This window comes from Laspinema sp. D2d (genome assembly GCF_025370755.1).
Taxonomy (GTDB): domain Bacteria; phylum Cyanobacteriota; class Cyanobacteriia; order Cyanobacteriales; family Laspinemataceae; genus Laspinema.
This window is the reverse complement of record NZ_JAMXFC010000002.1, coordinates 115,344-230,686: the sequence shown is the minus strand read 5'-3', so window position 1 is coordinate 230,686 and position 115,343 is coordinate 115,344. Positions and strand designations below refer to the sequence as shown.

General features: G+C 47.5%; 85 protein-coding genes and 1 pseudogene. 41 read left to right on the top strand and 45 right to left on the bottom strand.

What is annotated here, in order from left to right; genetic code table 11:
• The first annotated feature begins 581 nt into the window (after positions 1 to 581).
• On the top strand, positions 582 to 2,459 hold the full coding sequence (locus NG796_RS02420) for an AAA family ATPase (protein WP_261204319.1): 1,878 nt from the start codon (positions 582 to 584) through the stop codon (positions 2,457 to 2,459).
• A 332-nt stretch (positions 2,460 to 2,791) separates the two neighbouring features.
• Entirely contained in the window at positions 2,792 to 3,469 is a 678-nt protein-coding gene (locus tag NG796_RS02415) for a class I SAM-dependent methyltransferase (RefSeq protein ID WP_261204318.1), read from the top strand.
• 143 nt (positions 3,470 to 3,612) lie between these two features.
• Here the strand turns inward: NG796_RS02415 and NG796_RS02410 are convergent, their stop codons facing one another.
• Positions 3,613 to 4,617: a phosphoribulokinase gene (locus NG796_RS02410; protein WP_261204317.1), complete on the bottom strand. Its 1,005-nt coding sequence runs from the start codon at positions 4,615 to 4,617 to the stop codon at positions 3,613 to 3,615.
• Positions 4,618 to 5,226: 609 nt separating this feature from the next.
• Between NG796_RS02410 and petH the strand changes: the two genes are divergently transcribed.
• The 8 genes from petH (at position 5,227) to NG796_RS02370 (ending at position 14,757) form a co-directional block, all read left to right on the top strand.
• Positions 5,227 to 6,447: a ferredoxin--NADP reductase gene (gene petH, locus NG796_RS02405; RefSeq protein WP_261204316.1), complete on the top strand. Its 1,221-nt coding sequence runs from the start codon at positions 5,227 to 5,229 to the stop codon at positions 6,445 to 6,447.
• A 204-nt stretch (positions 6,448 to 6,651) separates the two neighbouring features.
• Complete coding sequence (locus tag NG796_RS02400; protein ID WP_261204315.1) at positions 6,652 to 7,374, top strand: Uma2 family endonuclease; 723 nt, start codon at positions 6,652 to 6,654, stop codon at positions 7,372 to 7,374.
• A gap of 64 nt (positions 7,375 to 7,438) precedes the next feature.
• Positions 7,439 to 7,675, top strand: a complete 237-nt coding sequence (locus tag NG796_RS02395) for a type II toxin-antitoxin system Phd/YefM family antitoxin (RefSeq protein ID WP_261204314.1) — start codon at positions 7,439 to 7,441, stop codon at positions 7,673 to 7,675.
• A gap of 315 nt (positions 7,676 to 7,990) precedes the next feature.
• Positions 7,991 to 9,307 (top strand): homoserine dehydrogenase, encoded by a 1,317-nt coding sequence (locus NG796_RS02390; protein ID WP_261204313.1) that lies wholly within the window; start codon positions 7,991 to 7,993, stop codon positions 9,305 to 9,307.
• A 285-nt stretch (positions 9,308 to 9,592) separates the two neighbouring features.
• Positions 9,593 to 10,363 (top strand): class I SAM-dependent methyltransferase, encoded by a 771-nt coding sequence (locus NG796_RS02385; protein ID WP_261204312.1) that lies wholly within the window; start codon positions 9,593 to 9,595, stop codon positions 10,361 to 10,363.
• Positions 10,364 to 10,729: 366 nt separating this feature from the next.
• The gene (locus tag NG796_RS02380) at positions 10,730 to 12,517 is read left to right on the top strand and encodes an S-layer homology domain-containing protein (RefSeq protein WP_261204311.1); all 1,788 of its coding nucleotides are present in this window, start codon (positions 10,730 to 10,732) and stop codon (positions 12,515 to 12,517) included.
• An 11-nt stretch (positions 12,518 to 12,528) separates the two neighbouring features.
• Positions 12,529 to 14,157, top strand: a complete 1,629-nt coding sequence (locus tag NG796_RS02375; RefSeq protein ID WP_261204310.1) for a trypsin-like peptidase domain-containing protein — start codon at positions 12,529 to 12,531, stop codon at positions 14,155 to 14,157.
• 63 nt (positions 14,158 to 14,220) lie between these two features.
• Positions 14,221 to 14,757, top strand: coding sequence for a Uma2 family endonuclease (locus NG796_RS02370; RefSeq protein WP_261204309.1), 537 nt, complete (start codon positions 14,221 to 14,223; stop codon positions 14,755 to 14,757).
• A 93-nt stretch (positions 14,758 to 14,850) separates the two neighbouring features.
• Here the strand turns inward: NG796_RS02370 and NG796_RS02365 are convergent, their stop codons facing one another.
• On the bottom strand, positions 14,851 to 15,420 hold the full coding sequence (locus NG796_RS02365; RefSeq protein WP_261204308.1) for a DUF2062 domain-containing protein: 570 nt from the start codon (positions 15,418 to 15,420) through the stop codon (positions 14,851 to 14,853).
• A 173-nt stretch (positions 15,421 to 15,593) separates the two neighbouring features.
• Between NG796_RS02365 and mnmE the strand changes: the two genes are divergently transcribed.
• The 3 genes from mnmE (at position 15,594) to NG796_RS02350 (ending at position 19,725) form a co-directional block, all read left to right on the top strand.
• The gene (mnmE, locus tag NG796_RS02360; protein WP_261204307.1) at positions 15,594 to 16,976 is read left to right on the top strand and encodes a tRNA uridine-5-carboxymethylaminomethyl(34) synthesis GTPase MnmE; all 1,383 of its coding nucleotides are present in this window, start codon (positions 15,594 to 15,596) and stop codon (positions 16,974 to 16,976) included.
• 499 nt (positions 16,977 to 17,475) lie between these two features.
• Positions 17,476 to 18,480, top strand: coding sequence for a multicopper oxidase domain-containing protein (locus tag NG796_RS02355; protein ID WP_261204306.1), 1,005 nt, complete (start codon positions 17,476 to 17,478; stop codon positions 18,478 to 18,480).
• A 240-nt stretch (positions 18,481 to 18,720) separates the two neighbouring features.
• Positions 18,721 to 19,725, top strand: coding sequence for a helix-hairpin-helix domain-containing protein (locus tag NG796_RS02350; protein ID WP_261204305.1), 1,005 nt, complete (start codon positions 18,721 to 18,723; stop codon positions 19,723 to 19,725).
• A 71-nt stretch (positions 19,726 to 19,796) separates the two neighbouring features.
• Here the strand turns inward: NG796_RS02350 and NG796_RS02345 are convergent, their stop codons facing one another.
• Together NG796_RS02345 and NG796_RS02340 are read right to left on the bottom strand one after the other, a co-directional pair.
• Positions 19,797 to 22,709 carry an MASE1 domain-containing protein gene (locus NG796_RS02345; protein WP_261204304.1) on the bottom strand — a complete coding sequence of 971 codons (2,913 nt, stop codon included), beginning with the start codon at positions 22,707 to 22,709 and terminating at the stop codon, positions 19,797 to 19,799.
• Between the two features lie 297 nt (positions 22,710 to 23,006).
• Complete coding sequence (locus NG796_RS02340; RefSeq protein WP_261204303.1) at positions 23,007 to 23,294, bottom strand: DUF2470 domain-containing protein; 288 nt, start codon at positions 23,292 to 23,294, stop codon at positions 23,007 to 23,009.
• Between the two features lie 519 nt (positions 23,295 to 23,813).
• Here NG796_RS02340 and NG796_RS02335 point away from each other — a divergent pair.
• Positions 23,814 to 23,984 (top strand): annotated as a pseudogene (locus tag NG796_RS02335) (tRNA uridine-5-carboxymethylaminomethyl(34) synthesis GTPase MnmE); the annotation flags it as partial.
• A gap of 36 nt (positions 23,985 to 24,020) precedes the next feature.
• Here the strand turns inward: NG796_RS02335 and NG796_RS02330 are convergent.
• Both NG796_RS02330 and NG796_RS02325 read right to left on the bottom strand, forming a co-directional pair.
• Entirely contained in the window at positions 24,021 to 26,933 is a 2,913-nt protein-coding gene (locus NG796_RS02330) for an MASE1 domain-containing protein (RefSeq protein ID WP_261204302.1), read from the bottom strand.
• A 338-nt stretch (positions 26,934 to 27,271) separates the two neighbouring features.
• Positions 27,272 to 28,519: a DegT/DnrJ/EryC1/StrS family aminotransferase gene (locus tag NG796_RS02325; RefSeq protein ID WP_261204301.1), complete on the bottom strand. Its 1,248-nt coding sequence runs from the start codon at positions 28,517 to 28,519 to the stop codon at positions 27,272 to 27,274.
• Between the two features lie 630 nt (positions 28,520 to 29,149).
• On the opposite strand from NG796_RS02325, the gene NG796_RS02320 reads away from it, so the two are divergent.
• Together NG796_RS02320 and NG796_RS02315 are read left to right on the top strand one after the other, a co-directional pair.
• Complete coding sequence (locus NG796_RS02320) at positions 29,150 to 29,401, top strand: UPF0175 family protein (RefSeq protein ID WP_261204300.1); 252 nt, start codon at positions 29,150 to 29,152, stop codon at positions 29,399 to 29,401.
• On the top strand, positions 29,398 to 29,886 hold the full coding sequence (locus tag NG796_RS02315; RefSeq protein ID WP_261204299.1) for a DUF3368 domain-containing protein: 489 nt from the start codon (positions 29,398 to 29,400) through the stop codon (positions 29,884 to 29,886). The genes NG796_RS02320 and NG796_RS02315 overlap by 4 nt, the downstream gene beginning before the upstream one ends.
• A gap of 121 nt (positions 29,887 to 30,007) precedes the next feature.
• Here the strand turns inward: NG796_RS02315 and NG796_RS02310 are convergent, their stop codons facing one another.
• On the bottom strand, positions 30,008 to 31,540 hold the full coding sequence (locus NG796_RS02310; RefSeq protein ID WP_261204298.1) for a SagB/ThcOx family dehydrogenase: 1,533 nt from the start codon (positions 31,538 to 31,540) through the stop codon (positions 30,008 to 30,010).
• Between the two features lie 361 nt (positions 31,541 to 31,901).
• Between NG796_RS02310 and NG796_RS02305 the strand changes: the two genes are divergently transcribed.
• Positions 31,902 to 33,344 (top strand): hypothetical protein, encoded by a 1,443-nt coding sequence (locus NG796_RS02305; protein ID WP_261204297.1) that lies wholly within the window; start codon positions 31,902 to 31,904, stop codon positions 33,342 to 33,344.
• A gap of 58 nt (positions 33,345 to 33,402) precedes the next feature.
• Here the strand turns inward: NG796_RS02305 and NG796_RS02300 are convergent, their stop codons facing one another.
• The 4 genes from NG796_RS02300 to NG796_RS02285 all read right to left on the bottom strand — a co-directional run bounded on the left by NG796_RS02300 (position 33,403) and on the right by NG796_RS02285 (position 39,323).
• On the bottom strand, positions 33,403 to 35,514 hold the full coding sequence (locus NG796_RS02300; RefSeq protein WP_261204296.1) for a serine/threonine-protein kinase: 2,112 nt from the start codon (positions 35,512 to 35,514) through the stop codon (positions 33,403 to 33,405).
• Between the two features lie 314 nt (positions 35,515 to 35,828).
• Positions 35,829 to 37,388, bottom strand: coding sequence for a M48 family metallopeptidase (locus NG796_RS02295; protein WP_261204295.1), 1,560 nt, complete (start codon positions 37,386 to 37,388; stop codon positions 35,829 to 35,831).
• Positions 37,389 to 37,692: 304 nt separating this feature from the next.
• Positions 37,693 to 38,400 carry a glycoside hydrolase family protein gene (locus tag NG796_RS02290; RefSeq protein ID WP_261204294.1) on the bottom strand — a complete coding sequence of 236 codons (708 nt, stop codon included), beginning with the start codon at positions 38,398 to 38,400 and terminating at the stop codon, positions 37,693 to 37,695.
• A gap of 263 nt (positions 38,401 to 38,663) precedes the next feature.
• A complete protein-coding gene (locus NG796_RS02285) occupies positions 38,664 to 39,323 on the bottom strand; it encodes an SDR family oxidoreductase (RefSeq protein WP_261204293.1) in 660 nt (219 codons plus the stop codon).
• A 349-nt stretch (positions 39,324 to 39,672) separates the two neighbouring features.
• On the opposite strand from NG796_RS02285, the gene NG796_RS02280 reads away from it, so the two are divergent.
• Positions 39,673 to 40,428, top strand: a complete 756-nt coding sequence (locus NG796_RS02280) for a DUF1997 domain-containing protein (RefSeq protein WP_261204292.1) — start codon at positions 39,673 to 39,675, stop codon at positions 40,426 to 40,428.
• 130 nt (positions 40,429 to 40,558) lie between these two features.
• On the opposite strand, the gene NG796_RS02275 is transcribed toward NG796_RS02280, so the two are convergent.
• Positions 40,559 to 41,032, bottom strand: a complete 474-nt coding sequence (locus tag NG796_RS02275; RefSeq protein WP_261204291.1) for a DUF4079 domain-containing protein — start codon at positions 41,030 to 41,032, stop codon at positions 40,559 to 40,561.
• A gap of 215 nt (positions 41,033 to 41,247) precedes the next feature.
• Between NG796_RS02275 and NG796_RS02270 the strand changes: the two genes are divergently transcribed.
• Positions 41,248 to 42,738, top strand: coding sequence for an ankyrin repeat domain-containing protein (locus NG796_RS02270; RefSeq protein ID WP_317619259.1), 1,491 nt, complete (start codon positions 41,248 to 41,250; stop codon positions 42,736 to 42,738).
• 54 nt (positions 42,739 to 42,792) lie between these two features.
• Here NG796_RS02270 and NG796_RS02265 read toward each other — a convergent pair whose 3' ends face one another.
• Positions 42,793 to 43,212 carry a DUF2358 domain-containing protein gene (locus NG796_RS02265; protein ID WP_261204290.1) on the bottom strand — a complete coding sequence of 140 codons (420 nt, stop codon included), beginning with the start codon at positions 43,210 to 43,212 and terminating at the stop codon, positions 42,793 to 42,795.
• A 199-nt stretch (positions 43,213 to 43,411) separates the two neighbouring features.
• On the opposite strand from NG796_RS02265, the gene uvrA reads away from it, so the two are divergent.
• The gene (gene uvrA, locus NG796_RS02260) at positions 43,412 to 46,339 is read left to right on the top strand and encodes an excinuclease ABC subunit UvrA (RefSeq protein ID WP_261204289.1); all 2,928 of its coding nucleotides are present in this window, start codon (positions 43,412 to 43,414) and stop codon (positions 46,337 to 46,339) included.
• Positions 46,340 to 46,567: 228 nt separating this feature from the next.
• Positions 46,568 to 47,002, top strand: coding sequence for an acyl-CoA thioesterase (locus NG796_RS02255; RefSeq protein WP_261204288.1), 435 nt, complete (start codon positions 46,568 to 46,570; stop codon positions 47,000 to 47,002).
• Positions 47,003 to 47,055: 53 nt separating this feature from the next.
• Here NG796_RS02255 and NG796_RS02250 read toward each other — a convergent pair whose 3' ends face one another.
• A complete protein-coding gene (locus tag NG796_RS02250; RefSeq protein WP_261204287.1) occupies positions 47,056 to 47,910 on the bottom strand; it encodes a DUF1206 domain-containing protein in 855 nt (284 codons plus the stop codon).
• Positions 47,911 to 48,307: 397 nt separating this feature from the next.
• Between NG796_RS02250 and NG796_RS02245 the strand changes: the two genes are divergently transcribed.
• The gene (locus NG796_RS02245; RefSeq protein WP_261204286.1) at positions 48,308 to 49,558 is read left to right on the top strand and encodes an OFA family MFS transporter; all 1,251 of its coding nucleotides are present in this window, start codon (positions 48,308 to 48,310) and stop codon (positions 49,556 to 49,558) included.
• A gap of 164 nt (positions 49,559 to 49,722) precedes the next feature.
• Here the strand turns inward: NG796_RS02245 and NG796_RS02240 are convergent, their stop codons facing one another.
• The 9 genes from NG796_RS02240 to NG796_RS02200 form a co-directional block, all read right to left on the bottom strand.
• Complete coding sequence (locus NG796_RS02240) at positions 49,723 to 52,923, bottom strand: tetratricopeptide repeat protein (protein WP_261204285.1); 3,201 nt, start codon at positions 52,921 to 52,923, stop codon at positions 49,723 to 49,725.
• Between the two features lie 149 nt (positions 52,924 to 53,072).
• The gene (locus NG796_RS02235; protein WP_261204284.1) at positions 53,073 to 53,615 is read right to left on the bottom strand and encodes a tetratricopeptide repeat protein; all 543 of its coding nucleotides are present in this window, start codon (positions 53,613 to 53,615) and stop codon (positions 53,073 to 53,075) included.
• Between the two features lie 285 nt (positions 53,616 to 53,900).
• Positions 53,901 to 54,809, bottom strand: a complete 909-nt coding sequence (locus tag NG796_RS02230) for a 2OG-Fe(II) oxygenase (protein ID WP_261204283.1) — start codon at positions 54,807 to 54,809, stop codon at positions 53,901 to 53,903.
• Positions 54,810 to 54,866: 57 nt separating this feature from the next.
• Positions 54,867 to 55,739 carry a 2OG-Fe(II) oxygenase gene (locus tag NG796_RS02225; RefSeq protein WP_261204282.1) on the bottom strand — a complete coding sequence of 291 codons (873 nt, stop codon included), beginning with the start codon at positions 55,737 to 55,739 and terminating at the stop codon, positions 54,867 to 54,869.
• 107 nt (positions 55,740 to 55,846) lie between these two features.
• Positions 55,847 to 56,983, bottom strand: a complete 1,137-nt coding sequence (locus tag NG796_RS02220) for a cupin-like domain-containing protein (protein WP_261204281.1) — start codon at positions 56,981 to 56,983, stop codon at positions 55,847 to 55,849.
• 42 nt (positions 56,984 to 57,025) lie between these two features.
• A complete protein-coding gene (locus tag NG796_RS02215) occupies positions 57,026 to 58,096 on the bottom strand; it encodes a cupin-like domain-containing protein (RefSeq protein ID WP_261204280.1) in 1,071 nt (356 codons plus the stop codon).
• Positions 58,097 to 58,234: 138 nt separating this feature from the next.
• Positions 58,235 to 59,794 (bottom strand): bifunctional phosphoribosylaminoimidazolecarboxamide formyltransferase/IMP cyclohydrolase, encoded by a 1,560-nt coding sequence (purH, locus tag NG796_RS02210; RefSeq protein ID WP_261204279.1) that lies wholly within the window; start codon positions 59,792 to 59,794, stop codon positions 58,235 to 58,237.
• 232 nt (positions 59,795 to 60,026) lie between these two features.
• Positions 60,027 to 60,149, bottom strand: coding sequence for a hypothetical protein (locus NG796_RS02205; RefSeq protein WP_261204278.1), 123 nt, complete (start codon positions 60,147 to 60,149; stop codon positions 60,027 to 60,029).
• A gap of 290 nt (positions 60,150 to 60,439) precedes the next feature.
• Complete coding sequence (locus tag NG796_RS02200; protein ID WP_261204277.1) at positions 60,440 to 60,943, bottom strand: hypothetical protein; 504 nt, start codon at positions 60,941 to 60,943, stop codon at positions 60,440 to 60,442.
• Positions 60,944 to 61,833: 890 nt separating this feature from the next.
• Here NG796_RS02200 and grpE point away from each other — a divergent pair.
• From grpE to rsgA, 5 genes are all read left to right on the top strand, one after another.
• Positions 61,834 to 62,601, top strand: a complete 768-nt coding sequence (gene grpE / locus NG796_RS02195) for a nucleotide exchange factor GrpE (RefSeq protein WP_411268782.1) — start codon at positions 61,834 to 61,836, stop codon at positions 62,599 to 62,601.
• A gap of 160 nt (positions 62,602 to 62,761) precedes the next feature.
• The gene (dnaK, locus tag NG796_RS02190; protein ID WP_261204275.1) at positions 62,762 to 64,621 is read left to right on the top strand and encodes a molecular chaperone DnaK; all 1,860 of its coding nucleotides are present in this window, start codon (positions 62,762 to 62,764) and stop codon (positions 64,619 to 64,621) included.
• 142 nt (positions 64,622 to 64,763) lie between these two features.
• Positions 64,764 to 65,894 (top strand): molecular chaperone DnaJ, encoded by a 1,131-nt coding sequence (gene dnaJ / locus NG796_RS02185; RefSeq protein WP_261204274.1) that lies wholly within the window; start codon positions 64,764 to 64,766, stop codon positions 65,892 to 65,894.
• A gap of 62 nt (positions 65,895 to 65,956) precedes the next feature.
• The gene (locus tag NG796_RS02180) at positions 65,957 to 66,151 is read left to right on the top strand and encodes a sulfurtransferase TusA family protein (RefSeq protein ID WP_411268784.1); all 195 of its coding nucleotides are present in this window, start codon (positions 65,957 to 65,959) and stop codon (positions 66,149 to 66,151) included.
• Positions 66,148 to 67,332 carry a small ribosomal subunit biogenesis GTPase RsgA gene (gene rsgA / locus NG796_RS02175; protein WP_261204272.1) on the top strand — a complete coding sequence of 395 codons (1,185 nt, stop codon included), beginning with the start codon at positions 66,148 to 66,150 and terminating at the stop codon, positions 67,330 to 67,332. The genes NG796_RS02180 and rsgA overlap by 4 nt, the downstream gene beginning before the upstream one ends.
• Positions 67,333 to 67,445: 113 nt before the next feature.
• Here rsgA and NG796_RS02170 read toward each other — a convergent pair whose 3' ends face one another.
• Positions 67,446 to 67,790 (bottom strand): DUF5615 family PIN-like protein, encoded by a 345-nt coding sequence (locus NG796_RS02170; protein WP_261204271.1) that lies wholly within the window; start codon positions 67,788 to 67,790, stop codon positions 67,446 to 67,448.
• Complete coding sequence (locus tag NG796_RS02165) at positions 67,787 to 68,080, bottom strand: DUF433 domain-containing protein (RefSeq protein WP_261198644.1); 294 nt, start codon at positions 68,078 to 68,080, stop codon at positions 67,787 to 67,789. The genes NG796_RS02170 and NG796_RS02165 overlap by 4 nt, the downstream gene beginning before the upstream one ends.
• A gap of 123 nt (positions 68,081 to 68,203) precedes the next feature.
• On the opposite strand from NG796_RS02165, the gene NG796_RS02160 reads away from it, so the two are divergent.
• From NG796_RS02160 to NG796_RS02150, 3 genes are all read left to right on the top strand, one after another.
• Positions 68,204 to 68,332 (top strand): hypothetical protein, encoded by a 129-nt coding sequence (locus NG796_RS02160; RefSeq protein WP_261204270.1) that lies wholly within the window; start codon positions 68,204 to 68,206, stop codon positions 68,330 to 68,332.
• Positions 68,333 to 68,482: 150 nt separating this feature from the next.
• On the top strand, positions 68,483 to 68,746 hold the full coding sequence (locus tag NG796_RS02155) for an AbrB/MazE/SpoVT family DNA-binding domain-containing protein (protein ID WP_261204269.1): 264 nt from the start codon (positions 68,483 to 68,485) through the stop codon (positions 68,744 to 68,746).
• The gene (locus NG796_RS02150) at positions 68,733 to 69,125 is read left to right on the top strand and encodes a type II toxin-antitoxin system VapC family toxin (RefSeq protein ID WP_261204268.1); all 393 of its coding nucleotides are present in this window, start codon (positions 68,733 to 68,735) and stop codon (positions 69,123 to 69,125) included. Before NG796_RS02155 ends, NG796_RS02150 begins: the two co-directional genes overlap by 14 nt.
• 189 nt (positions 69,126 to 69,314) lie before the next feature.
• On the opposite strand, the gene NG796_RS02145 is transcribed toward NG796_RS02150, so the two are convergent.
• The 9 genes from NG796_RS02145 to hemW all read right to left on the bottom strand — a co-directional run bounded on the left by NG796_RS02145 (position 69,315) and on the right by hemW (position 85,796).
• Entirely contained in the window at positions 69,315 to 73,913 is a 4,599-nt protein-coding gene (locus NG796_RS02145) for a two-component regulator propeller domain-containing protein (protein ID WP_261204267.1), read from the bottom strand.
• Between the two features lie 59 nt (positions 73,914 to 73,972).
• Positions 73,973 to 75,103: an NADH:flavin oxidoreductase gene (locus tag NG796_RS02140; RefSeq protein ID WP_261204266.1), complete on the bottom strand. Its 1,131-nt coding sequence runs from the start codon at positions 75,101 to 75,103 to the stop codon at positions 73,973 to 73,975.
• Positions 75,104 to 75,274: 171 nt separating this feature from the next.
• Positions 75,275 to 75,493, bottom strand: a complete 219-nt coding sequence (locus tag NG796_RS02135; protein WP_261204265.1) for a hypothetical protein — start codon at positions 75,491 to 75,493, stop codon at positions 75,275 to 75,277.
• A 230-nt stretch (positions 75,494 to 75,723) separates the two neighbouring features.
• The gene (locus tag NG796_RS02130; RefSeq protein WP_261204264.1) at positions 75,724 to 77,766 is read right to left on the bottom strand and encodes a protein kinase domain-containing protein; all 2,043 of its coding nucleotides are present in this window, start codon (positions 77,764 to 77,766) and stop codon (positions 75,724 to 75,726) included.
• 349 nt (positions 77,767 to 78,115) lie between these two features.
• Complete coding sequence (locus NG796_RS02125) at positions 78,116 to 78,835, bottom strand: acyltransferase (protein WP_317619258.1); 720 nt, start codon at positions 78,833 to 78,835, stop codon at positions 78,116 to 78,118.
• 228 nt (positions 78,836 to 79,063) lie between these two features.
• Positions 79,064 to 80,707, bottom strand: a complete 1,644-nt coding sequence (locus tag NG796_RS02120) for an alkaline phosphatase family protein (protein WP_261204263.1) — start codon at positions 80,705 to 80,707, stop codon at positions 79,064 to 79,066.
• Positions 80,708 to 80,855: 148 nt separating this feature from the next.
• On the bottom strand, positions 80,856 to 81,812 hold the full coding sequence (gene hpsE, locus NG796_RS02115) for a hormogonium polysaccharide biosynthesis glycosyltransferase HpsE (RefSeq protein ID WP_261204262.1): 957 nt from the start codon (positions 81,810 to 81,812) through the stop codon (positions 80,856 to 80,858).
• A 27-nt stretch (positions 81,813 to 81,839) separates the two neighbouring features.
• Entirely contained in the window at positions 81,840 to 83,726 is a 1,887-nt protein-coding gene (hpsE, locus tag NG796_RS26405) for a hormogonium polysaccharide biosynthesis glycosyltransferase HpsE (RefSeq protein WP_317619257.1), read from the bottom strand.
• A gap of 789 nt (positions 83,727 to 84,515) precedes the next feature.
• On the bottom strand, positions 84,516 to 85,796 hold the full coding sequence (gene hemW / locus NG796_RS02100; protein WP_261204261.1) for a radical SAM family heme chaperone HemW: 1,281 nt from the start codon (positions 85,794 to 85,796) through the stop codon (positions 84,516 to 84,518).
• Positions 85,797 to 85,993: 197 nt separating this feature from the next.
• Between hemW and NG796_RS02095 the strand changes: the two genes are divergently transcribed.
• Positions 85,994 to 87,073, top strand: a complete 1,080-nt coding sequence (locus NG796_RS02095; RefSeq protein ID WP_261204260.1) for a PIN/TRAM domain-containing protein — start codon at positions 85,994 to 85,996, stop codon at positions 87,071 to 87,073.
• Between the two features lie 146 nt (positions 87,074 to 87,219).
• Here the strand turns inward: NG796_RS02095 and NG796_RS02090 are convergent, their stop codons facing one another.
• The gene (locus NG796_RS02090) at positions 87,220 to 87,690 is read right to left on the bottom strand and encodes a nucleoside deaminase (protein WP_261204259.1); all 471 of its coding nucleotides are present in this window, start codon (positions 87,688 to 87,690) and stop codon (positions 87,220 to 87,222) included.
• A 203-nt stretch (positions 87,691 to 87,893) separates the two neighbouring features.
• Here NG796_RS02090 and NG796_RS02085 point away from each other — a divergent pair, with 203 nt between their 5' ends.
• From NG796_RS02085 to NG796_RS02065, 5 genes are all read left to right on the top strand, one after another.
• Entirely contained in the window at positions 87,894 to 89,036 is a 1,143-nt protein-coding gene (locus tag NG796_RS02085) for an acyltransferase family protein (protein ID WP_261204258.1), read from the top strand.
• 811 nt (positions 89,037 to 89,847) lie between these two features.
• The gene (bchL, locus tag NG796_RS02080) at positions 89,848 to 90,714 is read left to right on the top strand and encodes a ferredoxin:protochlorophyllide reductase (ATP-dependent) iron-sulfur ATP-binding protein (RefSeq protein ID WP_261204257.1); all 867 of its coding nucleotides are present in this window, start codon (positions 89,848 to 89,850) and stop codon (positions 90,712 to 90,714) included.
• Positions 90,715 to 90,839: 125 nt separating this feature from the next.
• Positions 90,840 to 92,384 carry a DUF5331 domain-containing protein gene (locus NG796_RS02075; protein WP_261204256.1) on the top strand — a complete coding sequence of 515 codons (1,545 nt, stop codon included), beginning with the start codon at positions 90,840 to 90,842 and terminating at the stop codon, positions 92,382 to 92,384.
• A gap of 43 nt (positions 92,385 to 92,427) precedes the next feature.
• Positions 92,428 to 93,825 carry a ferredoxin:protochlorophyllide reductase (ATP-dependent) subunit N gene (locus NG796_RS02070; RefSeq protein WP_261204255.1) on the top strand — a complete coding sequence of 466 codons (1,398 nt, stop codon included), beginning with the start codon at positions 92,428 to 92,430 and terminating at the stop codon, positions 93,823 to 93,825.
• A gap of 156 nt (positions 93,826 to 93,981) precedes the next feature.
• Complete coding sequence (locus NG796_RS02065; RefSeq protein ID WP_261204254.1) at positions 93,982 to 96,342, top strand: ATP-binding cassette domain-containing protein; 2,361 nt, start codon at positions 93,982 to 93,984, stop codon at positions 96,340 to 96,342.
• A 112-nt stretch (positions 96,343 to 96,454) separates the two neighbouring features.
• Here NG796_RS02065 and NG796_RS02060 read toward each other — a convergent pair whose 3' ends face one another.
• The 3 genes from NG796_RS02060 to NG796_RS02050 all read right to left on the bottom strand — a co-directional run bounded on the left by NG796_RS02060 (position 96,455) and on the right by NG796_RS02050 (position 99,272).
• Complete coding sequence (locus NG796_RS02060; RefSeq protein ID WP_261204253.1) at positions 96,455 to 98,236, bottom strand: serine/threonine-protein kinase; 1,782 nt, start codon at positions 98,234 to 98,236, stop codon at positions 96,455 to 96,457.
• Positions 98,237 to 98,306: 70 nt separating this feature from the next.
• Positions 98,307 to 98,840 (bottom strand): GIY-YIG nuclease family protein, encoded by a 534-nt coding sequence (locus NG796_RS02055; RefSeq protein ID WP_261204252.1) that lies wholly within the window; start codon positions 98,838 to 98,840, stop codon positions 98,307 to 98,309.
• A gap of 108 nt (positions 98,841 to 98,948) precedes the next feature.
• Positions 98,949 to 99,272, bottom strand: a complete 324-nt coding sequence (locus NG796_RS02050; protein ID WP_261204251.1) for a hypothetical protein — start codon at positions 99,270 to 99,272, stop codon at positions 98,949 to 98,951.
• Between the two features lie 232 nt (positions 99,273 to 99,504).
• Here NG796_RS02050 and NG796_RS02045 point away from each other — a divergent pair, with 232 nt between their 5' ends.
• Together NG796_RS02045 and NG796_RS02040 are read left to right on the top strand one after the other, a co-directional pair.
• Positions 99,505 to 101,133: an ABC transporter substrate-binding protein gene (locus NG796_RS02045; protein ID WP_261204250.1), complete on the top strand. Its 1,629-nt coding sequence runs from the start codon at positions 99,505 to 99,507 to the stop codon at positions 101,131 to 101,133.
• 60 nt (positions 101,134 to 101,193) lie between these two features.
• Positions 101,194 to 102,066, top strand: coding sequence for a vWA domain-containing protein (locus tag NG796_RS02040; RefSeq protein WP_261204249.1), 873 nt, complete (start codon positions 101,194 to 101,196; stop codon positions 102,064 to 102,066).
• 508 nt (positions 102,067 to 102,574) lie between these two features.
• On the opposite strand, the gene NG796_RS02035 is transcribed toward NG796_RS02040, so the two are convergent.
• Positions 102,575 to 103,480, bottom strand: a complete 906-nt coding sequence (locus tag NG796_RS02035; protein WP_261204248.1) for a hypothetical protein — start codon at positions 103,478 to 103,480, stop codon at positions 102,575 to 102,577.
• Positions 103,481 to 103,809: 329 nt separating this feature from the next.
• Here NG796_RS02035 and NG796_RS02030 point away from each other — a divergent pair, with 329 nt between their 5' ends.
• Positions 103,810 to 107,316: a pentapeptide repeat-containing protein gene (locus tag NG796_RS02030; protein ID WP_261204247.1), complete on the top strand. Its 3,507-nt coding sequence runs from the start codon at positions 103,810 to 103,812 to the stop codon at positions 107,314 to 107,316.
• A gap of 102 nt (positions 107,317 to 107,418) precedes the next feature.
• On the opposite strand, the gene NG796_RS02025 is transcribed toward NG796_RS02030, so the two are convergent.
• From NG796_RS02025 to ilvN, 4 genes are all read right to left on the bottom strand, one after another.
• On the bottom strand, positions 107,419 to 108,603 hold the full coding sequence (locus tag NG796_RS02025; protein WP_261204246.1) for an ARPP-2 domain-containing protein: 1,185 nt from the start codon (positions 108,601 to 108,603) through the stop codon (positions 107,419 to 107,421).
• Positions 108,593 to 109,123 carry a hypothetical protein gene (locus tag NG796_RS02020; RefSeq protein WP_261204245.1) on the bottom strand — a complete coding sequence of 177 codons (531 nt, stop codon included), beginning with the start codon at positions 109,121 to 109,123 and terminating at the stop codon, positions 108,593 to 108,595. Before NG796_RS02020 ends, NG796_RS02025 begins: the two co-directional genes overlap by 11 nt.
• Entirely contained in the window at positions 109,045 to 110,037 is a 993-nt protein-coding gene (locus NG796_RS02015) for a hypothetical protein (RefSeq protein WP_261204244.1), read from the bottom strand. The genes NG796_RS02020 and NG796_RS02015 overlap by 79 nt, the downstream gene beginning before the upstream one ends.
• Before the next feature lie 633 nt (positions 110,038 to 110,670).
• Entirely contained in the window at positions 110,671 to 111,201 is a 531-nt protein-coding gene (ilvN, locus tag NG796_RS02010) for an acetolactate synthase small subunit (protein ID WP_015146637.1), read from the bottom strand.
• Positions 111,202 to 111,760: 559 nt separating this feature from the next.
• On the opposite strand from ilvN, the gene NG796_RS02005 reads away from it, so the two are divergent.
• The gene (locus NG796_RS02005) at positions 111,761 to 112,147 is read left to right on the top strand and encodes a BON domain-containing protein (protein ID WP_261204243.1); all 387 of its coding nucleotides are present in this window, start codon (positions 111,761 to 111,763) and stop codon (positions 112,145 to 112,147) included.
• Positions 112,148 to 112,441: 294 nt separating this feature from the next.
• Here the strand turns inward: NG796_RS02005 and NG796_RS02000 are convergent, their stop codons facing one another.
• Positions 112,442 to 113,881: a cation:proton antiporter gene (locus NG796_RS02000; RefSeq protein ID WP_261204242.1), complete on the bottom strand. Its 1,440-nt coding sequence runs from the start codon at positions 113,879 to 113,881 to the stop codon at positions 112,442 to 112,444.
• Positions 113,882 to 114,179: 298 nt separating this feature from the next.
• Positions 114,180 to 114,992, bottom strand: coding sequence for a carbon-nitrogen hydrolase family protein (locus tag NG796_RS01995; RefSeq protein WP_261204241.1), 813 nt, complete (start codon positions 114,990 to 114,992; stop codon positions 114,180 to 114,182).
• Between the two features lie 2 nt (positions 114,993 to 114,994).
• On the opposite strand from NG796_RS01995, the gene NG796_RS01990 reads away from it, so the two are divergent.
• Entirely contained in the window at positions 114,995 to 115,135 is a 141-nt protein-coding gene (locus NG796_RS01990) for a hypothetical protein (protein WP_261204240.1), read from the top strand.
• Positions 115,136 to 115,343: the final 208 nt, after the last annotated feature.

The window sequence follows — 115,343 nt, the reverse complement described above, 5'->3', positions numbered from 1 at the left end:
CAAGGGGAGGGTTAGGGTGGGGTTCTTCTTGGGCGATTCCCTACGGGATAGCTCCGCTTACCGCCACCTCACGCATCCTTAACGGTTTAAGCGTCTGTATAGAGGTCGGTCCCACCTAATTTCTTCGGATCAGTGGCGATCATTATCTCACAGAAGACCCTCTATCTACTCATTCCTCTTGACTTGGCTTTGAAAGTCAAGAGAACCTCACCCTAACCCTCCCCTTGCCAAGGGGAGGGGACCGGAAGGGCAGTTTGTATAACACTTAAACAGGCGCTTAAGCGGCAGAGAGGGCGGATCACGGCGGAGTCATGATACGAGGGGGTGGGGTTTCAAAAAATGTTAAGATTTAGTCTAAACGACTCTACACCTTGGGATATAGGGACCCATACCCTATAAAATCAGCCTTTGGAGGAAGACTATTTAAGGGATAAATCGTTAGATTGTTAGGTAACCTCCCTTAAACAATTCCGGGGCTTTCTCCATATCTTAGGGTAGAGCAAAGTGCGGTTAATTCCTGCATTTTACATCTCAATAATCGGGTCAAGAACTGGATTGTTAATCATTAGGGAGAGGGATTCATGAACGATTTATTTAAAGGGTTTGAGCAGTTATTAGAACTGGCAAAAGCCTTGGAAGAGAAAATAGAAGCTGGAGAACTCAAAGCCGATATGCAGTTCCGTACTCGTCCGATTAGTAGCATACCCCGTACTGGGGCGATTCCCCGGACTGGGAACGTAGGAGTTTCGACGGGTGGGGTTTCCGTGGATACCAGTCCTTTTCGTCAAGCCTCTCCTCCTCGTTCCACGGGTCCTCGTTCCACGGGTGGCGGGTCCAATTTTACCTCCCCGACTCCTGGGGTATCGAAGCCCCAAAAATCGGGTTCTTCGATGAAAGATATTGGCGGACTTCGAGACGTTTTAAACGAACTGAAAGAACTGATTGGGATGCCTTTAAAACGTCCCGACTTATTAGAAAAAATTGGATTAGAACCGACCCGAGGGGTGTTGTTAGTTGGACCTCCGGGAACGGGAAAAACTTTAACGGCTCGTGCTTTAGCTTCAGAACTGGGTGTTAATTATATTGATTTAGTTGGGCCGGAAGTAATTAGCAAATATTACGGCGAAGCGGAGCAAAAACTGCGGGCTATTTTTGACCAAGCGGTGAAAAGTGCGCCTTGTATTATTTTTATTGATGAAATTGATAGTTTAGCCCCCGATCGCTCTCAAGTTGAAGGGGAAGTAGAAAAGCGCCTAGTCGCCCAATTGTTGGGGTTAATGGATGGATTTGCGCAAACTCAAGGGGTGATTGTCCTAGCGGCCACCAATCGACCGGATGCCCTTGATCCGGCCTTACGTCGTCCGGGACGGTTCGATCGCGAAGTGCACTTTCGAGTTCCCGACTGTGCTGGACGGTTGGAAATATTAGAAATTCTCACCGGCGCAATGCCCTTAGATGATACGGTGCAGTTAGCTGAAATCGCCGAATTAGCTACCGGATTTGTGGGAGCAGATTTGAAAGCCGTTTGTCAAAAAGCCGCCTATACTGCCCTCCGTCGTCAAGTGCCTTCTATTGAGGGAGATATTCCCGAGACTATGACAGTTCAGCAGGGGGATTTTTTAGAAGCCCTCAAAGCCGTCAAACCTGCCGTTTTGCGGTCTGTGGAAGTGCAATCTCCTGATGTTTCATGGGATGAAATTGGCGGATTGGAGATGATTAAACAGACCCTGCGAGAAGCGGTAGAAGGGGCGCTAATTAATCGGGAATTATATTTACAAACCAAAGCGCGATCGCCCAAGGGAATTCTGCTTTGGGGTCCTCCAGGAACAGGTAAAACCCTGTTAGCAAAAGCGGTTGCTTCCCAAGCCAAAGCGAATTTTATCTGTATCAATGGACCCGAACTACTCAGCAAATGGGTAGGGGCCAGTGAACAAGCGGTTCGGGAATTATTTACCAAAGCCCGCCAAGCCTCGCCCTGTGTAGTGTTTATTGATGAAATCGATACCTTAGCCCCTGCCCGAGGTCAACATACCGGCGATTCTGGCGTCAGCGATCGCGTGGTTGGACAATTACTCGTAGAACTAGACGGCTTGGCAACTGGGGCGAATATTCTGGTGATTGGAGCGACAAATCGTCCCGAGGCAATGGATTCAGCCCTCCTGCGGGCAGGACGTTTCGACTTGCAACTGATGGTAGATTTACCCAATGTAGATAGCCGCCTAGGAATTTTGCAAGTCCACAATCAGGAACGTCCCTTATCCGAGGTGGATTTGTCCCACTGGGCAACGGTTACGGAAGGTTGGAATGGAGCAGATTTAGCCTTACTCGGCGATCGCGCCGCAGTCGAAGCCATCCGTCGCTATCGCGCCCTAGACATGAGCGATCCTGCCCAAATTCGGATTACCACCGAAGATTTTGCCTACGCTTACGAGGTTTTGACCCAACAGCGATCGGCTTAGTTGGGATATCGGGAGATGGGGAGATGGGGGAGATGGGGGAGATGGGGAGGATTGGGGAGATGGGGGAGAAACGGCTGAAGTCGTTACTAGCGGCATTCTTGCACTAATTGTAACAACCGGCGTGGGTTAAAATCCTCGCCGTTGTTGAGAATTTTAATCCCCATCCTCCCTATCTCCCCCATCCTCCCCATCTCCCCCATCCTCCCCATCCTCCCCATCTCCCCCATCCTCCCCATCCTCCCCATCTCCCCTTGAGGGATAATAAACTTAAAATTCCTTCTGAGAAGTCGCCCCAGAGTGCCTCCTCAATTCACATTTAAAAAACCAGCTTCATGTTTGAAAAACAACCTCAAACCCTACGGGAAAAAGTCCAAAAATTAGCGAATCAATCCCGGGACCCATCGAACCCATCCGCATGGTTTGATATTTTATATGCCGAAGCCCAAGGGGATGCGGCACAAGTGCCTTGGGCCAAATTGACCCCCCATCCGGTCCTAGAAAGTTGGTTGACCGATCGCCCTATTTCTCCAGAGGGTAGTTCTGCACTCGTGACGGGATGCGGATTAGGGGATGATGCAGAAACCTTAGCTGCCCGAGGATTTGAGGTGACAGCCTTTGATATTTCCCCCACGGCGATCGCCTGGTGTCACCAACGATTTCCCGATTCCTCGGTAAATTACTGCGTTGGGGACTTTTTTAACTTAGATCCAGCATGGCGGGGACAGTTTGAGTTAGTGGAAGACTGTCGGAATATTCAAGCCTTACCCCTCAACGTGCGATCGCAAGTCATCGAGGCGATCGCCGCTTTAGTGGCCCCAGGAGGAACCCTGCTGATTATTACCCGCCATCGCGACAACGACAGCGAAACCCAGGGTCCGCCCTGGCCCCTATCCGATGCAGAACTCGCGGAATTTTCGCACTGGGGATTAGTAGAAATCCAGCGTCACGAATTTTTTGACGTGGATAATACGATTAAACAACTGCGGGTAGAATATCGGCGATCGCAATGAGTCCCTTTTTACTCAGGACTTACGCATCAACCCGATGGATTGCGGCGCTTACTGCCACCCTACTAACTTCCCAAAAAAAACGCGAGAAGCTAGGATTAGCCTCTCGCGTGGATCAATGAGCTGAAATTTCAAATGAGCAACTCTTACACCTTTGCTGCTATTTTTGCTTCCTTCGACGTTAAGCGCTCGTAAGCGGCCCGCATCTTCAGACCCGTGAGCACTTGGAACAAACCGGTGCCATTGTTAGAACCCGGATAGGTGGGGTGCTGCAATAACAGTTCGGTCAACTCACCGTAAAACTTAGTAGAGGTATTACTGAGGTGACTTTCGATATAGATCATCTCCTCTAAATTCTCAAACTGACCGTCTACTTCTAAAATCGAGACTTCATGACCCTCAAAAGCATCCGGTCCATAGGCCATTTTGATCCCTGGGTAGGAACAGGTGAGTTTACGTCCACAAGGCGTCCAATTAATCGTGGAACCCTCATCAAACAGATAAACAGGATCCATGCCATGCACCCCGTACCGTTGGATCATCTGCACCCGCAGAACCTTCCGTTCTTTGTCATCAGGGATTAAGTTCGTCGGTAACACCCGGATGACCACATCAGCATGAGCTTTTTGCGGTTCAATATAGGCGCTAAAGTCAGGACGACGGGAGTTAATGGATGCAAGAACATCTTCATAACGGTGACCGCGTTCGGCCATATCCCGTTGAATTTTCCAGGCAATCTTGACCTCATCACTGATATCGAGGTAGACGCTGAAATCAAGCAGGGAGCGAACCCGCTCATCATAAATGGGATGCAGGCCCTCAATCACGATAATGTGATTCGGTTCCACCCGTTCAGGTGGATCGATCATGCCAGTTTCGTGGTTATAGATGGGCTTGTTAACCGCCTGACCGTTCTTTAGCGCTTTTACTTGTTCATACATCAAGTCAAAGTTATTCGCTCTCGGGTCAAGCGCTGTGACCCCATGCTCTTTCCGCTGTTTGCGGTCTAAACTGTGATAGTCATCCAAGCAGATGACCGTCATCAGTTCTTCTCCAAATAGGTCTTTTAGTCGGTGCAGGAATGTCGATTTGCCGCATCCGGAGTCTCCGGCAACACCAATTAGAACCACGCTATCCGGCTTACTGGTCATAGATTCCCTCTATCGATCTTGCTCTTTGTACCTATGCTACGGTTTATTGCGTATTAAAAGACAATAAAATTGATTCTATCTTGACATACAGCGTGTAACTTTACTCAATTGAGTCAATCCTCCTTGCCCGGAACCGGGTGCGATCGGGGATCAGAATTTGCCATAAGCCTTATATCTCATGCTTTTGGAGAATTGTCAAAAGTTTTTTTCTCCGAGTTTTAGCCCTGGGACGCCCCTGAGTTTGGGTCCTGGGATCAAGCCCCTTGAGGTTCTTCTCTTCAGACTAGGGGCATTCAGGGGCTTGGGTCATCACCGTGATCCCCTCTTCGAGGGGATCACACCTGATCCGGGTTCCGTTCCGTCAATAACAGCATGAAACCTGGCTTTCTCGGGCAGGAGGTCAGTACGGGGACATCGGGCTGTAATCTAGTAATAGTCTTTTTAAAGATCCCTTCATCGCCAGGATAAAGGGATAATCATGACCGGACAACGGGAGGAGAGAGGGCGATCGCAAAACTCTGCGATCGGCAACTGGCTTTCAGAGTCAGCGGTAGAAACCTCTCAACCCCTTGCCGAAAAACAGTAGTTTGATTTGGAGCCATTAACATTATGTACAATCCCAGCGCCGCAGGCGTTACAGTGAATACAGAATCTGGGAACCGCTTTTTCGTATATGAAGTAGTGGGTCTGCGCCAAACTGACGAGAGTGATGCGACCACTAACCCCATTCGTCGGAGTGGCAGTACCTTTATTACGGTACCGTACAACCGGATGAACCAAGAAATGCGCCGGATCACGCGGATGGGGGGACAAATTGTCAGCATTCGTCCTCTGGGCGAAGAAGGGACGAGCAATGGTCACACGACTCCCACTGTCAGTCAAGAGCAGACCCATAAGGAAGCTCAACCCAGCAAGCCAATGACTGAAACCAAGGCGAAAAAGGCAAAAACCGACGATATTCCTGTTAATATCTACAAGCCCAAAGATCCCTATATTGGTAAGTGTCTCAGCAATGAACCCCTGGTCCAAGAAGGCGGTAGCGGGATCGTTCAACACTTGACTTTCGACCTTTCCGCTGGCGATTTACGGTATTTAGAGGGTCAAAGTATCGGGATTATTCCTCCAGGAGAAGACCAAAAAGGCAAACCTCATAAACTGCGTTTGTATTCCATCGCTTCGACTCGTCATGGCGACCATGAAGATGATAAAACCGTCTCTCTGTGCGTCCGGGAATTAGTTTACAAGCATCCAGAAACTAACGAAACCGTTAAGGGTGTTTGCTCATCTTTCCTGTGCCATTTGAAGCCCGGAGATGATGTCGCCATCACGGGTCCAGTTGGGAAAGAAATGTTGCTCCCTGACGATGAAGAAGCCACTGTCATCATGATGGCAACCGGGACCGGGATTGCTCCCTTCCGGGCTTTCTTATGGCGGATGTTCAAGGAACAACATGAAGACTACAAGTTCAAAGGTTTGGCTTGGTTGTTCTTCGGTATTCCCTACAGTGCCAACATTCTGTACAAAGAAGAGTTAGAAAAGTTACAAGCTGAGTTCCCGGATAACTTCCGCTTGACCTACGCCATCAGCCGGGAACAAGAGAATGCGCAAGGCGGTAAGATGTACATCCAAGACCGGATTGCGGAAAACGCCGAAGAAATCTGGAACCTGCTGCAAAAACCGAATGCTCATACCTACATTTGCGGTTTGAAAGGTATGGAAGGCGGTATTGATGAAGGGATGTCTGCGGTGACCTCTAAACAAGGGGTGGACTGGTTTGACTATCAGAAACAACTCAAAAAAGAACATCGCTGGCACGTTGAAACCTACTAGGAAACCTAATAAGGTTTACGAGGCGATCGCGGCTTAGTTCCAACTTCATCTCTGCATGAGGGGGAGGTCTTTTATGGGCCTCCCCTTCTTGTTTGGGGAGGATGGGGAGGATGGGGGAGATGGGGGAGATGGGGAGGATGATGACAAACGGCTGATGAAATTGGCGTTATAATTAGGAATAATAAATTGAGGGGGAACCGGGATATGACACAACTCAAAACTGATATTTCTACCCCGACTTTGACTTTTGAAGAATATTTGTACTATCAGGGGAAACCCGATGTTATTTATGAGCTCTACCGGGGTCAACTAATTGAAATGCCGACACCTACAGGATTGCACACCCGAATTTGCAATTTTTTAACCGCCCAATTTCAGCGTTATTTTGTGACTCATGATTTACCCTTAGTGGCAATGGAGGTTACTGGAGTCCGCACGGAAGATAATACCTCTAGAGTTCCTGATGTGTTAGTTTGTTCTGTCGAACTTGCGGAACGAATTTGTAAACGAAAAGGTGCGGGGGCCTTTAATTTTGATGAAAAACCCGTGATTGTTGTAGAAGTCACGAGTGATAATTGGCGTGAAGATTATATCCGTAAACGGGCAGAATATGCGCTTGTCAATATTCCAGAGTATTGGATTGTAGACCCGAATAAGTCAAAAATTCAAGTTTGTTTTAACCCCAACAATGACAAAGGTTACGAAGATTTAGAATTTTTGCCGGGGCAGGATCTTCATTCGGTGCAGTTTCCTGACTTTATTTTACCTGTAAATCGCGTATTTTCTCCTCCGATGGTGATTGATTTAATCCGCGAAGAACAAGCGGAACGAAAACAGCTAGAACAACGCGCTGAAGAGGAACGTCAACGGGCCGATCGCCTTGCCCAACGCTTGCGAGACATGGGGATAGATCCGGATGCAGTTTAGGCGGAGTTAGGTTTGGGACGCTGTTTTACAAGAAAATAAATACCAAAAATTGTTGAGGAGAAAAATGAAAAGTATTACCCCCCAAGAATTAAGCGGGAATCTTGACAATTTGCTCGACGAAATTTTAAGAACCGGGATACCTCTGGAGATTGAACGCGGAGGGAAACGGCTTCGCATCATTCCCGTAGAACCGTTAGATAAATTAGATAAATTGCTACATCGTCCCCATGTTATTTTAGGCGATCCTGATACTCTGATTGATATCAATTGGGTGCAGGAGATTAATTTTAATCTACCTTGATACTCCTGTGGTAGTTTGGCTCTATGCAGGTTTTTTCTAAGTTCTGCTACGGTATGGGTGAACTGGGGAGAGGGGGAATTGCATGGGGAAGAAACGACTGAAGTCGTTACTACGAACTTGATGGACTGGGGAGAGGGGCGTTGGATGGGGAAGAAACGACTGAAGTCGTTACTACGAACTGAAGGGTTGAGGTTTGGGGTTTTATCCCGGATGGGTGTTTAACGGGACCGATCGCCAATTTTTCGGAGGGATTCGGGCAACTTGAGCGCCAAATCCCTGTAAAAATGGTAAGTTAGTCGGTTATGGATTAGAATTGTGACTTTCAAAATTGGTTTACTGGGATTGGGAACGGTGGGCGCGGGAACAGCGCAGATCTTGCTTGACTCCGCAGGACGTCATCCGTTGTTGCAGGAGTTGGAAATTGCACGGGTGGGGGTGCGATCGCTGGATAAACCCCGGGATATAGAGCTTCCTGCGGATATTTTAACCACGGATTTAGAGTCAATCGTCACGGATCCTGAGATTGATATTGTGGTGGAGTTAATTGGTGGGTTGGAACCGGCGCGATCGCTGATGTTGAAGGCGATCGCGGGTGGCAAGCACGTTGTCACGGCAAACAAGGCGGCGATCGCCCTACATGGCGCGGAAATCTTCACCGCAGCGAATGAAAAGGGCGTCTATGTGATGTTAGAGGCGGCAGTAGGAGGCGGGATCCCGGTCATTCAACCCTTGAAGCAGTCTTTAGGAAGCAACCGCATCCAAGGGGTGATGGGGATTGTTAATGGCACTACCAACTACATTCTCACCCGGATGCAACTGGAAGGGGCGGATTTTGAGGCGGTACTCGCGGATGCTCAAAAATTGGGTTATGCGGAAGCGGACCCCACAGCGGATGTGGATGGATTGGATGCTGCTGATAAAATCGCGATTCTGGCATCTTTGGCATTTGGGGGACGAATCAAGCGTGAACAAGTTTACGCGGAAGGGATTCGTCAGGTGAGTGCAGAAGATATCGCTTATGCTGAAAAACTGGGGTTTGTGATTAAGTTACTGGCGATCGCCAAGCGAGAAGAAGGTGCTATCCCTCAACCTAACCGCGAGATTGAAGATCGCTTACAGTTGAGAGTGCATCCGACATTGGTCCCAAAACAACATCCCTTGGCGAATGTGAATGGGGTTTATAACGCAATTTTTGTGGAAGGGGACCCGATCGGACAGGTGATGTTTTATGGACGAGGGGCGGGTGCAGGTCCCACAGCAAGCGCGGTGGTGGCGGATATTTTAAATGTGGCGGCAGTATTGAAAACGGAAACGGAACCGATACCTCATCCGTTATTAAGCTGTTCTCATCAACATTACTGTGCGATCGCCCCAATGGACGATGTGGTAACGCGCTTTTATGCCCGGTTTTTGACTCAGGATAGTCCCGGGGTGATCGGGGAATTGGGGACAATTTTTGGTAGAAATGGTGTCAGTCTCGAATCCGTGGTACAAATTGGGATGCGTGAAAATCAGGCAGAAATTGTGGTGGTTACCCATGATGTGAAAGAAGGCAATTTTAATCATGCCTTAGCGGAAATTCGCAATCTGGAGGCGATCGTTTCTATTCCGAGTCTGTTGCGCGTTCTTTAGGGAACTTCCAAAAATAAAATCTCCCTAATGTTCGTAGTGACTCCTTGATTGACTCATCTTAAAAAAAACCTGAGAGGGTTACTACGAACGGGGAGATGATTGATATTTTGCAACTTTTTGAATGAGCAATAATCGGATGTCGTTAAACCCCCAGATAGGTGTTCCGACGGGGGCAATATCTCAGGGTTAACCCATGCCTGAAGCTGTGGTTTAATCAATCTGGATTGGTTTGGTAAAACAATCCAACCGAAACCTATTACCCTGATTTTTTCACCCTTAAATAGTATGTTAAATTCTCCATCCTCTGTTCCAGAAATTATCATTCCCGATGAGTTACTTCCGCCCAAGGAATTGCGGTTATCTGTGGGGGGAAGTTTTAAAGCGATCGGGACGGAATTTTTTCGCTATTTTGTAGAATTAGCGGGTTTACAGCCGGATGAAGCGGTGCTCGATGTGGGGTGCGGGGTGGGTCGGATGGCGGTTCCTCTGACCCAGTATTTGAGCGATCGCGGCAGTTATGAAGGATTTGATATTGTTGAATCCGGAGTCACCTGGTGTCAATCTGTGATTTCTCCCCTCTATCCAAATTTTCAGTTTCAACGGGCGGATTTGTACAATCAATATTATAATCCCACCGGAACAGCACAAGCAAATACTTATCGTTTCCCTTATTCGGAAAACTGCTTTGATTTTGTCTTTCTAACTTCGGTTTTTACTCATATTTTGCCCGATGGAATTGACAACTATTTACAAGAAATTTATCGAGTTCTCAAACCAGGAGGACGGGCGTTAGTTACCGCTTTTTTATTAAATGAAGACTCATTATCTGGCTTGGAAGCGGGTCGGAGTACCCTGGAGTTGAAAGAAGTTTTTGAAACCTATCGACTCGCCGATAAAACATTTCCCGAGTCAGCCGTTGCTTACGAAGAACGGTTTTTTCTGGAATTAGCCGATCGCCTTGGATTCAGCGTGAATTCACCCATTTATTATGGGTCTTGGTGTGGACGAGAAGAGTTTTTAAGTGTTCAAGATATCCTGTTGATGAGTAAATCTTAGTTTGGGGTAGGGGGAAGAAGTGGGACCGGGGAAATCCTCCCCTTGGGCACAATCCGGGATAGTAGGGGTCGCGGTTGATCGGGAATCAATCCTAAATCCGTGATTCCTAGTTATGACTATGGATTTTGGAGGGAGGAGTGGGGGCCGGACGGTTTTTCCTCTACAATTCACTAAAATCGTTGCGATCGCACAGACGAGACTCGGCTAGTACACTCTATTCTATTTGTTACGGTGATAGGAGTTTAGGTGATGAAGGGTTGGCAGAAATTCCAGGGACCAAGACTTTTTCGGGGACTGGGTGTGGCCCTTGGGGAGACGTCTGTCACTCCACGGTTACGCCCTCGGGCTCCAATGTGGGTGTTCAGGGTGGTATTCGGGTTGATCCTGCCGGTGGGCATGATGGAATCGGCAGATGCTCAATCTACTTATACGGATATTACGAACCATTGGGCGCGGACTTGTATTGAAACCCTGGCGCAACGGGAGATCCTTTCCGTGTTTTCCTCAGAGACATTTCTCCCGGAGGACCCAATTCAGCGCGTGGAGTTTGCCTCGGTGGTTCGCAAAGCGTTCCCGACGGTTGAACCTGTTCGGGATCCCGTTGAATTTATTGATATTCCGACGGATTATTGGGGGCGGGAAATTATCCAGGATGCTTACCGCAGTGGGTTTATTTCTCCTTATTCTGGACGCACGTTTAACCCGACTCAGGTGATTCCCCGTTGGCAGGCGATCGCCTTGTTAACGACAGGTTTGCGTTACAAATCGCCGGAGAATGGGTTAGAGACGATTGAGGCATCTCTGGCGGATTGGGAACAGATTCCAGAATATGCCCGAGAGGCGATCGCCGCAGGGATTCAAAACCGTTTGGTTGTCAATTATCCCGATCCTCGGACTTTAAACCCCACAGAACCCATCTCCCGGGGTGAGTTGGCATCGATGATTTGTCAAGTCCAGGAGGATATTGATGCTATTGCTTTGGTCCCTCAACAGTATGTAGCGTCACCGGATGCGATCTCCACCGCAGAAACACCACCTGTAGAAACACCAACCGCAGAAACACCAACCGCAGAAACACCAACTGTAGAAACACCAACTGTAGAAACACCACCCGTAGAAACACCAACCGCAATGCCTCCAACCTCTCCCACGGCGATCGCTGCTGGAAATCAACGGTGGCAAACTGCTGTTTTGACCAATGTTTTGAACTTCCAACCTACGGGAATCACCCCAGATTCCCAGGTAGAACAATGCGTCACCGATACGAACGGAACCCGTCAATGTGAGTCAATTTCCGCCTCAATGGATGCCATCGAACTTGCGATTGATGGTCAAGGATTTATCATGGCAAGTGGACATCGCGGGGCGGATTTGGCCCCGATTAATCTCTGGGACCTGAGAACTGGGGACCGGATTCGGACCTTAGAGGGACATCGCGGCAGAGTTGGGGCCTTGGCGATCGCCCCCAATGGACAACGGGCGATTAGTGGCGGTGGCGATGGAGAAATTAAGATTTGGGATATCCGAACTGGGACCCTAACTCAAACCCTCACGGGACATACCAGCGAAGTGACGGGATTGGCGATCGCCCCCGATGGGAATACCGCCATCAGCAGCAGTCGCGATCGCACAGTAAAACTTTGGGATTTGAATACCGGCGTGGTTCTGCGAACTCTGGACGATCGGCAAACGGCTATGTTAGATGTAGCTGTGAGTTCCGATGGTCGCATGGCCGCCAGCAGTAGTGAGGATGGACTGGTTCGAGTCTGGAATTTACAAACTGGCGAGTTAATTCGGACTATTTCTGCGGATATTAAGGCCGTCCGAACCCTCGCTTTTAGTCCCAATGGTCAGACTTTGGCAACAGGTGGAGAGGGAACGATTCGTCTGTGGAATATCGCCAATGGAGATTTACTGCGCACGATCGCCCGCAATCCCGAGGCCAGCTTTTTTGAAGTTGCCTTTAGTAATAATGGGGAAACTTTGGTGGGAACCGTTCAAGAAGGGGATATCAATGCGATTCGGGTTTGGGATGTGAGGACCGGGGCGTTATTGCACTTTTTCCCAACGGCAGCAGCGGCGATCGCCTTAACTCCCGATGGTCAAACGTTGGTCGGTGGAGGTTGGGATATCAAAATTTGGCGGATGCCTTAAGGGAAGAAAGAATGAACCACGGATTGCACAAATTTTCACGGATTTGGGGTGTGTTAGGACGATGGACAGCAGGAATGATGGCGGGAACGGCGATCGTTGCTGGGGGATTTGCTTCGGTTCCTTTTTGGGAGATAGGTTCGCCGCAGTCTTTGCAGGCGTTGGCGTCGGATTCTCCCCTGTTCAATCCGCCTCTGGCGATCGCGGAAGTGACGGCGATCGCCAAGGATATGACAGTGTTTATCGCCGGTCCGACCTCGGGTTCGGGGGCGATCGTCAATCGTCAGGGGACTGTTTATACAGTTCTGACGACGAAGACGGTGGTTTCTGGGTCGGGTCCCTATGAAGTAGTGACCAGCAATGGCCGACGCTATCAGATTAATCCCCAGGGGGTCATCCTGCTGCCTCTGGTAGATTTGGCTGTCTTACAGTTTACCAGTTCGGAAACTTATCCCGTAGCGCAGTTGGCCGAACCCTCTGACTCGCAAATTTATCTCACGGTTGCCACTCAACCCCAAACGACCCTGTTCGCGGCGGGAAATTTAGTATCTACGGCAGGAACGAATCTCTCGAATGGATACGACTTGCTGTATAATAGTGCCTTGCAATCCTCTGTGAGTGGCGGTCCGGTGGTGGACCGATGGGGACGGTTGATTGGGATTCAGGGTCGGTTTAATACCCAGTCTCCTGCGGTAAGTTCGGCCATTGCGGTGAGTAATTTTGTGCGATTAGCGCCGACGGTGGGGTTAAATTTAGGATGGCGGGGTTTTATTGTATCTAATATCATCCAACCGGGAAGCAAACCCCGGGCGATCGCCTTAAGTCCCGATGGCAGTCTCTTGGCAACTGATGGCGGATACAATCAGATTCAGTTATGGGATTGGCAGTCGAGTCAGTTGAACGCGACCTTGACGGGACATAATAGTGAGGTGAATTCCCTAGCGATTAGTCCCAATAAACAGATTTTAGTCAGTGGGGATCAAAAGGGTCAGGTGATCCTTTGGAATTTGCGAACCGGACAAATTGCCAATACCATCACGCGATCGCGTCCCAATCTCTCCAATCCTATCAACTCCCTGGGGATTAGTTCCAATGGACAAACGTTAATCACCGCGAGTAATCAAGGGATTGAACTCTGGGATCTCAACACGGGACGCTTGGTTTTGACTTTGGAAGGGTCTGGAGAGGCGAATGCGATCGCCATCAGTCCGGATAGTCGCACATTAGTCAGTGGTCATTTGGATAATACCGTCAAAGTGTGGAACTTGCAGAATGGGAACTTAGTGCATACCCTACAAGCGGGAGAATCCGGATTTATCGTCGAATCCGTTGCCATCAGTCCCGATGGTCAAACCGTTGCCGGGGGAACCTATCGCGAGATTCGACTCTGGAACCGGGAACGGGGTATTCGCCAGCGCACAATTGTGGCCCATTGTGATTTATGCTATGTGTATGATTTAGCCTTTACTCCCGATGGAAGGGCGATCGTCTCTACGAGTGAAGATGGGACTAAAATTTGGAATCTTGCGGATGGAACCTTGCTGCGGACCTTGGATGGATCGGCAAAATCCTTGGCATTCAGTGGCGATCGCACCTTGATTTTAGGCGGAGATACCTTGCGAATTTGGCAAGTTCCACAATGACAAAATCCAGTAATTCTCGCTTAAGCACTTCCCTCCGTTTCTTTTAACCCCAGGGAGATTGAGATGACTCCGGAAGAGTATTTCACAGGAGAAGAAATCAGCCCCATTCGTCGTGAATATATTCGGGGAAAAGTCTATGGGATGTCACCATCTACCCCCGCTCATAACATGATTACCTTGAACTTGGCAACCGTCCTCAGAAAGCAGATTCGAGGAACAAAATGTCATGCCTTTGTGCAAGATATCAAACTTAGAATTGATGCCGTAGATGTTTTTTATTATCCCGACTTGACCGTAACTTGCGACCCTCGTGACTCTCCGTTAACTGACTCTTTTATTCGCTATCCCTGTTTAATTGTAGAAGTGCTATCCGATGTGACCGAAGCATTTGACCGAGGGGATAAATTTGCAGATTATCGTCAAATTGAGACGTTAAAGGAGTATTTAATTATCAGTCAAACTCGCCCCAGTGTAGAGTGTTTCCGACGTAATGAACGGGGACGATGGGAGTTATATAGTTATCAGGCCGAAGACAAAATTCAGGTAACTAGCCTTAATCTGTTAATTGATATGAAAACCCTTTATGATGATGTTTGGTAAGCTGCTGAACACTCTAAATCGTGAAAAAATATCAACCTAATTTCTGTAATTGACGCACCCAATTTAAGATAGAATAGCATAATAGCATCAAGGTTAGCGGATAGAATGGTGTCGGCGACGCCAACTCCGGTGAAGAGTCCGCCAACGGCGAATCAACTTAATCCCGATAAAGTAGCTTAAAAATGCACTCAAAGTCGCCATCACCACACAGCCAACAAAGAGAGTCAGTAGAAAGTCTGCCCCGACTTCGAGTAAGGCTTTCGTAGACTTTAGGCGTTCCATATCAAACACTTCATGAGATTTGAGCAGCCATTGTCCCACTTGAAAATTCAGCCAAAATATGGGTCCGTAAGTTAACGGATTGCTGACCCAAGTTCCAGCAGCCGCCATCCATTTATTCCCACGAAATAGAATCGCTAGGGCAACTCCAATAATCGTTTGTAGTCCAAATAAAGGAAACAACCCCGCAAATACCCCGGCGGCCAATCCTCTAGCCAAGAATTCGGGACTCCCCTTTTGCCGGACTAAACGCCAAGAGTAGTAACGCCAGAAGCGATGCCATCGACTCCGGGTACGTTTGTGTTTAGAGAACAGAGAAACAGAAGGAAAGCGCTTGATTTGGGTCCTCCGGGAGTGAATCGGCAACGGGTGTTTATGTAACATTGTTTTCCTTAGAATAACAGACTGAGTTGTGCAATGTGATTGCCCCCTGAAAGTTTTATAAGTGAGTCTTTAACTGGAGATTATGACGGATATTTTAGCCTAATTTCCCCATCCTAGGGAGGAGATTGGCGATCGCAAGGGATAATAAAGCAGTAGTCATAAGGTGGGAAATCATGGATCGGGTGACGCAACGGGAGACAATAGCGGCGATCGCCACGGCGATTGTCCCACAGCAAGGGAGTATCGGGATTGTCCGCCTGTCGGGATCCCAGGCACTGGCGATCGCCCAAACCCTCTTTCATACACCCGGATCCCAACCCTGGGAAACCCACCGGATCCTCTACGGGACAATTTGTCACCCCAAAACTCAGCAAATCGTCGATGAAGCCCTCTTGTTGCTGATGAAATCCCCCCGGTCCTTCACCCGAGAGGATGTGGTCGAATTCCATTGTCATGGGGGCATCATTCCCGTTCAACAAGTCTTACAACTCTGTTTAGAACTCGGGGCTAGATTAGCACAACCGGGAGAATTTACCCTCCGGGCATTTTTAAATGGACGATTAGACTTAACTCAAGCTGAAAGTGTGGCAGATTTAGTCGGTGCCCAATCTCCTGCTGCTTCTCAAGCCGCTTTAGCAGGATTGCAAGGGAAATTAGCCCATCCCATCCGACAATTACGCACTCAATGTTTAGATATTCTGGCAGAAATTGAAGCCCGCATTGATTTTGAAGAAGATTTACCTCCTTTGAATGAACCGGAAATCATTCAATCGATTCAAGAAATTATTAAAGAAGTCGAAAGAATTTTAGGGACTGCCAATCAAGGACAACTGTTAAGAATGGGATTAAAAGTTGCCATTGTCGGGCGTCCGAATGTGGGGAAATCCAGTTTATTGAATGCTTGGAGTCGTAGCGATCGGGCCATTGTGACAAACCTCCCGGGGACTACCCGAGATGTTGTCGAATCCCAGTTAGTTGTTCAAGGAATTCCCGTCCAGGTCCTCGATACCGCAGGCATTCGCGCCACCGAAGATACGGTAGAAAAAATCGGCGTTGAGCGATCGCGACAGGCTGCCCAATCTGCCGATTTAGTCTTATTAACCCTCGATGCCCAAGCCGGTTGGACTGCGGAAGAACAGGAGATTTATCAACAAGTCAAACATAAACCGATTGTCGTCATCTTCAATAAAATTGATTTAGTTGAACAGATTCCCCCCTTACCTTCCCTAGAAAATATCCGTGAAACTGTTACAACTTCTGCCGCCCATCACCAAGGCATTGAAGCCTTAGAAACCGCCATCTTAAACGCCGTTAATGCGGGAAATTTACAAGCGGAAAATCTGGATTTTGCTATTAATCAACGCCAAGCCGCTGCCTTAACCCGCGCTCAAACTGCTTTAGAACAAGTCAAAATCACCATTGACCAACAGTTACCCCTAGATTTTTGGACCATCGACCTTCGTGGGGCAATTCAAGCATTAGGAGAAATCACCGGAGAAGAAGTGACCGAATCCGTTTTAGACCGAATTTTTAGTCGGTTTTGCATTGGTAAATAAATTAGAGCGGCCCACACTCGATCGGGTGGGGAGGAAAGCGGACAAAACCAGGGGGCACGGGCTAACATCTTTAAATTTAAACCGTAAATAATAGACCTTTTGCAAAAATCCGGATTGTTCCCCCCAACCCCCCTTAGATCCCCCTCCCGTCCCCCTTAAGAAGGGGGAAGTCAGAGGAATAAATGTTTATTTGCTGGGGGCTTTAAAGAATTTTGCAAGAAGTCTAATGTAGAGGAGATTCGCGAATCTCCTCTATATTTATAAGTTATAATAATTCTCCTTCTTTTTTACTAAAAGTTTTACTTTAGAACTATCACTGGAGTAATTAAAAAAAATTTTAGCACAAATTTAGTTTAAAAATTCCAGTGCTGCCAAATTTAAGGTATCAGCCAGACGTTTTGAAAGTCTGTTGTTTGCGGAAAGGGTGATAAGGTACACTTTTCCCTGGACACTGTGGGTTTTCTGTCTTCACAGGTCACTGTATCCCAACATTTTGTTTATGTTTGATCGCAAATCTATCCAGTCTATCCAGTTGACTCGTCGCCGTCTGCTGCAACTCACCGCTATAGGAATGGGAGTCACGGGTGCAGCGATCGCCGCGCAGCAGTGGAATCGCGTCCGTTCGCAACAGGTGGTGCAGATACCCCCCTTTCCTACCGATATCTCTGCTAATGGCAACGGTATCAATCCGATGGCGATGTTGCGAGAGTTTGACTATGGCACGGTCAAGCGTGAGAACGGTCGCACGATCCGGGAATTTAGAATCACCGCCCAGACTAACGAGTTACAACTCAACAGTGCGGTTTCGTTCGTGACTTGGAATTATAATGGCCGCGTCCCTGGCCCTACTCTGCGGGCCACTGAAGGCGATCGCGTGCGGGTGGTGTTTCTCAACCAGGGGGGACACGCCCATTCCATGCACTTTCACGGTATTCACAGCGCCGAAGCCGATGGCATCAAACCTGTGCATCACAGCACGACTACAATTTACGAATTCGATGCCCAACCCTTTGGCGTCCATCTCTATCACTGCCATATCGCACCCGTAACACGCCATATTAGCAAGGGACTGTTTGGACTGTTTATCGTCGATCCCCCCCAAGGACGACCTCCAGCAGATGAGATGGTGTTGGTGATGGGCGGGTATGACATTAATGATGACAATCGTAACGAACTTTATGCCTTTAACGGATTGCCGAATTGCTATATGCAGCATCCGATCCCCATTTACCAGAATCAGCTCGTACGGCTGTATTTGCTCAATGCGATCGAGTTCGATCCTGTAGCTACATTTCACATTCATGCCAATTTCTTTCGCGTCTACCGTACCGGCATGACCTTGACACCGAGTGAGGAGACTGATGTCATTACAATGGGGACCGCAGAGCGCCATATTTTAGAGTTTTCCTACCCGTTTCCGGGTGAGTATATGTTCCATCCCCATCAAGATGCGATCGCCGAAGCAGGCTGTATGGGTCAATTTCAAGTGATACCCCCAACCTAATTAGGCGGGATATCTTCCTGTAATGACGCTTATTCATGGCGTTTTTCAACTTCCACCCGGAGTCGGGGTTGACCCTGAATGCGGGACTCAATGGGAATTTTTTGTTAAAGCTATTGACAAAAATTTTCAACTATTTGAAAATATACAAACCCCTATTTTTCCCGGTTTTGTTGGCAAGGGAGCATGGGGCCCCCTCCCCATTACCGCAAAACCATTCAACATTGTGGAGTCCCGATCGTTATGCACGCTTTTCGTTCTCTGTCTGTTGCCGCTGTGATCTGTAGCATCATTGCCCTCACGGGCTGTACCGAGGGGCCACCGACTACAACTCTTTCCTCCGCGCCAGTGGAACAAGGGGGCAGTCATGCTCACGGGGGTGAAGGGAAAATTAACATTAATACGGCGATTTTATCGGACCTAGATAAACTGGAAGCTAAGTTAGGGATTCCGGAATTATCGGATAAAATCCAAAGCAATCGACCCTATGCCAGCCCGGAAGAATTAGTTGCCAAAAAGGTGATTAATCAAGAGGAATATGATCGCATTCAAGAAATGGTGACGACTGAAGATATCGTCCTAACCGGAGAAGCGAAAGATATTGATTATCTGGTGAAGTTGGGGCTGATGAAAGGTCACATGAAAGTGGCAAAAGAACTCCTAGAAATGGGCAATGCTGAAGCCGCAGAACCCCATATCGGCCATCCGGTGGAAGAGATTTATGGGGATGTGGAAGACCAATTCCAAGAACGGGGAGTACCGGCTTTCAAAGAGACGTTAATTCGCCTGCAAGATTTGGTGAAATCGAAGCCCACCGATCCGCAAATTCAGGTAGAATTCGATAAAACAATGGTTGCCATTGATGGGGCGATCGCCACTTTGCCGGAAGCCCAGCGACAATCTCCGGCGTTTGTGTTGCAAGCGATCAACGGCTTATTAAATACGGCAAGTGCGGAATACACCGCAGCAATTGCCAATGGGAAAATTACGGAGGCGATCGAATATCAAGATTCCCGGGGATTTGTAGACTATGCCGCTAATGGGTTGTATCCCACCATTGAATCGAAACTAACAGAAAACAATCCCCAAGTGAATCAGCAAATGAAAGCAACTTTGGCGGAATTGCAAAAGGCATGGCCCTCGGTGATACCACCAGAAACGCCGGTGATGAGTGCCGATGAAGTAGCAGCGAAAGTGCAGGAGAACCGCCAAACTATGCAAGCGATCGTCGCTGCTAACACTCGATAGCCTGATCGTAGGGTTGAAAAATTTTTTCAACCCTGCGGATTTTAATAGACAGATCAGGACCGGATTTCGGATTATTTCTGCTTCAAAACCAACAAAGTAATATCATCATAAACCTTTTGTTCGCCGATAAATTCCCTCACATCTGCTAAAATATTCTCAACAATTTCTGTAGCCGATCGCCCTTGTTGTTGACCCGCCAATTGCGTCAGGCGGTGTAACCCATATTGCACTCCCTCAACATTTTCCGCTTCGGTAATTCCATCGGTATAGACGATCGCCACATCATTGGGGTTTAATTCAATTACCAGTTCAGCGACAAACTCCCCAATATCTTCCACTAACCCCACGGGAAAGCCTAAATCTACCGTATCAATTAACTCCACTTCACCCCCAGCGCGCACCAGGATAATATCTTCATGTTGTCCACTGACTACCAACTTGTTTTGGTGATAATCCAGTAACATCAGGGACATATTTTTTTCTGATTTCATCCGTTGCAAATTGCCATAAACGGCTAAATTGAGGAGGGTCAAAAAATGCACCGGATTCCGGATATCACTTTGGAGGAGGGTGCGGACGGCCATTTGAACCATAATCATTAAAACCCCGCTTTCTAACCCATGTCCCGTCACATCACCAATGCCAATTTTTACCCCATCTTGATGTTGAATGACATCATAATAATCTCCCCCCACTTCTGTTGCGGGTTCCATAAAAGCAGCAATTTCTAAATCCTCAATTAATTGCAACTCTTCTGCACTGGGTAAGAGCATTTGTTGCTGTTGACGAGTGACCTCTAATTCCGCCACCAGCCGGAGATTTTCACTTTTCAGGCGAAGTAAATTCAAATGGGTTTTAATCCGGGCTAATAATTCATCTTTTTCTACAGGTTTAGTCAGATAATCATTCGCCCCAGACTCAAATCCAGCCACTAAGTCTGATAATTGATTTTTAGCCGTTAATAATAATACGGGAAGTTCCGATGCCTGCCAGGTTTCCCGAATTTTTTGGGTCACTTCATATCCGGTCATTTTCGGCATCATTACATCCAGTAACACCAAGTCTGGTTTAAACCCTTTATGGAGAATTTCTAGGGCATCAATTCCATTTTTCGCCTGAATGACGGTATAATTTTGCAACGAAAGCATATTCACCAAAACCTGGAGGTTAATGGGTTCATCATCTACAATTAAAAGTTTGGCCGACCCCTGATGAGAGGCAATCACCCGATGTTCCACAGGTTGGGGGTTTAAATCCGTGGTGGCAAACTGTTGGAGTAAGGGCAAAGTTGCGGAAAAATTTTCTACTTTTTCTCCAGAAAGCGGCAAGGTAAAGCTAAATTTTGACCCTTCTCCCAGGCGAGACTTCACCCAAATTTGGCCGCCATGTAACTCAACTAATTGTTTGGCGATCGCCAATCCCACTCCGGTTCCCCCATACAATCTTCCCGTAGACCCTTCCGCTTGTTCAAAAGATTCAAAAATGCGCTCTAATTTATCCTCGGCAATCCCAATTCCGGTATCAAAAATGGTAATTTCAAGTTGAGAAGTTGAGGAAAATTTTTCTAACGCATCATTCCCAGATATTCGCTGGGCAGAAATTTCTATCGTTCCGGTTTCGGTGAATTTAATAGCATTTCCTATTAAGTTATGGAGAATTTGTTGCAAGCGATTTTCATCCGCGATAACCGCTGGTAAATCTAATGAAATATTATTCACCAATTTCAAGTTTTTATTTCCCACTAAGGGTAAACTGAGGGTAAACACAATTTCCACCAGCGATCGCAAGTCTATGGGTTTGAGTTGTAAGTCTAGGGTTTTGTGTTTCAGTTTCGAGAAATCCAGCAAATCATTGACTAAATTCGATAACCGACGACCACTGGAGGAAATCATCGCTAAATTGGCCCGAGTGGTAATGGGTAATTCTCCGGTTGCACCATCAATCAGGGATTCAGCAATGCCAATAATTCCATTCAGCGGCGTTCGCAATTCATGGGACGTATTAGCTAAGAATTCATCTTTGAGGCGATCGAGATGTTGTAATTGAATATTAGCCGTTTCCAGTCGTTGCTTGGCTTGTTCATTTTCACAAACGACCGCCGATAGGGTTAACGTTGTTAGGGAAAAAACTCCCACAAAAGATTGTAATAGGATTAAAGATTCATTGAGATCATTGCGGATAAAAGGTCCCGAACCATTTGTGGTGGCAAAAATGGCAATCCCTGATCCAATTAATAATAATAACGTCGCCGCCCATTGTCCAAACCGAAAGACAACCCAGACTAATAAAGGCAGCAACATATATTCCACCGGATAGCCTTTAACGAAAGCCATCTGACAGATGACCAGGGTAATAAATCCAAAAACTAGCCCTTCCATCCATCGCTGTTCGACTTTTTGCAAAAATTCATTAAATCCCTGACCAAAAACTAACAGAAACGGGGCAAAAACCAGGATTCCCACTACGTCTCCAATCCACCAACTCAACCAGACACGGGGATAAATGTCCCAAGAAATTCGACCCAGGAGCAAAATAGTGGTTGCTCCAAAAGTTGAACTGAACATCGGGCTAATTAATCCAGCACAAATCACAAAAAGGATGACATCTTTGACCCGGGAAAATAGCCTAAAATTCACTAAAAATTTCCGAATTAAATAAGCAGCCGAAAGAGTTTCTAAGGTATTCCCAAGGGGAAAACTAAAATTCATAACTAGATCGGCAGCGCTCCAAGGGGTATTATAGAAATTGACCAGGAGATTTCCGAGGAACACCCCAATTAACATGGGGTATCCTTGTAATAACACTGCCGCTAAAGCAATCCCAGACCCGGGCCAAACCGGGCTTCCACCTTCGGGGAAGGTGATGAAAGTGGTTGATAACTTAGAAATGAAGAAATAGACGCCTGCCACGAAGAGGATTTGGATGAGGGTCGTCTCGCTCTTCGTGAAGGGCCAAGACACTTTTATTTCTGAAGTTGATGTCATAATTCCTACCGGGTTAAAAGGCAATAGAACGATAGAATAGCTAGGGGATTGAAACAGATTGAAGTGAACTTGAAATTGATGGGTAAAATCCTTAACCTATTAACTGCTCAGATGATTAGGAATTAGAAAGTGAAAAATTCTCTAACTCTGAGCAGCAAAAACCCGGTTTCTCACCCTGATTGTACGGAGGCCCGAGGAAACCATCTCGGGGGACTTGCTTTCCCTCTCTGGCTGATTTTTGTCGGATTGATTGGTGAATTCCCCCGACAAAAATCAGCAAAAATCCCTGTTTTTTTGTTATTCAGCTTTGGCTTGCCTTGCCTGTTTCACCATCGCAATTAAAGTGTGATGAGCGTCTTCAGAATCGGCAAGTGCATGATCAAAAGTCACCCGAACGGGCAGTGATTTCTCCCCAATTTGAGCCGTAAGATTCATCCCTAGGGGGTCGATCGCCAGTAGGGTGGCTGAAGTTGCATCAGGAACCTCCCCAAAGATTTGAGCATACAGTAGCACAGAATCTGCATGGTCTTCATTCATGTGCTTGCAGATGCGATCACTCACTTGAGCAGAAATGAGATCCGCCATCGTTTAAACTCCTAATCTAGTAATTTCAAGTCAACCCGAGATAAATTATCCCTTACTTCAGAAACAATTATCCCAGTTTTTCTATTAAAGCAAAAATAAAATTAGCCGCTAACACTCCCACTGCGATCGCTAGAAACACAAACAAGGACAAACTGAAAACAGAACGGAGAACCGATGGTTTTTTGGGGTTCATATCAAAAACAGGGATAAAATTGAGCAGTCTAGGATCCGGTACCGATTACGGCGAACTCATCCTCAAAAATTGGGACACCGCCGGAGAAGAAATGGGGCGCAATGCCTGTGCCATAGAGACTAGAGTTGTATCATCCATTGCTGGATAGCACGGGAGATAGAGCAAATGCTGGAACATCTCACGGGTATTGCGGGGTTCACATTCCGGGTGAGTTTCCGGGGGATCCACCACCGTCATGCTATTTCCCTGAGTCGAGTCAAACCCGGCATAGGCAAGGGTGGCGATCGCAAGTTCTGGGTCCTGAGCCAAAATCGGGACAACCCAATGCAAATACCGCCCTAGAACAAGTCCAAACCACCATTGACCAACAGTTAGCCCTAGATTTTTAGACCATCGACCTGCGAGGCGCAATTCAAGCATTAGGAGAAATCACCGGAGAAGAGGTCACCGAATCCGTTTTAGACCGCATTTTTAGCCGATTTTGTAGTGGAAAATAAACCAGCCGCCCCCGCACCCTGTTCGCATTTTAGCTCTTATTTTTGCTTCAAAACCAACAAAGTAATATCATCATAAACCTTTTGTTTTCCAATAAATTTATGGACATCGGCTAAAATAACATCAACAATTTCTGTTGCCGATCGCCCTTGTTGTTGACCCGCGAGTTCCGTCAGGCGATGTAACCCATATTGTACTCCCTCTAAATTTTCCGCTTCTGTAATCCCATCAGTATAGATGATCGCCACATCGTTGGGGTGTAATTCAATTACCAGTTCAGCGACAAACTCCCTAATATCTTCAACTAACCCCACGGGAAAGCCTAAATCTACCGTATCAATTAACTCCACTTGACCCTCGGCTCGCACTACAATAATATCTTCATGTTGTCCACTGACCACCAGTTTTCCTTGATGATAATCCAGTAACATCAGGGTCATATTTTTTTCTGATTTCATCCGTTGCAAATTGCCATAAACGGTTAAATTGAGGAGAGTCAAAAAATGCACCGGATTGCGAATATCACTTTGAAGGAGAGTGCGGACAGCCATTTGCACCATAATCATTAAAACCCCGCTTTCTAATCCATGTCCCGTCACATCTCCAATGCCAATTTTAACCCCATTTTTATGGGGAATGACATCATAGTAATCTCCCCCTACTTCCGTTGCGGGTTCCATAAACGCGGCAATCTCTAACTCCTCAATCAATTGCAACTCTTCCGCACTGGGTAAGAGCATTTGTTGTTGTTGACGAGTGACCTCTAATTCCGCTACCAGCCGGAGATTTTCAGTTTTCAGGCGCAGTAGATTCAAATGGGTTTTGATGCGGGCTAATAATTCATCTTTTTCTACAGGTTTAGTCAGATAATCATTGGCCCCCGACTCAAATCCCGCTACTAAATCAGACAATTGATTTTTAGCGGTTAATAATAACACCGGGAGTTCCGATGCCTCCCAAGTTTCTCGAATTTTTTGCGTGACTTCATATCCGGTCATTTTTGGCATCATTACATCGAGCAAAACCAGGTCAGGTTTAAAGCCTTTGTTGAGAAGTTCTAAGGCATCAATGCCATTTTTAGCTTGAATTACGGTATAATTTTGCAAGGAAAGCATATTGACCAAAACCTGGAGGTTAATCGGTTCATCATCTACGATTAAAAGTTTGGCTGACCCTTGATGAGAGGAAATCATGTGAGGTTCTAAAGGTTCCGGGTTTAAATCCGCTGTGGTAAACTGTTTGAGTAAGGGCAAAGTTTCCGAAGAGTTTTCGACTTTTTCCTGAGAAAGGGGCAAGGTAAAGCTAAATTTTGACCCTTTTCCCAATTGAGACTTCACCCCAATTTGGCCGCCATGTAATTCGACTAATTGTTTGGCGATCGCCAAACCCACCCCGGTTCCCCCATACAGTCTTCCCGTAGACCCTTCCGCTTGTTCAAAAGATTCAAAAATTCGCTCTAATTTATCCTCTGCAATCCCAATTCCGGTGTCTGTAACCGTAATTTCAAGTTCAGAAGCCGAGGAAATTTTTTCCAACCCGGTAACCCCAGATATTCGCTGGGCAGAAATTTCTATCGTTCCGGTTTCGGTGAATTTAATAGCATTTCCTATTAAGTTATGGAGAATTTGTTGCAAGCGATTTTCATCGGCTATAACCGCTGGTAAATCTAAAGAAAGGTTATTGATCAATTTTAGTTTTTTATTTCCCACTAAGGGTAAACTGAGAGTGAACACAATTTCTACTAGCGATCGCAAGTCTACGGGTTTAAGTTGTAAATTTAGGGATTTGTGTTTGAGTTTAGAGAAATCCAGCAAATCATTGACTAAATTCGATAAGCGACGACCACTGGAAGAAATCATTGCTAAATTGGCCCGAGTGGTAATGGGTAATTCTCCCGTTGCACCATCAATCAGGGACTCGGCAATGCCAATAATCCCATTCAGCGGCGTTCGCAATTCATGGGACGTATTGGCTAGAAATTCATCTTTGAGGCGATCGAGATGTTGTAATTTAATATTAGCCGTTTCCAGTCGTTCTTTTGCTTGTTCATTTTCACAAATTACCGCCGATAGGATTAACGTTGTCAGGGAAAATACCCCCACAAAAGATTGCAACAGCAGTAAAGATTCATTGATATTACTGCGGATAAAAGGTCCCGAATCATTGGCAGTGGCAAAGATTGCAACCACAGACCCAATTAATAATAACAAGGTGGCTGCCCATTGTCCAAACCGAAAGACAATCCAGACTAATAAAGGCAGCAACATATATTCGATTGGATAGCCTTTAATAAAAGTCATTTGAAAGATTACTAGGGTGATAAATACAAAAACCATCCCTTCCATCCATCGTTGTTGCACTTTTTCCCGAAAGTCGTTAAATCCCTGCTCAAAAACTAACAAAAACGGGGCGAAAACCAGGATTCCTACTACATCTCCAATCCACCATCTCAAGCAAAGACGGGGATAAACGTCCTCAGAAACTCGACCCAGTAAAAAAATAGTGGTTGATCCCAAAGTAGAACTGAATATCGGGCTGATTAATCCAGCAAATACTACAAAAAATATAATATCTCTAACTCGGTAAAACAACCTAAAATTCACAGAAAATTTACGAACAAAATAGGCGGCTGATAGAGTTTCTAAAGTATTACCGAGGGTAAAGCTAAAATTCATAATTAGAGCGTCCGGTGTCAAGCCAATATCATAGAAATTGACCATCATATTTCCGAGAACTACCCCAATTCCCATCAGGTATCCCTTTAATAAAACGGACGCTAAAGCAATCCCTGCCCCGGGCCAGACCGGGCTTCCACCTTTTGGGAGAGCGAGCCAGACTGATCCTACCTCAGAAATGAGGAAATAGACGATCGCCACTAGGAGGATTTGTATCAGGGTGGTCTCCCTCTTCGTTAAGAACCCAAACACTTTCGTTCCTGAATCTGATGTCATAATTTGTACCGGCTTAAAAGGTCAAAAAACAGTGCAAAAGCATAAAATTGAAAGCAATTGAGTTGATGAAATAAAAGTTTAGGGTTACAAGATTTAACCTAATTAACCGATGAAATAATTAGGGATGAGGAATTGAAAAATTCTCTAACCCTGAACAGAAGCAACCCAGTTGCTCAACTTGAGTGTACCGATGCCGGAGGAAACCATCTCGGGGGACTTGCTTTCCCTTTAATGCTGATTTCGGAAAGATTAACTAAAAAAAGAGCGCAGAATAGAGGTTTTTTGGGAGTCATCTCAACAAGAGGGATAGGGTTGACCACTTCTGGATAGAGTACCCATTACGGCGAACCCATTCTCGAAAACTGGGACAGGCAGGGAGAAGAAATGGAACGTAACGCCTGCGCCATAGAGACCAGTGCAGTCTCATTCATTGCCGGATAGCAGGGGAGATAGAGCAAATGCTGGAACATCTCACGGGTATTGCGGGGTTCGCTTTCTGGGTGAGTTTCCGGGGAATCCACCACCGTCATGCTATTTCCCTGAGTCGAGTCAAACCCGGCATAGGCAAGGGTGGCGATCGCAAGTTCTGGGTCCTGGGCCAAAATGGGAACAACCCAGTGAACATGAGGCAAAGCAGCGACACCCGGAACCTGAATTTGGGGACAATACTCCTGCAACAACTGAATCAGACGCTGACCCTGGTGAGTTTGTGCCCCTAACCGTTCCTCACTATAACCCTGCAAGCGACGACGGAGTAATGCTAACAGAGGCGCACAAGGTTGATGACGCAGACGAGAAATCAGTTCATCCTTGGGAAATCCCTTCACGGACTGATTGAGGAGGCGATCGTAGTCAATTCCCAACCGACGACATCCCCCGATCAACGCCGTAAATCCAGGGCGACTGGAGAGGATTTTGAGACCCAAATATTTCAGCAATCGACTGGTATAATTCCGGGAATCCTGGACGGGGTAACTCGATTGGATCTGCCGGAGGCAGTCGCCGAGTTGGGGGTCACGCACACGCAATAACGCCCCACCCAGGGCCGTAGCAAACTTGATATTGCCAAAACTAAAACAACTCACATCGGCATCGGGATGACCCCGAAATCCGGGGGTGAATGCCTGAGCACAGTCTTCCACCAAAATCGCCCCAACGCGATCGCGCGCAGCTAAAATCGGCGCTAAATCCACCCGACCCCCAAACAAATGGGCGATAATAATCACCCGAGTTTGGGGACCAGTCGCCCGGTCCAAACTAGCGGGATCCGGTGCCATCGTCCTGGGGTCCAAATCAATCGGGACCGGGACCAACCCATGATGACGGACAATCGATACCATATCGGGAATGGTCAAGGCACTCATTGCCACTTCACTCCCCGGAGGCAATTGTAACGCCTGTAGCAGCAAATCCCATCCGGAACGCACGGATAAACAGGCGACTGCCTCCCCCGTCGAGTCCGAAATCCACCAGTCTTCTAACTCATTTTGCAACCCCTGACGCTGTGCATTTCCCACGGTCAAGGTTGCAAACAATCCATAAATCAAATCACCATAATCAATATCAAACCGTTTGCGCGACCACATGGCCTGACCCACTTAACTTTAACTGCCTACTTTAGCGCGACCAATCCCAAAGCGACACCCTGAAGGGGTTTAAACTTCCGGTCCCCTCCCCTGGGCAAGGGGAGCGTTAGGGACTTCCAAGAGTAGGTTTTTTATTTCTTGCCTCTAAAGGGAATTTTGGGAACGAAGAAATAGGCTTTTGAGGACAAGGGGGTTCAGTAAGACCAGGCGAAAAAGCTTGATTTTCCTTACTCTGGAGAGTACCCAATCACCCTTTTAATAAAAACCTACTCTTGTAAGGGTCTGAGGTGGGGTTTTGGATGGCAAAGAGGCGGTTAAAGTCTAGGCATCCGCTTCATTGATTTCCTGTATTTGTGTTGCTAATACCAATAGATTAAGGAGACTATTTTTTTCTCCAGATTCCGCATTTTTCCAGTCATAGCCCCTGGGTAGGGGATAGCATTTTGATTATTTTACCCCATCCCCGCGACTGATGAAACGGGGTTTCTTTCTTCAATCTTTGTGAAGGAATAAAGATGCTGCCAGATACCCGTTTTTTTTACCCGAACCCCTGACAACTCAAACTGAGAAACCCGGTGAGTTGCACCTTGCTACAATGAGAAGATTAATCCCTGCCTAACCCATCACTTTATGCAACTCACCCTTGAGATTCCTGATGACATCGCTCAAACTAGCCAGTTTAACGAATCGGACTGGCTGCGAGAAATTGCGATCGCTTTGTTTCAACAAGAACGCATTTCCCTCGGTCGCGCCAGCAAAATCGCGGGACTTCATGTAATAGAATTTCAAAAATTGATTGCGAGTCGTGGCATTTGTATTCACTACGATGTTGAAGACTTTCAGGAAGACATCCAATATCTGCGTGAGCAAGGCTGGTTATGATTGTCGTTAGCGATACATCATCTCTGTGTAACCTTGCCTTAATTAACCATTTGAGCCTGTTAAAGCAACTCTACCAGAGTGTAATCATTCCCCCAGTTGTTGCAGATGAGTTGGCGATCGCACCTGACTCCAGAATCACCCATATTTTGTCCCAGCAATGGATTCAAATTCAATCCCTCAATGATTCCTCTCTAGCCGAACAATTACAGCGCACCCAAGGACTGGATCCGGGTGAATCTTATGCGATCGGCCTAGCGGTTGAACTGAAAGCCGATAGCTTGCTGATGGATGAGCGTTTAGGACGACGAGAAGCCAAAAAATTGGGAATTCCCATCATTGGCATCCTGGGAATCTTAATTCGGGCTAAACAAAAACAACTAATTGGAGAGGTTAAACCCGTGATGAATAGCCTCATCAGGGACGCGAATTTTCGAGTGAGTTCGCAACTCTATCAGGAGATTTTAGCCTTGGCCAAAGAAGAATAAAAAGCCAGTCTCTTTATGACCCTAATACTGCTTTGAAAACCTCCCCAAAACCGGGTTTCTGTCAACAATTTCTGCAAATTGTCGAAAATCTGAACAAGAAACCCGGTTTCTAAACTCTTGCTTATCGCGGTTTGCCGAGGGTGGTGATATAGAGGACGGCTTCATCAGCAGGAATGCCGAGGACTTCATTCACGCGATCGTCAAAAAATCCGCCGATTCCACTGACGCCTAATCCCATATAAATTGCCCCCAGATTTAGCCGTTGTCCCAGATGTCCGGCGTCGAGGTGCAAGTACCGATAAACTCGATCGCCATATTTTGCGATCGCCTTTTTTAAATCGGCGGTATGAAACACCAACGCCGAGGCATCTCGTCCCAAATCCTGGCCTAAACAGAGGTAATGCAATTCCCGGCGGAAATTTTTAAACCGAACTTGCCGCAATTCCTGGGCTTTTGGGGCGTAATAATAACAGCCTTCATCTAAACCCGTCACCGATGAAACGGCAATAAAGGTTTGAATATCCTCTAAATCAAAAAAGTCGGGATATGCATCTAAATTCTGATAGGTGTAATGTTCTGAATGATAGGTAAAATCCAACAAGGCTTTGAGTTCATCAAAAGATAACGGTGCCCCGGAATAGGCACGAGTTGAACGTCGTTTCAGAATGGTGTTTTCCAGACCTTCTAAATTGGTTCGCCAGTCAATTGGGCGGGTTTTGGTCGAAACTTTACTACAGAAGGGGAAGTTATATTTATCCTCCTCGGGTTCTTCTTCCTCGCTGAGAGACCATCCCCCGATGCCAGTCTTGTCTGAGTTAATTTTGGTCGCTTCATGGCAATATCCCAGCAATTCGCCATCGGGAATGGTGGGATAGGTCGTCTGGGTTGCAGAAGGCAAGGCGGTACGATATTTCGGTAGATTTTGGTCAATATCGAGTAAATCCGCTAGGGGGATAAAGGTGATGACGGATTCCTGAGAGGGGTCAAGGTACAGCAACTCATTGAGTGCATCATCGTGAAATCCGGCGATCGGGTGAGGTCGGTAGTCGGTTAAGGAAGCAGCGAGTTCGAGATTGCCTAACAGATGGCCTGTATCCAGAAAAATCCGGCGATAGGCGCGGTCCTGATACCGCCAAGCGGACCGAAAGAAGACTGCACTGGTGGCGATCGCTAATTTAGTATGTTCTAAGGCAGGATGCCAAAAGGTGGCCGCTTGTAAGGAGGGCCAGATATCGCTATCCCAAAATCGAATTAAAGAATGATTTCGGGCTTGATAGTTATACAATCCCGGGGGTAATTGGGGGGTTCCTTTAGAGAGTAAATACAGTTCTGCGGGGTACAATCCTCCGGCAGAAGGTGCGGATCTTAGATAGATTTGACTTCCGGTCATGGTTGCCAGCTTCGCGGTTAACCCATAGGTGCAAAATAGCAACCGTGACAGTCGAGTTAACCCTTTTCGGGCCAAATCTTTCCCCCCATCGGGTTCTTTTTTCAGATAAGGTTTAAGGTCAATTGTGGCCCCGATTTTATATTCTTTGAAGGGCACGGGTTGATTTTCCCAATCCAACTGATGATTTTTGGCCCCTAGGGTATCCGGATCGTATTTGGTGCGATCGTGATAATGCTGGGAGATCGAAGGTGACAGTTCTGACATAAGTTTGAGTCAAGTATGGAGGAACATTCTTCATTTCATCCTCGATCTTGACATCCCTGAGTCCCAAAATTGCTGAACTCTGGGTAAACTTCTAGGGTTGGAGAAGCCGGTTCCCTTAGACTATAAGCCGTTACAGCGTTTTTCTTCTTTACAGTAGATTTTCTGCCAAAGATTAAGATAATGTTAGTTAATTTACTGTTTTGCTCAATTCTCTCTACAATTAAGTAGAAATACTCCATCACCCAACGGATTCAGTTTTTCTCAGTCCCACCCCCAGAGGAAGTGAAGCAAAACTCCTCCATCTCCCCTATCTCCCCCATCCCCCCTATCTCCCCCATCCCCCCTATCTTTTCTTAAAAACATGGGCAAGCGCTGGCTATTAGAATGGTGCTGTCTGGCAATCGTCGTTATGGTCCCTGGGTCTTGGTGGATTTATAGATCCCAAGAAACGAAACCCTTTGCTTTACCGAAATCCGCCAAAAATGAACCTTGGGCTGTTCAAAGTGGACTAAAAATTGCTAAATTGCGCGATCGCGTTCCGACGGTGGACCGCGTGGTACTCGTTCCCGATGAGGCAACCTTTCTGTTTGCTATTCGCCAATGGAGTCTCCAGGGTCGCTGGCCGATTTTAATTGAAGATACTCAATATACAAAGCTATTTCTCGATCGCTTCCAACCCCAGGAAGTGATTCGCTTACCGGCGGTTAATACGCCCTTACCCACAGGGTTTGCATTGCGACAAGAGATGCAAAATGCCGTGGCGGCTGCCTGGGATGCCCCTAATCGATTTTCTCTTAATAGCCAATGGGACAATTTGGGATGGGAACCCCCGGGGGCAGTCGTCGCCTCGCCAACGGACCCCGCATGGCCAGCGGCAGTGGCCTTAGCCAGCGATCGGGGTCAGCCTTTGGTGTTTTTAGAAGGGGATTTCGGACAAGTTAATGAACGGTTAGATCTAGCCACTTGGATGGGTTTAAAAAATGAAATAGAAACTCAGGTCAAAGGGACTGGATATGCCTATGATACCCTCGGAGATGCGATCGATACCGTGACCTTGGTCAAAGAATTAGCGGTTAAATATGAATCTCCTGAAAATACCAAGGTAGATTTATCCGTAACTGACGGATTAGGACGCCATGAAACGGGCGATCGCTGGGCAGTGGTCGGGTGGATTTATGGAACTCCCACCCGGGCCGTTTATCAAGCCATGTCTGCTATTTTTATTGATGCTGAAACCGCCCTATTTTATGACAGCTATCCCAAAGAAGAACCGTGGATTCAATATGAAATGAATCAAGCGGCGGTTTTGGTCTCTGAACTTGGCCTAAATGTTCAAGTCATTCAACGACCCCAAGCAACAGTCCAAACCTGGAAAAACTTGAGAGAAACCGACCTGAATTTCGATACAATTTGGGTGAATTCTAAAGGAATGTCTACCGAATTTGCCGCAGGAGGAGGAGATGCTTCAGTGGAGGATATTCCGCCACTCAAATACCCGGCGATCGTACATTTTATTCACAGTTGGTCCGCCACCACTCCCGGCGATCGCAATACCGTCGCGGGTCGTTGGCTAGAAAATGGCGCATATTTATATGTAGGCAGCGTCCATGAACCCTTTTTAAACGCCTTTATCCCCCCCACTCTCCTCGCCCGACGCCTCAACCGAACTACCCCGTTTCTAATCGCCGCCCGTCAACTCGACTCCCCACCTTGGAAAATCACCACCATCGGCGACCCCCTCGCCATCATCTCTAAACCCCGGGTCCGTCTCAATCCCACTCAATTTCCCCTCCCCACTCCCTAATCAGGAGTTACCGAGTAACGACTGAAGTCGCTATCTTTCTGACTTTGTAGTAACAACTTCAGTCGTTATCTTTATATTGTTGATCGCCATCCCCAGCAGATTTTCCTTTCTCCCGCTGTTCTATCTGCCTCTGCGCCCGTTCTTTGCCCTCTGTAGCGGCCTGATAATTCGGTTGATAACGCAACGCCCGATCATAAGCTAAAATTGCCTCTTCATACTGCCCCAACGTGGATAAACCATTCCCTTTTCCATACCAAGATTCGGCATGATCCGGCTTCAGATAAGCTGCCTCATTATAGGAAGAAACCGCCTCTCGATATCGATTCAAATTATAAAGGGCATTCCCCCGATTGTACCAAGCGCGATAGTCATTTTTCTTCAAATCGATCGCCTGATTATAGGCATCGACTGCCTGTTCATAGCGGCGTAACTGGTGCAGTGCCCATCCCAAACTATACCAGGCTTCTTGATAACTGGAGTGAATTTTGACTGCCTGTTCATAAGATTTTACTGCTTCAGAAGAGTCATTTAACTTCATCAAAGCATTCCCGCGACTGTACCAAGCTTCCGCATAATTTGGCTGGAATCGCACGGCTTTATCATAAGACTCTACCGCCTCTTTTTCTTGATTCAATTGCATCAAAATATTTCCGCGATTATACCATCCTCCGGCATAATCAAATTGATATTCTACAGATTTATCATAAGATTTCAAAGCCGCTTCGTAATCTTTTAATTGATGAAAAGCCCATCCCCGGGCGTACCAGGCTTCTGAAGATGCGGGTTGAAATTCCAGGGCTTGATCATACGAGGCGATCGCCTCTTCATAGCGCTGCAAACTCAGTAAAGTATTGCCTTTACCATTCCAGGCTTCAGCAGATTCCGGAACCAGTTCTATGGCTTTCTCAAAACTGGCGATCGCCCCGTCATACTGCTGCAATTTATTTAAGACATCCCCACGCCGAATCCAAGCATCCAAATATTGGGGATTAAGTTGAATGGCGCGATCGTAAGCCTCCATCGCTGCTTCATTTTGATTTAATCGAGAGAGGGTATCCCCTTTTTCTTTCCAAGCTTCTACATAATCTGCCTTAATTTCAATGGCATTTTCATAGCGTTTTAATGCCTCTTCATACCGGCTTAGATGATATAATGTATGCCCTTGATGATACAATTCACTGGCATTTACCGATTTGATTTTATTCCAAACAAAAACGGAACCGGCAATCATGCCCGCCCCAATGATACCGCAGGAAATCACCCCTAAAACCCATTGATGGTTAGAAAAATTAAAGCGCGGTTGAGGCAGCGGCGCAACCCCAGATACAGAAACTGTCATCACCGTGGGTTTTTCCAGATCTGCGATCGCCTGTAACGCCTCCGTTGCTGAACCATAACGTTCTCGGAAATCGTAACGGACCATCCTTTCTAATACCTTCATCAATTCTGGACTCACCGTCACCAATTCCGATACTTTGATTTCTTCCGTCTCTGAATCTTTGGGAAATTCATAAGGTACTAAACCGGAAAGGGCTTGCAAAGCCACAATTCCCACCGCATAAATATCGCTACTCGGTTTAGGAAATCCATTTGCTTGTTCACTAGGTAAATAACCGGGAGTACCAATACAGACACTTAATCCCGGTTTTCCATTCGGATTCAGCAGTTCGGTGGTAATTTGTTTAACCGCCCCGAAATCAATTAAAACTAATTTTTTATCAGAATTGCGGCGAAGAATATTCCGGGGATTGATATCCCGATGAATGACATTTTTATTCTGAACAAATTGTAAAATTTCTAACAGTTCTCGGAGTAAATTCAGGGTAGCTTTCTCATCCAACTTTTCCCCAGGCGTCAATTCATGAGTGAGATCATGACCCTCGATATACTCCTGAACCAGATAAAACTCTTGGTTTTCTTCAAAATAGGCAAACAATTTGGGAATGCGATCGTGATTTCCCAACTCATGCAAGCATTGGGCCTCTGTATCGAATAACCGTCTGGCAATTTGCAGGGTGTTCGGAGCGGTTGACTGGGGCTTCAACTGCTTGACTACACAAGGGGCCGTCCCCGGAAGGTGGCAATCCTGCGCAACAAAAGTCGCCCCAAAACCCCCGCTTCCCAAGGAGTTGATAATCTTGTAACGTCCACCGAGAGTTGTTCCGAGCATGATTCCGAGCATGATTCGTTACGGCGAGGGTAGAAACGGGCTATTCAAGCATTTGACTCATTTTGCCATAGGTTAAACAAATGAGCAACCTGGGACCTAGGGGGGGATGGATTGGGAATTGCTGCCCAAAATTACTGAACAGAATCAGACCCGAAAATAACTGAAGTTGTTATTAAAAATAAGGGGATTTGTTTAAGAATTTATAATTCCCAGGAGGTCATTACGAGGAAAGAAGAAAGGCGCAAGGTTATCCTTACGCCTTTTGGACCAATTCCCCTTTTTTTTAGAGGAATTGGGGCTAATTTATTCCGGATTTATGCCCCTGCGAGGAAAAGTTCTACGGCATTGCCTGCCTCTTCTTCAGGGAAGAGTTCTTCGACTCGGCTTTGGATTTGAGCGTGGCGTTCGACGCCTTCAAAGGCGTAACGGTTGTAACCATTGCGCTGGATTAATTCTTCCAAATAGCGGAGGCGATCGCTAGAGGCAGGGTGAGAAGATAACCAGCTTAAAACCCTGGGTCCACCGCCATCTAATTCGGTGAAAGTTTGCATCAAGTTGCGTAACCCATCAGCGGCATAATTGGAATTTGCTAACACTCTTGAGCCTAAAACGTCGGCTTGTCGTTCGTTTTGGCGGCTGTAAGCACGACCGACGAGGGCCGCAATTAAATCCCCCATTGGCACGACGCGATTTAAGTTAGAAAGTAGGGCGCTTTGAACAACCCTTTGATAGCCATGAGACAACACCGCATGAGCCACTTCATGACCTAGTAAACCGGCCAATTCGGCTTCGCTGTTAATTTTTTGGAGTGCGCCGGTATTCACGAAGACTTTACCGCCGGGAAGGGCAAAAGCATTGAGATTTTTGTCTTTGACCACAAAGAATTCATACTCAAATTCATCCCGTCCCATCAATTTAGCCATTTTCTGACCCACTTCGTTGACGTAAGTGACGATCGCGGGGTCATCAACCATTGGTAATTGCTTTTGGAACGACTCTGCAAGTTGGTTACCAAATGAGGCTTCTCCTTGCATCAATAGGATAGTGAGTTGAAGGGCCGGAATTGTTCCGGCGACGTTTCCAGTTAGGAGTAAATCGCCGATGGAAAGTGCGCCAGTGACGAGGGTTTGACCGATTAAGCGGCGGCGAATTCCTGAACGATACCGACCTAAATCATCATCGGCGATCGCCTTAAAGTCGGCAGCTTGAGGATGTTCTGGATACAAAACAGCAAATTGTCGGGCTGCAATCGAAGATTCCAACCATTTCTCTTCAGTTTGTAAGGCGGTAATTTCCGCTTTAATTAATTCCGGTTCGTTGGGATAAAGGGTGGTGGCGCGTTCTAGGACAGCTAAGGCTTCCTCCCCTCTTCCGTAGTCTTGTAACGCTTGGACGAGCAACACATGACCGGGAATAAATTCCGGATGCCTTTCTACTAATTGCTGTAACGGGACAAAAATTCGGCTTTCTAACTTTTGTTCAAATCCAGCTTGTGCTTCGCGCCAATAAACTCGACCCGCGCCTGAGAGTTGTTCAGGGTCGGTGATGGGTTGGGCGATCGCCTGGTCACCTTGGGGTTGAGAGAACTGACCTTTTACCTGGCGGTAGAGTTGTTCTGCGGCTTGGGTGTTGCCTTCTAGGAAGAGGCGATCGGCTTCTACGAGGGTATTAAATTCTGCGCTTCCGGGCTCAAAAGCCAGTTCCAGACTTTGTTTGAAACTGGAAAAAGTGGGGATTTTGCTATGAGGTGCAGGGGTCGTTTCCCCGGTGGGTGGTAAGGTAGAGTGAGCAGGGGCAAAGGTCAGCAACAAATTCATGCTGAGGAATAAAGCCACTCCAACTGTTGCCCATAGCGCGTGCCGAAATCGTTTCATTGGGGGGGTTCCTCTCGATTGGGTCAAGGATGATGATAGGGTTTCACGCTTTAACCCGCACCCTCAAGGGTGGGGTGATACGGACAAAGCCCGCCTACACGGGCTAAGAGAGAAAACAAGTCTTTGACAATCAGATTTGGGATTAGCTTCTTAGAACCCGAATTTGAATCATGAGTTTCCTTTGAGAGTGCAACATCGGACATAAAGGCGCTTCAAACCCAGTTCCCGAAACTGAAATCCGGTTTCTGAACCCGTTGTCATACTTAAATTAAAATCGGGGCTAGAAACTGAGTTACTCATGGCTTTACATGGATTTTTGCAGTTCCTCTTCTAGGAGTTGCTGATAAATAGTGGGTAAATAGGCACTCATAGAATTGGTTTCAATCCCGTAGCCCAGACTGGTCCAAGTTCCGGAGAGTAGATATAAGACTTCATCTAATTTTCCTTGTTTCAATAATTCGGAAATGTTCACTCCCCAGGCTTCTTCATCTTTTAGCCATGCGTAAACGACTTTATCTTGAAATTGTGGCTCGAAACTATAGGATTTCCAAAACCATCGCCCGTCGGGTTTGGGATGGTAGCGTTCGGCCATTTCTTCCCAGGTTGTGGTGATAAATTGATAGCGACCGGCAGCGGTGGAACAGTTGTTGAGATTGGGTCCGGCGACGATCCGTACGCAGCGATCGGGATGGCGGTTGAAATCGTCAATATATTCGCCGCCATAGATGACGGCGTAGGGTTGGTCAACGTTGGATTCACTGGCGGAAATGGTGCGCATCAGGGCGCGAATGTAGGGGTCCCCATCTTCCATGACTAAGGGGGGCAAGGGGTCCATCAGGGCCGGGGGCAGGGAGTCGGTGCGATGAAAGATGACGTTATAAAACAGGATAGGTAAGGCGATCGCCCCGGTCAGCAACAAGACAAGTTGTCTAAATTTCGGGGGTTTTCTTCTCCGTTTAACCAGGCGTTTTTGACTTAATTTCAACGGTTGTACAGAAGGTTCAGAAACCATAAGGCAGGATGAATTTTGAGAAACTAGGGTAATTTATTCAAAACTTTTAGGTTTGATTTCTCTGACTTTATTCACTCCGATGTCGTTAGTTGTCCCAAGTTTAAGGGTAAGACTCTCCCACATTGTATGGGTGGGCTGTTGTTGTAAAATGCCCCTGTTTTAGGGGCATCAGATGCTCTGGATTGTATCTGATGCCCCTTCCTATTAAACGCTTGAACCCAGTTTCTTGGCCCAGATTACGCCTAATTCTAACCGAGGTGGAGTTAAACCACGCTGGCAAATAGTTCATTAAATGCTTTAGCGGGCGCTTCAGCATTGGTGACTATTTCCACGATTTTATTCCGGGCGGTAGGTTGAAAGAGGGCTTCAACGCTGACTAAGGCGACTTTAGTGCGCGGAATGCTTCCTTCAAATAATTGATCCTGAGATTTCATGACGATCGCCGCTTCATCCTCGGTATTTTTTAATCCGCCTGGACGAACGATGGTGTAAGTTAACCCGCTATTTTCGATATATTTTTCCGCTTGTTTTTTCCAGACTAAAATCAGCCAAAATAAATTGAGCGGATGGAATAAATTAGAGACGCACATGGAGGAAACCAAGACAAAATGTTGGATTCCCTTGACTTTGGCGACATCAACGAGATGCTTGGTTCCTTCATAGTCTATGCGATAAGGCCCTGTGGGGTCGAAACTGGGAGTCGCACCCGTGGCGCATAACACCACAGTACAATCGGCGATCGCCTCGTTGAGACTCTGGGGGTTCAAGATATCCCCCACCACTAACTCCACCTGGGGAGGTAAGAGTTGCTGACCTTTCTCCAAGTTCCGCACCAATGCGCGTACAGGAATCTCCCGCTTGACCAATTCTTCGACAATTCGTCGCCCCGTTTGTCCCGTGGCACCCGCTACAAATGCTTTCATCAGTTTTTTAGGTAAAATTATGGATTGAATGGGAATTTTTGGCTGGTTTGCAAGAGGGGGCAGCCGTTAGCGCCCCAAACCTCCTCTAGTTTAAAAAATTTGGGGACCGATCGCGATCGCTGCGGTTCGGATATCTACATCACAGAACCTCCCTGGAAGGATTGCTTATGATAGAAACGGATGCCAGCTCAACCCTGATTCCGGTCAAGGCGAAGCTTAACCCCCGGAAGGAAATTCGGGCAGAATTACGGATTTCCTCCCTTCCATAGACAAGATAACGTAGAGAAAATAGCATCCAACCACCTCGGTGGTCGTACAAAAACACAGACCCTCAATCAGGGAAGCGGTTATGCAGTCAGATATTTTAAACTCTATGCAAACATCCATCGATGGCGATCGCGAGGCATCTACCTCCGTTGCTTGTGAACCGATGTGGTTTCAGACTCATTTTGTCGGATGCATGGAAATGTATGCCGATGTGGAAACCGTTGCTGCCTATTTTGACGTTCATCAAGGATGGTTTAAACGCTGTGCTCGTCCGATGCAGGCAGATGCTTTAGGAGAAAATGGTTATGCGCTGACGATTGGGCGCTTTGGTGCCCTCGGTTATGAAGTGGAACCGAAAATTGGTCTGAACCTCTTGCCGCAACAGAATCGCGTTTATCTCATCGAAACGATCGCGATTCCCGATTATGTCCCCCCGGGCTATGATGTAGAGTTTAAAGCAGCCCAGGAATTGATAGAAATTCCCGCCGATTATTCTAATATCAAACTCCGCAACACCGAGGACCTCCCTTCCACCATGACTCGGGTGGAGTGGAATTTAGATTTAAAAGTGGGGGTTTGTTTTCCGAAGTTCATCCATGCCTTACCCCTCCCCCTCGTCCAAAAAACAGGCGATCGCCTGTTGGCACAAATCGTTAAACAAGTTTCCCGTCGCTTAACCTACAAAGTCCAGGAAGATTTTCACTCCACCATCGGGCGCGATCGCCTGGAACTCTTCAAGAAAAAACGCGCCAAAACCTCCAACTTCGATCTGTGCCGTCAATGTAGCGGTTCCAATGGCACCGGTGAAGAGATCCCCGAGGAAATTGAAACTCCCTAACAAATATCCGGTCCCCTCCCCGCTATCTGGGGTAGGGACCGGAGGGGGCTGCATCCGGGGCAAAATTCCTCGTGACGTGGCGATCGTGCGTCACGAGGATAAAGGTTTATTCCTCTGGCTTCCGCGTTTTTTAGGAAGGATTGCTCAGAATCTTTTGCACAATTTGCAATCCGGTGAAGGCTTGCCAGCCAAACAGGGTCAGCAAGGTCATATTCATCGCCACATGAGTCACTCTCGCCCAAGTGACCCCTTGCTGCATGAAGGGCGCTAGGGAGGCTGAAATTGCCACCATTGTGGTCATGCCTAAGCCAACCAGCAGGTGGGGACCAAAAAATAGCTTGCCATTATTGACATAGGTGGCAGCCATACCTACCACGGTGCCGAATACCATCAGGGCCAGCATGATGGACCCGATTTGGTAATGTCTAACATTATATTTGCCCTTAATTAGAACTTTTTTCTCTTCTCCTGTAGCTTTGCGAGTGCGCTTCAGTTTCACTCCCAGGACAAGGGCGTAAATCGAGAGTCCAAACAACACCCACATCAACAAGGGGTGGAAAAAGGTCAATCCCGTTTGTAACGGTGCGGGCAGTTCGATGGTCATGGTGTTCTCCAGATGGCATGAGGATCTTCATAAAAATTATCATAATTTGGGTCTGGAGAACTCTGGAAAATCCCACCGTCTCAAGGGTGGCGCTACATTAACAGCCTGGGTCATTGTAACTGTCTATGATCCAGCGCGATCGCCCCGGTGAAGATCTCCGGACGATCGCGGTTGATTGTCGGCTGCTTTCGCGATACCGTTAAAGTACCCCGAGATTGAGTCGATCGCAGCAAATGCTCTCTAACCAGGATCTTTTATTAATTCAAGCGGCTCGCATTGGCAACATTCATCAAGTCATTACCCTGCTGGCTGAAGGTGCGCGTGTCAATGCCAAAGATGGAGAAGGCACGACTCCATTAATGTTTGCCTCCCAGAAAGGTTACACGGAAATTGCCCGTCACTTGCTTGAAGCGGGTGCCGATGCTAATCTGGCCCGAGAAAAGTATGGCATCACCCCGTTGATGTTCGCGGCGGCTAATCATCAAATCGATGTGGTCCGCTTGTTACTCTCCTTTGGAGCACAGGTTAACGCTCAAAATGATGATGGCAGTACGGCCCTGATGGCGGCGGCCCTCAAAGGCAATCCGGCGATCGCCGATCTGCTGTTGACCCACGGTGCCGAACCCAATATCAAAGATAAAGATGATGATACCGCCCTCAAACTCGCCATTGTGGAGGGTCATGTTGCGATTGTTCGGGCTCTCCTGGCAGCAGGGGCCAATTTAGAGGCAATCGCGGATCTGGATTCCCTCTTATTCCGCATCGCCCAAACGGGGAATGCGGAACTGTTAGAACTGCTGATCCAAAAGGGGCTCTCCTGTCAAACCTACGATTGTGGTAGTGCCTTGCTGGAAGCAGCAGAACGGGGGGACCTGCCCATTGTCCAAATCTTGTTAGCGGGTGGGACTAACCCCAATGTTACGGATAAAGATGCGGAAACTCCCCTGCTACTGGCAAGCGATCGCGGTCATACCGAGGTCGTAATCGCTCTCCTGGCCGCTGGTGCGGATGTCAATGCCAAAAATCTCGATGGCTTTACCCCCCTGATGGCTGGGGCATCTGGCGGCCATTGGGAGATGGTGCGATCGCTACTCGATGCCGGTGCCAACATTAATGCGATCGATAGTGACGGAGAAACCGCCTTAAATTGGGCCGTAGTCGAAGGGTATGCCGATGTGGTCAACCTGTTACTCGACCGAGGTGCCGATTTCCAGCGATGTAATCGTCTCGGAGATACCCCGTTATTTGTCGCCGCCTTGCACGATCGCGCCGACATCGTGGCGGCCCTCCTCCACAAAGGTGCAGAGGTTAACCCCACCAATTTTGACGAAACTCCCCTCACCGCCACCGCTGAACTCGGCCATCTGGACACCATCCGAGTCCTACTCAAAGCCGGTGCGAACCCCAATGCCGTCTCCACTGGCGGCAAAACCGCCCTCATGAAAGCTGCCGATCGCAATTTGACCGAAGTCATCGAGGTTTTGATTGCTGCCGGTGCCGATGTCAACCGCCAAGATGATGCTGGGGCCAGTGCCTTGATGTGGGCCGCCCATCGGGGTTTCGAGGAAGCGGTACACCTCTTGATTACTGCCGGTGCCGATGTCAATCTTAAAAATCGTGGAGGTTACACTGCCTTGGCGATCGCTGAGTTTAACAGCTACAAAAAAGTAGCGCGATCGCTCCGTCAGGCTGGAACTGAAGAATAATGCGATCGTTTCTCCTTCCCTTTTTTCTGGGGAAGGGGAAATCTTTTTTATCTTTTATTGCGGCAGAAACTGTTTTAAAATCGCCTTCGGTTCCCGGTCCCAAGTATCAATATGTTCATAAATTAAGCCGGTTTCATCTAATTTATAATTAGAATATCCATTAAAAAATAAATCGGCTTTCCAAGGTAACCGTAATCGCCCACGTACGGTCCAGTTTGCTAAAATCATATCCGGCGCAACCTGCTCTACATCATGCAAATCAAAATAGAGTTCGGTAAAAAACAGTTGGCCGTGAAACCGTAAGGTCCAGAAAATAATTCGATAATTAAACTTCCACTTAAACTGATTTACTGGGTCTTTGAAAAAGATATCTTTTCGATAAATTTCGTAAGAAATATCTTTTTCAAATAAAGTCGGTAAGTCTTCCTTCAAAGTGGCGATCGCCCTGCTTACTTGGGATTGATACTCGTCCATTGGTTGGGTTCTCCTGGCACTCCTCAATTTTATTGTAGGGGGGAAATCACCCGGAAATGCCTGAAGGGGTTCTCTTGACTCACCCCACCCCAAAAAACTAGGACCCCTCGGATATCCGAACCCCGGTGATCCCATCCTCCGCCCCCGCATCCACCTCCAAACCCGCTAAAATTATTAAGAAATGTATAGTTAAATTTTTATGCCTAAACGTGCCAGTGCGTCTACGAAGCAACCCGCGCAGAGTTTGAATGGATCCTCTCTGACCGAGGCGGTGGTCAATCCCCGGGATCACGGGATCCGAATTCGGGGGGCAAGACAGCACAACCTTAAAAATATTGACCTCGAACTCCCGCGCGATCGCCTAATTGTCTTTACCGGGGTTTCGGGGTCCGGGAAATCCTCCCTCGCCTTCGATACCATTTTTGCCGAGGGTCAACGGCGGTATGTGGAGTCCCTCAGCGCCTACGCCCGCCAGTTTCTCGGACAACTGGATAAACCGGATGTGGAATCCATTGAGGGACTCTCTCCAGCGATTTCCATTGACCAAAAATCCACCTCCCACAACCCGCGATCGACGGTGGGAACGGTGACGGAAATTTATGATTATTTGCGCTTGTTATTTGGACGGGCGGGAAAACCTCACTGCCCAATCTGCGATCGCTCAATCGCGCCGCAAACCATTGATGAAATGTGCGATCGGGTGATGGAACTCCCGGACCGCACTAAGTTTCAAATTCTCGCCCCGGTGGTTCGCGGTAAAAAAGGCACTCATAAAAAAGTGCTGTCCAGTCTCTCTTCTGATGGGTTTGTGCGAGTGCGGGTAAATGGGGAAATTCGCGAACTCTCGGAAAATATTGAATTGGATAAAAATCATACCCATACCCTTGAAATTGTGGTCGATCGCCTGATTAAAAAAGCAGGTATTCAAGAACGTCTCGTCGATTCTTTAACCACAGGATTGCGCCATTCGGAAGGAATTGCAATTATTCAATTATTAGACAGCACCACCGATGAGGGAGAGACAGAATTAGTCTTTTCTGAAAAGTTTGCCTGTCCTGAACATGGGGCGGTGATGGAAGAACTTTCCCCCCGTTTGTTTTCCTTTAATTCCCCTTATGGTGCTTGTGAAAGTTGTCATGGATTGGGCAGTTTTCGGACCTTTTCTCCCGAGTTAATCATCCCGGACCCCGATGCGCCGATTTATGAGGCGATCGCCCCTTGGGCAGACAAAGAAAGTGCGTATTATCTGTCGGTGTTGCAAGGGTTAGCAAAGGCGTATGGATTTGAGTTAACCACACCCTGGAAGCAGTTGACCGCAAAACAGCAAAAAACTATTTTATATGGTGCGGATGAACCGATTAATATCGAAGGATGGGGAAATAATCGGCGGTATGCGGGTGCATTGGCGTTGTTGCAACGGTACTATGAAGAAAGTGCCTCAGAACTGCAAAAGCAAAAATTAGAACAGTATTTAGTCGATCGCCCTTGCGAAAGTTGTCACGGCAAGCGCCTGAAACCGGAAGCATTGGCGGTGCGAATTGGGGGGGAACATATTGATGATTTAACCTCGGTTTCGATTCGGGACTGTCGCGATCGCATTGATCGGTTGCAATTGAGCGATCGGCAAGCACAAATTGCCGAACTCGTCCTCCGTGAAATTTGCGCCCGACTACAATTTTTATTAGATGTGGGATTAGATTATCTCACCCTTGATCGCCCTGCCATGACCCTTTCCGGAGGAGAAGCGCAGCGCATTCGTCTAGCAACCCAAATCGGCGCAGGATTAACCGGCGTGTTATACGTCCTTGATGAACCGAGTATCGGACTCCATCAACGGGATAACGGACGATTACTGCACACTTTAACCAAATTACGCGATTTGGGAAATACTTTAATTGTCGTGGAACATGATGAGGACACCATTCGCGCTGCGGATTGGATTGTAGATATCGGTCCTCGCGCGGGGGTACATGGGGGCGAAATTGTCGCCCAAGGACAGTTAGACGCCCTTTTAACGGCGGAAAATTCTCTCACAGGGTCTTATTTATCCGGGCGGTTACAAATTGAAACCCCCGGGGAACGGCGTGAGGGAAATGGACGTTCTTTGGTGATGAAAAACTGTTCTCGCAACAATCTCAAGCAGATTGATGTAGAAATTCCCCTAGGAAAATTAGTTGGTGTCACTGGGGTTTCTGGGTCGGGTAAATCCAGTTTAATTAATGATTTACTCTATCCCGCCCTGCAACATCATATCACCCGAAAAGTTCCGTTCCCCGGGGACATGGATGCCCTCAAAACCTTGGGAGAAAAAAGTTTAAAAGATGCCGTGGATAAGGTGATTATTATCGATCAATCTCCCATCGGTAGAACCCCTCGGTCTAATCCCGCCACTTACACCGGCGTTTTTGATATGATTCGGGGATTATTTGCAGAAACCATCGAAGCAAAAGCGCGCGGATATAAACCGGGTCAGTTTTCTTTTAATGTCAAAGGCGGACGCTGCGAAGCTTGTGGCGGACAAGGGGTGAATGTCATTTCTATGAACTTTTTACCCGATGTTTATGTGCAGTGTGATATTTGCAAAGGTGCGCGATATAATCGCGAAACGTTGCAAGTGAAATATAAAGGATATTCCATTGCAGATGTCTTGAATCTCACTGTAGAAGAATCCTTAGAACTGTTTAAACATATCCCTCGGGCGGCGACAAGGTTGCAAACTTTAGTGGATGTAGGATTAGGATATATTCACTTAGGACAACCGGCACCCACCCTCTCCGGAGGTGAAGCGCAACGGGTTAAACTGGCAACGGAACTCTCCCGACGCGCGACGGGAAAAACCTTGTATTTAATCGATGAACCGACGACCGGATTATCATTTTATGATGTGCATCAATTGTTGAATGTGTTGCAGCGTTTAGTAGATAAAGGCAACTCAATTTTGACCATTGAACACAACTTAGATGTGATTCGCTGTGCCGATTGGGTGATTGATTTAGGACCGGAAGGGGGGGACAAAGGTGGAGAGGCGATCGCCACCGGAACCCCCGAGGAAGTTGCAGAAAATTCTCGGTCCTACACCGGACAATTTTTAAAGCGCGTCTTGCAGCAATATCCAGCCAAATCTTAACGATTAGAAACTGGGTTTCTTTACCAAAGTTATGGCAAATAGCAGCAACTCTGGAAAGAAACCCAGTTTCCGGTCTACTTAACCGCATCTTTCCCTTATAGAGTCCCCAGTACGTTCTTTTGTTAAAAAATGATTACAATAAGTTAGAGTCCTGTAAAATCGCCTCCTGGCCGTTTTAAAGCAGAGGACTAACCCAATCGTTATTTTAAGAGACCATTTTGAGGGACTATGACCTTAGAACAAGATGCATTATTAGAGACGAATTTAGCTTTCACTGTGAAACCCTATGATCTGGATATAACCGGGTTAGTCAGCCAAATGATTTTGATGCGCTGGATTGAAGATTTACGTTTAGATTTATTTCAACAGTATTTTTCTTTAGAACAGCAATTAGAATTAGGAATCTCTCCCCTTATTGGTAAAACTCGCCTAGAATATCATAAACCCATCAAATTATTTGATTTGATTGAAGGAAGGATGTGGTTTAGTGATATGGGGTCGGTTAAATGGATTGTCAAAACTGAGTTGATTGTAGACAATAAAATTGCCGTGAATGCCAAACAAACGGGATGTTTTATTCATGTTTCCAGTCATCGTCTCGTTGCCATACCGGAGAACTTGGTGAAAAAATTTGCTACCCATTCATCCGAGGCAATGAGTTAAAAAAGAGGTTTGGGGGTGCATTCCCCCAAGGGAATTTGTCCCGAGGCGATCGCTTATTTTCCCACATTTAAAAGTTGTCGGGGGTCAGCAGATTGGGGAGGGCGAATCCGCCGATAACGGGCGTGTACTCCCATATACAGTCCATAAATCAGTAATCCCACCGCTACAATACCCAAAAGCAGACTCCCGTAACGCTGGTTTAATAAAGCCTCTAATGCCCCAGGAATGGCCTTGGCTTGATTCGCATCGGACAGATAAGCCGCCTGCATCAGAAACCATCCAATCAGGGTAAAAATAACACCCCTTGCAGATAACCCCACTCGACCGGCTATCATCACCCATTTTTCTTCATTGGGAGTCATTTCTCTAATTTTTAATTCTTGGCGAAACTTCCCCGTAAAGGCTTTATAAAAATAAGAAAATCCTAAACCAATCACCACTGCACCCGCTAGTCCCACCAACCATTCTCCAAAGGGTTGTGAGAGAAACCGTGCAGTCCAATGTTGAGCGTTTTGGTCACTTTGTCCCCTCCCACTTTCTCCATTACCCATCAAAAGTTTAATGGCAGTCAAAGCAAACCCCGAATAAATGACCGCACTCATTCCCACTCCAAATCGCTCGATTAACCCTTTAAAATTAGTCCCTTTATGGTCTGTATCCATAAAAGCTTCTATCAAACGCCACATTGCATAACTAATCAGTCCAATGGTTACAAAAAACAGTAACGCTTTGCCAAAAGGTTGCTGAGTTATTGCATAAAGCACGCCCTTTTGGTCCGTGGTTTGTCCCCCGTGAGTGATTGCAGCTTGCAAGGCTAAAATGCCCAACAAACCGTAAACAAATCCTTTGGCAGCGTATCCAAAGCGAGCAAAACGCTCGATCCATTCTGCTTGTGGAGATTGAGTCATAATGTATATCAGTTTTAAACGGTTATTTTAAACAGTCAATTCCTGAATGAAGCAACCCCAAAAATTTTCCGAAGAAAGGTTAGATCTGCTAAATTTCAAGTTGATTATCCCTAGGATACAGAAATAAATCCAATCCCACCTCTATCAAAAGGCTCAAATTGTAGCAGCTATAACCCGGATAACAGCCCCCGGCCCCACCTCGTTCAAATACTCCTGCTTTGAGAAAAATCAAGTTTTCATGATGATGAGTAGGGCAAATCGTGGTAAAGTAAAAGTGAAGCAATCAGAGGCTTCCACCCTGATAAAAGAAAATCTATAAAAACGAGCTAGACCATAAGAAGCAGCAACAAATCTCTACAAATTAACTCAAATTATCTCTAACAGGGAGTTAGAAGTAATGAATATCACCCACGATCGCTCAGAATTAACCATTTTTGGACTGCCTGCACAACAGGGAAGATGGTTAATGATTCCTCTGGGGATGAGCGTTTTACTCTGTCTGGGGAGTGTTTACGCTTGGAGTGTATTTAGAAAACCCCTAGAAGGGGAACTGAATATTGGTGCAACTGAAAGTTTGTTACCTTATACAGTCGCCCTAGTTTTTTATGCAGCCCTGATGCCTATTGCTGGGTTTTATATTCCTCGAATTGGCTCAAGAATTGTTACCGCAATCGGGGGTACAATTGTCGGAATCGGTTACATTCTTTCGAGTTTTGCTGACAATATTGTAGCCATGACTCTCACTTACGGATTGATTGCCGGGACTGGGGTGGGGATTGCTTATGGCGTACCAATGGCAGTCGTGGCGCGATGGTTTCCCGATAAAAAAGGATTAGCAGTGGGGTTAACCATTATTGGATTTGGACTCTCTCCATTGATTACCGCACCCCTGGCGAAAAGTTTAATTGATGCCTATAGCGTGCGAGAAACATTGCGGATTTTAGGGATTGCTTTTACCCTGATTATTCTAGCGATCGCCACCACCCTAAAAATGCCCCCTAAAGACTGGCAACCGGCACAACCTATCTCGCCAGCCTCCTGTGCCGTCCCCAGCGCCTATCCCGGGAATATCCTGAAAAGTCGCTCTTTTTATGGATTGTGGATTTGCTACAGCATCGGCACCTTTGTCGGATTGAGTGCGATCGGCATTTCCAGTCCCGTAGGGGAGGAAATGATTAACATTGACCCGGCATTAGCTGCCAGTAGTGTCTCATTATTTGCCCTATTTAATGGCATCAGTCGCCCCCTATTTGGCTGGTTAAGCGATCGCTTCAAACCCCGCCATGTGGCGATCGTCTCTTATACCCTCGTATTGATTGCCTGCCTATTGATGCTGAGTGCGCAAGAGGGACAAGTTGCCACCTATTTGATAGCCTTTTGTCTATTTTGGGCATCTCTAGGCGGATGGTTAGCGATCGCACCAACGACAACCCTGCGCCTATTTAATCCAGATAATTATGCTCAAAATTACGGCATTGTGTTTACGGCATACGGCGTGGGTGCGTTGTTAGGAACCCTAATTGCTGGACAAATTCGCGATTGGTTTGGCAGCTATACTTATGCCTTTTATCCCATGATATTTTTAGCAATTGTGGGAATGGTTGTTGCGAGTTTGCTGTTGAAGCGCGATCGGGTAATTGGCATTTGAAGCGACAACCTGCTGGGGTTTAAACGTTCGCAGGCTTATAGCTAAAGTCGGTTGAAACCGACTTTAGCTTAGGGTTGGGGAAATAGAGTTTTTAGGAACCCATGAAATTGAATAGACCTCTTGCACAATATCTGCTCTAGCTCTAGCTTATCCTAAGCTCCCCCTCAGTTGTAATAAGCCCCGGGGAAATCCGGTTTGAGACGGATTGCTTCATTGAATGAAGCAATGGCTTCCTCGTGTTGCCCTAGATTATGCTGCGCATTCCCTCGGTTGTAATAAGCCCCTGGGAAATCCGGTTTGAGGCGAATTGCTTCATTGAATGAGGCAATGGCTTCCTCATGTTGCCCTAGATTATGCTGCGCATTCCCTCGGTTGTAATAAGCTTCGGCAAAATCCGATTTGAGGCGGATTACTTCATTGAATGAGGCAATGGCATCCTCATGTTTTCCTAGGTAACCCTGGGCTATCCCTCGGTTGTAATAAGACCAGATGTCATTGGGTGTAAGGCGGAGTGCTTCATTGAATGAGGCAATGGCATCCTCATGTTTTCCTAAATAAACCTGTACATTCCCTCGGTTAGAATAGGCTTCAGAGTAATCGGGTTTGAGGCGAATTGCTTCATTGAATGAAGCAAAGGCATCCTCATATAGCCCTAAGTAACCCTGCGCATTCCCTCGCCGATAATAAGCGTCAGGGTAATCGGGCTTGAGGCGGATAGCTTCACTGAATGAGCCAATAGCATCCTCATGTTGCCGTAGGTTATACTGCACTAACCCTCGGTTGTAATAAGCCTCGGGCAAGTTAGGCTTGAGGCGGATTGCTTCATTGAATGAGGCAATGGCATCCTCATATTGTCCTAGGTTATACTGCCCTACCCCTCGGATGGAATAAGCGTCAAAGTAATCGGGTTTGAGGCGGATTGCTTCATTCAATGACGCAACGGCATTTTCATATTGCCCTAGGAAACCCTGCGCATTCCCTCGCCCGTAATAAGCTTCGGGCAAATCGGATTTGAGGCGGATTGTTTCATTGAATGAGGCAATGGCTTCCTCATATTGTCTTAAGTCAACCTGCACATTTCCTCGGTTGTAATAAGCTTCAAGCAAGTCGGGTTTGAGGTGGATTGCTTCATTGAATGAGGCAATCGCATCCTCATATTGCCCTAAGCTATACTGAGCATTCCCTCGCCTATAATAAGCCTCGGGATCATCCGGTTTGAGGCGGATTGCTTCATTGAATGAGGCAAGGGCGTCTTCAGGTTGCCCTACGTTATACTGCACTAACCCTAGTTTGTAATAAGCTGCGGGGAAATCCGGTTGGAGGCGGATTGCTTCATTGAATGAGGTAATAGCATCTTGATATTGCCCTAGGTAAACCTGTGCTACCCCTCTATTGTAATAAGCCCAGGGGAAATCGGGTTTGAGGCGGATTGCTTCATTAAATGAAGCAATGGCTTCCTCATATTGCCCTAAGTTATCACACAACACTCCCCCTCGGTTGATATAAGCTGTGGCGTAATCGGGTTTGAGGTGAATTGCTTGATTGAATGAGGCAATGGCTTCCTCATATTCTCTTAAGTAAACCTGCGCGTTTCCTCGGTTGTAATAAGCGTCAGGGTAATCAGGTTTGAGGCGAATTGCTTCATTGAATGAGGCAAGGGCATCCTTATATTGTCCTAAGTTATTACACAGGACTGCCCCTCTGTTGAGATAAGCTTCGGGGAAATCGGGTTTGAGCCGGATTGCTTCATTATATGAGGCAATGGCTTCCTCATATTGCCCTAGGTTATCCTGTACCTTGCCTCGGTTGAGATAAGCTTCGGGGAAATCGGGTTTGAGCCGGATTGCTTCATTGTATGAGGTAATAGCTTCCTCATATTGTCCTAAGTCAACCTGCATTACCCCTCGGCTGTAATAAGCCCAGGGGTAATGGGGTTGGAGGTGGATTACTTCATTGAATGAGGCAATGGCTTCCTCATATTGCCCTAGATAACCTTGCGCATTTCCTCGTTTGTAATAAGCCTCAGAGTAATCGGGTTTGAGGCGAATTGCTTCATGGTAGGAGGCAATGGCTTCCTCATATTGCCCTAGGTAACCTTGCGCATTTCCTCGGTTGTAATAAGCCTCGGGGTAATCGGGTTGGAGGCAGATTGCTTCATTGAATGAGGCAATAGCTTCCTCATATTGCCCTAGGTAACCTTGCGCTACCCCTCGATTGCAATAAGCCTCTAGGTAATAGGGTTGGAGGCGAATTGCTTCATTGAATGAGGCAATGGCTTCTTCATATTGCCCAAGGTAACCTTGCGCTAACCCTCGGTTGTAATAAGGGTCAGGGAAATCGGGTTTGAAGCGGATTGCTTCATTGTAGGAGGCAATGGCTTCCTCATATTTCCCTAAGTCAGCCTGCACTACCCCTCGGTTGCCATAAGCCTCCGGGTAATCAGGTTGGACGCGGATTGCTTCATTGAATGAGGCAATGGCTTCCTCATATTGCCCAAGGTAACCCTGCGCTAACCCTCGCTTGCCATAAGCATCGGGGTAATCAGGTTGGAGACGGATAAATTCATTGAATGACGCAATAGCATCCTCATATTGCCCAAGGTAACCTTGGGCTACCCCTCGGTTGTAATAAGGGTCAGGGAAATCGGGTTTGAGGCGGATTGCTTCATTGTAGGAGGCAATGGCTTCCTCATATTTCCCTAAGTCAGCCTGCACTACCCCTCGGCTGCAATAAGACTCCGGGTAATCAGGTTGGAGGCGAATCATTTCATTGAATGAGGCAATGGCTTCCTCGTATTGTTCTAGGTAACTCTGCGCTATTCCTCGGTTGTAATAAGCTTCAGAGTAATTGGGTTGGAGGAGGCTCACTTCATTGAATGAGGCAATGGCAGCAGTAAAATCCCCCCTCTCAATTTGCTCTACCCCGCGCTGAAACCATTCCTCTGCCTCATCCTTTTCCGGTCCCTGACTTGTTACCTCCTCTTGCACAACCGAAGGCGTTATCAGTGCTAATATCTCCCTGCCGATTCTCTCGGCAACTGTTCCCAATTCTCCGCGATGAAGTTGCCCAAACTGTATCAGGCGTTGGGCTATTTCTGCATGAGTTTCGGGGTTCTGTTGTAACCGTTCCCCGAAGCGCTGCAACCAGGGTATCCATTCGGATTCTTTGATGTTGGTTGCCATTCTGTGCGTCTGAATATCTCCTCCACTAGCACCGTTTGCTGCTGCTTCGAGTAGCGGCATGAATTTTATCTCGAATTCGAGATCAGGGATTTGATGCGGTGACGGTGGCGGTTCCCGTTTTTGGAATCGTTGTTGTAGGGAGTGATAGATTTGTTTTAGCCACCGCCACAGTTTCCGCCACATCTGCTGTTCTCCGGTTTGAGGTTGATGGATTTATTAAAACACAGATTACACTGATTTTCACTGAAGGAAGGATTGGGAGGGGAGGGGGTTGATAAGATAAAATTGGGTTTTTAAAAATGATTTTTTTCAGATTAGCCCAGTGGAGGAGGTTAGGATGATAACCGAAATTTATCTAATTCTTGCTGTGCTTGTTCTCTTTTGACATAGGGTTCTTGCTCATGAGGGGTGAGGCGAATTGCTTGGGTGTAGGAGGCGATCGCTTCTTCATATTGTCCGATATTAAACTGGGATACTCCGCGCCAGTAATAGGCTGTGTCGTAGTCGGGTTTGAGGGATATTGCTTGATTAAATGAGGCGATCGCCTCTGCATATTGCCCTAAACAATTACATTGCACGAAACCTCGAAAAAAATAACCGCTGAGGTAGTCTGATTTGAGTCGAAGGGTTTCGTTACAAGAGGCGATCGCTTCTTCATATTGATTTAATTCAAACTGAATTAACCCTCGGATAAAATACGCATCCGTGGAGTTCGGGTTTAGCTGTATGGCTTCGTTCAATGAGGCAAGAGCACCCGTATAATCTCCCTGGTCAGATTGTTCAATCGCTTTCTGCCTCAATTCCTTTGCTGGATCATTGCTTTCCATCTCTAGCAACCCTAAATCATTTTCATAATTGATCCGATACCGGATCATTTTGGAATGCCAGCATTTTGCTCGCACTCCTGTAAATATCTGTACTTGGTGACTCCGGTAATCGCTAGATTTTTTGGGTTTTTTTCTTTAGAACTCTTGCCAAAAAATACCGGATTTCTCCCTGCAACTTCCCCGGAGATTTCCTTCACATCGATAGCGTTGTCATACGCAATTCGGTTGTTAAAGGTTTATAAAATCCCGCACCCTGAAGGGTGAGGCTATACGAACGAAGCCCGCCTACGCGGGCTAATCAATGAAACTGACTTTTGAACTCCGGATTTGGTATTATACGGTTCTTCTAATCCACCCATTTAGGGTGAAGCGGCTATTTTTGAAGTCTTTAGAAGGGCAAATAATAGGCCGAACTTCATGGCAACAGTTACTGACAAAGAAGACGATGCTGTTATTGGTGGGGGGGATGTCGGTATAGGATTCAGCTAGGGAATAGGTACTTTCTCCCAGTTTCCAGGTATCGTACATCCGTAGTTCTCCTCCGGTAAAGGGTTTGGGTTCTCGGTGGAAGTAGTAAATGTAACTCAGGACTCGGGTGGCGGTGGATTCATCCCCGTTATCGTTATGGGCTTTATAATAATGTCCGTCGTTGTGGGCGGTTATTTGCGATTCGATTTCGGCAATTTCAAAGGGGGGAACTCCCAAATATTCTCTGACTTGAGGAAGGTTTTGTCTGATTCTTTCTCGAATTAAGTCCCCAAACTCCTCGAAGTAATAGAAGATTTTCGATCGCCGATAGTTGGGGTCATTGGTTCCAACTTTACTATCTTCAAATTCTCGCTGATTTTCTATCACATAATTGAGAATTCGTTGGTTTTCAGCTTCGCTTAAAAAGTTCTGGATTTTGAGGAACCGGGATTTGATTAAAATCGGTGCGGTTGCTGCTGCCGATCGCTGAATGGGTTCGGGTTCGGGGGCAATTTCGGGTAGCGGAACCGGCGGATCGGTGGCGATCGCCACGATGGAACGACTCGGAAAGTATAAAGTAGGTCCGCCGTCTTCCATCGGGATCTGGAAGAGTTTATTGGGTTGCGATCGCTCAGGGTGAGAACGGAGTGCGATCGTTTCTAGGATATCTTGCAACAATGGCGCATCCGCTGCCAGGGACAATTCACACTGATGTCCCCCGGCAATCAGTAGCATTACATGAACGGTTTGTGTCTCGGTGAGATTGGATGTCATACGTTAAAGTTTATAGCCAGTAGACTGTAAGACGTGGATAAATTGAGTTAAACCCGCTTAACCCGATCGCCGCATCCACCCTCTGAACCGGAAGCAGCGATCGCTAAATGCTGGGGAGTTCGGATGTATCGGCAGCACTTCATAAGCATTGCTGGTTAAGAAAAATACAATACTATTTTGACGCGGTTCTATGGTTTTATAGGATTGTGCGATACTCACTTGATTATTCACCATTTGACTATCATAAATCCGCATTTCTCCCCCGCTAAAAGGTTTCGGCGTTTGATAGAAAAAGTAACAGAAATTCAACACCCTTAAGGCAGTTTCGGGACGATTTCCATCGGTAGAAATTGCCTGTCCCTCGGGGGCATGGTTCGGAGTCTCCTCTGCTTCCATTGCTGTCAAGGGAAACCCCTCTAATCCCAACTGAATCAGCACATCGGGAAGCATCATTTGTACTCGGTGTAACAGCAGTTCCCGCGACAGTGCGAAGGATTGAGGTGTGGGCAACTGAATCCCACTAGAGGCAGTTCCTTCCTGGGGAAAGATAGTCTGAATGAGTTCCTGATACTCTGCCCGGTTGAGAAAATTATCCAGTTGCACCACCGTGGATTCTATCAGTTGCTGGGGTAGTTGGGGAGTGGGTTCCGGTTGTGGAGAGGGCGGTTGTAAGCTGAGGGATTGCACGGGGATGGGAGGAACAGTGGCGATCGCGGCGATCGCATCCCGAGGAATGTACAAACAGGACCCGTCCTCTTCGTTGGGAATTCTAATCACATCTGTTCGCCCATTTTTCCCCCGATTGCTTAAGGCTTGAAACAATTCCCTCAACAAGGATTCATCCTTAGTTAAAGACAGTTCATATTGATGACCTCCCGTCATCATCACAATCACTTTTACCTGGTTAGACTCTAGTTTCATTGTTTCCATTTTTAGTGCTTCTCTCTCGTTTAAATTTAGGAAGAAATAATAGAAATCACCCCTATTGCTTGATGATTATTCCCTCATTTGTTCCTTTGAATTTAAATGATTCTATTTTAGAAATTAAACGTATTTTCAAATGCTAAGTTCAAGTAAGATATAGAAATCGAAACTTCCAAAGACCGCACTTGATGCCACCAACCCACAGGTAAAAATAGCACATCTCCCGGGCCAATAGTTATCTCCATAATATCCAAATCTTTAAGTTGAGGATAGCGTTCTAAATTGGGATTTTCTAAATCAATATTACTGTAGCATTTCCCATAAACACTTAGTAAATGTTTCTGATTTGGCGAGATTAAGCGCACCCGTTTCCGTCCATACACTTGACATAGGAATGTATTTAAAATGTCAAAGTGCAAGGGAGTAATCGCCCCGCTTGGACCAAACCAGAATGCCGTCTTATGGGGATCTTTAGTATCAGTTAAATACTCAGGAAAGAGTTCGATATCGTCCAGCAGTCTTTTGAAACCTTCCCGGCTAAAGTTGCCATTGTAGGCCCCGATATAGTAATCATTGGTTTCTCCCCCTTGTAGAACCTGATCAACAAATTCACCAAAGAGTACCATTTTTTGATGCTTCTCTCGATACCATTCATACTGCTCATTGGATTCCCGATTAAACTGTGCACCAACGGTTACATGACCATATTTTTCCTTAAAATATTGGGGATTCCACAATGAAAGGGCTTTCCAGTTGTCCATCAAATCAGTGAAAATTACCGGCTTGTTTCTAATATAAAACCGCTCTAAAAATTCCTGGCCTGAAACATGGGGAATTCTCTCAATTTTTCCATAGTTGGGTGATAGTTTTTCTAGTTTGTGGTAAATATTGAGTTGGCATTCCAGTTGTTGCACGGGATCGTCTGGTTCGATGTCTTCCCGGGTTTCAAGGGGTTTGGGTTTCTCTGGAATTGGCAGGGAGACAGCTGGATCGGTGGCGATCGCCACTAAAGATGCACTAGGAAAATACAACGCACCGTTTCCCTCTTCAATCGGAATCTGAAACAGTTTATTCTCACTCTTTTCCGGTTCTGTTGTTAAGGCTTGAAATAGTTCCCCCAGTAACGGGGAATCGGGCATTAAAGCGATTTCACACTGGTGACCCCCATCTAGCATTAACATCACTTGCACCAGTTGTGAGTCATCTGCGGTGGCGATCGCCGAGTCAACGTTGATTTGTTCAGCTATCATAGTTTCTGTTCCTCTATCAACCTTCATTCTCTTCTCTGCCTCCTAGATATTGTAATAATTATTAATCAAAAAGTTCGTGAAAGAAATGGAAATCGCAATATCTAACGACTCCACATGATACCACCATCCCACGGGCAAAAATATCACCTCTCCCGGTTCTAAGATAACTTCGATGATTTCCACCTCCTTAAACCGAGGATATTTCTCGTAATCCGGATTGAGTAAATCCACCTCACTGTAAACCCCCACATAATTATAAAGTAAAGCTTTTTGATTGGGAGAAATCAGGCGAATTCGCTTTCTGCCATACACTTGCGATAACAGTACATTGCAGGGGTCATGATGCAATGGGGTAATCGTTCCTTCCGGATCAAACCAGAAGAAAATACAAGCGGTTTGGTTCGAGGGGTCAATATACTCGGAAAAGATTTCCACATCCTGAAGCAGGGGTTTAAACTCAGGACTATCAAAGTTGCCATTAAAAGGAACCATATAATAATCATTAGTTTTCCCCCCAGTGACGACTAAATCTACATAATCGCCCATTTTCATTTGCTGGCGGTGTTTTTCTTTTTGTTGCTCAAATAAAGGGCTTGATTCCCAATTAAATTGAACCTCTACGGCAACCTCTCCATACTCTTGCTTTAAATATTCGGGATTCCACCGAGACAATGCCTGCCAATTTTTCATGATGCCGGTTAAAATTACCGGGGTATTTTGGGCAAAATAATTGTCAAAAAATTCGGACTTCGACAGAGACTCCACTCGTTGAATCTGGTTATAATTCGGGTTTAATTTCTCTAGGTGTCGGTAAATATCGAGCTGAGTTTCCAGTTTTTGAACCTGGATGGCTTGCCTCGTGATTGTAGCTTCGGCTTGTTGGTTTTGTTCTGCCAGTATCGCTGAAGCCGCTTGAAAATAGGGATGAGTAGAGATGGCTTTGACTTCGGCGATCGCCATCCGAATATCTACCCCCCGTTGCACGAGAATATCTACCAGACAACCATCAGGAAGCTGGCGCAATTTATTGGTAGCAATCCATTGTTTCCACTCATTTGGTAGTCCGGAGGAAGAGGGACTCATCAGGTTAGCCTGCCCCAGTTGAGTTTGCATAATCCTATCCAAATCAATCCTATTGTAAACTAAACCACATCCGGTTTATTACGGCATAAACCCGTAATTTTGGACCTTTTGTCATCAAACTTAACCCAGTTTAGCAATCAGGCGGAGGTGTTAACCCCCGCCAAAATTTTAATGATAGAAGTGACGGATGCCGGTACAAACCATCACTAAACCGAGTTCATTGGCTGCCGCAATGGAATCACTATCCCGCAGACTTCCTCCCGGTTGCACCACGGCGATGATGCCTGCTGCTGCTGCTGTTCGCACTGAATCATCAAAGGGGAAAAATCCATCAGAGGCGAGGACCGCACCCTGGGCTTTTTCTCCTGCTTGTTCGAGGGCTATTTTAACAGACCCAACCCGATTCATTTGACCGGCCCCTACACCTAAAGTGGTGCGATCGCCAGTCACGACAATGGCATTAGATTTAACGTGCTTGACGACCTTCCAAGCAAATAGAAGTTCCGCCAGTTGGTCTGCCGTGGGTTGTTTTTCCGTAACGACTTGCCACTCCGTTGGTTCCGCGATCGCATCGTCCGACTCTTGGACCAAAAATCCTCCGGCGATCGCCTTAATCGTCTTTTTCGGACCACTGCTTAAATCCGCTAAGGTTAAAATTCGCACCTTAGATTTTTTACTCAAAATTTCTGCCGCTTCCGGTTCGCAATCCGGGGCCACCACACATTCCAAAAAGGTTTTAGTCAGTTCCGTAGCTGTTGCTGCATCTAAAGGACGATTGCAAGCAACAATTCCCCCAAATGCTGACACTGAATCCGCTGCCAAAGCCTTTTGATAGGCTTCCACTAGGGTACTTCCCATTGCTACGCCACAGGGATTAGTATGTTTGAGAATAGCCACTGCCGCATCTTCGCTACTGCCGGAAAATTCTGCAATAATTTGACGGGCTGCTTCTAAATCAATTAAGTTGTTATAACTTAACTCTTTCCCTTGCAATTTGTTCGCTGCCGTCCATCCCGTTGGCGTTGTTCCCATTTGATACCATGCTGCACCTTGATGAGGATTTTCCCCGTAACGCAGGGATTGGATTTGATGTCCGCTAATGCTAAAGGTATCCGGCAGGGTGGGATGTTGGGACTCGGCATTGCCTGCGGTATCCAAATAAGTGGCGATCGCGCGATCGTATGACGCCGTATGCCAAAAGGCCGTTCTCGCACAAGACAAACGAAATTCGCCGGACGCTTTCCCGTTACTCCGCAATTCTTTCAAGTAACTGTCATACTGCCCCGGATTACATAATACCGTCAGATGGGCGTGATTTTTCGCCGCTGCCCGCAGGAGCGTGGGACCGCCAATGTCAATATTTTCGATCGCATCCGCAAACGTTACCCCTTCCTTAGCGATCGTTTCTTCAAAGGGGTAAAGATTGACGACTACTAAATCAATGGGACGAATGTCGTTGGTTTCTAAATCGGTCCGGTCCTCGGGGAGGTCCCGTCTTGCTAAAATACCACCATGAATCCGGGGATGCAGGGTTTTCACCCGCCCCCCTAAAATTTCCGGGGACCCAGTATAATCGGAGACTTTAGTCACCGGCAAACCGGCTTCTTTGAGGGCTGTTGCGGTGCCGCCACTGCTGATGAGGTCAAAGCCGAATTCCTCAACTAAGTGGCGGGCGAGGTCAATTAACCCGGTTTTGTCCGATGTGCTCAACAGTGCCAGACGCGCCATGATGAATCATCCTTTGAGAGTGTGGAATTTGGTCTCTACTAGGATAATCCTTCCTTGGATATTTCTGTGAAATTTTTGTCGGGTTTTTCGGGTTCAAGATTTTTTTGGGGGAAGGGTTGACCTACCCCGGTTAACCTAAATTGTGAGATCAAGGGGAAAGGTGAGAGGTTCCGACAGGTGGCGACAACCGAACCGGCCCTGGGGGTTGTCGCCACCGTCTCATCGATTCCCCTTATTTTTTCACTTCTTGGTAAGCCTTGAATGCTTGCCACAGAAAAATTCCGGCTACAACTAGGGTAAAGGAAATTTGAGCGATTAGGCTATTAGAAATGGGCAGTTCTAAAGCGAGGATCATATTCCGACGCACCTATAAAAACAACTGGGGTTTGAGGGTCTCTAGGGATAAGGCGATCGCCTCGGGGAGACCGATGATTTATTTATAACCCAAAATGAAGGGGTTTTTATCAATTTAATCCTATCTTTAAAACAAATCGCTCCTGCAAGTTCAACTTACAGGAGCGATTGATCGATGTACCCATTCCCAGACCTAATCTGTTCAATCTAGTTGGCCCTCTGTGGAGGTTCATAAATTGATTATCCTTAAATGCCGCAGTATTTGTTAGTCAAAGCGCCGCACTTTGGGGTTCACTCCAGGCGAGAAGAACTGATTTTTTCAACTTTTACTTCCGGTCCGGAATGGTTGAGCCGATACACCCAAAGTTGTTCCTGACTTGCAATCTTTACTTGGACAGAGGGTCGGGGTGTCAAACTGCAATCAGCGGCGATCGCCTCGCAAATCGCTCCTACCCCGATTTCGGGTTCGCTCTCTACAATTTGTAGTGCTGATTTGGGTAAACCCGACTCTGTGGAAACGGCTTGCAATACTTGGTCAGCAGCGACTTCCGATAACAGTTCCACCGTGGGCAGATTGGCGTCAACAACTTGAGCAGGAGTGTTGGGATCGCGCCAAGCAATATGAAACCAGTATAAAAGCCCAGTGACAACGATCGCTAATAGAATGCGATCGTAGGAGTGGACGACATCATCGACGGATTGTTCTGGATAGGAATCTGGGGTGAGTTCTTTCACAATTAGCCTCCCGAATCGGTGAAGTTGGCATAAGGGTTCTGTTGTAGATGTCAGTTGCACCCCAATTCCGCAAGGCTCCGGAAAATTGCTCCTGTTCTAAGTCGTCGGTGAGTAGAGAGCGGTGATAAAAAATAATTGGCTTTCCGCTGGCAGTGGAATGGTGGAAACAGAATCGTGAAATTCGCTCCTTTCCTCTGTGGCGATCGCCTGAAGACTTTTTCTTTCCTATTCTCTATGACTATTCTAACTGAAACTTGGTTTCTTAAAGTAGAGCAATTAGACTTAAAATTCTCTCAGGGAGCATCCTGCGGGTTGTTATTAAAGGATTTATTCTCAGTAAAGAGGCTAGGGTAAAACCGCTACTGGCATCCTGAGCGAATTCATTTAATTATCTCATCTTCTTTCATTAGATTTCCCCAATTCTCCTAAATATTTATTAAGTTTTACAGAGTCTTCAAACTATCCGCTGCATCATAGACAGTTTATAACCGATTCCCGGCCCAATTCAGCGTCAAAATTTACAAAATCTTTAAAAACTTCGAGGAAATTTTTTGCAAATGCCTGATCCCCGCTGATTACCCATCCTGAATTAATCATAATTAACTGACAATAGCCTGATCATTCCCCTCATTTGGGCCAGTCACCGGGGCAGTGTTAGAGGACCCCTGCCCCCCTGTCAGGGAGGGTAATAAAATGGTAAAGTGAACTCCAGTGCGCTTAAAAAGGTCAGCTCCAGGCTAATCAAGGATTCTGTTGGGAGCGATCGCTTTCGCTTCACCCACTGACCTAGGGATAGTAAGGCCAGTTTCTAAAATAGGAGAGTTGGCATGGGACAACCGAGGCTGGGCGCTGATCTGTAGTTGAAAAGCGCGAGGGATACCCGTCCCCTCAGTCATTTTTCCTCCCCGGTCTTAAGACGCGGGGGTTTCCAAATGTCCAAGGAGGCTCAAGTGACAGAAGAACAAAAACAGCAAGAAAAAACACAAACAGAATGGGCAGCGGAGAACTCCGGCGGAGCATCCAATTCCGCTGATGACGCATCCGAGGCAGTCGCCTCCGATGAATGGGGTCATCAAGGGAAAGTGCAGGACGCCCCTCGGGAAGTCAGGGTAGAAGAGAGTGGCACAACCGAAACAGCGGAACCCACCGCCGCCGCACCCGACACCCAAGAAGCTAGTCCGGAAGAGTACATGGCGATGGAAGCCTTAGTCCAGGCTAATCAAGCGTTTAGCATTCAGTTAGAAGAATTAAAAAGCCAATATGCTAGATTAGCCGCAGATTTTGACAACTTCCGCAAGCGCACCCAAAAAGAAAAGCTCGAACTTGAAGCACAAGCCAAATGTGCCACGATCCGCGAATTGTTATCCGTCGTGGATAACTTTGAGCGAGCCAAAGAACAAATTAAACCCCAAAACGATGGGGAAATGAACCTTCATAAAAGCTACCTGAGCGTTTATAAGCAGATGGTAGAAAGCCTCAAACGCATCGGCGTCTCTGCCATGTATCCCAAGGGAGAAGAGTTCGACCCGAACTTTCATGAGGCCGTGATGCGCGAACCCACCCGGGAGTATGCTGAAGGCATCGTCACCGATGAATTCCGCCGGGGTTATATGCTTGGCGATCGCGTCTTGCGACACGCACTGGTGAAAGTCGCGGCAGCACCCGAGGACGAAGAAGAAGCGATCGCCTCAGAAACTCCCGACAGTCCTCAAGAATAACCCCATCCTCCATGATCGGCGGCATCCCAGTCGCCCGATCGCCGGTCCGAACCTCGGGCCCCAACCCGGTATCCTCCCCCCACCCCGTCGCCCTCCCCTGTCGCGACTGGAACCCACCCTTCCCCCAATTGCCACGCACACTTTAAATCGCCGAACCGCTATGGGAAAAGTCATCGGAATTGACCTCGGGACCACTAATAGTTGTGTTGCTGTCTTAGAGGGCGGTAAACCCAACGTGATTAGCAACACCGAAGGCGGACGCACCACCCCCAGTATTGTGGGAATTGCTAAAAATGGCGCTCGCGTTGTTGGACAGCTTGCCAAACGCCAAGCCGTCACCAACGCTGAAAATACCGTCTACAGCATCAAACGCTTTATCGGTCGTCGCTGGGAAGACACAGAAGAAGAACGATCCCGAGTTCCCTACACCTGTACCAAAGGCAGAGACAACACCGTAGATGTGAAAATCCGGGGAACCACCTACACCCCCCAGGAAATTTCGGCCATGATCCTGCAAAAGCTCAAAGAGGATGCCGAAGCCTATCTCTCAGAAGAAGTCACTCAAGCCGTGATTACCGTTCCGGCTTACTTTACTGACGCTCAACGCCAAGCCACCAAAGATGCAGGCACGATCGCTGGCTTAGAAGTGCTGCGAATCATCAACGAACCCACCGCCGCCGCCCTCTCCTACGGCTTAGACAAACAAGGACAAGACCACACCATCCTCGTGTTTGACCTCGGAGGCGGGACCTTAGATGTCTCCATTCTCCAACTCGGAGACGGCATCTTTGAAGTCAAATCCACCTCCGGCAATAACCACCTCGGCGGGGATGACTTCGATACCACCCTAGTCAAATGGATGGTCGAACAATTTCGCATCAATGAGGGGATCGACCTCTCCGTCGATAAAATGGCCGTCCAACGGATTCGGGAAGCGGCAGAAAAAGCCAAAATTGAACTCTCCTCGCGGGAGAGTGCCGCCATTAACCTCCCCTTTATCAGTGCCGACGAAACCGGACCCAAACACTTGGAAATGGAGTTGACCCGAGGACAGTTTGAAGAACTCGTTAGCGATTTGGTCAAACTGAGCTTAGAACCCGTCGTCCAGGCGATTAAAGATAGCACCCTGAGTATCGAGGAAATCGATCGGATTATCTTAGTGGGCGGTTCTACGCGGATTCCTGCGGTTCAAAAAGCCATTAGTGATTATTTTGGCGGCAAAGAACCCGATCGCACCGTCAATCCTGATGAAGCGGTGGCGATCGGGGCTGGCATCCAAGCCGGGGTCCTCGGCGGCGAAGTCCAAGATGTCCTATTGTTGGACGTGACTCCCCTCTCCCTCGGCATCGAAACCCTCGGCGGCGTTTTCACCAAAATTATCGATCGCAACACGACCATTCCCACCAGCCGCGCCCAAACCTTCTCCACCGCCACCGATGGACAACGGGAAGTAGAAATCCATGTGCTGCAAGGGGAACGGGCAATGGTCAAAGATAACAAAAGCCTGGGTAACTTCGTCTTGGATAAAATCCCCCCCGCACCCCGAGGGGTTCCTCAAATCGAAGTCTCCTTTGAAATTGATGCTAATGGCATTCTCAATGTCTCCGCCACAGACAAAGGCACCGAACGCGTCCAAAGCATCCAAATCACGAGCACAGGTGGTTTGAGCGACGAAGAAATCGAAAAAATGCGCCTAGATGCGGAAAAATATGCCGACGAAGACCGCTATCGCAAACAAGTCGCAGAAATTAAAAACCAGGCTGAAAGCCTGTTCTATAATTATAAAGCGACTTTAAAAGATAACGTGGCTCTGTTGAGCGAGGAGCTCAAAGCAGAACTTAAGGACAGAGCAAAACAGCTAAAAGCAGCCCTCGAAAATAAAACCGTTGAGGTTGAAGAGCTTAAACAGCGAATGTCCGCATTCCAAGAAACTCTCTTCTCGGTGGGAATTGCCGTCTATCAGCAATCTAACCCAGTGGAGGAAGAAGAGGAAAAAGAAGAAGCCAATACATCGGAGTAACTCCCGATCGGTCCCTAGACTGAGAAGGGAATCAGAGGTCTCCCCCCTGATTCCCACAACCAAACCTTTCCGGGGTTGTCGCCCCAAATGACAGTCCATTGCTTGCGTCCCTTTTGTTTTTTATTTTTACCAGAAGCGCTCTATGGCCCGCGATTACTATGAAATTCTAGGTGTTGCTCGCACTGCTGACAAAGAAGAGATTAAACGTGCCTACCGCCGGTTAGCGCGCAAATATCACCCAGATGTCAATAAAGAAGAGGGCGCTGAAGAGCGCTTTAAAGAAATCAATCACGCTTACGAAATCCTGAGCGAACCGGAAGTCCGCGCACGTTATGACCGATTTGGCGAAGCCGGAGTCAGTTCCGGTGCCGGAGGGCCAGGATTCGGTGATATGGGCGATATGGGCTTTGCTGACATCTTTGAAAGCTTTTTCAATGGCTTTGCTGGGGGTGGTGTTCCCGGTCAACAGGGCCGCAGAAGAAGCGGTCCGGTGCGCGGGGATGATTTGCGTCTGGATTTGAAGCTGGATTTTCGGGAAGCCATCTTTGGCGGCGAAAAAGAAATTCGCATTTCTCATCTGGAAACCTGTAGCTCCTGTGTAGGGACCGGGGCGAAACCCGGAACCCGTCCCCGCACCTGTGGCACCTGCAATGGCGCGGGACAGGTCCGCCGCGCTACCCGTACCCCCTTTGGCAGCTTCACTCAAGTCTCGGTTTGTCCCACCTGTAACGGCACTGGGGAAACCATTGAGGATAAATGCGAAGCCTGTAATGGGGCCGGGGTCAAACAAGAGACCAAGAAACTCAAAATTAACGTGCCACCCGGGGTAGATAATGGGACTCGCTTGCGGGTTTCAGCGGAAGGAGATGCTGGTGCAAGGGGCGGTCCGTCGGGGGATTTGTACGTTTATTTGTTCGTGAATGAAGATGCGGAGTTTCAGCGCGACAATATTAATATCCTCTCGGAAATTAAGATTAGTTACCTCCAAGCGATTTTGGGATGTCGTCTGGATGTGAATACGGTGGATGGACCAACGGAACTCACGATTCCTGCGGGTACTCAACCGAATACGGTAATCAAGTTGGATGGGAAAGGGGTTCCGAAGTTAGGGAATCCGGCAGTGCGTGGGGATCATCTGATTTCTGTGGCGATCGATATTCCGACGAAGTTAACGGCAGAAGAACGGCCCTTGCTGGAACAGTTGGCAAAACTGAAAGGCGATCGCATTGGTAAAGGGGGTAAAGGATTTTTAGGAGATTTGTTTAACAAGTGACCCAAAATCTAACCTCTGAATCCGATTACCCGACCCTGGATCTGCGCGGAACTCCTTGTCCGATGAATTTCGTGCGGACCAAACTGCGCTTGGATAAAATGAATCCCGGGGAAGTGCTAGAAGTCTGGCTGGACCCGGGAGAACCCATCGAACAGGTTCCCGATAGTCTGGTGATGGATGGACATATCATGGAATTGATTGAGGACCGAGGGGGGTTTTTTGCCATTCAAGTTCGACGTGCGGCGAAATCTGCATGAGTAACGGCAAGGATGAAGCAGAGACCCTGATGGGGACAAAGGGAGGGAGTCCCGACTGCGGGAATATATCCCTCCCAGGCGATCGCCCGGAGTTGCACTTTCCCCGGACTGGAGATCAGGCTGAATCCCTGATTACTGGGACAGTTGTGGCAGTCCAAGCGAATTATTATCGGGTGCAGTTGGATACCCCCATGACGACTGCATCCACCCTGCTTTGTACCCGGCGATCGCGCTTGAAAAAAATCGGGCAGCAGGTGATGGTAGGCGATCGCGTGGTGATAGAAGAACCGGACTGGGAAGGCGGCAGAGGAGCAGTCGCCGAAGTCTTCCCCCGGCAAACGGAACTGGATCGTCCAGCGATCGCCAATGCCAACCAGGTGCTGCTCGTCTTTGCCATTGAAGAACCCACCCTCGACCCTCATCAACTCACCCGCTTTTTAGTCAAAGCTGAATCCACTGGATTATCGGTTTTATTATGTTTAAATAAAACCGATTTAGTTTCAGAACAAGAGCGAATTGAGTGGCAAGAACGGTTAGAAAGTTGGGGATATCAACCTTTATTTATTAGTGTAGAAACCGGAGTTGGTATTGATGCCGTGCGCGATCGGCTCAAAGATAAAATCACCTTAATTTCCGGTCCCTCTGGTGTCGGCAAATCCAGCTTAATTAACCAACTCATCCCCTTTGCCACCCTGCGAGTGGGCGATGTCTCCGGCAAACTCGGACGCGGACGCCACACCACCCGCCATGTGGAATTATTTGACCTCCCCAGCGGAGGACTCCTCGCCGATTCCCCCGGATTCAATCAACCCAACCTCGACTTTCCCCCGCGAGAATTAGCCGAATATTTCCCCGAAGCGCGCCAACGCTTGCAAGAAGGAACCTGTCAGTTTAGCGACTGCTTACACCGGGATGAACCTAACTGTGTGGTGAGTGGAGATTGGGAACGGTATGATGATTATTTAGAGTTTCTGGAAGAAGCGATTATCTATGAAGAAATCCTCTCCCAACAAAGCAATCCCGAATCCAGCATGAAGGTCAAAAGCAAAGGCAAAGGAACCGAGCAAAATGAACCGAAGTTAGAATCTAAGAAATATCGGCGCGTTTCTCGACGGTTTGAACATCAAAATTTAGAACAATTATACCAGGATTTTGAAGAAGAAGAAAATCAGGAATTTTGAGAAAGAGGCGAGAAACCGGGTTTCTTAACTCGATTGGGGTGAAAAGGCATCGGTTATGGCAGAAACCGGGTTTCGGTCGGTTTCTGGGATCTGGGTGAGGGATCAGTGAAGATTTAGGCGTATAGCAATTGAATCTTAATCTCACTGGCAGTCAGTGTATGGACTAAAATGCCAACTCGCCGTGCCACTTCATAAGCATTTTTCTGAGGAACTATAATAATGCCTTCATGTTCTTTGCCCTCCGCCATATACTGAAGATGTAATTGCTCAAAATCAACCCGATTATGAGTCAGGATACACCGACCCACACCACTGGCAAATTCCAGTTGCTCGCTATCCGTCCTGCCGATCGCCCCTTGTTCGGGAACCGTAGTGATATCCAAACCCCGGGCTTTGAGAAGTGTGGCAACTAAAGCCGACATATCCTCATCGGTGTAAAGTGTTGCAGTAGAGGTCATAATGTACTTAACACCGACTTAACAGATGGATGGACTAATTCATCAGGTACTCGATTTTTTTCGATGTAATCATTAATTTCCCCTTGATTATCGAGATAAAAACTCAAGGCATCAAACACTTGTGCTAAAGTCAGATGAGGCAAATGGCTGAGAATTTCTTCTGGCATAATGCCCATCCGCCATAGCCCCACAATGGCGCGAACTGATGTCCGAGTGCCGGTGATAATAGGTTCTCCGCCTAAAATCTCAGGGTTGCGATTAACATACCGGGACAGGGCTTTAGTCGCCATGATGAATTGCTCCATTGAAAGTTAAGAAATTGAGTTTTTGGTAGGATTTTATAAAATATCATAACTCAAAAGACGATAACGATGCTAGAAATTACCCTCAATTAGAAACTTGACCCCCAAACCTTGACCCAACGGGTACGGATTGCGATACAAGAACAGAAACGTTTCGAGACTCTGCTGCATGAGGCGATCGCCCAGTATTTACAAGCGAATTTAGCCCCTAATACCCTTTCTGCATCCCCCCACCGCTGACCCGTTCCTGGATGGGCTATATGATGGGAGTTCAGAACTCAGCACCGAAGCTGAAACAATCCTCACCGCAGAAGTTCAATCTTCTTTAACTTGACCCAAACTGATGATGACATGAGTTATAATTAATTAAAAATTTTAACTCATTCACTGATGGAAATTGCGAAAGTCTCAGAAACAGGACAGGTTATTATCCCCCCGGAAATGCGGAAAACTTATAGCTTGGAAGTGGGGACGGAAATCATCTTGATTGATACGGGAAAAGGGATTCTGATTCAGCCCAAACAGCCTTTTCCTGCTACTACTTTAAATGAAGTCGCAGGGTGTTTGAAGTATCAAGGTTCTCCTAAAACTTTAGAGGATATGGAGGCTGCAATTAGCAAGGGACTTCAGGAGCAATGGCATGATTGCAGTTGATACCAATATTGTGGTTAGACTTTTGACTCAAGATGATGAAGTTCAGTATCAAAAAAGCCTGCAAATTTTTCAAAACCCCGAAATTTTTATTCCGGATACCGTTATCCTAGAAACGGAGTGGGTGCTAAGATTTGCTTATCAGTTTACGCCTCTCCAAGTTTGTTCGGCTTTACGGAAACTTTTGGGACTGCCAAATATTTACTTAACTTATTCTATGGTAGTTCATCAAGCTCTGCTATGGCATGAAACGGGTTTGGATTTTGCTGATGCTTTTCATTTAGCCCAAAGTCAGGATTGCGAGAATTTCTACACTTTTGATGAGAAATTAATTAAAAATGCCAGAGGGGTAACAAATTGTGAGGTCAAAAAACCCTCCTAGAGTGATTGATGCTGGTGGGGAGCAAAGAGTTCAAAATCCTTGAATACTTGTAGGGTTTGGCAGGAGAAGGCAACCCCTGAAGGGGTTACTACAAACAAACGTTTGTAGGGGCTTTTCTTCAGCCCGCCTGCGCAGGCTTCGTCCGTATAGCCTCCGGGCTACAGCCTGCGGGGCTTTTCTAACAGTTTTCTACCGTTGTTTAAGCACAACCAAAGTAATATCGTCAAATATCTTTTGTTTACCGATATATTCCATCACATCTTGAATCGCCCGTTCTTTGATTTCCTCCGCACTATGCTCTCGATTCTGCACAATCACCTCAATTAATCGCTCTAATCCATATAACTGTTTATCCATATCCATCGCTTCGGTAATGCCATCGGTGTAGAACACCACCACATCTCCGGGATTGAGAGTAACTTCGATAGAGGAGATAAAATCCCCAATTTCTTCCACTAAACCGATGGGAAATCCTAAATCTATGGTATCCAAGCGTTCCACTTCCCCGGTGGTGCGGACGAGAATGGCTTCTTCATGTTGTCCCGTTAATCGTAGGGTTCCCTTGCTGTAATCAGCGAGGGAGAGGGTCATACTTTTCTCGACATTCATCCGCTCAATATTGTGATAAATGGTGCGATTGAGGGCGTCTAAAAATTCCTGGGGTTCGGTGATTTTGCTCTCTAATAAGCTGCGGACAGCGGTTTGAGCCATGAGCATCAGGACGCCGCTTTCTAACCCATGTCCGGTGACGTCACCAATGCCAATTTTTAAGCCATCTCCTTGGGTAAGAATGTCGTAATAGTCGCCACCGACTTCCTCGGCGGGTTCCATGAATCCGGCGATATCTAGTTCGGGAAGTTGGCGCAATTCTTCGGCTTTGGGTAACATCATGATTTGCAGGCGACGGGCGATATCTAATTCGGTTTGTAGCCGCATATTTTCGGTTTTTAAGCGGACTACATTGAGATGGGTTTTAATGCGGGCGAGGAGTTCATCTTTGGCGATGGGTTTGGTCAAATAATCGTTAGAACCTGCTTGTAATCCGGCGACTAAATCCGAGACTTGATTTTTAGCGGTGAGCATGATGATGGGGAGTTCGTCCATTCCATACTGTTGACGCAGGATGCGGCAGACTTCGTATCCCGTCATCCGAGGCATCATCACATCCAAGAGGATGATGTCCGGTTTGAAGTTGTTGTCCAGTAAGGCGATCGCCTCGGGTCCGTTGGTGGCTTGGGTGACGGTATAATGAGCGCCGGAGAGGTAGTTGACCAATACTTGCCGGTTGATGGGTTCATCATCGACGACTAATAACCGGAAATGACCATCGGTTTCGGTTTCGACGGAAACCTCGACTGCCTCACCATCACTGTTATCTACAGCAATGGCGATCGCCTGTAAACGGGGGAGGAACGATGAGCGATCGCGGTTCACTTCTAGGGGTTCTGCGGTTGTCTGGGAGAGGGGGAGAGTAAAGGTAAATCGCGACCCTTCCCCCAGGGTAGACTCGACGGCGATCGTGCCCCCATGTAACTCGACTAACTTTTTAGTCACCGATAACCCTAACCCGGTGCCGCCATAAATCCGGGCGGTGGAGCCATCCCCTTGCTCGAAGGCTTCAAAAATGCGATCGCGTTTGTCTTCGGGGATGCCGATGCCGGTATCGGCGATGGTAATCGCCAAGTAACCGGGGTTCTCCTGTTTCTCCGGGGACTGCGCTGGTGGCAGCACCTCCGCAGAGACTTCCACAATGCCGCTTTCGGTAAACTTAATGGCATTACCGACTAAGTTGTATAAAATCTGCTGCAACCGATTTTCATCCGCATCCACGGGGGGGAGTTCGGGATTGATTTTATTGAGCAGTTGTAATGACTTTTTGCCGATGATGGGTTCGCACAAAGTCAGCACCACGTCACTAATTTCTCGCATCCCTACGGGCTTAATTTGCAGTTCTAAGCTCGATTGCTTCATCTTGGATAAATCGAGAATATCGTTAATTAAAGCATTCAAGCGCAGACCACTTTGGACAATCATCGAGAGGTTTCTTTGTTGCTTTTCTGAGACGGGACCGGCAACCCCATCCAGCATGGAGTCCGCTAGGCCAATAATCCCATTTAAAGGTGTCCGCATTTCGTGGGAGGTATTCGCCAGAAAGTCATCTTTAAGCTTATCGAGGCGGCGCAATTTTTCGGAAACGACTCGTTCTCGCTCTAATTCTTGGCGTTGTTGTTCTAATTCTTGCCGTTGGGCGATCGTCCGCCACTGGACATAGGCCAAAACTACGCCAATTAAGGCGAAGAGATACAGGGTATAGGCCCACCAGGTTTTCCAGGGTGGCGGGGCAATTTCTAGCTGAATCGAGGTGCCGATTTCGTTCCAGACGCCATCATTGTTGGAGCCTTTGACATGGAACGTATAGTGGCCGCCATTGAGGTTGGTATAGGTGGCATAGCGTCGAGTTCCGGCGTTAATCCAGTCTTTATCAAATCCTTCCAGTTTATAGGCGTATTGGTTTTTAGTTGGGTTGGTGTAATCTAGTGCGGCAAATTCAAAGCCGAAAAACTGGTCTTTGTAGGAGAGGGGTAGGATTGTTATGTCTGAGAGGGGGTGATCTAGGGTAACGGGTTCGTTAAATTTTTGAAATTCAGTGAGGACAATGGGAGGAATGTGGGGATTATCTTGGATGCGATCGGGATAAAAGGCATTGAAGCCATTGAACCCCCCGAAAAAGAGTTCGCCTTTTGGACTTTTAAAGGAGGATAAAACATCAAAACTATTACTTTGCAGACCGTCGCTAACCTCATAGTTTCTAACGGTCTCAGCAACGGGATTAAATTTTGAAAGTCCATTCATGGTACTAACCCAGAGATTACCTTGGAGGTCGCTTAATACGCCACCAATTACATTACTGGGTAAGCCATCTTTTTCCGTGTAATGTGTAAATTCGCCCGTAGTCGGATTAAAGCGATTGAGTCCGCCCCCTTGAGTGCCGATCCAGAACATTCCATTTTCGTCTTCGTAAATAGCACTAACTTTATCGTTACTCAGACTATTGCTATCGCTGGGATTGTTTTTGTAATGAGTAAAAGATTCTAAGACTGGATCGAATCGGTCGAATCCTCCTCCAAAGGTCCCGATCCATAATATTCCAGCGTGATCTTCGTAAATAACGGAAATTGAATCGGAACTTATGCTATTGTCTTCTTCTGGGTCGTGGATGTAATGGATAAATCTCTCTGAATTTACATCAAACTGATTCAACCCCCCGTCAAAAGTACCGATCCAAAACCGACCCGAACGGTCTTCATAGATTCGACAAACTACATGACCGCTGAGGCTATTAGGCGCTTCCGAGTTTTGGATATAATGGCTAAATGTTTTAGTAGTTCGATTAAATAGATTTAAGCCTGCATTGGTTCCCACCCATAACCGACCGAGACTGTCTTCGTAGATAGAATAAACGCTTGTACTATCTAAACTGTTAGGATTATTGGGGTCCTGGGTATAGTGAGTAAATTGCCCAGTTTTGCGATCAAGCCGATTCAATCCACCATTCGTTCCTCCAATCCACAATAGGCCATCTGCATCTTCAGCAATAGCCCAGACGGCATCACCATGCAAAGCATTGGGATTGTTGTTGTTAAAGGTGTAGCGCTCAAATTTTTGTTTGCCCAGATCGAAACGATTAACTCCTTTTGCCCAAGTTCCAATCCAAATTGCATGAGTTTTGTCAACATAAAGTGATAAGACGTTGTTATCGCTTAAGCTGTTGAGTTCGGTGAGTTGATTGAAGTAATGGGTAAAGTTTTTGCGGTTGGGATTGAGCCGGTCAATGCCCATACCTGTATAGGTGCCATCCCAGCTTCCCGATCCAATCCAGAGAAACCCCCGCTCATCTTCAGCGATCGCACTAATTCTATCAATACTAATGCTATTCGAGTCATTGGGATCGTGTTGATAATGGGTAAAGGTTTCAGTTTCTCGGTCAAATCGGTCAAGTCCGCCGCCATCGGTCCCAATCCACAGCACTCCCGTGTGATCTTCATAAATTGCGGTAACGTGGTTTTGGCTTAAGCTAGTGGGGTTATTAGGCTCGTTGATGTAATACTTAAAACTCCCCTCGGTTGGGTCAAAGCGATTGAGTCCGCCGCCCTCGGTGCCAATCCACAACACTCCGGTTTTATCTTCATAAATCGCGGTAACGTGATTTTGATTTAAGCTAGAGAAAGTGTTAGAATCCTGAGTATAGTGAGTAAAAATCCCTTGGTTTGAGTCAAAGCGTTCCAGACCGCCATTGGTGCCAATCCACAGCACCCCAGTTTTGTCTTCTTGAATGGCATTGATTTGGTTATTAATTAAGCTCTTGGGGTCTTCAGGTTTATTGCTATAACGAGTAAATTTCTGGGTAGAACGGTCAAATTTATTCAAGCCCCCTGTGAGCGTTCCTATCCACAGATTATGATCGCGGTCTTCATAAATTGCTGTAATAAAACTATCGGATAAAGAATTGAGGTCCGTCGGATCGTTTTTATAAGTGTTAAAGTTATATCCATCATACTGGGTCACTCCTTCCTGAGTGCAGAACCACATAAACCCTTGACTGTCCTGGAGGATACAGTTTACCCCAAGCAATCCTCTATCTCCGGGCAAGCGATCAAAAGTAATCTCTATTTTTCCCCCTCGTGCCGGATCCGCTCCACTCAGCATTAAACTGAATACGGCAATCAGGGCGACAATTCCCTGAATTAGACGTTTAATCAAATGGGAAGGGAGATTTTTGTCTGCCATGATGACTTACCTTTGAAATCGGCGATTAGGGTAGGGAAGTGGATCAGCATAGGGTCTTCTTATTTGCCCGGATGCAAGTAAACCGACATCATCTCGCGAATCATTTCCCCATAGTTGCCATCATAGCGAGTCACGTCATAACATCCCAAGGGATTGTCTACTAAGTTGATGCGGCATTTTTCACAGTAAGAGCAGGGCCGTTCTGGGCTGTCATCCCCTTGGGCAAATTGGTTGACTAAATTGCTATTGGCAATTAAAGCCCGGGCAATGGTCACCCCGTCGCAATACCCCCCGGCGATCGCGTGGCGGATATAGCTGGCGGTTTGGAACCCCCCTGTACATAATACCGGAATATTCACCGCTTGTTTCAGGCGTTGGGTGGCGTTGATATGTGGCCCCTGAATATCTAAGGGAAAATCAGTTAAGGACCGTTGAGATTGAGGAACTTTGCTCCCGGCATGGAGAGCATCTGCACCGGCGATTTCCAAATTTTGAGCAATCTGGATATCTTCCTCTAAATTCTCACCCCCCTCGATTTTAATTTGGAGGTGAAAATCATCACCCACCTGTTGCCGGATTGCTTTCACCACTTCGATTAAAAAACGGCAGCGATTTTCTAAAGACTGCCCATAGTCATCGGTGCGCGGGTTAACATCCCCTCGCAAAAACTGAGCGATTAGATTGACTGGAGGCTTAGTGCGACTCTCGGTCAAATCCGCGATAAACTGTCCAGTGCCGCCACTGGTGGCATCAATTTCCACCCCATCGAGTCCGGCTTCTCGCGATCGCCGCGCTGCATCTGCAAAGTCTTGAATAATCTCTTGAATTCCATCCGGGGTGAGCTGAGAACTGAGCAAACCGAGATGGCTACCCCCGTAGCTGAGTTGAACGATATATTTACAGTCATAGTGATGCACTGTTTCTGCTACTTTTTGCCAAAACGGAATGCGATCGTCCTCATGAAGCGTAGGACAGTTGGGAGCCATTCTCCCTGTGTTGGCAACCGGCACGACTGAAGAGAGAATGGCTCCCACACCGCCCCGTGCAAATTTTTCTTCCCAGGCAATTCGTTCGGGAGTGCCAATGCCATCAGGATCGTTAAAATTTCCGTAGGTATTGGAGCGAAAAATTCGGTTTTTAACGGTTAAATTGCGAAAGTTTAAAGGCTCAAAAATAACATCGCTTGCCATATTTTTTGGATTATAAAAAATCAGTCCGGTGAACCGTTCGTGTGACCCTTCCCCTATCCAAGGGAATGGATTAGGGACGAATTCACCCCTAACCCTTTTTCCAGTCGGGTAGGCATTGCCCTTGTTGCTGGTTGAATCACCCCAATATACCTGTAAAGGAAACAGAGAATATTAGATACAGCCCAATCTACCCCCAAAAGGCCCGAATTTCTGATTATGTTCGTCCATAATAGCCCGGATAAAGTCTCCTTGATTGCCACTGGTGAGCAACTGTTTTTGCTCTTCGGTCAATTGATACTCATCCATCACCGCATTCGGATCATTTCTAAATTCTTCCAATTTAGCTGGATCTTCTGCAAGATCGGCCAGCATTCTAAATAAATTTGACATTCCTCTACACTCCGAGTTAGACTAATAAACCAACCCACGCTGAACGTTAACTTAAAGTTGCGTTGCTCGCTCCTGGTTCCCGGAATTTTATCAACTTCATTTATTTTTGTCAAGATTTATCATCTGATAGTCAATGTTCAGGCTAATTTTTATCAAAAGTGAATTTATTGGGGTTATAAACTATTAAAAAAAGAGCACAGGGCCAGTTTCTGTACTCTTGAACTGAAATATTAAGGTTGAATCCGTTTTGTTTTCGACTCATGATACTCCCGCACTTGGCGCGATCGCATCCAATGAGGATAAAGCATTTTCCCTAACGGAATCGCGGTTGCTCCAATTAGCAAACTCACCCAATAATGAGATAAAATTCCCCCATTCAAAGCAAACCCTAGGCTGATTCCTAATCCCACCGTCAGCACAGAAATTCCCCCGGCAAAATACGACGAAACATTGCTAATTTTGAGTTTATCTTTAGGGTTTACGGGGGAGATTTTGCCCTGTTCTACTTCATCGAAAACTGCACCGGCAACCATCCCTGTTAAAATACTTAAACCCATCCATCCCAGCCAAGCCCAACTATTAAACAGGGAATGGGTGATATCCACAATCGGCCATGCACCACAGATTCCCCCGGCGATCGCCCCGGCAAGGGTTTGGGATACTTCTCTGGCTGTTCCCATCGCCCGTAATCGGCTGATTAATTCTTCGGTTCCTATACCGGCATAGGCACCGATTAACGCACCCAAAAGGGAGGAAGCGATCGCCGCTTCCAGTGCCGCTTGAGTCCAAGACATGGAACCCATGCCAAAAGCGATCGCACTTAAAGCGGCAATCACGGCACTACTGATACTCCCGGCGATCGCACCTGTGGCAGCCGGACCCGGATTCTGGGCGATCGTCCGAATGGTAGAAAGCACAGTCCAGGGAAATAAAAACAGGAATACGACCACGCCCCAAACTGAATCACTAAACGACCCGAGCCAATTTCCTACCACATTTAAAGGTGAAGTCCAGACTAGATTCAAGGCTAAACTTAGCAAAATTCCCAGCAAAGGATAGGGTAATTTTATCTCTTCTACAGGTTCCGGGGCGGTTTTAATTTTAAGGGCGACTCGATATAACTTTCGGTCTGAATTTGCCTGTAATAATAATTCGCGGTCATAAATGCGATCGGCTATCAAATTGCGGGTATCCACGGTGATGGTACATTCAACTTGATTCCCCTTAAACCGGGCTGGGGCGATCGCAATCCAGGGATGATTATTTTTGGAAAAGTAGCCATCTCTCCGATAAGGAGCCACCTTCCATTTCCCCGTTAGCATCGTCCCGGGAACGGGATTTTTAATCGAAATTGTTTGGGTAATTGGTTCTCCTAACTTTGTCCCCCGAAACTGCACCAATTGATGACTAGAAATCACTTGCGGCGTGCGACTAATCTCAATTGGTGTCAACACTTCTAAGGCGGTTTCTGCATTCGGGTAACGGTCTTTTGGCTTGGGTTCCACCATTTTTTCCAGCCATTGAATCCAAGCCAGACTAATTTTAGGAACCCGTTTCTGAAAATGAATCCGATAACTCGGGTCAATTAACTCCCCAATGTCTTGGGATTTTGTCCCCGTCAGTAAACAAATTAAAGTCGCTCCCACTCCATATAAATCCGAAGCCGGAGTCAATTCCCGATTAAATAATTGCTCCGGTGGCATAAACCCCAGAGTGCCTTTAACAATGCTACTAACCGCAACTTCTCCCTCCCCAAGATGAGCAAATCCAAAATCGACCAAATAGACATTCATCTGTTGATCAACCAGAATATTTTCGGGTTTGATATCCCGGTGAATTACCGCAGGGAGGCGATTTTGCAGGTAAACTAAAATCGACAACAGGGCTACAGCAACCTCTTTGACTTGAATCGGATGCCAGGTGCGCTGTTGCGCCAGGGATTCTGCCGGTTTGTACTCCTGAACCATACAAAATCCCCGGGGACTCTCAAAGGAATCTAAATAGCGGGGGATACCGGGATGATTTAGCCCCTGAAGCACTTGAATTTCGCGCTGATATGCCTCATAACCCGCCCACCCCGCATCACTGGTACTGGCAAACTGAAACTGTTTAATTGCCACTAAATCAGCCGGATCGGGAGTGACATCGGAAGTAGGTGCTGCGGTTTTACTACGACTCGCCAGGTAAGTCACGCGACCCCCAGCAAGGTTGTGACCCAATTCTCGGATAACCTGATAGCCGTACTCACCAAAATCGGGAAGATTACTCATCATAATGTGTTCGCAGGGATGCCGGTAGGACTATTGTACTGCGATCGCATTGGTGATGGGGTGAGGGGATGGGGGAGATGGGGAGGATGGGGGAGATGGGGGAGATGGGGGAGATGGGGGAGATGGGGAGGATGGGGGAGATGCGGGAGAGACGGAAGATGCGGGAGAGACGGAAGATGCGGGAGAGACGGAAGATGCGGGAGATTGACTGAAGTTGTTATCCCCAGTTAAACGTCACGACTTGAGTCGTTTCCTCCCTATCTACCCTATCTCCCCCATCTCCCCTATCTCCCCTATCTCCCCTATCTCCCCTATCTCCCCCATCTCCCCCATCCCATCCCCCCATCCTCCCTCAAACTACTGCTACCTCTCGGCGGGAAGAAATGACTTTAGCGGGAACGCCTACGGCAATGGAATAGGGGGGAATATTTTTAGTTACAATGGCCCCGGCACCGATGATGCTGCCTTCGCCAATGGTGACCCCATCCATGACTTTGACCCCAGTTCCTAACCAGCAATTGTCTTCAATGGTAATGCCTTCATAACTATTCCCTTGTTGGTTAATATTCTGACCCACGTTTGAAAAAATATGATTGTTAGAGTAAATACTAGAATGGGAAGCAATTAAACAGTCTTTGCCGATTTTGAGTTTGCCCCCGGAGAGACAGGTATAGGGACCAATATAGGTGCGATCGCCGATTTCAATGCCGTTTTGATTGCCATGTGCTTTGATATCCACTCCGCGATCGAAGGAAACGCCATCCCCAATTTTAATTTTATCTTTCGGTCCAATGCTGCGGATTCTCACATCTCGTTCCACTAAGACTTTTTGACCGATTTCCATCCGATAGGCGCAGAAAAATTCTACGCCAGTTTTGATGCGCACTCCTTTACCGAGTTTACCGAAAATTGTTTTATAAACCAGTCCCCGCAACCCGGTCCCGATGGAGGAAGGAACCCATTGAAGCAAGGCCATTTCTATTTCTTCTAATAAATGAAAGAACCGCCAACCGAGGGCAAATTTTAAAGCTTTTTTATTTTGAAGCTGCACCGTATAATTTGGACTCGTCATTTTTACTTCTCTCTCCCTGTATGCTTGCTCGGTGACGTGAGTTGGTTTGGGATTTCAGCAGGCTGTCCCCTGCTATCTCATCCCCGCTCTACCTTTAGAGTGAGATCCGCCTCTTCCTATTTTGTACAGCAGAATTGAATCGGGGCGTCTCATCCTCTAGGAGTATTTTTTTCGACTGAGAAAAAATTCTCTATCCCCTAGAGTTGGTAAAGAGATCCCCGGGTCGGGTTAGGCGACTAAAACGGACTTCTCGACTAGGGAAGTGCCATCATAATAGTGAGGAATCGGGGCATTCATCAAATGGAGAATGGTCGGGGCTAAATCTACCCCATGACCCTCTCGCAGTTGAGTTCCGGGCCGAATTCCAGGGCCTGTAATGTTTAAAAATCCTCGGTTGCGATGACTGCCGGTGCGTCGATAGGGGACGGGACCGATACGCCCGAATTGACCACAATCTATCACATCGGCGGGGGTGTCATTCCAAAGGACGATTAAATCAGCATCAGGACGGGTGTGAGAGGTGGGAGGGGTGTGAATCACTTTTTTTACCACGGGGCCTCCGGTGCGCGCATTGGTCCATCCATAGAGTTGGGCGGTGATCTCTTGGCACAATCCCTCATACTCTTCCGGTGAGACGATGCCATTGGGTTCGCGACCCGCTAGGTTAATGCGGATGTATCCTTCAGAATAGCTGGGAAGAGCAAAAGCTTTCATTTGCGGCCATAAGGGACTATACCAAGTAGAGGGTTGCCAGAATAGGGGATTGCCTTGCTGGCGCAACTGGTCTGGTGACCCTAATGGGGCTTCTCCAAAGGTTCCCAGGAGGCGATCGAGTAGGGGGTGGAACTGACTGGGGAGTTCTTGCCGGAGGAATTGTTTGAGGGGGTTGGGGCTATACTTGCGTTCCCAAATTTCCCCAGTCCAGGTTTTCCGCCTGGGTTCGCTGACGATCGCCTCGGGGATAGTTCCGGCTTTTCCGGATGCGATCGCCACTTTCCCCGGAAAGCTGAAGCGGTATAAAAATTCGGGCAGAAACAGCATACTCGGAACATCGGTGGTATTGTTCCCGCTACCATGTGCGGAAAATAGCACGAGATAACTGTCCTCTGGTACTTCAGATAATAAAGTACCTAGCGTGCGATCAACAGCTTCAAAGATGGCTAACATGGGGTCTTCTGAGGCGGCATCCAGCTTGTGTTCATACAGGGGGTGGTCCGGTTGGCTGAGATACCACAAGTCATGTCCAGCAGAATGGGTCTCACCAAATACGGTTAACAAGAGATCCCAGGGTTCCTGTTGGAGTAAATTTCGGACGATCGCCCCCCGGCGATCGATGCCTTGATGCAAGGTTTTTTGTAAGCGAGACAGATAGGCATGATCCCACCAATCCCCATGATCCCGATGCAGGGCCGGATGTTTCCCATAGTTCTGGTTAAGCTGATTCAGCAATTCCGGCGGGTGAGAGACACTGGGGGTTTGTGGCGAATGTGCACCCCAGGCCAAAACTTGCTCCCCATTGACGCGATCGCACAAGCGAGATTGGGGTACATCAAATACCGCGACGCGATATTGGTCTCCCAAGGCATAAAAAGGCGAATATTCCTGAAAATCATACGCGCCTATTTCGGACACGTTATAGCTGCCTTCCTGAAATTTTACCGGGGACCAATATCCGGTTTTATTCGGTAAGCATCCCGTTAAAAAGGTGGTCCAAGGGGTTTCGGCTTTGTAATATTCTATGTTGGTCAACCGACCATAAGCCCCTCGGTCTTTCAACTGTTTGAGATTACTTAAATATCCCTGGTCCATCCAAGTTTCTAATAACTCTGGGTCCGCTGCATCAAGGCCGATCGCAATGACTGGATTTTTCATGATAATTTTCCCTGATTTGTTAATAGATTGGGTGATTTAATATGGAATTTTATTAAGCCGCTTGCAAAATAGCAAATTGCCCCCCAAACCCCCTTATTAACGAGGGCTTTTTAGAAGTTTGCAAGAGGTTTCTTAATTTCTTGTTTACTTATTTTTCAGTGAATTGGCTTTGTAAATAGTAAAAAGGACTCAGAAAACTACTTAAAAAAAACTCCAACTCACAAGCGGCAATGGGATCAGTCTTGACTAATCCGCGATACTGGATCAGATGGCGGACAATTCGCCGTAAATTGCCGAGTAAGATCCGGGCGATCGCAATGGGTTTTTCTTGGGGACTGGTATGAAGCAAGCGCAGGTGACAAATGCATAATCCACAGCCTCGAATTAGGGACATTAATGAGGCTAGTTCCAATCGGTGTTGGGGGATTTGATGGTAACTATGCAGGGTGGGACAGTACCAAATTTCCCATCCTCCTTGGTGCAAATAGAGTAAGGTTTCAAAATCTTCTCCCGCTAAGGTGGAACCATTGACCCGCCCGATTAATTGTAAGCGCCGAGGAACAGTTTCATTCCAAGCTTGTTTACGCACCACTAAACCGGCCCCGGGGGGTAAACTTAACTGTTCCGGTTTATATAAATGGGGTTTTGACCCTCGTTCCCGAATGGCTAAAAAGGATTGAATACGGTGAAAATTTTCTGGGGGTGGACTTTCAAAGCTGCCATGAATTTGCCCGCCAAACGCACCCGCTTGAGGATAAGTTTGAGCAAACTTGTAGGCTTCTGCTACCCAATCGGATGCGGGTAAATTATCATCATCTAAAAATCCCACCCAGGTTCCTTTGGCTTCATCAATCGCCCGCTGTCGGGCAAAAGCGAGTCCTTGTTGGGGTTCAAAATAATAATGTAAGGGATAGGCGGAGGGCCAATCCGTTTGATAATTGCGAATAACTTCAGCGGTGTTATCCTGACTGTTGTTATCAATGACGACAATTTCCCAAGTGAATTGTTCGGTGCGAATTTGCGATCGCAAGCAGTCCAGAAGTTTCGATAATCGGGTTGCCCCATTATAGGTGGGGATGGCGATCGTAAAGGCGATGGCATTCATTGGATTTCAGTAGATGTCAAGTACAAATCAGATAACTAACTCGCTTTCCACGGGAGTTGGGGCTAACAGTTCGGCTAAACTTGAGACAAGGGATTGAGAAGGTTCGGGTTCAATTGAAATTTCGGGTTTTACGAACTTGTTCACCCAATCACTAGACAGTACGGATTCAAAGGAAAGGGGATGGGGATATTCTATTCCATATCCCTGAATGTAATTAAACCCTATTCTTTGAATTTGTTCTATGATAGCCGAATTTTCTACATGGGTAGCAATTGTTTTGATTCCCAAATTTTGGCCCAGCTTATTAATATTTTTTACTGCATTTAAACTCCCAAAATTGTTGGAGATAGCGTGCATTAATTGCCCCTCTAACTTGAGATAATTAACGGGTAGTAATTGGAGATAATCCCGGGAAGATTGAGCATTACCCACTCCGTCTAGGGCCAACTGGCAGCCCAAAGATTGTAAGCGGTGATTCAATTCTTGGAGGCGGGGTAAATGACCGATCGCCACGGTTTCGGGAAGGCAGAAGCAAAACAGTTCAGGGGGAATTTTATAAAACTCTAATTCCTCTACCAGAAACTCAATTAAGTGGCGATCGCATAAACTGGTTTCCGATAAATTGATTTCATATAGACCCCGGTGAAACTTGTCCCCGGCTTCTGCAATTTGAGCGCAGAGTTTTCGGATTGTCCATCGATCCATTGTCCCCATTAGATTATACTGTTCTGCTACGGGCATAAATTGATTCGGCAGTAACAGTTTCCCCTCGGCATCTTGCAAGCGCAATAAAATTTCCGTATGAGGGCGATCGCCTGCGGTTCCATTTAGGGGGTAAACCCCTTGAGAATGCAGGCAAAACCGTTCTTTTTCAAAAGCTTCCGCCAACTCTTCTAGGGAGGTTTGATCCGCCCTCTCAGAAGTGCGATCGCCACTTCTTTCCCCTAACTTAATCCCTTGGTGTTTCAACAGAAACAGCGGACTGAGTAAGGTACTGGTCAAAAACTCTCGTTCACAAATGGCTGCCGTATCATGTTTAATAGCAATTCCATGTCGGATTCCATGTAGGACCAAGCGGCGCAAATCATTGGCTAAATAAGCGGGAAATGCTAAGGGTCTTTGCCAACTTTTCAACGTCATCATTCGCAGGCGATGACGACTCAACCCCACACAACGGACCAACAGTTTCAAATATTCCGGTTCTAACCGCTTGTTGGGGATTTTATGGTAAACCACCATTGCGGGATTATACCAAATATCCCACCCGGCTTTTTGAATATGCAACAACACTTCTAAATCTTCACTGGCTAATCCTGCGTCTTTGCCCGTGTGATTTAAAACTAACCGTTTCGGGACCGATTCTAACCAAACTTGTTTACGAACCACTAATCCAGCCCCTGGGGGCAAGATTTTATGTTGGGGGTCATACTTCCGAGGGCTATTTCCCCGTTCTACAATCGCTAAAAAGCAAGCGATTCTCTTGAAATTTTCAGGAAGTTTTTCTTCGGGTTTCTTTTCATAAAACAGCCCATGAATTTGGCTACCAAATGCCCCGACTCCGGGATGATTTTTCCCAAACTCATAGGCAGCGGCTACCCAGTCCGGTTCGGGTAAATTATCATCATCTAAAAACCCAATCAACTCCCCTTGAGCTTTTTCTACTGCCCGTTGTCGGGCAAAAGCTGCACCCTGTTCCGGGGCAAAACAATACCGTAAGGGATAGGCTGAGGGCCAGGTTTTCTGATACTCTCGAACCACGGCTGCTGTGCGATCGCTGCTATTGTTATCGACTACAATAACTTCCCATGAAAATGCTTCGGTTCCCACTTGTGATTTCAGGTGATCAAGGACGTCACTTAAGCGGGTTTCGCCATTATAAGTTGGAATTGCTACTGTTAAATTAACGGGGTTCATAAGTTACGGGGGGAGCAATTTATAATTAACTTGAATCGGGTATCACCTAGGCATTGTGCCTTGAGTTCATGACACCGATTAGATTGGCGATCACTAAATTTGCTTAAGATAGACCTCTGACCCACCCAAATAGGTGTTACGATTAACCCTTGAGTCGATTTGAGGTAACCGATGGAAGGTATGACTAATCAGCAATGCGTTAACTTCGCATTGCACCCCGCCCTAGAGAGTTAGTCAACTCTCTATTATACCATAAAATGATGGGGCAAGAGGTGTCATAAAAAACCAGTATTCCAGTTAAAGGTTTGGTGGCAGTCGATTCAGCCGATTGAACCTCATGCGCCCATAGCCTTCACCCCTTCTGCTACAAAAGCGATCGCGAATTACAACCCGACTGGTGTACCAGCAGAACAACTCGGGAACAAAGTATCAGTGCAACGCTAACCTGGGTCATGACACCGGATTGAATGTCTCACCCCGTAACCTGCCTTATCCTTATAGGTATATTATTTGCACGTGAATTCTGAATTGTCTCTCTATCTCTTGGTAGAGGATTTTCCCCGATTTACGGTCCAAAATTGAAGGCTTATATAAAGTTTATGTAAAGTTGACGGGGAGTTTTTAAAACCAATATGAAGCGCTGAGAGAAAAATTGCTAAATCGATCCGGATTGGATCTGATTTAGCTCTTTTCTGGACTATTTTGTGTCCGTAGAATTACGGATCCACTTTGTATCTATTCCCCAAGAGGTATGCCTTAAGAAGTAGACGAAAGATTGCCCCAGCCCTCTTATTTTTCTAGGGCTTCAAAAATAGTGGCTAAAATGGTGTTGGAAAATAAAAATCCTTCGGGGTCGGAGAGTCGGATGGCACCCGAGGGGGGCAGACTGGGACCAAAATCTAGGGATTCCCCAGGGGAGTGAACCTGAACCCAGCCTTGGCGATAATAGGGGAGAAGACACTGCCAAAGCTGACGGAGGCGATCGCCCCCAAACTGCTGGGTGAAGTGCGCAAGATCAATCCCATCGGCTAATCGCAATCCCAACATCAAGGTTTCCAACAACACCTCCTCCCCGGGGGTTTCTAGGATAGAAAGAACTCCCCCATTGCCCTGCCACTCTTGCACCCAAGCATAATACTCGCGCCTAGTCCGAGGACGAGTGAACCGTTGGCCCCCGACATAACTCGCCGCCCCCATGCCAAATCCATAGCAAGGGCGATTTTCCCAATAGACCCGATTATGCCGACACTGATAGCCCGACTGCGCATAATTCGAGACTTCATAATGTTCATACCCCGCCGCCGTTAGGGTCTCAACCGCCATTCGATACATTTGGGCGCTATTTTCATCGGTGGGTAAGGGAGAAACCCCGGGTTCGTAGGTCCGGGAAAAGGCGGTTCCCGCTTCCACAATCAAATCATAACTAGAAATATGGGCCGGATGGAGGGCAACTGCCTGATTCAGGGAGTCTTGCCACTGTTCTAAAGTTTGGTGAGGCAGTCCTGAAATCAAATCCAGACTAAAATTCTCGATTCCCACCTGGCCCATTAGCTCAACGGCATTTAAAATATCTACAGTCCGGTGCGATCGCCCACAGTCAGCCAACAAGTCATCCTGAAACGCCTGCACTCCCAGACTTACCCGATTGATTCCGACATGGCAATATCCTGCCAAGTGGTCCCGGTCAAAAGTCCCCGGATCCATCTCCATCGAAATTTCTGCATTGGCGGCAATTCCAAAGCGGCGATCGAGACTATCCAAAATTTGACCTAACTGGGAAACCGATAACAGGGACGGCGTACCCCCGCCAAAAAACACCGTTTTCAGGGGCTGACCCCAAACCGGAGTGTTCTCAATTTCCGTAATCAGCCACGCCACATACTCGACAATCGTTCCCGAGTCCTCCCCCTGCTTGCGATCGCCCACCACAGATACGGGAAAATCGCAATAAAAACAGCGACGACGACAAAACGGAATATGCAGATAAGCAGACTGGGGAATCTGTGGGATCGTCGATTCAGTCGAGGATGTAGCCACTATGGATGCCTTAAATTTAGGTGGAAACTGCATATCCCTCTCCGGAGTGACTTAAGATGAAGAGAGTCCAAACCGTAGAACACCAGAAAACTTAATAGTATAATCAAGATGTCTTTCTACAATCAACTCAATCAGCGGTCTTCACAAAATGCCGGGAAAACATCCCTGAAAATGCTTACCCCGCATAGACAAGCTTGAGTTGAAACCTTACTCTTTTGAGTGGCGCAATCATGCTTAATGCAATCATCATTCTCTCATTCATTCTAGCAGCGGCGGGGATCGGTTTCTACAGCATAGAACTGCTTCCCGCCTCCGCGATCGCCCAAGTTACTAATCTCGACGGGTTGCGATCGGTCACCACCGGGTTTGCCGCCTTGGTCGGGGGGGCCGTCGGTCTAGCGGTACAAACCACCTACCGACGGATGGAAAAGCAAGTTCGACAAATGCCCATTGATATGCTGATTACCCGGGCGATCGGTCTCGTCATGGGTCTCTTGGTTGCCAATTTAATGCTGGCCCCCGTGTTCTTGCTGCCGATCCCCCATGAATTTGGGTTTATCAAACCCCTCGCCGCCATCCTCGGCAGCGTGATGTTTGCGTTTTTGGGCGTCACCCTTGCCGATGCGCATGGTCGGGCCTTCCTGCGCCTGATTAACCCCAGCAGTCTCGAATCCATGTTAGTTGCGGAAGGAACCTTAAAATCCGCCGCGACGAAAATTTTGGATACCAGTTGCATTATCGATGGTCGGGTAGAAACTCTCCTCGCCACCGGGTTTTTAGAAGGACAAATCCTTGTGCCCCAGTTCGTCTTGCAGGAATTGCAAATGGTGGCCGATGCCTCCAACGACCAAAAACGGGTCCGGGGTCGTCGGGGACTTGATGTCCTGAATCGGATTAAGGAAAGCTATGCCGAACGCATTGTCATCCATCCCGCAGACTATGAAGACCTACAAACCGTCGATGCAAAATTGGTCCGGTTGGCCCAAGAAATTAATGCGACTTTGCTGACCAATGACTATAATTTGTCCAAAGTTGCCACAGTGCAAAAGGTTTTAGTTCTAAATATCAACGACTTGACCCAAGCGGTTCGTCCGGTCTATCTCCCCGGAGACAGTCTCGACCTGAAAATTCTCAAAGAAGGTAAGGAAGAGGCTCAAGGAGTGGGATATTTAGATGATGGCACAATGGTAGTGGTAGAAGAAGGCCGCAAACATATCGGTGACCAGTTGCGAGTTGTGGTCACCTCTTCCTTACAAACTGCTGCCGGTCGGATGATTTTTGCCCGTCCTCAAGCCTCAGTTGTGGCCTGATGTTTGGCTATGTCCGAGGGTAACAAATTAAACCGGCGATCGCGCTGTCCCTGTTCTCTATCCTCCAAGATAGATGAATGGGGACAGCTATTTTTATCAAAATTTTCCTAGTCAAGGACCGGATAAAAGTTAGCCTTTCACCGCGATTAAGAATTCAGCAAAACCCAATGTCGAAACAGGTCTAAACTTTCTTCTTTTAAAACATCTCCCACTAATTCTACATTACTCCCAAACTGTTTCAATTCTTGACAAGAAAGATTAAGTTGGGTAAACCCGATCGCACAAGCATCGGCTATCCGAGTTCCAAACACAATTTTATCCAGTTTGGCCCAATAAGCAGCAGTAAAACACATCGGACAAGGTTCGCAAGTGCTATAAATCACACAACCGGATAGGTCCATCCTATTTAATTTCTGAGAGGCCGCCCGAATGGCATGAACTTCCGCATGGGCTGTAACATCGACGCTACTGGTGCAGATGTTATGCTCACAGCTCACCACTTCACCATCTTTAACGATACAAGAGCCAAAAGGATCTTCCCCATTGTTGACTCCTTCCATTGCTTTGGCGATCGCCAGTCTCATAAAGTCTTCATCAGTCTTCACTTGACTTGTCATATTAATTCCTTTTTTCCTTATTCTAATGGGTTGAATAACTATTATTATAAGCGCACAGGATAGAATTATCCTGTGCTTTTTTTAAACAGGCTTCTTGCATAATTCTAAAAAGCCCCCCTTCTTAAGGGGGGTTGGGGGGATCTCCACTCCTTGAAAGCAATAACCCTAATAAAAATCCCTCGGTTCAGAACTTGCCTAATTCTATGCGACTGACTTCTTTGGATGTGTTTCGCGGCATGGCGATCGCCAGTATGATTCTGGTCAATAACCCCGGTAGCTGGCAGCAGGTTTATCCCCCGCTTCTCCATGCACCCTGGCATGGGTTCACCCCCACAGACCTGATTTTCCCCGCATTCCTATTCATCTCTGGGGTGGCAATGGCCTTTTCTTTTACCAAATATACCGACTCCCCCAATTCCCCCCCTGGTGCTGCTGTTTACTTCAAAATCCTCCGTCGTGCGGCCATTCTCTTCGGTTTAGGCTTATTTTTAAATGGATCAACCCTAGTCCTGAAGACTTTACTACAAGGTCAACCCCTGGATTTTGGCACCCTACGGATTATGGGAGTGTTGCAACGGATTAGTTTGGCTTATCTGTTGGGGGCGATCGCCATCCTCAACCTCTCCCGTCGTCGTCTGGGGTTCCTCTGCCTTGCCCTTCTCCTCGGATATTGGTTCGCCCTCACCCTGATTCCCGTTCCCGGTTATGGTCCCGGGGATTTATCCGCCAAAGGTGCCGGGACCCTCGTTGCCTATCTCGATCGCCTGATTTTGACACCCCCCCATATTTTGGGCGATGGCAGCTTTGAACCCGAGGGATTACTCAGTACCCTCCCTTCCGTGGTGACCCTCCTCCTAGGCTTTTTTATTGGGGACTGGTTGCAGAAACAGCCCGTCACCTCCCGCACCAGCCTGCAAATGGCCGGAGTTGCCCTTGTGACAATTGCCACCGGCTCACTCTGGGGCCTAGTTTTCCCCATTAACAAACAACTCTGGACCAGTTCTTATGTGGTGTTAAGTGCCGGTTGGTCCCTCATATTATTGGCCGCTTGTTACGAGATGGTGGAAGTCCGGCAATGGCGAAGCTGGGCCTTTCCCTTTAAGGTGATGGGACTCAATGCCATTTTTGTGTTCGTTGCCTCGGGGTTTCTCGCCCGAATTTTGCTCTTTACTCCCGTCAGTACCGCCACCGATGCCCCCAGTCTCTATACCTGGATGTATCGTAATGGGTTCGTTCCCATCTGGGGCCAACTGCACGGGTCCTTTGCGATCGCCCTCGCGACCCTAATCTTTTGGACCTGGATTCTCTGGGGCCTCTACCGTCGGCGCTGGTTCTTCAAGCTGTAGCAGCAATGCCCGGTGGAGAATAAATCCTTACAAAAGTAGGTTTTTCACCTCCGGTCCCCTCCCCTTGCCAAGGGGAGGGTTAGGGTGGGGTTCTTCTTGAGCGATTCCCTACGTCAAGCACTCTTGCAGGCAAGCTCGACTGTATGGAAGCTGAGGAAACCTCTTTCTTTGTAACGCTGACACCCTCTACCCACTCATTCCTCCTGACGTGGTTTTGTCACGCCAGGAGGACCCCACCCTAACCCTCCCCTTGCCAAGGGGAGGGGACCGGAGGTAACGGTAGGGTCTTGCTTGAGATTCGGAAATGCGATCGCCCAGGCAAAGATTCACAATTATTAACACAAATCTTCCAGAGGGCGATCGGTCCGAGAATTTACGCTGGATCCAACCTTTTCTCCCCCCCCCTTCAGTCAAAGCAGGGAACGGTCGATCCCTCTGTTCCACAGTGAAACCTAAGCCCATCCTCGATCCCCATCGGGTAAAATCAGCCCCAGGAATAATCCTAAGCCGATATACTTATTTTTGTTATTGTTACTCTTTTTATAACTTAAGTACACTAAGACTTGATTTTAGATAATTTATAGACTTGAGAGCTACTCAGATCCGATTTACTATGCCAATAATTTATTTAAGTTCTAATAGCTCTTGTTAACACCCTCCTTGATTCCTCAACCCCCTTTACCTTTGCGGGGGAAGTGAACAATAATGGCACTCAACCGGGAAAAACCCATTAGACGCCCCACTCATAGGACCCAACCTGGAGCAAGGCCCAATCAGAATTAACACACAAACATTTAGGAGAGCACAAGTAGTGAAACTCGCAGTTTATGGAAAAGGTGGTATCGGTAAATCTACGACAAGCTGTAATATCTCCGTAGCCCTCGCCAAGCGCGGTAAAAAAGTTCTACAAATTGGCTGTGACCCGAAACATGACAGCACCTTTACCCTCACTGGGTATCTGATTCCCACCATCATTGACACCCTGCAAGAAAAAGACTTCCACTACGAAGATGTTTGGCCGGAAGATGTCATCTACAAAGGTTATGGCGGCGTAGACTGTGTAGAAGCTGGTGGCCCTCCTGCTGGTGCCGGTTGCGGTGGCTATGTCGTGGGAGAAACCGTCAAACTACTCAAAGAACTTAACGCCTTTGACGAATATGATGTGATTCTGTTTGACGTGCTTGGGGACGTGGTTTGTGGTGGATTTGCCGCCCCGCTCAACTATGCCGACTACTGCGTAATCGTGACGGACAATGGCTTTGATGCCTTATTTGCTGCCAACCGAATTGCTGCATCCGTTCGCGAAAAAGCTCGTACCCATTCCTTGCGCCTTGCCGGGTTAATCGGTAACCGGACCTCGAAGCGGGACCTGATTGACAAATACATCGATACCGTCCCCATGCCGGTTTTAGAGATTTTGCCCCTGATTGAAGATATTCGCGTGTCTCGGGTGAAAGGCAAAACCTTGTTTGAGATGGCTGAGAGTGACCCTTCCCTGAACTATGTCTGTGACTATTACCTAAATATCGCGGACCAGTTGCTCTCGTCTCCCGAAGGTGTGGTCCCGAATGATACCCCCGATCGCGAGCTATTCACCTTACTGTCTGACTTCTACCTCAATCCCGTCAAGGCTCCTACCCATAGCCCCGAAGGCGAACTTGACCTGATGATGGTTTAGAAATCTGCACGAATCATGACGAGAATGGAGGGGGTGTTGAGAAAGTGGGTATGATTCAGTACGAGACAATAGATCTATAAAGAATACAACCTACTTGTTTTCAGCAACCTAGAGGGATAGGCGTTATGGCATTTTTTGAAGAATTCTCTGCCACTTTAAAGAATCAGTGGTTGAAATATTTTGAAGACAACCGTGACTGGCTCCACCTGCATACAAAGTTGGCAGCGGTGAACACTCCCGATGGCGGCAAACGGCCTCCCTCTTACTTCATTCTGGGCGTGATGAATGCCTTGGAACCGAAGTTAGCGCAACTGATGTTGCCTTTTTCGCAGCTTAATCCCGATCCAGATACCTTGATTGAGGTCATTGGTCTCAATTTTGACCCGGATATCGCCCTTGGCAGAGGTCCTGCAACCCCTGCACCGGCAACCACAGGCGGTCACAAAGCTCCCCCAGTGGTTCCTCAGACCCCTCCGGCCCCCCCGCCATTTGTCACGTCTCCAGAGGCTGCGGTAGCTCATGTTGCTGCGGTGGAACAGTCTCCAGAACCGGCAGTGACTCAAGCAGTAGGAAGCGATCGCGACTATGACGATCCCGCTCTTTCTGTGGCAGCCTCGGTGTTTGGTGATGAGGCGATCGCTGAAGAACAATCTCTTGATCCCCTCGGGGAAATGGAGTCTTTAGATCTGGAATCCGATGAGTTATCCGGCTTTGGCGAGACCCTCTCCCCGCAAGTCCAGATAGAAGTCACGGAAGTCACGATGACGATCGCAGAAGATCTCAGTCTGAGTGATCTATCTTCAGAATCCTCCAGTGATGATGACTTTGGGGATATGGATTTAGGCGGTCTGGGTTCAGAATCCTCCAGTGATGACTTTGGGGATATGGATTTAGGCGGTCTGGATTCAGATGCCTCTGATGATTTAGGAGATATGGATTTAGGCGGTTTGGATTCAGAATCCTCCAGTGATGATGACTTTGGGGATATGGATTTGGGCGGTCTGGGTTCAGAATCCTCCAGTGATGACTTGGGAGATATGGATTTAGGCAGTCTGGATTCAGATGCCTCTGATGATTTAGGAGATATGGATTTAGGCGGTTTGGATTCAGAATCCTCCAGTGATGATGACTTTGGGGATATGGATTTGGGCGGTCTGGGTTCAGAATCCTCCAGTGATGACTTTGGGGATATGGATTTAGGCGGTTTGGATTCAGAATCCTCCAGTGATGATGACTTTGGGGATATGGATTTAGGCGGTTTAGATTCTGATGCCTCTGAGGGTTTAGGGGATATGGACCTCGCCGGATTTGATGAAGAGCCCGACGAGAATGCGATCGCGATGCCGAATCCGTTCGGGGAATCCGTAGGGGATGACCTAGGAGACCTGGATTTAGGCGGGTTGGAAGAAGACTCCAGCGCCAACGATGACCTAGCCGACCTAGATCTGGAAGGATTTGGAGAATCTAGCGCCAACGATGACCTAGGAGATTTGGATTTAGACGGATTTGGAGACACAACTTCTGACGATGACCTCGGGGATTTAGACCTCGATGGGTTAGGAGATGATGACTCAGAAGATGCGTTTGGGGATGTCGATTTAGATGCGTTAGCCGATGAAATGGACTCTGAAGATGATTCAGAAATGTCCGATCTCTTGAATGACTTGTAACGACTAATTCAGCACCAACAATTACGAGAGGAGAATCAATTCCATGACTGTTGCTCCATCTGAAACGCTCACTTTTGAGTGTGAAACCGGCAACTATCATACCTTTTGCCCCATTAGCTGCGTGGCGTGGCTTTACCAGAAGATAGAAGATAGTTTCTTTTTAGTGATTGGCACGAAAACCTGTGGCTATTTCCTCCAAAATGCGATGGGGGTGATGATCTTCGCCGAACCGCGTTATGCAATGGCGGAGTTGGAAGAGGCAGATATTTCGGCCCAGTTGAACGATTATGAAGAGTTAAAACGGTTGTGCTTACAAATTAAGCGCGATCGCAACCCTAGCGTAATCGTCTGGATCGGCACCTGCACCACCGAAATCATCAAAACCGACCTAGAGGGTCTCGCACCCAAACTAGAAGCAGAAATCGGCGTTCCCATCGTTGTAGCGCGTGCCAACGGCCTAGATTATGCCTTCACCCAAGGTGAAGATACCGTCTTAGCGGCAATGGTCCAACGGTGTCCCGAGAAGGTGGAAAAAGAGGAAGAAAAACAAGAACGCAACGCCATCCAGAAACTGCTCAACTTCGGTAAACAAAAAGAAGAAGTGGTGGCAGAAGAAGCGGAATATGCGAATCATCCTCCGTTAGTGCTGTTTGGGTCCTTACCCGACCCCGTAGTAACGCAACTCACCTTAGAACTGAAGAAACAAGGGGTGAAAGTTTCGGGATGGTTGCCATCTAAGCGCTATACCGAACTCCCGGCGATCGCTGAAGGGGACTATGCCTGTGGCGTTAACCCCTTCCTCAGTCGCACCGCCACCGCATTCATGCGCCGCCGGAAAGCCAAACTGATTGGTGCCCCCTTCCCGATCGGTCCCGACGGCACCCGCGCCTGGATCGAAAAAATCTGTTCTGTCTTCGGCATCGAACCCGTCGGATTAGAAGAACGGGAAGCCCAAATCTGGGCCAGTTTGGAAGATTATATCCAACTGATTCGTGGTAAATCCGTCTTCTTCATGGGAGATAACTTGCTAGAAATCTCCCTAGCGCGCTTCCTGATCCGCTGCGGCATGACTTGCGCGGAAATTGGCATTCCCTATCTGGATAAACGCTACCAAGGACCCGAACTCGCCTTGTTAGAAAAAACCTGTCACGAGATGGGAGTTCCCTTGCCGAAAATTATCGAAAAGCCCGATAATTACAACCAATTGCAACGGATTCACGAAGTGAGACCGGATCTCGTCATCACCGGAATGGCCCACGCCAACCCCCTAGAAGCACGAGGAATCAGCACCAAATGGTCGGTCGAATTTACCTTCGCCCAAATTCACGGATTCACCAACGCCCGGGATATTTTAGAGTTAGTCACTCGTCCCATGCGTCGGAATAATTCCATGAAAGACCTCGGGTGGGACCGCTTGGTGAAAGAAGAAGCCCAAGTATAATCTAGTATCAGTTATCATTTAAAAAAAGGGTGGGCATTAGTCCACCCTTTTTTTATTTTCCCCATTTATAGTCACAACTTGATACGGAATCGGGTTGTGATAGGGTTATAAAAACCGGATTCCGTATCACCACCCTTGACGAAGGACCATTGACCCATGACCAATCACCCCGGACAACAGACGGTTTTAAATGTTAATCCTTATCTGGAACTGAATAATCATGGAAAGGTGATACGTCTGGAGTTGACGGGCGATCGCCATGTGTTTGGACGCGATCGCTCTTCGGGGGCGGATTTGCTGGTTCCTCCAGATTGGCAAATTATTGGGCGTGCTCATGCAGTTTTGTCCAAGGTGGGTAGTGAGTATCACATCTATGATGGCGATGGACAGCGCCCGAGTACCAATGGGCTATTTATTGATCGCACTCGGATTACCCCGAAGGAAGGGTTTCTGTTGCGCGATGGCACACAAATTCGTATCGGTCAAAATCCTAAAGACCAAATTTTTCTCACTTATATTAATCCGGCCAGTGCCGGTGCCCCTCCGACGGTGCGATCGCTCTCGTTAACAGGGCGATCGGTGGTTTTAGGACGCGACCCATCCTGTAATCTCCAACTGGATGCGCCGATTGTCTCCCGTCGTCATGCCATTATTGATAATTATACAATAACAGACTATAGCACAAATGGGGTATTTGTCAATGGTCAACGGGTGAAGACTTCTCAGCGTCTGACTGATGGTGCAACGATTCGGATTGGTCCTTTTACGCTGTTGGTGCGTGGGGATGAGTTACAGGTTCTCGATCGCGGTAGTCAGATTCGCTTGGATGCGGAGGGGTTGGTGCGTGAGGTGAGAGATGGACAAAAAGTCAAGCGGTTATTAAATCAAGTGACCCTGGCGATCGAACCGGGACAGTTTGTGGCGTTGGTGGGGGGGAGTGGTACGGGAAAGTCTACTCTGATGCGAACTTTATTGGGAATTGACCCGACGACTCAGGGGCGAGTGTATATTAATGGAGATGATTTACGGACGACGTTTAATATTTATCGCACTCAAATCGGGTATGTTCCCCAGGATGATATTATTCACGGACAGCTTACGGTGAAAGAAGTGCTGACGTATGCGGCGAAATTACGGTTGCCACCAGATACGGATGTGGATACGGTGGTGAAAAAGACCCTGGCAGAAATTGAAATGGGCGATCGCGAAACTGTATTAGTCAATCAATTGAGTGGGGGTCAGCGCAAACGGGTGAGTATCGGAGTGGAATTACTCGCGGACCCCAAATTATTCTTTTTAGATGAACCTACTTCGGGACTTGATCCGGGGTTGGATAAAAAAATGATGCAATTGTTGCGAAAGTTAGCGGATCAAGGGAGGACAATTGTGTTAGTCACCCATGCCACCGCGAATATTAAATTGTGCGATCGGGTGGTCTTTATGGGACGGGGAGGACATCCCTGTTATTTTGGTCCCCCGGATGAAGCATTTCAATTTTTCCGCATCAATTCCGGTGATTTTGCCGATATTTACAACGAACTGGAACAAGGGGAAGAACACGCCGCCCAATGGGCAAATGTCTTTCGCCAGTCCCCCTATTATCGCAATTATGTCGAAAATCATTTGAGTACGGGGAAAGGGTCGGCAGTCGCCCCTTCCAGTCAAGTCAAACCCTCCGGTGTTCACCAGCTTTCTCTCCTGACTCAACGCTATTTTAAATTGGTGCAACGGGACCCAATTAATTTAGGCTTAGTGTTATTAACTGCACCGATTGGCATTAGTTTAATCACCTTAGCAATTCGAGACAAAAACTCATTAATTGGCGAACCGGAACCGACCTTAGCCCCCTTAGCCCTCCGGGTGCTATTTGTGTTTACCTGTGCCGCAATTTGGATTGGATTATCGACTTCTTTACAAGAAATTGTCAAAGAATGGGCGATTTATATGCGGGAACGGTTGGTCAATTTAGGGCTATTTCCTTATTTGGGCTCTAAATTGGTGATTTTAGGGGGATTAGCCCTGCTGCAAACGGTGTTAATGGTAGCAGCAATTTTAATTGGATTTAAAAGTCCTCAACCGGAGTTACTTCCCTGGGCGATCGGGGTTGGAATTAGTACAGTTTTGACTTTGTTTACCAGTATGAGTTTGGGATTGCTGGTTTCCGCCTTGGTTAAAAATAGTTCTCAGGCGAATAGTTCTTTACCCCTGTTATTGCTGCCACAAATTATTTTTGCGGGGGTATTATTTAGCATGGAAGGAGTGGGACGAGTGATTTCCTGGGTGATGCTGAGTCGGTGGTCCGTGGGGGCGTATGGGGCATTGGTAAATGTGAATGCAATGGTCCCAGAACCGACTCAACTACCTGATGGAAGTCTAATGCCTTTGCCCTTTGAACCGACGGCAATTTATGAGCCAACTTGGGCCAATTTGGCCTTGAATTGGGGGATGTTGTTATTGCACACTACGGTGTATTTAGGGTTAACTTGGTGGGTACAGAAGCGTAAAGATATTTTTTGAGCAAAAGGGGTTATCAAATTGGCTGAATTATTTGGTTCCCAGGTCAGTTTTGAATTTCATAAAACTTTTGGTAGTAACGACTTTTATCGTTACTACCAACAAGGCAAGGGGATTATAGGCGACTGGTTTGCTCGATCGTCCATGTGCCGGTTTCTTCATCCCAGACTAAGGACATTCGGAGGGTTTCGGAACTTTCGCCATCTTGCATGGTATAGGTTAAAGAGGTGTCTACAATGGCAGAAAAGGGGGTACTAGCGACGACATTAATATTATTCACATTGACATTTTGCACAGTATCCCACCAGTTCGTATAAGTATCATAATCTTTGGATTGGGTAGTTTGAAATCGGGGATCAAGTTGGTTCCAGGCTTGGGAATAGTTGCGGTTATTAATATTAGCATAGTAGTCGCTGATGGACTCTTCAGGAGTCGGTCGATCGCCCACAGGTTCGGTGGGTTCGGGGGTACTATCCGGCACTTCCGGTTCTGAGGGCGGTGTCTGATCCACCGGCGTTTCCGGTTCCGCAGGGGGAACAACCACGGGAGGCGTTTCCGGTTCTGTAGGGGGAACAACCACGGGGGGCGTTTCTGGTTCTGATGGGGGAGTTACATCGACTGGGGGTTCGGGTTCCGAGGGAGGAACAACCACTGGGGGCGTTTCCGGTTCGGATGGGGGAACAACCACTGGGGGCGTTTCCGGCGTCGTGGGTTCCGAAACAATGGGTGGCGTTTCGGTAGGGGGTGTATAAGCGGGTGGAGAAACGGGAGGGGGGTTGTTTGCAGGCGGTGTCGCGATCGGCGGATTTGGTGAGATTCTGTCTTGGGCGATGCCAAATCCAATCAGAAAGGATACCCCTAAGACTGCTGCTGCAATGCCAACTGCTCTGGGGGAAATACCCGGTTGAGGCGATGATTGTCGGTAGGGGGGAGGAGGAGGGGTTACGGGCGCACGATTTGCCGGGGCGACGGGGACCGTAGCGACTTGAGAAGGGGGTACGGGCGCACGATTGGGTGGGGCGACGGGGACCGTAAAAGCGTGAGAGTTAACGTCGGGTTTTAAGGCCTCTAACATATCTTGGGCGGTGGGAAAGCGATCGCGGGGATTAAACCGAATGGCGCGATCGAGAACCATCGCTAAACCCGGACTCACCGTGGGCGCAAAGGACCGCCACAGGATCTCACCTGTTGTCGGATCTGTGGGAAATTCCTGGGGAATTTTCCGGGTCAACATATAAATCGCTGTCAGTCCTAAACTATACAAGTCGCTGGAATACAAGGGTCTACCGGCAGCTTGTTCCGCCGACATAAACCCGGGACTGCCAATGGCGATCGAGTTGGTAACGCCCCCAGAAGAACTCATCGTCGTTGCCATTGTTTCTTTCACTGCCCCAAAGTCGATCAGGACAGGTATATCCTCACCCGGGGAAAAACTGCCCGGGTTCGAGGGCCGCAACATGATATTATCCGGTTTAATATCCCGATGGACGATGCGGAAACTATGGATATATGCAAGGACCGGCAGAATTTTTGTTAACAGCGATCGCACCTGTGCCTCACTCAAGGCCCCCAAGGTTTGGACCTTTTTCGTTAAAGTCCCCCCCTCAATCCATTCTTGAACCAGATAAAATTGCCCGTCTAATTCAAAATAGGCAAACAACTTGGGAATTTGAGCATTTCCATCCCCCAATTGTTCTAAAACGGCTGCTTCCCGCGCAAATCGTTCTTGTACTAGCTGATAAATCGCGGGATTGCCCGTTACGGGTTTAAGCTGCTTAATGACACATCGGCGTTTTGAGGGCATTTGAGTATCTTCCGCCAAAAAAGTTTGGCCGAATCCACCCATCCCTAATTCTTGTAGGATACGATAGCGATTATTGAGCAGTACCGGGTTCATGGAATTTAACCGAGTAGGGGTTAGAACGACAATCACAGAGTTGAGCTAAATAATACCGCACAACCCTGAATTATTTTAAGTCTAGCAAACCACTTTCTTTGAGTTTGGGATTAAAGCGAATCGCCTCTTTAAGTCCCCGGGAGTCCAGGACCGCTAACAAATCCGCTTCGACACGCCGGGACACCTGTTTTAATAGTTTCATCTGGGTGAATTCGTCGATGGATTTTTCGTATTTTTCCCGTTCTTCATCGGTCATCAAGGGTTTAACATCGATCGCCTGAGTCCATTGGGCTTCATCCGGGCCATTTCCCGGAGGCATCTGCCCATTTTCTGCTATCCATGCGGCCCGGATTTCTTCTAAAATGGTCCGACTGGGGCGGTCAATAGTTTGGGCTTTAATCCAATAGCAACAGTTAGGCTTTCGCATCAGGTGTTGTTTCAAACTCAAGGCAATATCTCGGGAATATCCAATATATTGAAGAGTTTTCTGGTCATTAAAAATGGCATAAACTCCGACCTTCCCGGTAAAATCGCTGTTGCAGTTTCCCGCATCATCAAGATAGGGTAAAAATTCGAGAGTAGATAGGGATGAAATCTCCGGCATGAGTCAGGTTTCCAGAAAAATTTTCTTTGATAGCGAGGCGAGGGAACACCAACGATTCAGTTCCGGGGCGTTCCCCCGAGGAATAATCCCCAGATTACAGGGATGATTTTAACTGAGTTTGCGATAAACCGCACATATCCGGCTGGGGTTAAAAATTTTGGCTTTAAACATAAAGTTTGGAGGGACATTAATAATCAAGTAATCCTCTGATTCGTGATACGCTTCAAACTCCCGAGGCATTCCCTTGGGAGTCTGTTCACTATAAGGAACAGGTTGAAACATTAATTCAGTAAATTCAACGTGATGACACTGGGCAGCCTCAGCAACCTGCTGAACAAATTCTGGACTATTTAATAACTGAAATAGAACGGATTTGGTTTCCGGGTTGAGGGTAAAGCTGCCCCCAAAGTTTTGAACAATTTTAAGACCCATAAGAACGGCTAATGACGACAACTGAATCGGGGTTGAGGGAAACACCGGGGCGGTCCGGGACCCTTGAAAACGGCGAGATGCCTTTAACCCTTAACCTATCTTATGGCAAGAGTTCCCCTTTGGGCCGCAGTTTTGGAGAGGTGGGGGAGATTAATTGCGGAGTAGCGGGGGATTTTGGTGATTCTAACTTTTAGAATAAGAACAGAGATTGAGAGTAGAGAGGTTGTTTAAGGTGAGTACCGCAAAAAGTTGGATCTGCGATGGAGTCCCGAAAAATGGGCAGCATTATCCAAATTGTTCTGGCCCCCACCCTCCCGAGGAAAACTACACCCCAGACTGTATGATCTGTGGGTTACCTCGGGAGGCAATCACGGGGAAAAAGTCTCCCCAAGGCAGTAAAACGGTGTTGTCTGGAGGCAGGGGATCAAATCTCCCTGGATTGGTGGCGATCGCCCTCCTAGTGTTGTTATTGGGCGCAGGGGCTTGGTATCTGTTTGGACGAACTCCTGAACCCGAAGTCGTAGAGAGTGATGCGGGGAGTTTTGCTGTCTCCCCCGGGGCAGTCGATCCGTTAGCTAAGGTGAGTCAAACTGCTGTCAATGCTGAACTCATCAGCCAAGGAGAAAAGATTCTTTTTAATCCCGGAATTAATTTTAACCAAAAAGCAGCCGGGGCGACTGCATTTAGTCAAGATAATTGGACCGAAGCGATCGTTCAATATCAGCAAGCAGCAGAAACGGACCCCAACGATCCGGAAGCCAAAATATATTTTAATAATGCTAAGGCTAAACAAGCGGGAAATCCCCTAATGATTGCTGTGGTTGTTCCCATTTCTGCCAGTGAAAATTCTGCGAAAGAAGTATTGCGCGGAGTAGCATTACAACAAGAACGGTATAACAATTCTCCGCAATTACCCGGGCGATTATTAGAGGTCGTGATTGTCAATGAATCCGAACCGGGAAAAGCGCCTTCCCTAGCCGATGATTTGATTCAATCGCCCAATGTTTTAGGGGTGATGGGACATGGAGTAGATGCCGCATCTCGGGAGGCGATCGCCCGCTATGAACGCGCCCAATTAGCAGTTTTATCCCCCATTAGTACCAGTATTTCCAGTACCGTTCCCGGTCAATCCATTCTTCAAACCATCTCCCTTGCTCAAAAAGCTAATGAGTTGTTTACCAACTATTTACAAGGGGTGGGCAAAACCCTCGCTACCTACGCAGAAAAAAAGGTTTCTTCTCCGTCCGTCGTCGTGTTTTATAACTCCGATAGTCCCTACAGTCAGCAATTAAAAGATGCCTTTTCCGCTGCCTTGATGCAAACCCCGGGTCAAATCATCAAAGAGGTTGATATTACGCAAGGGGGATTTAACCCTGGAACCGAAGTGAGTGATGCAGGGCAACTCGGGGCCAATGTGGGCGTTTTAGCACTCAGTAAGAACAAAGTAGAAACCGCCGTGGCGATCGCCCAAGCCAACGCCAGCGCCGGAACCCCTCTCACCCTCCTCGGCGGAGATGAACTGTATAATCCGAATATCCTCAAAGATGGAGATGCCGCCATCAATGGCCTAGTTCTAGCTGTCCCCTGGCGCTGGCAAGAAGGAGATGCCTTCGCCTCACAAGCGACCAATATTTGGCAAGGGAGAGTCAGTTGGCGGACTGCTACCGCTTATGATACCACCCAAGCCCTAGCCAACGCTATCACCCAAAAACCCACAAGGGCAGAAACCTCACAATTGCTACAAAACGGGATTGCGATCGCCGGAACCGCTACCGATTTTAGCCTATTTGACCGCATCCCCTTAGTCCAAGCTGTTCCCGGGACCAGTGCCGGATTCCGCTATCAATTTGAACCCATTTAAAACAGCGATTTTCGCTAATTTGGGGCTAAAATTATCACCTAATTACCCGCTAATAATACCATGATTCGTTCTCGTCGTCAAATCTGGCAGTACCCCTTATTTCAAATTCCCTTAATCTTCATGATAGGCTGTGCCATTGTTGCCGCTTTATCCTGGCTATTAGGATTTGGAAAACCTCCCGTTGCCGTGGCGATCGCGATCGACTTTAGCGATAGTACCTCCGGCATTGTCCGCCAACAAGAAATTCAAGCTGTCCAATCCTATATCAATCAAAACCAAACCCTCAAAAAACCCAACTCCCTCCAAGTCTTTGGCTTTGCCAGCGACATTCGCGCCCTCACGACCGACTTTACCACCGACAACGACCAAATCGAAACTCAATTCAATACCTCAAGTCAACAACCAATCTTAGAACAAGAACTCGGAGGCGGAACCAACTTAAACCTAGCCATTCAACAGACAACCCGCGCCTTAAGCAACATTGAAAACCGTTGCCGCGAACTCCTCCTCGTCACCGATGGAATTGCCCAGATTGATGATACCGTAATCCAGACGGCTCAATCAGAAAATGTTAAAATTAATGCCGTCATTGTCGGCGGTTCAAACTCCGATGAACTGCAACAAGCTACGCGATTAACTGATGGACTTTATCTATCAGCAGAAGCTAGTAACCTTGAGCTTTTATTCACGCAAACCTTTTTCCGAGATTTTAACAGTAACTTACGCTGGGTGATGTTTTGGTTATCCGGGGCCTTCATCTTTCTAATGTGGACCCTCACTCTCCCCTTAGATCGCTGGCTGTTCCAAGGAATCATGGGATTAGACATGACCCTCAGCGGTCAAATTGCCCTCGCAAACGCCTTATTTTGGACCATAGTCACCCTGATTGCCATTTGGAAAGGATTTGGTATCCCCTTTGGAAACCCTTGCTAATCGAGCTTTTGGGGAGGTCTAGGGATGCTAAACTGCCAGTTTTAGAAGGGTGTCTGTGAGAGGGATAAGCTCAAGGTGCGATCGCGATCGCCTCTCCCGTTTACTCCCATCACCCCACCCCCTCCATTGCCCTAATACTATAAATACAGAACCAATCAAGAGGTAATTGATCATGGCAACCCAAACCAAACAACTGCGGAAAAACACCTATAGCACCTATCGCGACCCCATCACCGGCCAATGGTTAGTATTGAAGGAAGAACAACAGACGGCATAATAGGCGAGGCGATCGGTCTCAGTTAGTTCCTCTAATAATCCTCAAAAATAGACCCAATCAATCTCATGATTTCTTTAATAAATCAATAAAATAATAAAAATTAACCATCCCCCCAAAACTCGTTTCTAGGCTCTGCCTAGGAATGCCTCTTAGGAGGCTCTGCCTCCTTCTTCATCCTTAAAAAACTCTCGGGAAAATCACCCCCCGAGAGTCATTAATCAACCCCAACCGTTAATCTTGATTCTGCACTCGCGCCAAGAGTTCCTCCCAAGAAAGTTGGTAAATTAACTGCATCATGTCCAAAGGTGGAATCAGCAGCAAGGCGTCGATGATGGCGGATAATTCCCCATCAACCTCCCCAAACTTGGCTTTGAGCATCTTTTCAACCATCAGGCGTTGACCCTGCTCCAGGCCCTGTTTGATACCCCGTTGGTTGGCATTTTCTAACCGTTCTAAATACAGTGGTGAGAGTTCCATAACTAGCGATTGGTCCTCCGTCTCTAAATCTTGACGAACTTCTAAAATCGTGAGCAGATTATAGAGTAATTCTAGCGTCTGCACTCGAAAAGGATTGTCTTCCGGGAGTTCCCGCAGTTCAGTAATGGCTTGTTTTTGAACCTGTCCTTTCCCTAACATCCTCAACCATAGGGTTTCGGGGGTCTTGGGTAATTGGTGAATGACAACTATGCCGGTTTTGAAGGACTTCCCTAGAAAATAGATGCCTTCCCCCCAGGTTTCCAAATCTAGTTCGGCTTTAAATCCGCTTAAAACTGCTGTGGAAACCGTGGGAGATAGGATCCAGAGGTGGGGGAGTTGCGCTTCATTGAGTCGGGTATTTTCCCGGTTGGCTTGTCGGTCAAATTCGTTGTAAAGTTCAAAGAGTTTGCTTAGACAACTGCGAATCTCTCCTGGCTGAACTGCATTGCGAAAGGGTTCAAAGATAGCGACAGTGGTGGCGAGTCTTCCTAGTAGTCCTAGGATAGCGACTTCGGGGGGATGGTCCGATGCCGGAGAAAAAATGACATCGACTTCCCGCACTTCCGCTGCGATCGCCCGACTGGCTTCCACTTCTCCAAATGGACTTAACAGTTCAGTTAGATATTGTTTGGCAAATTGGTCGTAAACGAAACGGGTCATTTTTGATAGCGTTTTACTGATTTTATTGTATCAGAAAATAGCCGGATTTTGTTCTGAGTTAGATGTAAATTTCCGTGAATCGTACCGATAGGATAAATACAAACGTAATCAGGAGGGTATAGAAACGACAACTCACCCGAAAGAACTCCGGTAAAATCCATACATGATCTATCGCGATCGCATCACCGGACAATGGGTGGTTATCAAACAACAAAAGTAGGCAGCATGAGGGGAAGGGCCTCTCTTCATTCTGTATTATCAATAACAATTTTGACTTTCCCTCAAGCCTGGATAGGAATAAACAATCAAGACCTGTGCCATAATTGCAAATGGTAGTGTACCCAAAGCGGCGATCGATGGCGATAAAACTCTGGAAATTTCTCAAGCCCTATCTTCACGGTGAGAACTGGGGCGAAACTCTCGAAGATGTGAAAACCGGATCGGAAGCGGGTAAGGCATTTTTTGACTTAGCCAAAGTGATTAAGGACCAAGGTAGCAACCTGGAAACCCTGAAACCTTACCTCGACCCACTCTCCTCACTGCTAGATGCGTTGAATTCGCCCTTGGGTGAACTGGCTGGGGCCGTGATTCCCTTAGCCCCTATCCCCATCGCCCTACTCAAAATCATCGCCAAAGCGACGAAAAAAGATCCGACTCTGGTGCAGTCGGTTGCCTTAGTTAGTCAAGTTGTCTATCTCCAAAGTTTGCAGAAGATTCTCCTGGAAGATAAGGCACTGCTGCAACAAATCGGAGAGTCTCCCGTTTCCAAATCCGTCGCGAGTAATATTCAGAAATTGGGTGACCTAGAATTCGATGAACGGGATGCCAGAGTTGCGGTTTTGTGTTTTCATGAATCGAAACTGGCTCAGGCATTTAATGAGGTTTTAGCACAGCGATTCCAGGAGGCGGGATTAGGCGAGGACCAGGCCAAAACTCTCACGGAACAAGTGGCCCGACAGACCCAGGAATTGCTGATTCCTACCTTAGCCGAAGCCGGAGGGGAGGCGGTAGACCGCTTGGTGAAATGGTATCAACTGGGAGGGGCAGAAAAACTGGAAAAATACCTCAGTATTGAGGAGTATTTGGACCAGAAAATTAAACCCAATCCTGAGGAACTCATTTTTGATGAAACTAAAATTACTTTTCGGGATTTGTATGTCTCGTTGAATGTCCGCTTGCTGGATAGTGAGGGTAAGCCGATTGAGGACAAAGACCCGATGCAACTGGAGGACTGGGTGAAAATGATGCTCCAGGACTCCAAGAAAGATAAGCAAGTGTTGTTTATCCAGGGGGAAGCGGGACGCGGGAAAAGCGTTTTTTGTCGGATGTTTGCGGACTGGGTGCGGCAAAACTGGCATCCCAACTTTACCCCGATTTTGATTCGGTTACGGGAGTTGCGCGCTTTAGCCGGAAATCTCACAGAAACTTTAAACACTTACCTGCAAAATTTAGATTTTGTAACGAGCGACTCGGGTTGGCTAACGGATAAAAATACGCGATTTTTGTTCTTGCTGGATGGGTTTGATGAATTGTTGCTCCAAGGACTTGCCAGCGGTGGACTCAAGGATTTTTTGCTGCAAGTCCAGGACTTTCAACGGCATAGCCACCATCGTTTTTTAATCACTGGGCGTCCTCTGGCATTGCAAGGAATTGATCGCCAACTCTCCCAAACCCAACAGTTAGAACGAGTGGCGATTTTGCCGATGGATGACGAGATTCGCCACATCTGGTTAGAGAACTGGGCGAATAAAGTCGGAACCCAAGAAGCGGATAATTTCCAGCAGTTTTTACAGGCTTGTCCCGCAGAAATTAATGATAATCTGGCCCGAGAACCGTTACTTCTGTATCTCCTAGGGCGAATGCACCGGGAACAGGCACTGAATGCCGCGATGTTTGTTGGAACCTCGGACCAAATTACTGCAAAAATCCGTATCTATGATGAAGCCGTAAACTGGATCATTGAGAAACAGCGTCAGGATGAAAATCTGCGGTTGACGGGACTGGAACCGGAAGATTTGCGGCGATTTCTGGCAGAGGCGGCGTTATGTGTGGTCCAGTCGGGGAATGAATGTGCCAGGGTCGCCATGTTGGAAGTGCGACTCAAGGATACTCATAACCCAGTGGCTGAGTTACTGGAGAACGCTAGAAAAGAAACCCAGTTAGAACAACCGAAAGCGTTGAATAATCTCTTGGCTGCATTCTACATCAAACCGGCCTCCGGGGACCGAGGGGGTTCGGTGGAGTTTACTCACAAGAGTTTTGGGGAATTTTTGTTTGCCGAACGACTCATCGAAAGTTGTATAGATTGGACTCGGACCGTAACCCGACGTCGCGGAGAGGAAGACGATGTAAAGACAGAAGAAATGGATAAGGAAATTTACGATTTGCTCGGGTATGGACCGTTAACCCCAGAAATCGTGCAATATCTGCCCGGATTATGGGCAAAGAACCCAGAGGTGAAGCCGATTCGCTTGTTTGAACGATTGCAGGACTTTTATCTGCGCTGGTGTGAGGGCGAGTTTATCGATGCACCACCGGAAACCCTGCCTCAATTTAAGATGCGTCTGCTCAAGGAGCAGTTGGGAGTGGTAGAGACTCAATTGGGACAGCGACAGGTGGATCTCCATACCGGACTGAATGTGATAATTCTCCTGCTAGAGTTGCACCGTTACGCACAAACTCAGGATGAACTGAAAGATAAAATCTATTTCTATCCCTGTGGTGAACCGAATACAGACCAGTTTGTACCACAGCGCTTGCTTCAGATTATCGGCTACAGTGATTGTGTCGCTGTGTTCGCTTTTCTCAAAATTATAGGATTCTACCTCAGCGATGCCGACCTCAGCGATGCCGACCTCATCCATGCTATCCTCATCCGTGCCGACCTCAACGGTGCCAACCTCAACGGTGCTGACCTCAACGGTGCGAACCTCAGTTATGCTGACCTCAGCGGTGCGAACCTCAGTTATGCTGACCTCAGCGGTGCCAACCTCAGTTATGCCAACCTCCGCCGTGCGAACGTCTTCCGTGCGAATGTCATCCGTGCCAACCTCAGTTATGCCGATCTCAGTTATGCCGATCTCAGCGATGCCGACCTCATCGGTGCTAACCTCAGTCGTGCCGACATCAGTGGTGCCGATCTCAGTTATGCCGATCTCAGCGATGCCGACCTCATCGGTGCCGACCTCATCGGTGCCAACCTCAGTTATGCTGACCTCAGCTGTGCTAACCTCAGCGATGCCAACCTCAGCGGTGCCGACATCAGTAGCGCCAACCTCAGCCGTGCCTACCTTACCGCAATGGTTTGGGATACTGGTACAACATGGGAAAATGCTATCGGATTGCATGAAGCTACGGGGGTCTCTCCAGAATTAGCACGACACCCCAAATTTTTGGCTGCGGTTGTCTTGAGTCAGGGTCGCAGTTGGGTGAGGGAAGGCAAAGTTAAAGAAGCAATTGCAGCTTACCAGAATGCTCAACAGCTTGATCCAAATTTGCTAATTTCTGCTGACTTTTGGAATGCTCTGTGCTGGTATGGCTGTGTATATGGCAATGCTACTGATGCCCTTACTGCTGATTTCCTTAATGCAGGTGAACAAGCGGTGAGTCTAGCGCCTGATATTATTGAATATCAACATAGTCGTGGACTTGCTAGGGCTCTGGTCGGGGATATAGATGGGGCTTTAATAGATTTTCATGCCGTTTTAGATCGTGGACGCTTTCCCTATTATGGTAATGATGGCCAACAACTACAGCGATGGGTAGAGGCATTGAATGCGGGTGAAAATCCCTTTACTTCCGAGGAATTGGATGCGTTACGGAAGATCAATCGATAGGAGTGATAGGCCAGCAGGTAGCAGTGATCGCCTAACAGATAGGAGCGATCGCAAAAGTAAAAACCCCTTCCTGTAGCCGCATCATTCACGGTGTCGGCATCGCTACCTCCTGCCTTTCTTCTGATTCTTCCGCGCTACTTCTAACAGATTTTGCTTCAACAAATACCCAAACCCTGCCTTGTCCAACCGCAAGACTAATTCATCCTTACTCTGTCCCAATTCCCGGGCGGTTATTTCTAAATTCCAGTCATGTTTTGCTAACTGACTTAACAAATAGACCCGGCGGGTTTGGGCGGCGGATAAGCGATAGGTTTTTAAATATTGAATCTCTCCGTCTTCTGAAATAATCGCCTCTCCGATATGATTCTCTCCCTTGGGTTCGAGTTCGGTGATAAACCGCTGTAGTCCAAAGGTTTCTAAGGTGTAAACTCGCTGACTTTTTAACGATCGCCCTAATAAATCCCCTGCCATAAATCCGTGAAACTTTCCCCAGTGCGATCGCATCTCAGCCACCGCCTTCCTTAACTCCTCCAAATTCTGGATTTTATCCGCTTCAATGGCAACATCCATCGGCAATGGGGTATCATAAAGTAACCCATATTGAAATATCAATTCTCCATAAAAATCTTCCAACAAACTGCTATGTAAGGCGCGATAATCTTGGGGGTTGGGAACGATAAAGGCGGAGGCGATCGCATCGGCAACAAACACCAACACTCCCACTTGATTCTCGTGAATTTCAAACACCCGCAAGGCGTCGGCAAATCCCCCGACTGCCCGTCCACTGTATGACACCTCCCCCCGCGAACCCAATCCCTCCGATAGCGCTTGCCGGGAATACTCCTGCCATGCGATCGCTGGTCCCGAAAAGAACATCCCCAAAAATCCCTCCATTGCTAAATGCATGGGCAGAAATCTCAGGGAATTCTCGTTTTCCCGTTTCACCATCCGGTGCATTAGTCGCACTTTCGCACAACCATAATCCACCACTTTGCCATCCCGTCCCTGCAATTGTGTCCCGAATGCCACATCCGTTGTCCCCTCGTCCCAGGACAACACTAACCCATGTGGAATATAGGAAATATAGCTCATCTCCGGGTTCTGCATCTTCCCCTCCACTGCCACCGAGGAGAAATCTTCCCGGTAACGGCGCTGTCGCAGGCGTAAATCCGGGCGGAAATGCGATCGCAACAAAGGCACTAACCGAACCCCTCCATACACCTGGGATGGCGCAATCTCTAACCCGCGCAAGGATAATTTCTCTAACAATGATATTTTATTGCTCATTCGCTTCCCGCTTCTCCCCCAACAATTGTCTCACTTTAGCTGCGAGATATGCTTCCAAATCCGCTAATTCCGCCGTTCCCTCGGCAAAGCGGGCAAATCCCAGCAGGGTGGGCAAATCCTCCGCTTCCCGCAATCCCACCGTAGGAATCGCGGGAGTGAGACTGCGTAATAAAAAGTCATCGGAATCAAACACCGGATTACAATGAACAATAGCGGTCCGTCCCTGAATGTCTAACTTGGTGCGATAAATTTCCAGCACTTGTGCCGCACCTCGGGGTGGGTCGTTTTCCCAACCATCGGAGACGATCGCCACTAAATCCGCACCCCATTCCAAGGCATCTAATACCGGCGTTGCTAAGTCCGTTTGTCCCCGGGGGGTGACTAACAGCGCCTCGCTTCCTGGAACGGTCCAAAATGCCCGATACTCTTGCGCTGCGGCTTTTAGGAGTAATGGGCAGCTAAGGCAATCCCCAGAGGACGCCGCCGCTTTTCTGAGGAACCGGAGGCGGAATAACTGCAATCAAGGACTGTGGCGACGCGTCCCAGGTGCAGGGGAGAGCGTTGTAAAGTGCGGCGGGCGGCGCTGTCGAGGGCTTCATCTAGGATAGCAATGCGATCGCCTCGTTCCGCCCGGGATAACGATAGCACATAAAGCGCTAATTTTGTCAAGGGCATCTGGCCTAAATCTACCGCAATTTCCTGTTTCCCCCGATTGGCTGTTTTTTGCAACCGTAATTTTTCCCCGGGTGTCATCTGTTGCTGAATGCGATCCAGGAAAATCTCACGTTTAATTCCCTGTTGTGCTGCAAATCCTTCAGCAACAGTTAAGGGTAAAGCATAAATCGCCTCTTTATTATACTTTGCTTTCCGAAAATCCTCGAAAATCTTCGTTTGATAGGCTTTGATTTTCGTCGGGTCGAATAAAAATGCTGCGAGTTCCGTCTCTAATTTGAGATGATTATGAATGGCGACTGCCCGTAATTTCGAGCGATATTTCACCGCTTGAAAGCTGATGTCCCGGCGAGACTGGATATAATCTCTCACAATCGCCCGACTGCGCCGGTTATTGATTCCCCTGCGGCGAATTTCTGCTAAAAGTTTCCACGCCCGTTGTGGCGGCAATTCATTTAAGGCAGCGGCAATTAATGCCCCTTCCTCCTGGCGATGTTCCGGTGAGGTATCTCGTCCCGTTGCCAACAGTTTTAAAATGATTTGAGCGCGATTAAAATGATTGATGCCTGCGGCTAAGGTGCGGGCGTATAATAATCGATAATTGCCTAAAATATAGTCGTGCAAAAAATCAATAGAAACACCTTGACTGTTCTGATTACTATAAAATTCGCGCTGTCCCGTACAAGAGAGACAGGCATTAATAAACATGACTAAATCTTGCCGTTCAATTTGGGAAACCTGTTTTGACCAGTGGGCGTCCACGTTAAAGCAGTTTTGTTTTAAAAGACGCTAACAAGGGGAGTGAGGGGACGACTTGTAGAGTCTAACTTTACAGGTTATTTCCGGAAGTCGCACCAAAGTCCCACTTGTTAGCTGGTTTTAGCATAACCTGGTCCATAGGGAGTCGTCATCAGTAGGAAATACTTATTTGGTGAGTTCTGTCAGTGCGCCTGGTACCCCAAATGTGCGATCGCAATCATATCTTGGCCTCGGTTTTATCACCTTCCTCTGCTTATTTCCAGAATAAGCTAAATATAGAACCAACTGAGGGAGGTTTTTGCAATGGCAAACCAAACCAAACCACTCCGACAGAATCCCTTTATGACCTATCGCGACCCCGACACAGGGAAATGGTTGGTTGTGAAGCAACAACAACAACAGGCAGCATAAGGCGTAATCCGTTATCACTGTTCCTTGAGGCGGGATGATTCACAGGTGCGCCTTGAGTTGTTACCCAATTTTTTGAGTTGATTTAGAGAAAAAAAATTTAGCGATCGCCTTGCAATAAACCGGCGATCGCCCCAAGAGTGGGTGATTGAACTCCCTGCAACAGGCACAGGTTCAATCAACCCACTGCTTTTTTCATTGGAATCTGATGAATTGCCGACACCGGCGTTAAGAAATTGGAAACATTTTCGCTTCCAAAGACTTGAGAAACTCCGTATTCACCCCAGATTCACGAGTCAGAGCAATTTTACCCGTGCGGGAAATTTCCCGGATACCGAACTTGGCGAGCACCTGGACGATCGCCACCATTTTACCCGGATCTCCAACTACTTCAATAATCAGGGAATCTTCCGCTACGTCTACCACCCGGGCTCGGAAAATTTGAGCCAGTTCCACAATTTCAGGGCGGTTATTGCTGTTCGCATTCACCTTCAGCAGCATCAACTCCCGTTCCACACAGGGAGTCTCCGTGATATCCTGCACCTTGATCACATTAATCAGCTTATACAGTTGTTTCGTAAGCTGTTCAATCACGCGATCGTCCCCGGGTACTACCATCGTAATCCGAGAAATGCCTAATTGTTCGGCGGGACCCACCGCCAGACTTTCGATATTGAACCCGCGACGCGCAAATAGTCCGGCGATCCGGCTCAAAACACCGGCTTCATCTTCCACCAAAACCGAAAGAGTATGTTTCATAGGACAAAAGCGACCCAACCAGGGCGATCGCTACTATTTTTTGTATTCCATTCAGTCTATGCCAGCTAATTTTATCCTGACCTGCCGGGGTAACCCCAATTTTTTAAGAAAATCCTCAACTCTGGTCATTTATGCTTGGGACCACTGACCCCCCATCTTTCTCGGGAAACCCCCAACCTGTAAGCATTGCCGATTCATAAATTCCCAACCCTGACCCCGTTCTAACATGACCCCCCCTAGGCGATTTTCGTTTGATGCCCTTGCGGAATGGAGTTTCGGGACAGGCTGTTTTCCGGATCCCCAGAATCTCCCCCGAAAAATGCCTCAGTTCCCCTACCCAGGGACCTGATTCCCCATCCTAGCCCGGGCTGCTAGGGTGCTGGAGAGTTAATAGCGCTACAATGATAGCGACTATCGGAAGATAGCATGGGGCGCGAACAAGGATAAACAGCAGCTTGCTCTAGTAACTGCCTGAGAAATCCTCCTAGAGATGGAATAGAACCACTCTGAAGTTCGCATAAAATCTGGAAACCCTTAAAAATTTAGGAGTCAATGACAAATGGGTTTGTTACAAAAATTATTCAATCTCGGAAAACCAGACAAATCTAAAGAGACAACGGTTCAAGCCCCCCCAGCCTCAAATCCTTCTGCTCCCGCACAGAACTATACGGTTCCTGCCGCTCCCCAAAAGCCGGACATTCCCCCAGAACGTTTAGGATTAAATGGGGAATATGACGATAGCGGCCTCGCCAAGCGTGTTGCCCTCGCCATTGATGAAAATCCCAGTACCACTGATTTTGACCGTCTCTGGATCGCCCAAACTGGCAGCACCGTAGTATTCAAAGGAGAAATTCCTTCCCAAGCCGATTTAGATCGAGTGGTGGGAATTGCTCGTGGGGTTTATGGCGCAAAAGATGTCAAAACCACTGAAGTGAAAGTTGGCTAATTTTCCCCTTTCGGGAACTTTAAAATAGAACAAATTTCAAACTAGCGAGCCTCTTGCTCGCACTGCAGGGGTATAGCAACGCTATACCCCTATCTTGTTTGCATTGCCAGAATATGGGTTCCCTGATAATTTCCCACAGCAGGGTTCTCTAAAAAATAATGAGATAGGCTATCTACAATGAATGCTAACCCTTGAAAAGGGGTGGATAGGGTGCGTCAGAACTTCTACATTACAAGGGGTAACCTTTCGCTCTGACGCACCCGACAATCCCGATTTAGAGTGAAAATCGCTGGCTCATTTGGGAGCAGATCCAGCACTTTCCGTTTCGGGTAATGGATCTTTAAAGGCAACGCGCAGCAATGGGGGTGCTACAAACGTTGTTAGAATCACCATCATAATAATCGCCGCTTCTAAGGAGGGAGAGAGTGCGCCACTGGCGACTCCAACCCCAGCAAAGACTAATCCAACTTCCCCTCGGGGAATCATGCCGATGCCGATCGCCAGTCGGTTGATGCCCGGTTGACCAAAAACGGCAAACCCCGCCAGCACCTTCCCCACCATCGCCACCACAATCAGAAACGCTGCAATAATCAGCCCTTCCCGATTACTGGGAACCGCCGGATTGAGAACCCCCAGATTAGTTTTGGCACCGACTACCACGAAGAAAATCGGAACAAAGAAATCCGCCAGGGGAACCACATCTTCCTGCAGTTCCTGTTGTTTTTCCGTTTCCCCAAGAACTAACCCAGCAGCAAAGGCCCCGAGAATCGCTTCTAAGCGAATTGCCGCACCCACATAAGAGAGGACAAAAGCAATAATTAGCGCCGTAATCAGCAAAGGTCCACGGGTTTTGAGTTCTTTGACAAAGGCCACATAATAGGGACTCAGAAAACGTCCCAGGAGAATGACGCCGATTAGGAACGCACCGGCACTCACAATCAGATAGGCAATATTGGTGATTTCGACTTCACCCGTTTTGACTAGACTGGCGACGACAGCCAAGACGATAATCCCGAGGATATCATCGAGTACCGCTGCACCAATAATGATTTGACCTTCTTTGTCACCCAAACGGCCAATTTCAGCCAGAACCTTGGCGGTAATCCCAATACTGGTTGCAGTCAGGGCCGCCCCGGCAAAAATAGCCGGGATGGTAGCGACATGAAACAGGCTAATTAAGCCTAGGGTCCCCGCGCCAAAGGGTAGGACAACCCCAACCACGGCTACGACTGCTGCTTGGGGTCCGTATTTAATCAGTTCTTTGAGTTCTGATTCCAGACCAATTTCAAACAGCAAAATGATCACCCCAAGTTCTGCCAAGATTGCAATGACTTCACTCTGGGCGGCAAAGGTGGCAGCGAGGGCTTCGGGTTCTAAACTGGTGGTGCTTTGCAGCAAGTTCATAATCACTGAACTGCTGGCATCTTCCCCGCCTTCGGGGAAAACAACTAGCTTGAGGACGGAAACCCCAATGAGCACACCGCCCACAAGGTCACCTAAAACCGGAGGCAGGTTAATCCGTGCACAAATCTCGCCCCCTATTTTGCTGGCGAGGTAAATGACGACCAAACTCAGTAGCACTCCCGCTACGACGATCGCTTCGTCTACTTTTACCGAATGAGCGGCTGGGGCCACTTCGGTTCCTGCGGTTGCCAGCAGGGGTAGAGTTTGGTCAAGGAAGGAAGAAAAAAGCGTTGGGGTGAGGGAATTCACCAATGTAAGGGTCTCTGCCATTTATTTTGCAGAACTCGTCCTGTCTAATGTACCTGTTTTGTTTACAAGACTGACGCCCTCGACCTCAGAACCCAAGTTTCCAAGTCATGATCAGACTCTTGATCCGGGTGGTGGTCCGAAAGGGTCAGCCTTGATTTATTGTCTTCTTATTGTCTTCCCATAAGGAGCGAGTCCGATCGCAAAATATCTTATGGTTACTATAATCACGAAGGGGTTTTCAGGTCAGAGGACGAGGGGCAAATTTAATGAGATGTCTTTTGCAACTCGGGTTACGGGTTTTAATGGCAGGACCGCTGAGTTAAATAAAAACTCGGTGTTGCAAAGAGGGCATTTGCCGACGGACTTGTTCGAGGCGCGAGGGGCTGATTTCGGCGATCGCCACTCCGGGTTTGTCTCCGGCATCGGCTAAAATTGCGCCCCAGGGGTCGATAATGAGGGCGTGACCGTGGGAATGTCTCATGCCGTAGTGCCGCCCAGTTTGTGCCGGGGCGATCGCATAACAGGTATTTTCAATCGCCCGCGCTTGGAGCAAAATCTGCCAATGATCTTTGCCGGTATAAGCTGTAAAAGCAGCCGGGACAAATAAAACTTCTGCCCCTTTGTAAGAAAGATGGCGATACAGTTCGGGGAAGCGCACGTCATAGCAAACTGATAATCCCAGAGTGCCGAGTTTTTCTGAATGATAAATCGGTGGGAGGGCTTCGCCTGCTTTAACGGTACTCGATTCTTGGTAGGTGTTCCCATCAGGAACGTTGACATCAAATAGATGGACTTTTTGATACCGTGCCACTTCCTGTCCATTGGGTTCTACCAGGATGGCGGTGTTATAAACTTGACCTTGATTCACCGGAACCGGAAAGCCACCCCCGAGGATGGTTACCTGATACCGCTGTGCCATTGTTTTGACAAATTTTTCGCTTTCAAGGGCGATCGCTTCAGCTTGATGAACCTTTTCTGATTCCTCTCCCAAAAACGAAAAATTCTCCGGTAACCCGATCAACTCGGCACCCCGGCGCACAGCCAGATCGATCAGTTCTTCTGCCTGAGCCAAGTTTTTGGCAAGGTCCGGCACGCTGGTCATTTGAATCGCGGCAGCTAGGTAAGATTTCATCTATGCAACTCGAAATTTTTAGCAGGTTAGGAGGGTCTGGCTCTAGTGGGTTGGATAGGCGGTGCGATCGCCCAGAGATTGCCTCCATATCAATGGGCTGGCGATCGCCGGACAATCCCCAAAAGCGCGATCGCACTGACTAGATAGACTTCCTAATTGATCCCCAATTTTATCAGAGATTTAACCCACCCAAACACTGCCTCCTCACCGCCTAAACCGTTATCTCCCCCACCCTGAAGAAGCACCCCGATTTTTTATAACAGATTCCCAATTATTTGCCCTTTTTAATCATAAAACTGTCTGAATGTCAATCACCTCGTCTCTCCCCTGTGGAGACTGAGTTAACACCGC

Coding starts and splice junctions, on each gene's coding strand:
- NG796_RS02420 (WP_261204319.1), top strand. CDS start 582: ATGAACGATTTATTTAAAGGGTTTGAGCAGTTATTAGAACTGGCAAAA.
- NG796_RS02415 (WP_261204318.1), top strand. CDS start 2,792: ATGTTTGAAAAACAACCTCAAACCCTACGGGAAAAAGTCCAAAAATTA.
- NG796_RS02410 (WP_261204317.1), bottom strand. CDS start 4,617: ATGACCAGTAAGCCGGATAGCGTGGTTCTAATTGGTGTTGCCGGAGAC.
- petH (WP_261204316.1), top strand. CDS start 5,227: ATGTACAATCCCAGCGCCGCAGGCGTTACAGTGAATACAGAATCTGGG.
- NG796_RS02400 (WP_261204315.1), top strand. CDS start 6,652: ATGACACAACTCAAAACTGATATTTCTACCCCGACTTTGACTTTTGAA.
- NG796_RS02395 (WP_261204314.1), top strand. CDS start 7,439: ATGAAAAGTATTACCCCCCAAGAATTAAGCGGGAATCTTGACAATTTG.
- NG796_RS02385 (WP_261204312.1), top strand. CDS start 9,593: ATGTTAAATTCTCCATCCTCTGTTCCAGAAATTATCATTCCCGATGAG.
- NG796_RS02375 (WP_261204310.1), top strand. CDS start 12,529: ATGAACCACGGATTGCACAAATTTTCACGGATTTGGGGTGTGTTAGGA.
- NG796_RS02370 (WP_261204309.1), top strand. CDS start 14,221: ATGACTCCGGAAGAGTATTTCACAGGAGAAGAAATCAGCCCCATTCGT.
- NG796_RS02365 (WP_261204308.1), bottom strand. CDS start 15,420: ATGTTACATAAACACCCGTTGCCGATTCACTCCCGGAGGACCCAAATC.
- mnmE (WP_261204307.1), top strand. CDS start 15,594: ATGGATCGGGTGACGCAACGGGAGACAATAGCGGCGATCGCCACGGCG.
- NG796_RS02355 (WP_261204306.1), top strand. CDS start 17,476: ATGTTTGATCGCAAATCTATCCAGTCTATCCAGTTGACTCGTCGCCGT.
- NG796_RS02350 (WP_261204305.1), top strand. CDS start 18,721: ATGCACGCTTTTCGTTCTCTGTCTGTTGCCGCTGTGATCTGTAGCATC.
- NG796_RS02345 (WP_261204304.1), bottom strand. CDS start 22,709: ATGACATCAACTTCAGAAATAAAAGTGTCTTGGCCCTTCACGAAGAGC.
- NG796_RS02340 (WP_261204303.1), bottom strand. CDS start 23,294: ATGGCGGATCTCATTTCTGCTCAAGTGAGTGATCGCATCTGCAAGCAC.
- NG796_RS02330 (WP_261204302.1), bottom strand. CDS start 26,933: ATGACATCAGATTCAGGAACGAAAGTGTTTGGGTTCTTAACGAAGAGG.
- NG796_RS02325 (WP_261204301.1), bottom strand. CDS start 28,519: ATGTGGTCGCGCAAACGGTTTGATATTGATTATGGTGATTTGATTTAT.
- NG796_RS02320 (WP_261204300.1), top strand. CDS start 29,150: ATGCAACTCACCCTTGAGATTCCTGATGACATCGCTCAAACTAGCCAG.
- NG796_RS02315 (WP_261204299.1), top strand. CDS start 29,398: ATGATTGTCGTTAGCGATACATCATCTCTGTGTAACCTTGCCTTAATT.
- NG796_RS02310 (WP_261204298.1), bottom strand. CDS start 31,540: ATGTCAGAACTGTCACCTTCGATCTCCCAGCATTATCACGATCGCACC.
- NG796_RS02305 (WP_261204297.1), top strand. CDS start 31,902: ATGGGCAAGCGCTGGCTATTAGAATGGTGCTGTCTGGCAATCGTCGTT.
- NG796_RS02300 (WP_261204296.1), bottom strand. CDS start 35,514: ATGCTCGGAACAACTCTCGGTGGACGTTACAAGATTATCAACTCCTTG.
- NG796_RS02295 (WP_261204295.1), bottom strand. CDS start 37,388: ATGAAACGATTTCGGCACGCGCTATGGGCAACAGTTGGAGTGGCTTTA.
- NG796_RS02290 (WP_261204294.1), bottom strand. CDS start 38,400: ATGGTTTCTGAACCTTCTGTACAACCGTTGAAATTAAGTCAAAAACGC.
- NG796_RS02285 (WP_261204293.1), bottom strand. CDS start 39,323: ATGAAAGCATTTGTAGCGGGTGCCACGGGACAAACGGGGCGACGAATT.
- NG796_RS02280 (WP_261204292.1), top strand. CDS start 39,673: ATGCAGTCAGATATTTTAAACTCTATGCAAACATCCATCGATGGCGAT.
- NG796_RS02275 (WP_261204291.1), bottom strand. CDS start 41,032: ATGACCATCGAACTGCCCGCACCGTTACAAACGGGATTGACCTTTTTC.
- NG796_RS02265 (WP_261204290.1), bottom strand. CDS start 43,212: ATGGACGAGTATCAATCCCAAGTAAGCAGGGCGATCGCCACTTTGAAG.
- uvrA (WP_261204289.1), top strand. CDS start 43,412: ATGCCTAAACGTGCCAGTGCGTCTACGAAGCAACCCGCGCAGAGTTTG.
- NG796_RS02255 (WP_261204288.1), top strand. CDS start 46,568: ATGACCTTAGAACAAGATGCATTATTAGAGACGAATTTAGCTTTCACT.
- NG796_RS02250 (WP_261204287.1), bottom strand. CDS start 47,910: ATGACTCAATCTCCACAAGCAGAATGGATCGAGCGTTTTGCTCGCTTT.
- NG796_RS02245 (WP_261204286.1), top strand. CDS start 48,308: ATGAATATCACCCACGATCGCTCAGAATTAACCATTTTTGGACTGCCT.
- NG796_RS02240 (WP_261204285.1), bottom strand. CDS start 52,923: ATGTGGCGGAAACTGTGGCGGTGGCTAAAACAAATCTATCACTCCCTA.
- NG796_RS02235 (WP_261204284.1), bottom strand. CDS start 53,615: ATGATCCGGTATCGGATCAATTATGAAAATGATTTAGGGTTGCTAGAG.
- NG796_RS02230 (WP_261204283.1), bottom strand. CDS start 54,809: ATGACATCCAATCTCACCGAGACACAAACCGTTCATGTAATGCTACTG.
- NG796_RS02225 (WP_261204282.1), bottom strand. CDS start 55,739: ATGGAAACAATGAAACTAGAGTCTAACCAGGTAAAAGTGATTGTGATG.
- NG796_RS02220 (WP_261204281.1), bottom strand. CDS start 56,983: ATGATAGCTGAACAAATCAACGTTGACTCGGCGATCGCCACCGCAGAT.
- NG796_RS02215 (WP_261204280.1), bottom strand. CDS start 58,096: ATGCAAACTCAACTGGGGCAGGCTAACCTGATGAGTCCCTCTTCCTCC.
- purH (WP_261204279.1), bottom strand. CDS start 59,794: ATGGCGCGTCTGGCACTGTTGAGCACATCGGACAAAACCGGGTTAATT.
- NG796_RS02205 (WP_261204278.1), bottom strand. CDS start 60,149: ATGATCCTCGCTTTAGAACTGCCCATTTCTAATAGCCTAATCGCTCAA.
- dnaK (WP_261204275.1), top strand. CDS start 62,762: ATGGGAAAAGTCATCGGAATTGACCTCGGGACCACTAATAGTTGTGTT.
- dnaJ (WP_261204274.1), top strand. CDS start 64,764: ATGGCCCGCGATTACTATGAAATTCTAGGTGTTGCTCGCACTGCTGAC.
- NG796_RS02180 (WP_411268784.1), top strand. CDS start 65,957: ATGAATTTCGTGCGGACCAAACTGCGCTTGGATAAAATGAATCCCGGG.
- rsgA (WP_261204272.1), top strand. CDS start 66,148: ATGAGTAACGGCAAGGATGAAGCAGAGACCCTGATGGGGACAAAGGGA.
- NG796_RS02170 (WP_261204271.1), bottom strand. CDS start 67,790: ATGACCTCTACTGCAACACTTTACACCGATGAGGATATGTCGGCTTTA.
- NG796_RS02165 (WP_261198644.1), bottom strand. CDS start 68,080: ATGGCGACTAAAGCCCTGTCCCGGTATGTTAATCGCAACCCTGAGATT.
- NG796_RS02155 (WP_261204269.1), top strand. CDS start 68,483: ATGGAAATTGCGAAAGTCTCAGAAACAGGACAGGTTATTATCCCCCCG.
- NG796_RS02150 (WP_261204268.1), top strand. CDS start 68,733: ATGATTGCAGTTGATACCAATATTGTGGTTAGACTTTTGACTCAAGAT.
- NG796_RS02145 (WP_261204267.1), bottom strand. CDS start 73,913: ATGGCAGACAAAAATCTCCCTTCCCATTTGATTAAACGTCTAATTCAG.
- NG796_RS02140 (WP_261204266.1), bottom strand. CDS start 75,103: ATGGCAAGCGATGTTATTTTTGAGCCTTTAAACTTTCGCAATTTAACC.
- NG796_RS02135 (WP_261204265.1), bottom strand. CDS start 75,493: ATGTCAAATTTATTTAGAATGCTGGCCGATCTTGCAGAAGATCCAGCT.
- NG796_RS02130 (WP_261204264.1), bottom strand. CDS start 77,766: ATGATGAGTAATCTTCCCGATTTTGGTGAGTACGGCTATCAGGTTATC.
- NG796_RS02125 (WP_317619258.1), bottom strand. CDS start 78,835: ATGACGAGTCCAAATTATACGGTGCAGCTTCAAAATAAAAAAGCTTTA.
- NG796_RS02120 (WP_261204263.1), bottom strand. CDS start 80,707: ATGAAAAATCCAGTCATTGCGATCGGCCTTGATGCAGCGGACCCAGAG.
- hpsE (WP_261204262.1), bottom strand. CDS start 81,812: ATGAATGCCATCGCCTTTACGATCGCCATCCCCACCTATAATGGGGCA.
- hpsE (WP_317619257.1), bottom strand. CDS start 83,726: ATGAACCCCGTTAATTTAACAGTAGCAATTCCAACTTATAATGGCGAA.
- hemW (WP_261204261.1), bottom strand. CDS start 85,796: ATGCAGTTTCCACCTAAATTTAAGGCATCCATAGTGGCTACATCCTCG.
- NG796_RS02095 (WP_261204260.1), top strand. CDS start 85,994: ATGCTTAATGCAATCATCATTCTCTCATTCATTCTAGCAGCGGCGGGG.
- NG796_RS02090 (WP_261204259.1), bottom strand. CDS start 87,690: ATGACAAGTCAAGTGAAGACTGATGAAGACTTTATGAGACTGGCGATC.
- NG796_RS02085 (WP_261204258.1), top strand. CDS start 87,894: ATGCGACTGACTTCTTTGGATGTGTTTCGCGGCATGGCGATCGCCAGT.
- NG796_RS02075 (WP_261204256.1), top strand. CDS start 90,840: ATGGCATTTTTTGAAGAATTCTCTGCCACTTTAAAGAATCAGTGGTTG.
- NG796_RS02070 (WP_261204255.1), top strand. CDS start 92,428: ATGACTGTTGCTCCATCTGAAACGCTCACTTTTGAGTGTGAAACCGGC.
- NG796_RS02065 (WP_261204254.1), top strand. CDS start 93,982: ATGACCAATCACCCCGGACAACAGACGGTTTTAAATGTTAATCCTTAT.
- NG796_RS02060 (WP_261204253.1), bottom strand. CDS start 98,236: ATGAACCCGGTACTGCTCAATAATCGCTATCGTATCCTACAAGAATTA.
- NG796_RS02055 (WP_261204252.1), bottom strand. CDS start 98,840: ATGCCGGAGATTTCATCCCTATCTACTCTCGAATTTTTACCCTATCTT.
- NG796_RS02050 (WP_261204251.1), bottom strand. CDS start 99,272: ATGGGTCTTAAAATTGTTCAAAACTTTGGGGGCAGCTTTACCCTCAAC.
- NG796_RS02040 (WP_261204249.1), top strand. CDS start 101,194: ATGATTCGTTCTCGTCGTCAAATCTGGCAGTACCCCTTATTTCAAATT.
- NG796_RS02035 (WP_261204248.1), bottom strand. CDS start 103,480: ATGACCCGTTTCGTTTACGACCAATTTGCCAAACAATATCTAACTGAA.
- NG796_RS02030 (WP_261204247.1), top strand. CDS start 103,810: ATGGTAGTGTACCCAAAGCGGCGATCGATGGCGATAAAACTCTGGAAA.
- NG796_RS02025 (WP_261204246.1), bottom strand. CDS start 108,603: ATGAGCAATAAAATATCATTGTTAGAGAAATTATCCTTGCGCGGGTTA.
- ilvN (WP_015146637.1), bottom strand. CDS start 111,201: ATGAAACATACTCTTTCGGTTTTGGTGGAAGATGAAGCCGGTGTTTTG.
- NG796_RS02005 (WP_261204243.1), top strand. CDS start 111,761: ATGGGTTTGTTACAAAAATTATTCAATCTCGGAAAACCAGACAAATCT.
- NG796_RS02000 (WP_261204242.1), bottom strand. CDS start 113,881: ATGGCAGAGACCCTTACATTGGTGAATTCCCTCACCCCAACGCTTTTT.
- NG796_RS01995 (WP_261204241.1), bottom strand. CDS start 114,992: ATGAAATCTTACCTAGCTGCCGCGATTCAAATGACCAGCGTGCCGGAC.
- NG796_RS01990 (WP_261204240.1), top strand. CDS start 114,995: ATGCAACTCGAAATTTTTAGCAGGTTAGGAGGGTCTGGCTCTAGTGGG.